Here is a 98,342-nt window from a genome sequence, read left to right as displayed (position 1 = left end):
AGACCTCAGCCAGGCTCCTATCAAGTCACGAGCCCGGCCGGCGCGCCCTGAATGCGCATCGAGCTGGGTCGTGGAGAACGCGCGATCGAATCGACTCAAAGTCAGTCAGCGACGACAGGGCGCAACTCGGGTCAGCACGTCCTCCACGACACCGACACAAGTCTCACTGGCGCAACTGCCGGCGTACGCCGTGCCTTCTCGCGGGCCGGTCCCGTCAGGACCCCGTGCGCCCCACGCGACTAACCTCGGCTCCATGAGCGACGAGACCGGCCAGATCGACATCAAGCCCCGTTCCCGCGACGTGACGGACGGTCTCGAGCGGGCCGCGGCCCGCGGCATGCTCCGCGCGGTCGGCATGGGCGACGACGACTGGGAGAAGCCCCAGATCGGCGTGGCGTCGAGCTGGAATGAGATCACCCCCTGCAACCTCTCGCTCGACCGGCTCGCGAAGGCCGTGAAGAACGGCGTGCACGCGGCGGGTGGCTACCCGCTGGAGTTCGGCACGATCTCGGTCTCCGACGGCATCTCGATGGGCCACGAGGGGATGCACTTCTCGCTGGTCTCCCGCGAGGTGATCGCCGACTCGGTCGAGACCGTGATGATGGCCGAGCGGCTCGACGGGTCGGTGCTGCTCGCCGGCTGCGACAAGTCGCTGCCCGGCATGATGATGGCCGCCGCGCGCCTCGACCTCGCCGCCGTGTTCCTGTACGCCGGCTCCATCATGCCCGGCCAGGTCGACGGCAACGACGTGACGATCATCGACGCCTTCGAGGCCGTCGGTGCCTGCCTGGCGGGCAAGATCACCCGCGACGAGGTCGACCGGATCGAGCGGGCCATCTGTCCGGGCGAGGGCGCCTGCGGCGGCATGTACACCGCCAACACGATGGCCGCCGTCGGCGAGGCCCTCGGCCTGTCGCTGCCCGGCTCCGCCGCGCCGCCGGCGGTCGACCGCCGACGCGACGGTTTCGCCCACCGCTCCGGCGAGGCGGTCGTCAACCTGCTGCGGAAGGGCATCACCGCCCGCCAGATCCTGACCAAGGAGGCCTTCGAGAACGCCATCACGGTCGTGATGGCGCTCGGCGGCTCCACCAATGCCGTCCTGCACCTGCTCGCGATCGCCCGCGAGGCCGAGGTCGACCTGACCCTCGACGACTTCAACCGGATCGGCGACAAGGTGCCGCACCTCGGCGACCTCAAGCCCTTCGGCAAGTACGTCATGAACGACGTCGACAAGGTCGGCGGCATCCCCATGGTCATGAAGGCGCTGCTCGACGCCGGCCTCATGCACGGCGACTGCCTGACCGTCACCGGCAGGACGATGCGCGAGAACCTCGAGGCGCTGGCCCCGCCGGCCGTCGACGACGACGTGATCCGCGACCTCGACCGGCCGATCCACAAGACCGGCGGCCTGACCATCCTCAAGGGCACGCTGGCCCCGGAGGGTGCGGTCGTGAAGTCCGCCGGCTTCGACGAGTCGGTCTTCGAGGGCACGGCCCGGGTCTTCGACGGGGAGCGCGCCGCGATGGACGCCCTCGCTGCCGGGCAGGTCACCGCCGGCGACGTCGTCGTGATCCGCTACGAGGGCCCCAAGGGCGGCCCCGGCATGCGCGAGATGCTCGCCATCACCGGCGCCATCAAGGGCGCCGGCCTCGGCAAGGACGTGCTGCTGCTGACCGACGGCCGGTTCTCGGGAGGCACGACGGGCCTGTGCGTGGGCCACGTCGCGCCCGAGGCCTCCGACGGCGGCCCGATCGCCTTCGTCCGCGACGGCGACAAGATCACCCTCGACGTGCTCAACCGCCGCCTCGACGTGGAGATCGACGACCTCGAGGCCCGCAAGGAGGGCTGGAGCCCGAAGCCGCCGAAGTACACCCGCGGGGTCCTCGGCAAGTACGCCAAGGTCGTCCAGTCCGCCGCCCACGGCGCCGTCACGAGCTGACCGGAGGGCGCGCTGCGGTAGACATGTCCGTGTGACCAGCGCGCCCACCGACCTCGCCGCCCAGCTCGACCGCCAGGACCCGCTCGCGGGCTTCCGCGAGCGGTTCGTCGGCGCCGGCGACCCGCTCGTCTACTTCGACGGCAACAGCCTCGGCCGACCCCTGAGCGCGACGGGCCCGCGGATCCAGCGGTTCGTCGACGAGGAGTGGGGCGGCCGGCTGATCCGCGGCTGGGACGAGGGCTGGATGGACCTGCCGCACCGGATCGGCGACGACCTCGGCCGGATCTGCCTCGGCGCCGCCGCGGGTCAGACCGTGGTCGGCGACTCCACGACGGTGCTGCTCTACAAGATGATGCGGGCCGCGGTCGCGGCCCGGCCGGGCCGCACCGAGATCGTGATCGACCGCGACAACTTCCCGACCGACCGCTACGTCGCCGCCGGCATCGCCGACGAGCTCGGCCTGACGCTGCGGTGGATCGAGGTCGACACCACCGAGGGCGTCACCGTCGAGCAGCTCGCGGACGCCGTCGGCCCGGCCACCGCGCTGGTCGTGGTCAGCCACGTCGCCTACCGTTCGGCCTGGCTCGCGGACCTGCCGGAGCTCGTCCGGATCACTCACGAGGCCGGCGCCCTCATCCTCGCGGACGTGTGCCACTCGGCCGGCTCGGTCCCGCTCGCGCTCGACGCGTGGGACGTCGACATCGCCGTCGGCTGCTCGTACAAGTACCTCAACGGCGGCCCCGGCGCGCCGGCCTTCGTGTACGTCGCGAGCCGGCTGATCGACGAGCTGACCCAGCCGATCCGCGGCTGGATCGGCAACGACGACCCGTTCCTGATGGGTCCCTCCTACACCCCCGCGCCGGGCATCCGCAGGTTCCTCTCCGGGACCCCGCCGATCCTCGGCATGCTCGCGGTGCGCGACATGCTCGAGCTGCTCGACGAGGCCGGCATCGACGCGGTGCGGGACAAGTCGGTCGCCCTCACGCAATACGCCATCGACCTCACCGACGAGGTCCTCGTCCCCGCGGGCGCCGTGCTCGCGAGCCCGCGGGAGGCCGACCGTCGCGGCGGCCACGTGACCGTCAACCACCCCGCGATGCGCGAGGTGACCGCGCGGCTGTGGGCGCAGGACGTCATCCCGGACTACCGCGATCCCGGCGGTCTCCGGCTCGGCCTCTCGCCGCTGTCGACGTCCTTCGGCGAGGTCGAGCGCGGGGTGGAAATCGTTCGCGCCACGCTGGACGCCCTGACAGCCTGAGCGCCATGGAGTTCCCGCGCCCGCTGCGCCCCGGTGACCGGATCGGCGTCACCTCGCCCTCGAGCGGTGTCCCCGACAACCTGCGTCCACGGCTCGACGTCTGCGTGGCCTCGCTGCGCGAGCGTGGCTTCGAGGTCGTCGTCGGCGACTGCATGGACGGGGAGCGCGTCACGTCGGCCCCCAAGGAGCAGCGCGCCGCGGAGCTGACCGCGATGCTGCTCGACCCGGCGATCCGTGCGGTCGTCCCGCCCTGGGGCGGCGAGCTCGCGATCGACCTGCTCGACCAGCTCGACTGGGACGCCCTCGCCGCCGCCGAGCCCACCTGGACGGTCGGCTGGTCCGACTCGACGTCGTGGATGCTGCCGCTGTCACTCCGACTGGGCTGGGCCAGCATCCACGGCTGGAACCTCATGGACACCGCGTACGCCGCTCCCGACGGGCTCCTGCACTGGGTCGACGTCGCCTCGGCCACCGAGCCCTTCACCCAGCGGAGCCCCGGCCGCCACCGCGTCGGCTGGGGCGACTACCGCGCCACGCCGGAGATCTCCGAGATGCAGCTCGACGCGCCCGGCTCGTGGACGGTCGTCGGCGGCGGAGACCTCGACGTGTCCGGTCGGCTGGTCGGCGGCTGCATCGAGTGCGTCATGCCGCTGGCCGGCACGCCGTACGCCGACGTGCCCGCCCACGGCCGCGCCCACGCCGACGAGGGGCTGCTGGTCTACCTCGAGGCCGCCGAGCACGGGTCCTACGACGTCTGCCGCGCCCTGCACGGACTGCGCCTCTCCGGGTGGTTCGAGCACGCCAACGCCATCCTCATTGGCCGCACCCCCGCGCCCGGCCACGACGACATGAGCCAGCACGACGCCGTGATCGACGCCCTCGGGATGCTCGACGTCCCGATCGTGCTGGACATGGAGATCGGCCACACCCAGCCGTTCCTGCCGCTGGTCAACCACGCCCTGGGCCGGGTCGTGGTCGACGGCGACCGGCACGAGGTCACCCAGACCCTCGCCTGACGCCACGAGTCGGTGTCCCCGGACCGTGGCAGGGTGGACGGCATGGACCAACGGATCAGCTTCGTGACCCTGGCGGTGGCCGACCTCGACCGCAGCCGTGCCTTCTACCTCGACGGCCTCGGCTGGGCGGCCGCGCTCGACGTGCCCGGTGAGGTGCTGATGATCAAGGCGGGGGAGCACCTCGTCCTCTCGCTGTGGAGCGAGGCCGGCTTCGAGGCCGAGGTCGGCCCGATCCGGCGCGGCGAGGGCGTCGCACCGCTGACGCTCTCCCACAATGTCCGCACCGAGGCCGAGGTCGACGCCATCCTCGGGACCGCCCGGGCGGCGGGGGCCGATCCCGTCACCGAGGCGGTCGAGCGCGACTGGGGCGGCTACACCGGCTACTTCGGCGACCCCGACGGCTTCCGCTGGGAGATCGCCACCAACCCCGGCCCGATCGGGCAGGAGGTGCTCCCGTGAGCGACAGGACCCTGCGGACCCACACCGACACCGTCGCCGCCGAGGGCCTCGACGACTGGCGCTGGATGCTGCGCGCCCTCCACGCCCGTTTCCGCACCGGTGACTTCGTGACCGGGCTCCGGCTGGCGACCGCGATCACCGAGGCCGCCGAGGAGATGGACCACCACCCCGACCTCGACCTGCGCTACCCCCACCTCAACGTCCGGCTCAGTAGCCACGACGTCGGTGGGGTCACCGACCGCGACCTGCGCCTGGCCCGCCGGATCAGCGAGCTGGCCGCCGAGGCCGGGGTCGCGGCCGACCCCGCGTCCGTGCAGGTGCTCGAGCTGGCGCTCGACACCGCGGACCTCGAGCGGGTGCGGCCTTTCTGGCTGGCCGCGCTCGGGATGTCGGAGACGGCCAGCCCCGACGAGCTGGTCGACAAGGGCGGCTCGCTGCCGACGCTGTGGTTCCAGGAGACCGATCCCCACGACGAGCCGCGGCAGCGCTTCCACGTCGACATCACCGTGCCGCCCGAGGTCGCGCCCGGCCGGATCGAGGCAGCGCTGGCGGCCGGGGGCACGCTGGTCAGTGCGGCCCGGGAGCCGGCCTTCACGATCCTCGCCGACGCCGAGGGCAACAAGGCGTGCGTGTGCACCAGCGCCGGCCGTGACTGACGGGTCGACTGACATAGAGTGAGACAGGCGTCCCGCATCGTGGGACGCCTGTCACACTCGGGTGACGCACGAGGGAGCCGACGGCTACCGTGGCGGCATGCGCGAGATTCTTCTTGTATGCACGCGACGCGTGAGCTGAGTTCACACCGAACCAGCCAGCGCGTCACCCCTCGTTGCCCACGGGCCGAGGGGCTTTTTTATGGGCACAGGCCACACGGGCACAGGTCAACGGCAGCACAGGAGAGGGAAGCACGGCGATGAGCGAGCAGATCACGGGCGCACAGAGCCTGATCAAGTCGCTGGAGGCGGCTGGGGCCGACAACATCTTCGGCATCCCGGGTGGGGCGATCCTTCCGGCGTACGACCCCCTCATGGACAGCTCGATCCGGCACATTCTGGTCCGCCACGAGCAGGGTGCGGGCCACGCGGCGCAGGGGTACGCCGCCGCCACGGGTCGGGTCGGCGTCTGCATGGCCACCTCCGGCCCGGGCGCCACCAACCTGGTGACCCCGCTGGCCGACGCCCACATGGACTCGGTGCCGATGGTCGCGATCACCGGCCAGGTCGGTGCCTCGATGATCGGGACCGACGCCTTCCAGGAGGCGGACATCCGCGGCATCACCATGCCGATCACCAAGCACAACTTCCTGGTCACCGACCCCGCCGAGATCCCGCGCACGGTCGCCGAGGCGTTCTACATCGCCAGCACCGGCCGCCCCGGCCCGGTCCTCGTCGACGTCGCCAAGTCGGCGCTCCAGTCGATGACGACCTTCCGGTGGCCGACCGAGCTGCACCTGCCCGGCTACCGCCCGGTGACCAAGCCGCACGCCAAGCAGATCCGCGAGGCGGCCAAGCTCATCCTCGAGGCCCGCCGGCCCGTCCTGTACGTCGGCGGCGGCACGATCCGCGCGGCCGCCTCCCGCGAGCTGCGCGTCCTGGCGGAGTTCACCGGCATGCCGGTCGTGACGACCCTGATGGCTCGCGGCGCGTTCCCCGACAGCCACCCGCAGCACCTCGGCATGCCCGGCATGCACGGCACTGTCGCGGCGGTGGCCGGGCTGCAGAAGTCCGATCTGATCATCAGCCTCGGCGCCCGCTTCGACGACCGGGTGACCGGCAACCTCGACTCGTTCGCGCCCGGGGCCAAGGTCATCCACGCCGACATCGACCCGGCCGAGATCGGCAAGAACCGCGTCGCCGACGTCCCGATCGTGGGGGACTGCCGCGAGGTCATCAGCGACCTGATCGTGGCGCTCAAGGCCGAGGCCGACGCCGGCCACACCGGCGACTACGAGGCGTGGGTGCAGTTCCTCGCCGGGGTGAAGCAGACCTATCCGCTGGGCTACGACAAGCCGGCCGAGGGCCTCGCCCCGCAGTACGTCATCGAGCGGCTCGGCAAGATCGCGGGACCCGACACCATCTTCACGTCCGGTGTCGGGCAGCACCAGATGTGGGCGGCCCACTTCATCGGCTACGAGAAGCCCAACACCTGGCTCAACTCGGGCGGTCTCGGGACCATGGGCTACTCCGTGCCGGCCGCGATGGGCGCCAAGGTCGGGATGCCCGACTCCACCGTCTGGGCGATCGACGGCGACGGCTGCTTCCAGATGACCAACCAGGAGCTGGCCACCTGCGCGATCAACGACATCCCGATCAAGGTCGCGATCATCAACAACGAGTCGCTCGGCATGGTGCGGCAGTGGCAGACGTTGTTCTACAACGAGCGCTACTCCAACACCGACCTGCACTCCAAGCGGATCCCCGACTTCGTCAAGCTCGCCGAGGCCTACGGCTGCGTCGGCCTCGCCTGCGAGAGCCCCGACGACGTGGACGCCACGATCAACAAGGCGATGGAGGTCAACGACGTCCCCGTGGTCGTGGACTTCCGCGTCCACCGCGACGCGATGGTGTGGCCGATGGTCGCGGCCGGCACGAGCAACGACGAGATCAAGTACGCCCGCGACCTTGCTCCCCAGTTCGAGGAGGACGACCTCTGATGAGCAAGCACACCCTGTCCGTGCTGGTCGAGAACAAGCCCGGCGTGCTGGCCCGCATCGCCGGCCTCTTCAGCCGACGCGGCTTCAACATCGAGTCGCTCGCGGTCGGCCCGACCGAGCACGTCGAGGTCTCGCGGATGACCATCGTGGTCAACGTCGAGGAGTCCCCGCTCGAGCAGGTCACCAAGCAGCTGAACAAGCTGGTCGAGGTGATCAAGATCGTCGAGCTCGACGGCCCCGCCTCGGTCAACCGCGAGCTGCTGCTGGTCAAGGTCAAGGCCGACCCCGAGTCGCGCGGCCAGGTCCTCGACGCGGTCTCGCTGTTCCGCGCGCGCGTCGTCGACGTCGCCACCGACGCCGTGACGATCGAGGTCACCGGCAACGCCGACAAGCTCGCGTCCTTCCTCAAGGTCGTGGAGCCCTTCGGGATCCGTGAGCTCGTGCAGTCCGGCATGGTCGCGATCGGCCGCGGCTCCCGGTCCATCAGCGAGCGCACGCTCCGTCCCGTCCCGATCCCTGCCCCGCCCGCGGCCACCGCAGCCCGGTGAGTCACCACCCGACGTACCCAGAGAATTCCAACCAGAAGGAGAGCCCCCGTGGCTGAGATGTTCTACGACGACGACGCCGACCTGTCCCTCATCCAGGGCAAGAACGTGGCCGTGATCGGCTACGGCAGCCAGGGCCACGCCCACGCGCTGTCGCTGCGCGACTCCGGTGTCGACGTCCGCATCGGCCTGCAGCCGGGCTCGAAGAGCCGGGCCAAGGCCGAGGCCGAGGGCCTGCGCGTCCTCACCCCCGCCGAGGCGGTCCAGGAGGCCGACGTCGTCGTGATCCTGGCCCCCGACCAGCACCAGCGGAAGCTCTACGCCGAGGAGGTCGAGCCGCACCTCGCCGAGGGCGACACCCTCGTGTTCGGCCACGGCTTCAACATCCGCTTCGGCTACATCACCCCGCCCGAGGGCGTCGACGTCTTCATGGTCGCCCCCAAGGGTCCGGGCCACCTGGTGCGTCGCGAGTACGTCGACGGCCGCGGCGTGCCCGTGCTCGTCGCCGTCGAGAAGGACGCGTCGGGCAACGCCTGGCCGCTCGCGCTGTCCTACGCCAAGGCGATCGGCGGCCTGCGTGCCGGCGGCATCAAGACCACGTTCACCGAGGAGACCGAGACCGACCTGTTCGGCGAGCAGGCCGTCCTGTGCGGCGGCGCCAGCCAGCTGGTGCAGTACGGCTTCGAGGTCCTCACCGAGGCCGGCTACCAGCCCGAGGTCGCCTACTTCGAGTGCCTCCACGAGCTCAAGCTCATCGTCGACCTGATGTACGAGGGCGGCATCGCCAAGCAGCGCTGGTCGGTCTCCGACACCGCGGAGTTCGGCGACTACGTCTCGGGCCCGCGGGTCATCGACGAGCGCGTGAAGCAGAACATGGTCGGCGTCCTCGAGGACATCAAGAACGGCTCCTTCGCCGAGCGCTTCATCACCGACATGGACAACGGCTCGCCGGAGTTCACGAAGTTCCGCGAGCAGGGCGAGAACCACCCGATCGAGAAGACCGGACGCGAGCTGCGCAAGCTGATGGCCTGGGTGAAGTCGCACGACTCCGACTACACCGAGGGCACCGCCACCCGCTGACCCACAGCAACGCGTGCACCGACCCGTCCCGGACACCGGGGCGGGTCGGTCGCCTTTCGGAACAGATCTGCCATTTCGCAGGAGTGATCCGCCGACGAGTGGGTAGAGGTGGTTGTTGGGGGCCTCACCGGCCCCTTTCGTCCATCTTCGATCCCCTGTAACTCGGAGGACGCATGACAAGCACCCAGGCGCCGGCACCACCCAAGAAGCGCAACACCAAGCTGGTCCGTGAGGTCGGCATCATCGGCCTCACCTGGGCCTCGATGGGCTCGATCATCGGCTCCGGCTGGCTGTTCGGCCCGCAGGAGGCCCTGATCGCCGCCGGACCGGCCGCGATCATCTCGTGGGTCATCGGTGGCGTGGCCATCGTCGTCCTCGCACTCGTGCACGCGGAGCTCGGTGGCATGTACCCCGTCTCGGGCGGCACGGCCCGCTTCCCGCACTACGCCTTCGGCGGTGTCGCGGGTGCCTCGTTCGGCTGGTTCGCCTGGCTCAACGCCGCGACCGTCGCCCCCATCGAGGTGTCGGCGATGCTGACGTACGCCGGTCACTACGACTTCGCGAACGGCTGGATCAACCCCGACAACGGCGTCCTCAGCTTCACCGGCATCGTCGTGGCGATCATCCTGATGGCGATCCTGACGGCCATCAACTTCCTCGGCGTCAAGAAGCTCGCGGCCACCAACAGTGCCGCGACCTGGTGGAAGATCGCGATCCCGCTGCTCACCATCCTGGTGCTGGCGATCGCCAACTTCGACACCAGCAACCTCACGGCCGCCAACGGCTTCAACCCGGCGGGCCTCAAGGGCATCTTCGCCGCGGTCTCCACCGGCGGCATCATCTTCAGCTACCTCGGCTTCGAGCAGGCCGACCAGCTCGCGGGCGAGTCGGCCAACCCCAAGCGCGACGTCCCGTTCGCGATCATCGGCTCGGTCGTCTTCGGCACGATCCTCTACATCCTGCTGCAGCTGGTCTTCCTCTTCGCCCTCCCCAAGAGCGCGATCGGCGACACCTGGGACCAGGTCGGCAACGGCCTCTACACGACCTTCACCGGCCCGTTCGCCGAGATCGCGAGCCTGCTCAGCATCGGCTGGCTGGCCGCGATCATCTACGCCGACGCGATCATCAGCCCCGGAGGCACCGGCCTGATCTACACGACCGGCAGCTCGCGCCTGGCCTACGGCCTCTCGCGCAACGGCTACGTCCCCTCGGCCTTCGAGTGGACCAACAAGCGCAACGTGCCGTGGGTGGGCCTGCTGGCCGCCTTCATCACCGGCTGCATCTGCTTCCTGCCGTTCCCGAGCTGGCAGTCGCTGGTCGGCCTGATCACCAGCGCGTCGGTGCTGATGTACGGCGGTGCGCCGCTCTCGCTGGGCGCGTTCCGCCGTCGCCTGCCCGACGCGGAGCGCCCCTACCGGCTGCCCGCCGCCGGGTTCCTGTCGCCGGTGGCGTTCATCATCGCCAACCTGATCATCCTGTGGACCGGCTGGGACACGATCTGGAAGCTCGGCATCACGATCCTGATCGGCTACGCCATCCTGGTCGCCAACCGCGTCTTCAAGCTCAACGAGCACAAGCCGACCCTGGACTGGAAGGCCGCGTCCTGGCTGATCCCCTACCTCATCGGCATGGGCGTGATCGTCTACATCAGTGACTTCGGTCCGAAGGGCGACAACGCGTTGATCCCGTTCGGTTGGGACGCCCTGGTCGTCGCGGCCTGGAGCCTGGTCGTCTACTACTGGGCGATGGCCGTCGCGCTGAGCACCGAGCAGATCGAGGAGATGATCGGCGAGGTCGAGGAGCCCGAGGAGGGCATGGCGCCGGTCGCGCACTGACCCGTCGCTTCTTCACCACCCAACGCGTCGACCCGTCGTCCATGGACGACGGGTCGACGCGTTTCTGCGTCAACGAGCGACGGGTCGGGAATGTCCGGAGCGGTTGAACGTTGTACCAGCCATGCGTATCGAGATCTGGTCCGACGTCGTCTGTCCCTGGTGCTACGTCGGCAAGCGCCGGCTGGAGACCGCCCTGGCGGGCTTCGAGCACCGTGACGACGTGGAGATCGTCTACCGCTCCTTCGAGCTCGACCCCTCGGCGCCGCAGCACGGGCACGAGCTCACGACCCCCGTGCTCGCGCGCAAGTACGGCCGCAGCGAGGACGAGATGCGGCAGATGCAGCTGCAGCTGACCGAGGTGGCCGCCGAGGAGGGGCTGGCGTTCCGGCTCCTCGAGAACGTCCACACCAACACCATCGACGCCCACCGGCTGCTGCACCTCGCCCTCGACGAGGGTGGCCCCGCGCTCCAACGCGACCTCAAGGAGGCCCTGCTCGCGGCGTACTTCGTGCGCGCCGAGGACGTCGGCGACCACGACGTGCTGCACGCGGCAGCCACGGAGGTGGGCCTCGACGACGTGCGGGTCAAGGAGGTGCTGACCGGCGACGCGTACGCCGCTGCCGTGCAGGCCGACATCGCGCAGGCGCGGGCGTACGGCGCCACCGGCGTCCCGTTCTACGTCGTCGACGAGAAGTTCGGGATCAGCGGCGCCCAGCCGGCCGAGGTCTTCGCACAGGTCCTCGAGCGGGCGTGGGCCGAGGCCCGCCCCACCCTGGAGATGGCGCCCGGGGGAGAGGCCTGCGGCCCCGACGGCTGCGCCGTGTGACGCACGCCCCGGCGGACCCCCTGCCGGCAACCTGCCAGTCTTGTGTAAGGTAAGGCGCACCTAAGTAAGTGTTGCCTCACCTAAGGGACTGACATGCTGGCGAACTACCTGATCGGGCTCCGCGAGGGACTCGAGGCCGCGCTGGTCGTGAGCATCCTGGTGGCCTACCTGGTCAAGTCCGAGCGGCGGCACCTGCTCACCCGCATCTGGGTCGGCGTCGCCCTGGCCGTCGGTGTCAGCCTCGCCTTCGGCGCCCTGCTGACCTACGGCCCCAGCGGCCTGACGTTCGAGGCGCAGGAGGCCATCGGCGGGACGCTCTCGATCGTCGCGGTCTGCTTCGTCACCTGGATGATCTTCTGGATGGCCCGCGCCGCCCGTGCCATGAGTGGGGAGCTCCGCGGCCAGGTCGACAAGGCCGCCGAGGGCAACCGCTGGTCGCTGGTCCTGGTGGCCGTCCTGGCCGTCGGCCGGGAGGGCCTGGAGACGGCGCTCTTCCTCTGGGCAGCCACCAAGGCCGGCACCCGCGAGGCGGCCGGCTCGGCCACCCCCACCTGGGAGCCGCTGCTCGGCGCCGCCCTCGGCCTGGCGACCGCGGTCGTCATCGGCTACCTGCTCTACCGCGGTGCCATCTCGATCAACCTGTCGCGCTTCTTCACCTGGACCGGCTACTTCCTGGTCCTCGTCGCCGCCGGCGTGCTGTCCTACGGTGTCCACGACCTCCAGGAGGCCGGCATCCTGCCCGGCCTGGACACCATCGCCTTCGACGTCTCGGACACGATCGACCCGAGCACGTGGTACGCCGTGCTCCTCAAGGGCGTCTTCAACTTCTCCCCGGTCACGACCGTCCTCGAGGCGGTCGTCTGGGTCCTCTACGTCGTGCCGACCCTGCTGCTCTTCATCGCCGGCGTACGCCGCCGCGCGGCCACTCCGCCGGCTGCGAAGCCCGCCCCGGCGCCGGTCGCCCGCTGACCCGAACCGAACCGAAGGAACACCCTCCGATGCGCATCCCCCTGCTGCTCGCTGCCCTCGTCGCCACCCCGGCCCTGGCCGCGTGCACCCAGAACGCCACGGTCAAGGCCGGCGACGACCGCACGATCGTGGTGACCTCGACCGACGACGCCTGCGACGTCTCGCCGCTCGACGCACCGTCCGGCACGCTGACCTTCGAGGTCACCAACGACGGCTCGGAGGTCACCGAGTTCTACCTCTACGCCGAGGACGGCAAGCGGATCCTCGGCGAGGTCGAGAACGTCGGCCCCAGGCTGTCCCGCGAGCTGACGGTCAGCGTCGCCCCCGGCACCTACGTCACGGCCTGCAAGCCGGGGATGAAGGGCACGGGCATCCGCGCCGACTTCACCGTCTCCGACAGCGGCGCCAAGGTCGCGGCCCAGAGCGACGACGAGCAGGTCGCGCACGCGACCGAGGAGTACCAGGAGTGGGTCCAGGACGAGTCCGGCCAGCTCCTGGCGCAGACCAGGGCGTTCGTCGCGGCGTACAAGTCCGGCGACGACCGCAGGGCCAAGGCGCTCTACCCCGTGGCGCGCACGCACTGGGAGCGGATCGAGACGGTCGCCGAGTCCTTCGGTGACCTCGACCCGAAGATGGACGCCCGGGAGGCCGACCTCGAGCCCGGCCAGAAGTGGACCGGCTGGCACCGCCTCGAGAAGGACCTGTGGCCGGCGCGGGCCGGCAAGTACGCCGCCCTGTCGATGAAGGAGCGGGCGACGTACGCCGACGACCTGCTCGCCGACACCGTCACCCTCGACGGCCGGATCAAGGACCTCGACTTCACCGTCGACCAGATCGCCAATGGCTCGCGGGCCCTGATGGAGGAGGTCGCGACCGGCAAGGTCACCGGCGAGGAGGAGTACTGGTCGCGGACCGACCTCTGGGACTTCCAGGCCAACGTCGAGGGGGCCCGGAAGGCCGTCGACCTGCTCGAGCCGGTGCTCGAGCAGAAGGACCCGGAGCTCGCCAAGACGCTCGACCAGCGGTTCACCACCCTGCAGGCGCTGCTCGACCAGCAGAAGGTCGGCGACGGGTTCAAGACCTACGACCAGCTGACGCCGCAGGAGGTCAAGAAGCTCGCGGACGCGGTCAACGCCGTCTCCGAGCCGCTGTCCCAGCTCACCGCGGCGGTGCTCTCCTGAGCGCCGACGGCGCCGGGCGGGTCTCCCGGCGCGGGCTGATCGGTGGCGGCGTCGCCGTCGCCGGGGTCGCCGGCGCCTTCGTGGCCGGTCGCGAGAGCGAGTCCGCCCACGCCGCCTCGGGTGAGGCGCTGACCTATCCCTTCCGCGGCGAGCACCAGGCCGGCATCGTGACGCCCGCCCAGGACCGCCTGCACTTCGCGGCGTTCGACGTGACCACGGGGTCGCGGGCCCAGCTCGTCGCGCTGCTGAAGGCCTGGACCGAGGCGGCCGACCGGATGACCCGCGGCCGGCCGGCCGGCGAGATCGGTCCGGTCCAGGGGGCCGCCAACCTCCCGCCGGACGACACCGGCGAGGCGATCGGCCTCTCGCCGAGCGGCCTGACGATCACCTTCGGCTTCGGCCCGACCCTCTTCCGCGACGCCGACGGCAAGGACCGCTTCGGCCTCGCCGACCGCCAGCCGGCCGCCCTGGCGCCGCTCCCGCACTTCCCGGGCGACAACCTCGACGAGATGCGCTCCCACGGCGACCTCTGCGTCCAGGCCTGCGCCAACGACCCGCAGGTCGCGGTCCACGCGATCCGCAACCTCGCCCGGATCGGTTTCGGCACCGTCGCGGTGCGCTGGTCGCAGCTCGGCTTCGGGCGTACGTCGACCACCTCGACGGCCCAGTCCACGCCCCGCAACCTCTTCGGCTTCAAGGACGGCACGGCCAACGTCAAGGCCGAGGAGACCGACGACCTCGCCGAGCACGTCTGGGTCTCGTCCTCCGACGACGCGAGGGCCGGGTGGATGGCGGGCGGCTCCTATCTCGTCGCGCGCCGGGTCAACATGACCATCGAGGTCTGGGACCGCCAGCCGCTCGGCGACCAGGAGGCGTTTGTGGGCCGCACCAAGGACACCGGCGCCCCGCTGTCCGGCGGCGGAGAGTTCTCCGAGCCCGACTTCTCGATGCCCGGCCACGACGGTCCGGTCATCCCGAAGGACTCCCACGTCAGCGTGGTCCACCCCGACCACAACGACGGGGTGCGGATCCTGCGGCGCGGCTACAACTTCGTCGACGGCACCGACCAGCTCGGCGGCCTCAACGCCGGCCTGTTCTTCCTGGCCTACCTGCGCGACCCGCGCACGCACTTCATCCCGATGCAGCTGCGGATGGCGAAGTTGGACGCGCTGATGGAGTACCTCAAGTTCACCGGGTCGGCGCTGTTCGCCGTGCCGCCGGGCGCCGGCGACGGCGAGTACGTCGGCCAGGCGCTGTTCGCCTGAGGGCTACCCGTCGAGCCGCACGAGCACCACGGTGTCGGCGTACGTCAGCCCCTTGCGGCCCTGGCCCCCGACCCAGGCGAAGACCTTGGTCAGCTTGGTCATGAAGCCGTACTTCGCCCGCACCCTGCTGTGCACCTCGTCGAACAGCTGGCCGGACTGCACCATCTCGGCCGTGCCGGACACCGCGTCGCTCCCGTCCTTGACGTTGCCGCGCACGTCGGAGGGCTGGACCGCCACGCGCGGGTCGTTGCGCAGCCGCTTGGTCTTGCCGGTGCCCATGGCGGTCCAGAAGCCGATCCGCCCGTCGCTGACCGGCACCACCCACACGGGGGTGCTGACCGCGTCGCCGGTCTTCCGGTAGGTCGTGAAGGCGAGGTACTTCTCGTCCGAGATCGTCATGCGTCCGACCCTACGGCGCGGCCAGGTCGACGCTCCGCTCCACCTCGATGTCGGCGAGGAACGCCTCGTCGTGGCTGGCCACGACCAGGGCGCCCCGGTAGGACGCGAGCGCCGACACCAGGGCGTCGTACGACGCGAAGTCGAGGTTGTTGGTCGGCTCGTCGAGGAGCAGGAGCTGGGGTGCGGGGTCGGCCAGCAGCAGCGCCGCGAGCGTGGCCCGGAAGCGCTCGCCGCCGGACAGGTCGCCGACCCGCTTGTCGGCCGCCGAGCCGCGGAAGAGGAACCGCGCGAGCCGGGCCCGGACCTCGTTCATGTCCGCGCCGGGTGCCCGGCGCGCAACGTTGCCGACGACCGTGTCGTCGGGGTCGAGCAGGTCGAGCCGCTGGGGGAGCAGCCCGACGGGCACCCGTGCCTGGTCGACGAGCCGGTGCAGGAGCGTGGTCTTGCCCGACCCGTTGGGCCCGACGAGACCGATCCGGTCGGGGCCGCTGATCGGCAGCTCGCCCTCGAGCACCACGCGGCCGCGCGGCACCGCGGTCCCCGGCAGGTCGATCCGGATCTCGCGGTCGTCGCGGAGCCGGGCCTCGGCCTCGGTCAGCTTCCCGCGGGCGTCCTCGAGCCGGTCGGCATGGGTCTGGCGGTACTTCGCGGTCGACTTCTCCGAGCGGTTCTTGCGCCAGTCGCGCTCGGCCTTGCTCATCCCGACGCCCTGCTTCTTGGCGATCCGGGCCCGCGAGGCCAGGAAGCGCTCGGCCTCGAGCACGTCGTTGCGCTGGCGGCGTACGTCGGACCGGGCGGCCGCCACCGCGGTGCGGGCGGCGTGCTGCTCGGCCTCGACCTGCTCGGCGTAGGAGGAGTAGCCGCCGCCGTACCAGCGCACGGCGCCACCGCGCAGGTCGCCGATCCGGTCCACGCGCTCCAGCAGCTCGCGGTCGTGGCTCACCACGAGGAGGGTGCGCGACCAGGACGACACGACGTCGTACAGCCGGTCCCGGGCTCGCGCGTCGAGGTTGTTGGTGGGCTCGTCGAGGACGAGCACGTCGGGACGGCGCAGCAGCAGCCGGGCGAGCCCGAGCTGGGTGACCTCGCCGCCGGACAGTTCGCCGAGCCGGCGCTCGAGGATCGAGCCGGGGAGGCCGAGCCGCTCGAGCTCGGCGACGGCGCGGTCCTCGACGTCCCAGTCGTCCCCGATGACGGCCAGGGCGTCGGCGAGGGCGTCCTCGTCGAGGTCGCCGGCCGCGACCGCGGCGACCGCACGCTGCACCGCGGCGACGCCGAGGAAGTCCGCGACGCCCTGCGTGGTGTCGAGGGTGAGGTCCTGGGGCAGGTAGCCGACCTCGCCGGTGACCTGCACGTGACCGCGCGTGGGCGCGAGGACGCCGGCGACCAGCCGGAGGATCGTCGACTTGCCGGACCCGTTGACCCCGACCAGGCCGGTGCGGCCGGGGCCGATGAGCAGGTCGAGGCCCTCGAGGACGGGGGTGCCGTCGGGCCACGCGAAGTGCAGGCCGGACAGGGTGATGACGGAGGTCGGAGCAGGCATGGAGGTCTCCCGGTGAGTGGCTCGAGGATGCGGTGGGACGCGCCGGGAGCGGGCTCGCTCGACCGGCGCGGATGACGTCGTACGGCGACGACGGCGCGACCTCAGAAGTTCAACGGACCAGCCTGCGGGAGGGGATGTGACGACACGGATCGTAGGGCCGACGACGTGCGGACGCCACGGGTTTCCTCGAGTTGGTGGGGGTAGAGTTCACAACTCGGGCACAGCGTCGTGCACGGCCGCTCCGACCGGCCACCTTCCACCGCATGGACCACCAAACGAGGGAATCGCTGTGAGCAAGCCCGTCGTACTCATCGCCGAAGAGCTCAGCCCGGCCACCGTCGAGGCTCTCGGTCCCGACTTCGACATCCGCACCTGTGACGGCGCGGACCGGGGGCAGCTGCTCGCCGCGATCGTCGACGCCGACGCGCTCCTGGTCCGCTCGGCCACCAAGGTCGACGTCGAGGTGCTCGAGGCGGCCACCCGGCTCAAGGTCGTCGCGCGGGCCGGTGTCGGCCTCGACAACGTCGACGTGCGGGCCGCGACCCAGGCCGGCGTGATGGTCGTGAACGCCCCGACCTCCAACATCGTCTCCGCCGCCGAGCTCGCCGTCGCGCTGATGCTCGCCGCCGCCCGGCACGTCTCGCCGGCCCACCACTCGCTCAAGGGCGGGGAGTGGAAGCGGTCGCGCTACACCGGAATCGAGCTCTACGAGAAGACCGTCGGCGTCGTGGGGCTGGGCCGGATCGGGGTGCTCGTCGCCCAGCGGCTCTCGGCCTTCGGCATGAAGGTCATCGCCTACGACCCCTACGTGCAGGCCGGCCGCGCCGCACAGATGGGGGTGCGGCTCGTCGACCTCGACACCCTGCTGGCCGAGGCCGACTTCATGTCGGTCCACCTGCCCAAGACCCCCGAGACCGTGGGGCTGATCGACGCCGAGGCGCTGGCCAAGGTCAAGCCGTCGCTGGTGCTCGTCAACGCCGCGCGCGGCGGCATCGTGGACGAGACCGCCCTCTACTCCGCCCTCAAGGAGGGCCGGGTCGCGGCCGCCGGCCTCGACGTGTTCGCCGAGGAGCCCTGCACCGACAGCCCGCTCTTCGAGCTCGAGAACGTCGTGGCCACCCCGCACCTCGGCGCCTCCACCGACGAGGCCCAGGAGAAGGCCGGTCTCGCGGTCGCCCGGTCGGTGCGGCTGGCGCTGTCCGGCGAGCTCGTGCCCGACGCGGTCAACGTGCAGGGCGGTGTGATCGCCGAGGACGTCCGTCCTGGCATCCCGCTGACCGAGAAGCTCGGCCGGGTCTTCACCGGCATCGCCGGCCAGGTGGCGGAGTCGATCGACGTCGAGGTGCGCGGCGAGATCACCGACTTCGACGTCAAGGTGCTCGAGCTGGCCGCCCTCAAGGGCGTCTTCACCGACATCGTCGAGGAGCAGGTCTCCTATGTGAACGCGCCGCTCCTCGCGGCCGAGCGCGGCTGCGCGGTCCGGCTCGTGACCGACCCCGAGAGCCCCGACCACCGCAACCTGATCACCCTCCGCGGCACCCTCGCCGACGGCTCGCAGGTCTCGGTCAGCGGCACCCTCGTGGGGATCAACCAGAAGGAGCGGCTCGTCGAGGTCAACGGCTTCGACGTCGACATCGAGCCCACCGAGCACCTCGCGTTCTTCCGCTACGCCGACCGGCCCGGCATGGTCGGCACCGTCGGCGGGATCCTCGGCGACGCCGGCGTCAACATCGCCGGCATGCAGGTCGCGCGTGACGCGAAGGGCGGCCACGCGCTGGTGGCACTGTCGGTCGACTCCGCGATCCCGACCGAGGCGCTGGCCGAGATCCAGACCGCGATGGACGCCGACCTGGTGCGGGCGGTCGACCTGGTCTGAGTCGTTCGCTAGGGCAGGTAGCGCCGGGCCCCGGCGTACTCGCTGCGCAGCGGCTCCTGCTCGAACGACACGACCTGCACCTGCTCGCCGGTGCGCGGCGCGTGGATCATCAGCCCGTCGCCGACGTACATCGACACGTGGTGCACCAGCCCGTCGCTGGCGTAGAAGAGCAGGTCGCCCACGTGGGGTGCGGTGCGGCGGCCGTGCTGCGACTGCGGCAGCGCGTCACGGGGGATCCGGGTGCCGTGCAGGCGGTAGTCGAGCCAGGTCAGGCCGGAGCAGTCGAGACCGAACCCGGACAGGCCTCCCCACAGGTAGTACAGGCCGAGGAACGACCTCGCGGTGCGTCGCAGGCCGGTGCGGGTGGCGGGGAGGGCAGCCTCGTGCGGGGCACGGACGACCGCGACCCCCTCGAGCAGCCGGCGGACCTCACCGCGCGGTGTCAGGACCCGCAGGTAGTGCCCGGTCCGGCCCAGCACGTGCAGCCGGGTCCCGGCGCTCACCTCGGTCGTCCTCGCGCTGGCGGCGTCGTCGGTGCGGAGCCAGGCGGTGCGCCGGGTCACGGTGGCGACCTTCGCCGTCCAGGCCGGGACGCGGGCGTTGAGCTGGCGGCGGGGGATCCAGCCGGGGTAGCCGCCGCGGGCCTTTTGGCTGGGTTGTGACGGGACCACGACACGGACCCAGCGGGGCCGGAGCTCGCGGACCACGACCCGGTCGCCGAGCAGGGCCTCGGTGTCGCTCCGCTCGAACAGGGCGCGCCGCTGGTCCAGCGTCATGGCCTGCAACCACGCCCGGAACCGGACCGGGCTCCGCAGGGCCGGCGCGTCCACCGGCCACGGTGCCGACGGCGACTGCCACAGCCGCGCGACCGCCACGGCCACCCACGCGTTGTCCCCGACGGCGAGCTCGTGCCCGGCCCTGGGATGCGGGGCGCTCGGGGCCGGCGACCCGGTGGGGGTGGCCGGCGATGCCACGGAGGACGACGGACGGGCCGCCGGTGGGGCCGGCGCGTTGCCGCAGGCGGTCGCCGTGGCCAGCAGTGCAGCAGCCACCACGACGCGGATGCGCGTTCCCACGTGGTCCAGCGTCGCCCACGTCCGCGGCGATCGACAAGGGCCGTTCGGCAGGGTCAGGCCACCATCACCCGCACCCCGGGCCGCGTCCGCTGCGACTGCCGGTCCCGTACGACGGCCCAGGCGGCCGCGAGCCGGCGCACCGCCTCCTCGAGCTCGGCGCCGGGGCGAGTCCACGGGATCCGCACGAAGTGGTCGAGGCCGCCCTCGGCGGCGAACACCGGCCCGGGGGTGATGATCAGGCCGAGCCGCTCGGCCTCGTCGGCGACGGCCGTGCCGAGAGGAGCCGGGAGCTGGCACCAGACGGCGAGGCCGCCCGTGGGCAGCACGAAGCGCCATTCTGGGAGGTGCTCGCGCAGGGCGGCGGCGAGCACGTCGCGCTGCTCGCGCAGCCGGGCGACGTGGTCGGGGAGCACCGGCCCCTGGGCCAGCAGCCGGGTCAGGACCAGCTGCTCCATGACCGGGGCGCCGAGGTCCATCGCCACCCGGGCGTGCGTCAGTGCGTCCATCCGTCCCTCGGGCGCGCGGACCCAGCCGAGCCGCAGCCCGCCCCAGAAGCTCTTGCTGGCGCTGCCGATCGTGATCGTCTCCGGCGCGAAGCACGCGAACGGGCGGGGCATCTCCTGCCCCTCGAGGGCCAGCGCCTGGTGGGCCTCGTCGACGACCGCGACCGTGCGCGTGCGGCGGAGGTGGCCGGCGTACTCCTCGCGCTGGGCGTCGGTCATCACGTGGCCGGTGGGGTTCTGGAAGTCGGGGATCAGGTAGGCCAGCTTCGCCGAGGCCTGCCGCAGCGTGGCACCGACAGCGTCGAGGTCCCACCCGTCGGGGTCCACCGGCGACGCCACGAGGCGCACGCCGGAGTCCCGGATCGCCTGCGTGGCGTTGGGGTAGACCGGGCTCTCGACCACCACGCGGTCGCCGGGGCCGGCGCAGGCCCGGGCCACGATCGACGCGGCGCTGAGGGCTCCCGGCGTGACCATGATCTGCTCGGGCGCCGTGGGCAGTCCCCGGGCGTCGTAGGACGCCGCCACGGCCGCCTGCAGCTCGGGGAGGCCGGCGGGGAAGTAGCCGTGCCCGCCGAGGTAGGCCGGAAGGTCGGCCGCCGCCTCGACGTACGCCGCCGCGAGGCCCGGGGGAGCGGTCGCCGCCGCGCAGTTGAGGTCGATCGCCTCGTGGTCGCCGGGCCGGGGCAGCAACGCGCGGTCGTGGGCGCGGCTGCGCCCGCCGGGGACGCGGGTGAACGTGCCGGCGCCGCGGCGCGCCTCGGCGTAGCCCGCGTCGCGCAGGGCGGCGTAGGCGCGGGTCACCGTCGTGCGCGAGACCCCGAGGGCCTCGGTGAGCTCACGCTCGCTGGGCAGCCGGGTGGCGAGCCCGATGCGGCCGTCGCCGATCAGCAGGACCAGCGCGTCGGCGAGGCCGGCATAGGCGGGACTGCGGTCGAAGTCGCCGACCAGGGTGGACACCCTGGCGGCGCTGATGGCACCACTCATGCAGTCCACTGTCCCACGATTGGCTATTTGGGAGAAGGCCAATCGGCCGCAGACTGGTCACCATGAGCCTGACCGCCCCCGCCGGAGCTGCCCGTCGCGGCCTGACCGACCTCGGCCCGATCGCCCAGCTGCGGGCCGGCCGGCTCGTCCGGCGCCTGAGCCAGCTCTACGTCGGCCTGCTGCTCTACGGCGTCTCGCTGGCCATGATGGTGCGCGGCGACCTCGGCCTGGCGCCGTGGGACGTCCTGCACTCCGGCCTGATCCGGCACGTGCCGATCACGCTGGGCCAGGCCGTCGTGGTGATGAGCTTCGTGGTGCTGGTCGCGTGGATCCCGCTCCGCGAGACCCCGGGCATCGGGACGATCTCCAACGCCCTCGTCGTCGGCTTCTCGGCCGACGCGACGCTGGCGCTCCTGGACCGCCCGGACCTGCTGGTGGCACGCATCGCGCTCATGCTCGGCGGGGTCGGGCTGTGCGGCCTGGCCACCGCGCTCTACATCGGCGCGCAGCTCGGCCGCGGCCCGCGCGACGGGCTGATGACCGGCCTGCACCGGCGTACCGGCCTCTCGCTGCGCCTGGTCCGCACGGGCCTCGAGGTCGCCGTGGTCGTGCTCGGCCTGCTGCTCGGTGGGGTCGCCGGCCTCGGCACGCTGCTGTTCGCGCTGGCGATCGGGCCGATCACCCAGGCGCTGCTGCCGTGGTTCACCGTCGAGGTGACGGCACCGGCGCCGCGCTCAGCGCTTGGTGGCGATCAGGGCTGAGGCGTCCGAGGCGACCATCACCTCGACGGCGGTGAAGCGCTCGTCGGTGAGCCACCGCTCGCGCAGCGTGTCGACCCGGCCGTGGGTGATCGGCGGCCACATCTCGCACGGCGTGAAGTCGTCGAGGACCACGATCCCGCCGGCCTCGACGAGGTCGGCGATCGCGTCGACGCCCACCTCGGTGGGCTCGCCCGAGTCGAGGAACAGCAGCGAGAACGGGCCCTTGTCGAGCAGCGTCGACCAGTTGGCCGAGAGCACCTCGACCTGCGGGTCGTCCTCGAAGATCTCGGCCGCCGCGCCGGCCAGCCGGGCATCGAGCTCGGCCGTCACGATCCGGGCCTCCCCGCGTACGCCGCTGCGCAGCCAGGCCGTCCCCACCCCGCAGCCGGTGCCGAACTCCGCCATCGTGCCGCCGCGCGTGGCGGCCAGGGTGGCCAGCAGCCGACCGGTCTCGTTGCGGCAGAACGACACGTAGCCCGCCTTGCGGGACACGTCGAAGGCACGGGACACGACGTCGGGGAGATCGGGCGGGGCACTCATGCTGCGAGTCTTTCATCCTGGGAATGCCGTCTCGCATCCTGAGCAGGATCGGAAAAGGCGTGTCGCTCGGCGTGCGCACGTCGTACGGTTTTCGGACCATGCGGAGCGTGTTCGTACTCATCGAGCGCCGCGGCGAGGCTTCTTAGGTGGAGCCACCTCGCCGCGGAGTTCGGCGTTGTTCGGCCCACCGTCCTCACTGAAGACGCCTCCGCGGCGGATGCGCGACCACAGCACGCGCGACCCGCCCTCTGCATTGGTTCCTCTCCCTCATGTGACCCATGAGCGGCCAGCGCCCCCGACGCGGGGCGTCTTCCTCCGCAGCACCGCCATGACCCGTCACAGACCCATCACATGACCAGGAGACGACCCATGTACGACATGTACCCCGAGTGGGGCCCCGCCAGCCACCACCCCGAGAACCCGCGCAGCGCCGAGAACATCCGGGCGGCCGTCCAGCGCTCGCTTGACCTGCGAGACAACGGCGGCGAGCGCCCCGACGACAACTAGCGTTGCGGGCATGACTTCCGACTCGAACACGGGCACCCTCAAGCTCGCCGTCATCCCCGGGGACGGCATCGGCCAGGAGGTGACGGCCGAGGCGCTCAAGGTGCTCGAGGTCGCCGCCCCGGCCGGCGTGAAGTTCGAGCCGACCCGCTACGACCTCGGTGCGGAGCGGTACCTCGCGACCGGCGAGGTGCTGCCCGACTCCGTGCTGGCCGAGATCCGCGAGCACGACGCCATCCTGCTCGGCGCCGTCGGGGGCAAGCCGGGCGACCCGAACCTGCCGCCGGGCATCCTCGAGCGAGGGCTGCTGCTGCGGCTCCGCTTCGAGCTCGACCACTACGTCAACCTGCGGCCGTCCCGGATCTTCCCGGGCGTCGCGTCGCCCCTGGCTGCCCCCGGCGAGGTCGACTTCGTGGTGGTCCGCGAGGGGACCGAGGGGCCCTACACCGGCAACGGCGGGTCGATCCGGGTGGGCACCCCCCACGAGGTCGCCACCGAGGTCTCCCTCAACACGGCCTTCGGCGTCGAGCGGGTCGTCCGCGACGCGTTCGCCCGCGCCCAGCGGCGTCCCCGCAAGAAGCTCACGCTGGTCCACAAGACCAACGTGCTCGTGAACGCCGGGGCCGTCTGGTCGCGCCTGGTGGCCGAGGTGGGCCGGGAGTTCCCCGACGTGACCGTCGACTACCTGCACATCGACGCCGCGACGATCTTCATGACCACCGACCCACAGCGGTTCGACGTGATCGTCACCGACAACCTCTTCGGCGACATCATCACCGACCTCGCCGCCGCCATCACCGGCGGCATCGGCCTCGCCGCGTCCGGCAACATCAACCCGGACCGCACCGCGCCGTCGATGTTCGAGCCCGTCCACGGCTCGGCCCCCGACATCGCGGGCCAGCAGAAGGCCGACCCCACCGCCGCGATCCTGTCGGCGTCGCTGTTGCTCGACCACCTCGGGTACGCCGACGCCGCGGCCGCCATCGAGACGGCCGTCATCGACGACCTCGCGGCGCGCACCGCCGGCACCACGCGTCGTACGTCGGAGGTCGGCGACGCCATCGCCGCCCGACTGGGCGGCTGACCCCCCGAGGACTGTCGGATAACGTGCCTTCCATGCAGATCAGCACCACCCAGTCGACCAACGCCGTCGACGACGCGCGCCTCGCCGAGATCCTCGGCAACCCCGGCTTCGGACAGTTCTTCACCGACCACATGTTCACGGTCGAGTGGACGCCCGACGCGGGCTGGCACGACGCCCGCATCGAGCCCTACGGCCCGCTCACCCTCGACCCGGCGACCGCCGTCCTGCACTACGCGCAGGAGACCTTCGAGGGCATGAAGGCCTACCGGCACGCCGACGGCTCGATCTGGTCGTTCCGCCCGGAGGAGAACGCCGCGCGGATGGTGCGCTCCAGCAGGCGCCTGGCCTTCCCCGAGCTCCCCGTCGAGGACTTCGTCGCGGCCGTGGACGCCCTGGTGCAGATCGACCAGCGCTGGGTGCCGGACCCGGAGGGCGAGAAGTCCCTCTACATCCGCCCCTTCATGATCGCCACCGAGAAGTTCCTCGGCGTCCGCCCCTCGCAGCACGTCACGTTCATGGTGATCGCGAGCCCCGCCGGCGCCTACTTCAAGGGCGGCGTCAAGCCGGTCACGCTCTGGCTCACCGAGGAGTACACCCGCGCCGGCCGCGGCGGCATGGGCGCGGCCAAGACCGGCGGCAACTACGCCAGCTCGCTCGTCGCGCAGCAGGAGGCGACCCGCCACGGGTGCGACCAGGTCGTCTTCCTCGACGCCCAGGAGGGCACCTACGTCGAGGAGCTCGGCGGCATGAACATGTACTTCGTCTACGACGACGGCTCGATCGTCACCCCCGAGACCGGCACGATCCTCGAGGGCATCACCCGCGCCAGCATCATCGAGCTCGCGGGCAAGCTCGGCCACCAGGTCGAGGAGCGGAAGTTCTCGATCGACGAGTGGCGCGACGGCGTGACCAGCGGCCGGATCGTCGAGATCTTCGCCTGCGGCACCGCCGCCGTCGTCACCCCGGTCGGCGCCCTGAAGTGGGACGGGGGAGAGGTGCCCGCCCCGGCCAGCACCGACCTGACCATGAAGGTCCGCTCGGCCCTCGTCGACGTCCAGTACGGCCGCGCCGAGGACAGCTTCGGGTGGATGCACCGGATCGTCTGAGCCCCGTCGTGCCCGGCGCCACGGCGTCGACATCGTTACCTCCCGCCTGCGCGGCAGGAGGCATCGGCCCGAGTAGCCTCGAGCCGTGACGACCACGCCGCGCCACGACGGGCGCCGCCCTGAGCAGGCCCCGCCGGGCCTGACCGTGGGTCCCTACTCCCTCCTCTCCCGCATCGGTGAGGGAGGCATGGGTGTCGTCCACCTCGCCCAGAGGCCCGGTGGCGAGCGGGTCGCGCTCAAGGTGCTGCGCCCGCACATCGTCGGTGACGACGAGGCCCGCGCCCGGCTGGCCCGCGAGGTCAACTCCCTGAGCCGGATCCGCAGCCGCTGGGTCGCCGAGATCGTCGACTCCGACCCGTGGGGCGACATCCCCTTCGTGGCGACCCGCTACGTGCCCGGCCTCTCCCTGCACGACCACGTCGTCGACGAAGGTGCCATCACCGGCCGCGACCTGGTCTGGTTCGCCGGCTGCCTGGCCGAGGGCCTCGCCTCGGTCCACGACGTCGGCGTCCTGCACCGCGACGTGAAGCCCACCAACGTGCTGATGGAGGGCCGCACGCCGATCCTCATCGACTTCGGCCTGGCCCGCGTCGCCGACGACCCCAAGCTCACCCACACCGGCTGGCTGCTCGGCACCCCCGGCTACCTCGCGCCCGAGATCCTCTACGGCGACGACGCAAGCGCCGCCTCCGACGTGCACTCCTGGGCGGCCACCGTGGCCTACGCCGGCACCGGCCACGCACCGTTCGGCCGCGGCCCGTCGATGGCGATCATGGACCGCGTCCGCCGCGGTCAGCACGACCTCTCCGGGCTGCCCCGTGACCTGCACGACGTGGTCGCGGCCGCCCTCGACCCCGACCCCGGCCAGCGCCCGACGCTGGGAGCGATCCTGGAGTGGCTGCGCCCACAGACCACCCGCGTGCAGGCCGTCGTCCCGCCGCCGCCCACCGGCCCGGGCGACGACTACACCGTCCCGCTCGCGCTCGCCGCGCAGGCGTGGGGCCACGACGAGACCGACGTGCTCCGGGACGGGGAGGGCGTGGGCTCCGATGGCGCCACCCGGATGTACGAGACCGAGCGGATCGACGAGTGGGGTGAGCCGGTCGAGTTCGGCCAGCCCCGCGTCCCGGTCCTGGTCCGGTTGCGCCGGCTCGCCCTGCTCGTGGCCGGTGCCGTGACCGTGGGCGCCGGCGCCGCGGCGTACCCCTGGCCGACCGTGGCCCTGGTCCTCGTCCTCGTGTGGCTGCTGCGCAGCGGCTCGCTGGCGGCCAGCGCGGTCGGCAACCGCCGCTCGCGGCGCGGCCGGAAGTGGTACGACGGCGCGCAGCTCCTCCTCGGCGCACCTTGGGACCTCGTCCGCTCGATCCCCGGCACCGTCCTGCTGACGCTGTGGAGCGCCGGGCTGGCCACCGCCGGCGCGCTCCTCTGCTACGGCGCGACCGCGGGCACGCAGGTCACGCTGTTCGTCAGCGGTCTCGTGCTGGCGGCGTCGTTCTGGTTCGGCCCCGGTGGCTCCCGGGTCCGGTCCCCGCTGGGACGCGTGGTCAACCCGCTGGCCGCGGAGGGCCGGCGGTTCCTCGTGGGGCTCGTGGTCGTGCTCGCGGTCGCGGCCGTCATCGGCTTCCGGGTCGACACGGCCGGCACCAGCTGGCTGCCCGGCAACGGCCGACCCTTCGCCCACTGGTCGGTGCCCGACCGGCTCTCGGGGCTCCACGTGCCGATGGGGTGATCTCCGACCCCCGCCAGCCCGACCCCACACCCACCACGCGTTCAGATCCCGAGATCCGGGCCCACGGACCGGGACGCGGTGGCAGCATGGAGGACATGCAGCACCAGCAGGCGATCATTCCCTAGCGCGTCGAGCACCACCTCGACGCGCCACCTCTCGCACCCCCGAGAGGTTTTTTTGTGCCCGGACCGCCCTCGCTGGTCGAGCTTGTCGAGACCACACCTGAAGGAAGTACCCCGATGGACCTGCACGGCTCGTTCCACGTCTACGACACCACCCTGCGCGACGGCGCGCAGCAGGAGGGGCTCAACCTCTCCGTCGCCGACAAGCTGAGCATCGCGCGGCAGCTGGACGGGCTCGGCGTGGGCTACATCGAGGGCGGCTGGCCGGGCGCCAACCCCAAGGACACCGAGTTCTTCCGCCGCGCCAGCCAGGAGCTGGACCTGCGCAACGCCCGGCTCGCGGCCTTCGGCGCGACCCGCCGGGCCGGCGTGAGGGCCGCCGACGACCCGCTGGTGGCGGCGCTGCGCGACAGCGGCGCCGGGGTGGTCACCCTGGTCGCCAAGTCCCACGACCGGCACGTCGAGCTCGCGCTGCGGACCACGCTCGAGGAGAACCTCGCGATGATCCGCGACACGGTGAGCCACCTCCGCGCGGAGGGCCAGCAGGTCTTCCTCGACGCCGAGCACTTCTTCGACGGCTACCGCGCCAACCGCGACTACGCCCTCGAGGTGCTCCGCACGGCGTACGACGCGGGCGCCGAGGTGATCGCGCTCTGCGACACCAACGGCGGCATGCTCCCCGGCTGGGTCGCCGACGTCGTCCACGACGTCCTCGAGACCGCCCAGGTGCGCGTCGGCATCCACTGCCACAACGACACCGGGTGCGCCGTGGCCAACACCCTCGCCGCGGTCGATGCCGGCGCCACCCACGTCCAGGGCACCATCAACGGCTACGGCGAGCGCACCGGCAACGCCGACCTCGTCTCCGTCGTGGCCAACCTCGAGCTCAAGCTCGACCGCCAGGTGCTGCCGCCGGGCCTGCTGCGCGACGCCACCCGGATCGCCCACGCGGTCGCCGAGGTCACCAACTTCCCGCCCGCGTCCCGGCAGCCGTACGTCGGCACGTCGGCCTTCACGCACAAGGCAGGGCTGCACGCGAGCGCCATCAAGGTCGACCCCAACCTCTACCAGCACATGGACCCGGTCGGCGTCGGCAACGACATGAGGCTGCTCGTCTCCGACATGGCCGGCCGCGCGTCGATCGAGCTCAAGGGACGGGAGCTCGGCTTCGACCTCAGCGGGGACAAGGACCTCGTCACCCGCGTCACCGACCGCGTCAAGAAACTGGAGTCCCGGGGCTACACCTTCGAGGCGGCGGACGCCTCCTTCGAGCTGCTGCTGGTCGAGGAGGTCGAGGGCCGGCGCCCGTCGTACTTCGAGGTCGAGTCGTGGCGGGTGATCACCGAGACCCTCAGCAACCGCGGTGCCGACGACGAGGCGGTCTCCGAGGCGACGGTGAAGCTGAAGGCCGAGGGCGTCCGGTACGTCGTGACCGGGGAGGGCAACGGTCCGGTCAACGCGCTGGACGCGGCGCTCCGCTCGGCGATCGGCCAGGCGTTCCCCGAGGTCGCGAAGTTCGAGCTGATCGACTACAAGGTCCGGATCCTCGACCAGGGGCACGGCACCGACGCGATCACCCGCGTGCTGATCGAGACCAGCGACGGGGTGTCGTCGTGGGTGACCGTCGGGGTCGGCCACAACGTGATCGAGGCGTCGTGGGGGGCGCTGGTCGACGGACTCACCTTCGGCCTGCGCAAGCACCACGACGCCTCGTGACGCGTCGCTGAGCTACTGCTTCTGGACCGGCAGCACCACGGGCGAGTCCGAGCTGTAGCCGGTCGCCGGGGTCACCTGGAACGAGACCTCCTTGGTCCCGGCAGGAAGCGCGTTCGGGAAGGGGATCCGGGCCGTCGCCTCCTCCTTGAGCCGGTAGGGGACGACCCCCAGCGAGGTCTTCCCGGCCATGGCGGTGATCGTGCCGGCACAGCCCTGGCTCCCCGTGCCGCAGGTGACCTGGGCGCTGACCAGGCCCTGGTCGTCGGGCGTGACCGACGGGCTGGTGATGGCGAAGACCGAGGGGAACGTGGTGCCCGTCGGGGTGTCGTCGGTGGCGGGGTCGAAGCAGCCGTCGAACTCGAAGAGCGGGTTGGTCACCTCGCGGCCCTGCTTGTCGGTCAGGGTGAGGAAGCCGGTCAGCTTGCTCGGCCCGGCGGCGGTGAAGCAGTCATTGCTGTGCACGTTGAGCTCGAACTTGCCGTAGCCCTCCGAGGGCATCGGCACCTGCGGGTCGGTCCAGCTCATCAGGCAGATCCAGTCCCCGCCGGGGCCGACGTCGGCCACGTCGGGGCCGTGCTTGTCGCACATGGCCTGCGGCTTGAGGGACGCCGCGTTGATGTCGGTGCGGCCCAGCAGGTGGGCCTGCTGGACGTACATGTTGGCGAACACGACCGGCAGGGCGCGCTCGAGGCGGGCCTTGGTGACGGTGCTGCCGTTGCCGCCGGCCACGGCCGCGGCGCCGATGGCGGCCACGACGAGCAGCGTGGTGAGGACGGCGATGATGCTGCGACGCATGGCGTCAGCCTCCGGTGATGTCGCGACGGCGGAGCAGGACGAAGGCGACGGCGAGGGACGCGAGGCTCCACACCACGCTCACCACCACCCCCTGGACGAGCGGACCGGTGAAGGCCGGTTGGGTGAGCAGGCCGTGCCACGACTCGAACGGCGTGGTGAGCAGCAGCGGCCGCACGGCCTCGATGCCGCCGAGCGCGCCGACGAGCTGCATCACCATGCCGACCACGACCGGGGCGGCGATGCCGACGGCGGGGTTGCGGGCCCAGACCGACAGCAGGATCGCCAGGCAGGTGAAGCCGATCATGGGCGGGAGCGTGGTCGCCCAGCTGGCGGCCACGAGCTCCAGGGCGGACCGCGGGTCGACGGTCTGGCCGGAGAGGCCGATCAGCGGCTGGTGGCCCACGACGAGGAGGCTCGAGACGATCGTGGAGGCGGCCAGGACGGCCAGCACGAGGGCGGCGAACCCGCTGGCGACCAGGGCCTTGGCCCAGAACAGCTGGGCCCGGCTCGTCGAGCGGGTCAGGACGGTCTTCCACGTGCCGTGCTGGTCCTCGCTGGCGAAGACGTCGCCGGCCACGATCGCGGTCAGCAGCGGCAGCACCCACTGCGAGGCGAAGCCGAGCACCAGCAGCGCGAGGGCGAAGCCGTTCTCCGTGGCGAACCGGCCGAAGAGCGTGTCCTTCGGCGGCCGCGACTGTCCGTGGATGATGAACACGACGGGGATCGGGCCCAGCAGCGCCCCGAGGAGCACGGCCTTCGCGCGGTACTGCGCGCGCAGCTTGCGGGTCTCCCACCGCAGCACGGCCCCCAGTCCGGGGCGCGTCCGCGTGGTCGCGGCGACGGCCTCCAGCGTGGTCGTCATCGGACTGCCTCCAGGTCGGGAGTCGCGTCGGTGAGCATGAAGAACAGCGCCTCCAGCGGCGTCCGGGTTGGGGTGAACGCGCGCAGGTCCAGGCCGGCGCGCACCAGGTCCGCGACGTACGCCGAGACCTCGTGCTGGGGACCGGTGACCACCAGCGCCGCCTCGGGGTCGCGCTCGACCTCGATGCCGGGCCGGTCGGCGGCCAGCGCGAGCGCCCGCGCGTCGTCGGTGGTGGCGAGCAGGTGGCCGGGGTCGGGGGCCATCGCGCGCAGGTCGGCGATGGTGCCGTGGAAGGCGACACTGCCGCGTCGCATGATCGTGACGTTGTCGCAGATCTCCTCGACCTCGTCCATGTGGTGCGAGCTCAGCAGGACCGTCAGCCCGCTCGCCGCGAGCCGCTTCACCAGGGCCCGCATGTCCCGGATGCCGGCCGGGTCGAGGCCGTTGGCCGGCTCGTCGAGGATCAGCAGGTGCGGGTCGCGCAGCAGGCTGGCGGCGACGCCGAGCCGCTGCCGCATGCCGTAGGAGTAGCCCCCCACCTTGTCGTCGGCGCGGTCGGCCAGGTCGACGATGGCCAGCACCTCCTCGAGCCGGCCGGGCCGGGCGCCGCCGTCGAGGAGCGCGAGGCCCTCGAGGTTGGCCCGTCCGGTCAGGTAGGGGTAGAACTTCGGGCTCTCGATGAAGCCCGCGACGCCGTCGAGCACGGCGGTCCCGTCCTCCTCCCACGTCCGGCCGAAGACGCGGATCGTGCCGGCGTCGGGGCGGATCAGGCCGAAGAGCATCCGCAGGAACGTCGTCTTGCCGGCGCCGTTGGGCCCGAGCACGCCGTACACCTCACCGGGGGCGACGCGGACGGTGATGTCGTCCACCGCGCGCAGGGACCCGAAGGCCTTGGTCACACCCACGGCGTCCACGGCCAGCGCTTCTGTCATGGACGCACCGTAGGGGCCCGAACATGAGCGGAACATGAAGGCTCCACGACGTGGCCATCCCCGCGCTACGGCGACCGCACCACCCGGCGGGCGAGGTCGACCCATCCGGCGTACACGCGGTCGACGTCGAGGCCCTCGATCCGCACCTGCTGGTCCAGGATCGGCGCCTCCAGCGGGGCCATCAGCGCGGTGGCCAGCAGCGGCAGGTCGCCGGTGACGTGCAGCTCGCCGAGGAGGTAGCGCACGTGCATGGCCACGAAGGAGTACGCCGCGAACGACCGCGACCCGGCGCGGCCGGCGTGCCGGATCAGGTCGGCGTGCTTGATCGTCGTCTCCAGGCGCGAGCGGCCGAAGGCCATCAGCCGGTCCCATGGCTCGGCGCCCGGGCCGAGCGGCGGCGGGCCGGACATCACCGCGGCCTGCCACTCGGTCTCGGAGAAGTTCAGCAGCGCCGCCATCAGGCCCTCGCGGGACACGAAGCGGCGGAAGACCGTGCCCTTGCCCACACCCGCCTCGTGCGCGACGGCGTCCATCGTCACGCCGTCGACCCCGCAGTGGTCGACGAGCCGCTGGGCGGCGAGCAGCAGCGCCTCGCGGTTGCGCGCGGCGTCACGACGCTCGGGGTGGGGAGCGTCGAGCAGCGGCAGGAGGCGGGGTTCGGACATCAGGGGTCAACTCTAGGAGGAGTGGGTATCAGGGGGTCGGCAAAAAAAGTTCGCCGATCCGGAATAAGAACCGGACCGCGGTCCGTTTGAACCCGTGAACGGCCCTGAACTCGACCCCCCGTAGGAGCACCCCATGTCGGACACCCGCGTCATCGTCCTCGTCGGCAGCCTTCGCGCCGACTCCCTGAACCGCAAGATCGCCGAGACCCTGCGCGACCAGGCGCCCGACGGCGTCACGGTCGAGATCGCCGAGAACCTCGAGGCGCTCCCGTTCTACAACGAGGACCTCGACGGCGAGAACGTCCCCGCTGCCGCCGCCGACCTGCGCGCCCGCGTCGCCAACGCCGACCGCGTGCTGGCCGTCACCCCCGAGTACAACGGCACCATGCCGGCCGTGCTCAACAACGCCATCGACTGGCTCTCGCGCCCCTACGGCGTCGGCGCCATCAAGGGCAAGCCGTTCGGCGTCGTCGGCGCCACCCCCACGCCGTACGGCGGCAAGTGGGCCCACCAGGACACCGCCCGCTCGGCCGGCATCGCCGGTGCGGTCGTGGTCGAGGACGTCACCGTCTCGCAGTCGGCCCTCGAGGTCGACGTGCTGACCGACGCCGACGTGCTGGCCAAGCTCAACGCTGCCGTGCAGACCCTGGTCGACTTCGACGCGGAGACCGCCGCGGCCTGATCGGACCGCTGCCCGCGGGCAGCGTAGTTTCGGAGGCATGGCTGACCTCCACGACCTGACCGCCCTGGAGCAGGGCGACCTCGTCCGACGTCGTGAGGTCTCCTCCGCCGAGCTCACCGAGCACTACCTCGAACGCGCCGACCGACTCGACTCGGTCGGCGCGTTCGTCACGCTCACCCCCGACCTGGCCCGGGTCCGGGCCCTGTCGCTGGGCACCGGGACGTCGCCGCTCTACGGCGTCCCGACCGCGATCAAGGACCTGAACATGACCGCCGGGGTGCGCACCACCTTCGGTTCCGCGGCGTTCGACGACTTCGTGCCCGACGTCTCCGACGGCGTGACGCTGTCGATCGAGGCCGCCGGGATGGTCAGCATCGGCAAGAGCAGCACGCCGGAGTTCGGGTCGCCCTGCTACACCGAGCCCGACGGCCTGCCGCCGGCGGTGACCCCCTGGGACCGCACCCGGATGGCCGGCGGCTCGTCGGGTGGTGCGGCCGCGGCGGTCGCGGCCGGCCTCGTGCCCGTCGCCCAGGGCTCCGACGGGGGAGGGTCGATCCGGATCCCGGCCTCCTGCTGCGGGCTGGTCGGCCTCAAGCCCACACGCGGCCGGATCAGCGGCCACCCGATGTACGGCGACCCGGTCGGCCTCGCGACGGCCGGCTCGCTCGCCCGCACGGTGCGCGACGCGGCCGCGCTGCTCGACGTGCTCGAGGGACGCCGGCCCGGCGACCCGTCGTGGGCGCCACCGCCGGACGCTCCCTTCCTCTCGGCCTGCGACCGGCCGCCGGGCCGCCTGCGGATCGCCCGCTTCGTCGAGCCCGTCATCGCCGACGTGCCGGTCGACCCGGAGTGCGTCCGGGCCTGGGAGGACGCCTCGGTCCTGCTCGAGTCGCTCGGCCACGAGGTCGTCGACGTCGCGGTCCCGCTGCCGCGCGAGGCGGTGCCGGTCTTCGAGACCTGCTGGTCGGTGCTGACGGCGCTGTCGGTGGTGCCGTCCGAGCGCGAGCACCTGCTGCGACCGCTGACCCGCTGGCTGACCGAGCGTGGCAACGCCGTCAGCGGGCCGGAGTTCGGGCTGGCCATCGGCGCGATGCGACGGTTCGCGGCCGAGGCGCTGACCGCGCTGGCGCCGTACGACGCGGTGCTGACGCCGACGCTCGCCACCCCGCCGCTGCCGGTCGGCGCGCTGCGCAACGACGCCGACCCGGCCGCCGACTTCCAGGCGCAGAAGGACTTCACGCCGTGGACCTCGGCCTGGAACGTCACCGGCATGCCGGCGGTCTCGCTCCCCACGCACTGGACGCCCGACGGGCTGCCGGTCGGGGTGATGCTGGCCTCCCGTCCCGCCGAGGAGGCGTTGCTGCTGTCGCTCTCCGCGCAGGTCGAGGAGGCCGCGCCGTGGGCCGACCGGCGGCCGCCCGGTTGGTGACGCTCAGGCGAACCAGGTCGGCGACTGCTCGCGGAAGGCCTCACGGTCCAGCGCGCCCACGCCGGCCGGGATGGTCGCCAGCACCGGCAGGCCGGTGACGCGGGGCAGGTCCTCGGCGTTGCAGCGCTCGGCCAGGCCGGGCTCGGCCGGCCAGGCACCGATCACCACGCCCGCCGGCTCCAGGCCGCGGGCGCGGATCGCACCCACGGTGAGCTCGGCGTGGTTGAGGGTCCCGAGCTGCGGCCCGGCCACGACGACGAGGTCGACGGACAGCGTCTCGGCGAGCTCGGCGGCGAGGTCGAGGATCGTGCCGCCGTCGGTGTCGAGGCGGACCAGCAGTCCGCCCGCGCCCTCGACGACGACCGTGTCGTGGAACTCCGCGAGCACCCGGATCCGGTCGGCGTACTCCGCCACGGGCGGGATCCGCACGCCCTGTCGGCGGGCGGCGGTGTCGGGCGCGAGCGGCTCGTCGAGCGCGGTGTACTCCTGCACGCCGCAGCCGGTCAGTCGGTGCACCTCCCCGGCGTCGCTGTCGCCGTCGACGATCCCGGTCTGCACGGGCTTCACGACGGTGACGGTGCCGGACCCGGCCGCACGCAGCGCGAGCGCCGCGGTGGCGACGGTCTTGCCGACCCCGGTGGACGTGCCGGTGACGACGATGATGCGTGGGCTCATGGCCTGAACTCCTTCACGACGGCGACGAGCACCTCGACGGCGCGCGCCCAGTCCTCGTCGGACGGGCCGGCGCTGGAGGTGATCCGCAGCCGGGAGATGCCGTCGGGGACGGACGGGGGCCGGAAGCACCCGACCCGGACGCCCTGCTCGAGGACGGCGGCCTGCGCGGCCAGGGCGACCTGCGGGGAGGCCATCGGGACCGACAGCACGGCGCCGGCCGGCGGCTCGACGCCGAGCGCGGCAGCGAGGTCGGTGACCCGCCGCCGGACCACACCGGGGAGCGCCGGGTCGCCGCGCAGCAGCTCGAGTGCGGCCAGCGCGGCACCGGCGGCCGCGGGGGCCAGGCCGGTGTCGAAGATGAAGGGGCGCGCCCGGTTGACGAGGTGCTCGACCAGCTCGGGCGAGCCGAGGACGGCCCCGCCCTGGCTGCCCAGCGACTTGGACAGGGTGGCCGTGAGGACGACGTGCGGCAGTCCGGCCAGGCCGAGCCGGTGCACGACGCCGGGCCCGTGGACGCCCAGCCCGTGCGCCTCGTCGACGACCAGGAGGGCGCCGTACTGCTCACAGGCGGCGGCCAGCTCGACGAGCGGGGCCTCGTCGCCGAGCACGGAGTAGACCGACTCGGCCAGCACCAGCGTGCGGCGGCCGTCGGCTCGCGCCAGCGCCTCGCGCACCGCCGCCACGTCGCTGTGCGGCACGATCTCGAGCGCGGCCCTCGACAGGCGCACGGCGTCGACGAGGGAGGCGTGGACGTGGGCGTCGGAGACGACGTACGCCGTCCGGTCGGCCAACGCGGTCACGACCGCGAGGTTGGCGTGGTAGCCGGTGGAGAACACCAGCGCGGCCGGTTGGCCGGTGTAGTCGGCGAGGGCGCGCTCGAGCCGGGCGTGGATCGTCAGTGTGCCGGTGACGAGCCGCGACGCTCCCGCGCCGCCGCCGAAGGCACGGGCCGCGGCCACGGCCCCGGCCACGACGTCGGGGTGCCGGGACAGGCCGAGGTAGTCGTTGCCCGCCAGGTCGATGGTCGGGTCGTCCGCCTCCCGCGGGACCAGGCGCCGGGTCAGTCCGGCCTCGTCGCGCGCCGCCGCCTCGGCGGCCAGCCACGCGTCCCAGCCCGACGGGGTCGTCATGCCACCACCGCCGCGGCCGCGATCGCCGCACAGATCGTCGCGACGTCCTCGTCGGAGGAGACGTAGGGCGGCATCGTGTAGATCAGGTCGCGGAAGGGTCGCAGCCACACGCCGTGCTCGATCGCGACCTCGGTGGCCTTCACCATGTCGACGGGGTGGTCGAGCTGGACGACGCCGACCGCGCCGAGCGTGCGCACGTCGGCGACGCCGGGCAGGTGCCGGACCGGTGCGAGCCCGACGACGAGCCCGGCGTTGATCCGGGCGACCTGGGCCTCCCAGTCGTTGGCCTCGAGGAGGTCCAGCGAGGCGAGGGCGGCCGAGCAGGCGAGCGGGTTGCCCATGAACGTCGGGCCGTGCATCAGCACGCCGGACTCCGAGTGGGAGAGGCCGACGGCGATCCGCGACGTGCAGAGCGCGGCCGCCAGCGTCAGGTAGCCGCCGGTGAGCGCCTTTCCGACGCACATGATGTCGGGGGAGACCCCGGCGGCGTCGGCGGCGAAGAGCGTGCCGGTGCGGCCGAAGCCGGTCGCGATCTCGTCGAACACCAGCACCAGGTCGTGCCGGTCCGCGACCTCGCGCATCACCTGCAGGCACTCGGCGGGGTAGACGTACATGCCGCCCGCGCCCTGCAGCAGCGGCTCGACGATGATCCCGGCCAGCTCGTGCGCGTACTCGGCGGCCAGCGCCTCGAACCCGGCGGCCCAGGCCGCGACGCCGTCGGGAGACGACGGCGGCTGGTCGGCGAAGACCTGCTGCGGCAGCACGCCGCTGAACATCGAGTGCATGCCGCCCACCGGGTCGCACACGCTCATGCAGCCGAACGTGTCGCCGTGGTAGCCGCCACGGATCGTCAGCAGCCGGGTGCGTTCGGGGTGGCCGACACCGCGCTGGTACTGCAGGACCATCTTGAGCGCGACCTCGACGCTCACCGACCCGGAGTCGGCGAGGAAGACGTGCTCGAGCCCGACCGGGGACAGGTCGACGAGCCGCTGCGCCAGCCGGATCGCGGGCTCGTGGGTGAGCCCGCCGAACATCACGTGCGCGTAGTCGGCCGCCTGTGCGGCGAGCGCGGCGTTGAGGACCGGGTGGTTGTAGCCGTGGATCGCGGCCCACCACGACGACATCCCGTCGACCAGCTCCGTGCCGTCGGCCAGCGTCAGCCGGGTGCCGGAGGCCCCGGTGACCAGCCGCGTCGGCGTCGGGTCGGTCATCGAGGTGTAGGGGTGCCACACGTGCTCGCGGTCGAACGCGAGCAGGTCTGGGGCGGTGCCCGCGCCCGGCGCGGGGATCTGAGTGGGGGAGGCCGTCATCGCCCCGGCAGTCTACGAGCGGCGACACGCGCGCCGACCTGCACGTCCGGCGTACGTTCCAGTAACCGACCGGCGTACGCCGCGCGTCCCCACGGCGGTTAACCTGCCTTGCGTGACTGACATCCTGGAGCGCGCCCGCACGAAGGTCCTCGACGACGGCGAAGGACTGTCGTACGACGAGCTGGTCGAGGTCCTCCAGCTCCCCGACGACCAGATCCCCGAGCTGCTGGAGCTGGCCCACGGGGTCCGCATGAAGCACTGCGGCCCCGAGATCGAGGTCGAGGGGATCATCAGCCTCAAGACCGGCGGCTGCCCCGAGGACTGCCACTTCTGCAGCCAGTCCGGCCAGTTCACCTCGCCGGTCCGCTCGGTGTGGCTGGACATCCCGCAGCTGGTCAAGGCTGCCGAGGAGACCGCGGCAACCGGCGCCACGGAGTTCTGCATCGTCGCCGCCGTCCGCGGGCCCGACGAGCGCCTGATGTCGCAGGTCCGCGACGGCATCAAGGCCATCCAGGAGGCCGTCGACATCAACGTCGCGTGCTCGCTCGGCATGCTCACGCAGGAGCAGGTCGACGACCTCAAGGCGATGGGCGTGCACCGCTACAACCACAACCTCGAGGCCGCGAAGTCCTACTTCCCCTCGGTGGTCACCACGCACTCCTACGAGGAGCGCTGGGAGACGTGCGAGATGGTGCGCGAGTCCGGCATGGAGCTGTGCTGCGGCGGCCTGGTCGGCATGGGCGAGACGCTCGAGCAGCGCGCCGAGCTGGCCTCGCAGCTCGCCGAGCTCGACCCCCACGAGGTCCCGCTGAACTTCCTCAACCCGCGCCCCGGCACCCCCTTCGGCGACCTGCCGATCATGGACTCCGCCGACGCCCTGCGCACGATCGCGGCCTTCCGCCTCGCGATGCCGCGCACCGTCCTGCGCTACGCCGGCGGCCGTGAGCTCACCCTCGGTGACCTCGGCACCCGCGACGGCCTGCTCGGCGGCATCAACGCCGTCATCGTGGGCAACTACCTGACGACGCTCGGCCGCAACGCCGACGAGGACCTCACCCTCCTCTCGGACCTGAAGATGCCGATCAAGGAACTCGCGAAGACCCTGTGAGCCGGCGGAGATGAACGACTTCTGCGGTCACTGCGGAGAGCCCGTCGAGGCCCGCGACCACACCGTGTGCGACGTGCAGCTGGTGATGGAGCCCCCGCGCTTCTGCACCAGCTGCCGTCGGCGCATGAAGGTCCAGGTCACCCCCCGTGGCTGGTCGGCCGAGTGCGTGGAGCACGGCGTACTGACGTCCTAGCTGTACCCGGCCACCAGGTTGGTCACAGGCGGCTGATCGGCGGTAGGCCTCCGAGTGCGCTGTGGCGGCGTCGAGTGTTGTAGAGCTCGAGCCAGGGGGCAAGTGCGGCGGCGCGTTCGTCGTTGCTGACGAAGACCTGGCAGTAAGCCCACTCGTCTTGCAGGGTGCGGTTGAACCGTTCGACCTTGCCGTTTTGCCAGGGGCAGTGCGGCTTGATGAACAGCTGCCGCACGCCCAGGTCGGCGCAGGTCTGGCGCATGGCGGTCGAGTGCCGGTAGGCGAAGGCGTTGTCGGTGATCAGGTCCTCGACGCGAGTGATCCCGTGGACCGCGAAGTAGGCCACCGCGCGGGCCAGGAAGTCGGCGCAGGTGGTGCCCTTCTCGTCGGGCAGGATCTCGGAGTAGGCCAGTCGGGAGTGGTCGTCGACCAGGGAGTGCACGTAGTCGTATCCGATTCGCTGCTTCTTGTGCCGCTGATCCACGGTGGCCGCGCGACCCCAGGCGGCCCAGCCGCCGCCGTCGGGGATCTTGCCGAGCTTCTTGACGTCCATGTGCACCAGCTCGCCGGGCCGGCCGCGTTCGTAGCGGACCGCGGTGGTCTTTGACGCCCGGATTACCTCGCCGGTCATCGGATCGCACTCGCGCAGGTAGGGCACCCCGTGCCGGCGCAGGATCCGGGCGACCGTCCGCGCTGGCACCCCGAGCTCGGGGCCGAGCCAGTCCTGACCCCGACGATGCTCGGCGCGGGCCCGGAGCACCCGTTCCTCAATCTCTGGCGCGGTCTTAGTGGGCATGGTGTGCGGCTGCGAAGACCGGTCGTGCAGGCCGGCCTCGCCCTCGGCGGCATACCGCCCAATCCACTTCAGCACGCAGCCGCGGGAGACCCCCATCGCGTCGGCGATGTGGGCCTTCTTCCAGCCCTGCTGGTGACGTTCGACGATCAGCAGCCGACCACGAAAGGTCAGCCGCGCATTAGCGTGGGACACGAGAGCCTCCGGTTTGGAGTGGGACCTAGACAAGCCACACCCCAACCGGGGGCTCTCCTCACGTCAAGACACCTGCACCGTCACCAACGTCCCGGCCGGGTACACCTAGCCCCGCCGACGGGAGGGATCACCGGTTAACCGGCGTTCCCGTACGTTCTGGAGGGTTGCAACCCTCCAGAACGTCCAAGACCACCGGTGAACCGGCGATCCCGACCGGCTCCGCGCTAGACGCTCGTGTCCACCGACGCCCCGTGCAGCTCCGCGAGCAGTACGGCGCCCTCGAGGTCCAACCGGGTCGCCCGGAGCCGGGCGGCGGCGAGGTCGACCCGGTCCAGGCTCGCGCCGCGCAGGTCGGCGCCGCCCAGGTTGGTCTCGCGGAGGTTGGCGCCGTCGAGGCGGCAGTCGCGCAGCACCGACCCGGTGAGGTCGGACAGCGACAGGTCCGCCTCGCGCAGGTCGAGGCCGGTGAGGTCCAGCTTCGTCAGGTTGGTGCCGCGGATCGTCACGCCCTGCCACTGCCCGCCGCGGATCGCGACCGGCCGCAGCGTGCACTCGGCGAACACCGAGCCGACCAGCTTGCAGCCGTCGAACGTCGCGTCGAAGAAGCTGGTCCGCCGGAAGTCGCAGGCCACGAACGCCGAGCTGGTGTGCGTCGAGGCGTTGAAGCGGCAGCCGTGGAAGGTGCACCGGTCGAAGAGCGCCCCCGCTGTCGTGGCTTCCGAGAAGTCGACGTCGCTGAACGTGCACTCGACGAACTGCGCGGCCTCCAACGGCTCGGCGTACCAGTCCTCACCAGTGAAGGCGACGCCCACCCGCGGCTCAGACATCGAAGCTGCCGCCGCTGCGCCAGTAGACGCCGTCCTCGCGGGTCAGGAAGAGGTTCTCGACGAGGTAGCGGCGCAGGGCGGCGTAGTCGGGGTGGAAGCCCTCGAGGATCTCGTTGACGTCCTTCTCCGGGTAGTGCCGGCCCGGCTCGAAGGACTGCGCCAGGTGGTCGAGGACCACCAGCAGCTTGGCCTGCTTGCTCGGGATCGTGTGCAGCCGCCCCTCGGGCGTCATGAAGTTCCGTAGCACCCGCTCGTCCATGCGGCACACCGTAACCGTCACTCGGCGAGCAGCCGCTCGCACTCGGCGACCAGGCGAGCACGCAGCGGCGCACCCCGCTCGGCGAACCCGCGCTGCGCCTCGGCGTACGCCGCCTTGCCCGCCGCGGTCTCGATCCGCACCGGCTCGAACTCGTGGCCGTCGATCTCCAGCCCACTGAGGTCGTACGGCGCCGCGCGCATGTCGAGGATGCGGATGTCGCGGGCGAGCTCGAAGCAGTCGGCGACCAGGTCCGAGCTGATCATCGGCGTGAGCCGGAACGCGTGCTTGTAGAGGTCCATCCCGGCGTGCAGGCAGGCCGGCTGCTCGAAGTCGGGCCGGTCGGTCGAGGTGGGGGAGAGCGTGTTCAGCGGACGCGCCGGCTCGGTGAAGAAGCGGTAGGCGTCGAAGTGCGAGCAGGCGATCCGGTGCGACTCCACGACCGCGTCGGTGCCACCGCCACCCAGCCGCAGCGGCCAGTCGTGACGCTTCCCGTGCTCGGCCGCGCGGTAGACCATCGCCCACTCGTGCAGCCCGAAGCACCCGAAGTTGGCGGCCCGTCCCGCCGTCGCCGACAGCAGCCGCCGCAGGGTCTCCAGCAGCACCCGCTGCGAGGCGACGTGCTCGGCCGTCACGGCGACGCACTCGGTGGTCGAGCCTGCCGAGACCGCGTACCCCTTCAACCCCGCGTACGACGCCCCGTCGGCCAGCCCCACGCCGTACCCGGGGTGCCACCGCCGCAGCTGGGCCGGCCGCTGGGAGTAGTAGGTGAAGAGGAAGTCGTGGACGGGGTGCTTGACCCGCGACTCCCGCCGCACGAGGTGCGGCTGCACGAAGGCGTCGATGCGGGCCGCGTGTGCCGCGGCGCACGCCTGCCACTCCTCCCGCGACAGCACCTCCATGGCGCCCAAGGTTAGGTCGATAGGCTCCCCGAGTGCGTATCGCGAGATTCACGACCGGAGAAGACCCCCAGTACGGCGTGGTGACCGGCGAGGTCGACCAGTTCGGCCAGCCGGCCGAGGACTCCGTCATCGTCGCCCTGGCGGGTGATCCCCTGTACGTCGGGGTGAAGCTGCTCGACGAGGAGCACCGCCTCGAGGACGTCCGGCTGCTCGCGCCGGTGCTGCCGCGCAGCAAGGTGGTCGGCATCGGCCGCAACTACGCCGCCCACGCCGCCGAGCTCGGCAACGACGTCCCGGCCGAGCCGCTGATGTTCCTCAAGCCCAACACCAGCGTGGTCGGCCCCGGCGACCCGATCTTCTACCCCCGCCAGACCCAGGACCTCCACTACGAGGGCGAGCTCGCCGTCGTGATCGGCCGGATCTGCCGCGACGTGCCGCCCGAGCAGGCGACCGACGTGATCCACGGCTACACGATCGCCAACGACGTCACGGCCCGCGACCTGCAGAAGTCCGACGTCCAGTTCACCCGCGCCAAGGGCTTCGACTCCTTCTGCCCGCTCGGCCCGTGGATCGAGACCGATCTCGACCCGCAGACCTTCATCGACGGCGTCCGCCTCCAGACGTTCCTCAACGGCGACGTCGTCCAGGACGGCTCGACGGCCGACATGATCTTCGACATCCCCGCGCTGATCGCGCACGTCTCCAGCGTGATGACGTTGCTCCCCGGCGACGTCATCCTCACCGGCACCCCCGAGGGTGTCGGTCCCATGCAGGTCGGCGACGAGGTCGAGGTCTCGATCGCCGGTCTCGGCACTCTCACGAACAAGGTGGCCCAGCGTTGAGCAACGTCCGCGTCCGTTTCTGCCCCTCCCCGACGGGATCCCCGCACGTCGGCCTGGTCCGCACCGCGCTGTTCAACTGGGCCTTCGCCCGACACCACGGCGGCTCGATCGTCTTCCGGATGGAGGACACCGACAAGGAGCGCAGCACCCAGGAGTCCTACGACGCGATCCTCGACCTGTGGCGCTGGCTCGGCCTGACCTGGGACGAGGGCATCGAGGTCGGCGGCCCGCACGGCCCCTACAAGCAGAGCGAGCGCGGCGACATCTACCGCGACGTGCTGGAGCGGCTGCGCGACTCGTCGTACACCTATGACTGCTTCTGCACCAACGACGAGGTCGATGCGCGCCGCAAGGCGTCCGGCTCCAAGGCGCAGGGCTACGACGGCTTCTGCCGCGACCTGTCCGCCGACCAGCGGGCGGCGTTCGAGGCCGAGGGCCGCGCGCCGATCGTGCGCTTCCGGATGCCCGACGGCTCGATCACGTGGGACGACCTGGTCCGTGGGGACATCACGTTCGAGACCGAGAACGTCCCGGACTTCGCGCTCTCGCGCGCCAACGGCGACCCGCTCTACACGCTGGTCAACCCGATCGACGACGCCCTGATGGAGATCACCCACGTCCTGCGTGGCGAGGACCTTCTCTCCAGCACCCCGCGCCAGCTCGCGCTCTTCGACGCCCTGGTCGAGCTCGGCATCGCCAAGTCCGTGCCGGCCTACGGCCACCTGCCCTACGTCATGGGCCAGGGCAACAAGAAGCTCTCCAAGCGCGACCCCGAGGCGCACGCGCTGGCCTACCGTGACCAGGGCTTCATCCCCGAGGGCCTGCTCAACTACCTCGCGCTGCTCGGCTGGGCGATCGCCGGGGACCGCGACATCTTCTCGATGGAGGAGATGGTCGAGGCGTTCGACATCAAGGACGTCAACCCCAACCCCGCGCGCTTCGACCTCAAGAAGGCCGACGCGATCAACGTCGCCCAGATGCGCCTGCTGTCGGTCGAGGAGATCACCCACCGGGTGCTGCCGTTCCTCAAGGCCGCGGGCGTCGTCTCCGACCCGGTCTCCGACGCGGACGCGCAGCTGCTCGAGCTCGCGATGCCGCTGGTCGCCGAGCGGATCAACAAGCTCACCGAGGTGCCCGAGATGCTCGGCTTCCTCTTCGTCGACGAGGCCGACTTCACGCGCGACGAGGCCGACGTGGCGAAGCTGCTCGACGAGACCGGCCGCGAGGTCGTCCAGGCGTCGTACGACGCCCTCGCCGGACTCGACACCTGGTCGACCGCCGCGATCCAGGACGCCCTGCAGGGCAAGCTCGTCGACGAGCTCGGCCTCAAGCCCCGCGTGGCCTTCGGGCCGGTCCGCGTGGCCGTCACCGGCCGCAAGGTCTCGCCCCCGCTGTTCGAGTCGCTCGAGCTGCTCGGTCGCGAGCGCGGTCTGGGTCGTCTGAAGAGCGCACTGGCGTGAGGGGGGAGCCGGCCGGGGCGGCCGTTCCCGGCCGGCTGCCCTACCAGCAGGTCCACCTCGCCGGCCGGGTCGCCTGGTGGCGGCCCGTCGTCGGCACGACGATGCTGATCGCGCTGATGCTCGTCGTGGTGCCGATCGTCTGGCAGGTGCCGTTCGCGATCGGCTTCGCGATCCAGGGGCGCCCGCTGGGTGACTCGATGACGCAGCTGCTCGACCTCGGCGACCCGACTCCCGCGGGTCTGGCCTACCTCAACCTGGTGGTGGCCTCGGCGATCCCCGTGACCTGGCTGCTCACGCGGGTGATGCACGGGCTGCGGCCGCGCTGGCTCGCGTCGGTGATGCCGCGGATCCGCTGGCGCTGGCTGCTGACCTGCTTCGGGCTCGCGTTCATCGGGCTCTTCGCGACCCTCGTCGTCTCCTCGCTGCTGCCCTCGCAGGGCGACGGCACCGACATGAGCGGGCACCTCAACGACTTCGGCCGCACCACGCAGGAGTTCGCCCTCGTCGTGCTGCTGCTGACGCCGCTGCAGGCCGCGGGGGAGGAGTACGCCTTCCGTGGCTACCTCACGCAGGCCTTCGGCGGCCTGTTCCGCACGCCGTACGCCGCGGTCCTCGGGCCCGCCCTGCTCTTCGCCCTGGCGCACGGCGCCCAGAGCGCGCCGGTGTTCTTCGACCGGTTCGCGTTCGGCATCGTCGCGGGCATCCTGGTGATCCTCACCGGCGGCCTCGAGGCCGGCATCGCGATGCACGTGCTGAACAACTGGCTCGCCTTCGGCCTGGCCCTCGCGTTCGGCAACATGGGCTCCACGCTGAACCCCTCGGGGGGCAGCTGGTGGAGCATCCCGGCGACCCTCACCCAGTCGCTCGTCTACCTCGCGCTGGTCGTCTGGACGGCCCGTCGCAAGGGCCTGGAAACCACCATGGACCGGGGCGTTTTGGTGGCCCCGGAACCCTCCGTGTAAGGTTTCTTCTCGGTCCTCCGGGGCCGGCAATGCCAGTGGGATATGGTGTAATTGGCAACACGACTGGTTCTGGTCCAGTTATTCTAGGTTCGAGTCCTAGTATCCCAGCGAATCGCGGTCCGTCCGTTCTGAAGGCCGCGATTTTGTGCGTCACGACAGCGTTCGCTAGAGTTTCGCGGGTTGTCCCACGAAGGCCGAGAGGCCTGAACAGGACAGCGAAAGCAGGACAAGCCCCCGTTGTGTAGCGGCCTAGCACGCCGCCCTCTCAAGGCGGTAGCGCCGGTTCGAATCCGGTCGGGGGTACATCCCACGAAGGGCCCGGATCCACCAGGATCCGGGCCCTTCGTCGTTCTCGGTGCTGGTTGAGGTGTGAGCGCAGCCAGCCTCGAAACCAAGGCGCCGTCGGGCGCAGGCGGGCCGGCTCGGCGGCACTTCCGAGCAGACCGCTTGACATCGCTCCTGAACGCGGGAACTCTTCGCATGCATCCCATGAGTGGCCGATCATGAGTAGTCCGTTCCGGCCGATCCGCAGCACCCGTCGCACAGAGGGGGCAGCACCGTGAAGACAGAGCAGGCGCTCGCCGACGTGGTCACCATCGGGCTCCTTCAGGAGCGTGCCACCGTGGTGATCGATAGCGCCATCACACCTCAACAGCTGCGTCTCAGCCGACCGCGATGCAGGGCCCGTGCGGGAGTCGTGCACCTCGTGCTGAGGAAGCCTGGCCGATGACCCGCGAGCCGCGAAAGACCTCCGCGGGAGACGGCCCCGGGAGCCCGCGGCAGCATCCGGGAGAGTCGAGGATTCCCGCCGCTGTGGCCGTGCTGGTCGCGACCGGGCTGTACTTCTTGTTGCCGAGCCCGCTCCTGTTCGGCCCGAGGGTGGCGATCCCCGCACTCGAGCTGGTGTTGTTCCTCCCGTTGTGGCTGGCCAACCCCACACGGATGACGCGCGAGACCAGGGGCCTTCGGCTGCTCTCCATCGGGTTGGTGCTCCTGATCGCTGTGGCCAACGCGGTCGCGCTCGTCCTGCTGATCGACCAGCTCGTCACCAAGTCCTCCAGCAAGGGGACCGTGTTGCTGGTCGGCGCCGGCCAGGTGTGGGTGACCAACATGATCGTCTTCGCCCTGGCGTTCTGGGAGCTGGACCGAGGTGGTCCGGTGACGCGGACCCGCACCCCACGCGGCAAGCTCCCGCCGGCCGACTTCCGGTTTCCCCAGGACGAGGACCAGGACGCCATCACTGAGGTCGCGGCCCGCTCGTCGGCAGTCTCGGACTGGTCGCCCGCATTCCTGGACTACCTCTACGTATCGGTGACGAACTCCTCGGCGTTCAGCCCGACCGACACGATGCCACTCTCGCATCGGGCGAAGATGCTCATGGCGGTGGAGTCGGTCTCAGCCATCATGTTGTCGGTGCTCGTGATCGCACGGGGAGTCAGCCTCCTCGGCTAGACCCTTGCCTCACACTGGCCGGCAGGATGCCCGATCGAGAACCCGATCTCATCGCACCTGCGTCATGGACAGGTGGGGGGCCTGGTGCTAGACCTGTCATCAAGGAGGGGCCCAACCTCCGCCTTGGCCATCGGCACCTTCGAAGGTGGTTCAGATGCTCGGGAACCTGCAGTCATTCCGCTCGGCCGCGCGGCCGGCTGGCGCACCATCCAGCCCGGCCAGTGCGACCCGACATGCCTGAAGCGCCGTCGCCACCGGACGTGGAGAGCTGGCTGCTCAGCGCGCAGGAGCGGGGAAACCCGGCAACGTGTCTCGACAACCGGCACGCGGACGGGGCGGCCTGGACCCGAGGCAACGAAGTCCGTCCGCTGGTGCACGGAGCCGTCTACTTCGCGGAGCTGCTCGAGCAGGTCAACGCTCTGGTCGCCGGCGACCTGCTGTTGTTCAGTGACTGGTCCGGCGATCCGGACCAACGGCTGGCCGTCGTGCGGGACAGTGCGATCGCCGACGTGTTGTGCGCGGCGGCCCGCCGTGGTGCGATCGTCAAGGGACTGGTGTGGCGTTCCCATCTCGACCTGGCCCGGTTCACCTCACGAGAGAACAGACACCTCGGGGAGTACATCGATGCGGCTGGCGGAGAAGGTCTGCTCGACATGAGGGTCCGCGCCGGTGGCTCGCACCACCAGAAGTTCGTGGTACTCCGTCACCCCGGGCGGGCCGAGCGGGACGTGGCCTATGTCGGTGGGATCGACCTGTGCCACGGCCGGCGCGACGACGCCCTGCACGGGGGAGACCAGCAGGCGCGCCCGATCGCAGCCGCATACGGTGACCGACCGCCCTGGCACGACCTCCAGGTAGCGATCCGCGGCCCCGCGGTGGGCGATGTGGAGGCCGTCTTCCGCGAGCGCTGGCAGGACCCGGCTCCACTGACCCGCAGCCCGGTCAGGCGTCTGTCCTCGATCCTGCGCAGGGACGACAGGCAAGCGGGCACGCTGCCAGCGCAGCTGCCGGATCCAGCACCGCGCGGCGCCCACACAGTCCAGCTGCTCCGCACCTATCCCGCCCGGCGCAGGGGCTATCCCTTTGCTCCGGATGGCGAGCGGAGCGTTGCCCGCGCGCACATCAAGGTGTTGCAGAGAGCCAGATCGCTGATCTACATCGAGGACCAGTACTTCTGGTCCGCCCAGGTAGCGCGACCATTCGCTGCCGCTCTTGCCGCAAACCCGAACCTTCACCTGATGATGGTCCTGCCGCGCTACCCAGACGCCGACGGGAGGTTCTCGGGCCCACCCAACCTGCTGGGCCACCAACTGGCGTTGGAGGTTCTCTACCGCGCCGGCGGCCCACGGGTCGCGGTGTACGGAATCGAGAACCACGCGGGCACACCGGTCTATGTGCACGCCAAGACCTGCATCATTGACGACGTCTGGGCCTCGGTGGGTTCGGACAACTTCAACCGCCGGTCCTGGACCCATGACTCCGAGCTCAGCTGCGCCGTGCTCGACGACACCGCCGATGAACGAGAACCACCCAGATCTGGGGAACAGGAGCATCCTGCGCGCCGGTACGCGCGGGACCTGCGGCTGACTCTGGCGCGCGAACATCTCGACCGTCCCGTCGGGCAGGACCTGGAGCTCTGTGACCCACGTGCCGCGTTCGCCGCCTTCGCCCAATCCGCAGTCTCGCTCGACGGCTGGCACACCAGCGGACGACAAGGACCCCGTCCGCCCGGACGACTCCGGACGTATCGAACCCCGCAGCTCTCCCGGTGGACCATTGCCTGGGCCGCACCGTTGTATCGCACCATCTATGACCCCGACGGCCGGCCTGCCGACCTTCGCAGGGCGGACACGGTCTAGCGACGTACTGGTCAGCGACGAGGTGAGTTGAGTCCCTCGGAGTGCGTACGACGTCGGTGGCGTGGGTCCGGTCGTAGACCCAGGCGCAGTCACCGAGTGACTTCGACCCCGGTCGGGCGGTCACTCAGGAGGTCGGGGAGACATTGCGACGGTGTCCGATTCCCGCGAGAACTTGTCGGCGTCATGGGTGAGGATGGGGCCATGTCCACCAGCACCCGGCACGAGGAGCGGCTCGACCGCGAGTCCTGCTACCGCGCGGTGAAATCGCGCGACCGGCGCTTCGACGGCGTCTTCTACACCGCCGTCCGCACGACGGGGATCTACTGCCGGCCGTCCTGCCCGGCCCGGACCCCGGCCTTCCAGAACGTCACCTTCCACCCCAGCGCCGCCGCCGCCCAGGCGGCCGGCTACCGCGCCTGCAAGCGCTGCCTGCCGGACGCCACTCCGGGCAGCCCCGACTGGGACGTCGCGGCCACCGCAGCGGGCCGGGCGATGCGGCTGATCGCCGACGGCGTCGTCGACCGCGAGGGCGTGGAGGGCCTGGCCCGCCACGTCGGCTACACGCCGCGCCACCTGACCCGCATCCTCGGCGCCGAGCTCGGCGCGGGGCCGCTCGCCCTCGCGCGGGCCCGGCGGGCCCAGACGGCCCGGGTCCTGATCGAGACCACGGAGCTCGGCTACGCCGACATCGCGTTCGCGGCCGGCTTCTCCAGCGTCCGCCAGTTCAACGACACGATCCGCGAGGTCTATGCCTCGACCCCGACCGACCTCCGCGGCCGGCGCGGCGGCCGGGTCACGACCGGCACGGTGACGATGCGGCTCGCCGTACGCACGCCGTACGCCGGGCGCGCGCTGCTCGCCTTCCTGGCCCTCCGCGCGATCCCGGGCGTCGAGGTCGCGGGCGACGGGTGGTATGCCCGGACCCTCGCGCTCCCACATGGCACCGGCACCGTCCGGCTCGAGATCCCCGACGTGGCCGAGCCGGGGGAGACGGCGTTCGTGACCGCGGCCTTCGCGCTCGAGGACCTGCGCGACACCGCCGCGGCCGTCGAGCGGGTCCGTCGCCTCCTGGACGCCGACTGCGACCCGGTCGCGGTGGCCGAGGCGTTCGCCGGTGACCCGGTCATCGGACCGCTCGTCCGCCGCCATCCCGGGCTGCGCGTGCCCGGCCACGTCGACGGCAACGAGATCGCCGTCCGCGCCGTCCTGGGCCAGCAGGTCAGCGTCGCCGGCGCGCGCACCGTCGCGGCCCGGCTGACCGCGGCCCACGGCCGGCCGGTCGCACCGCCCCCGGACTCGATGCCCGAGGGCCTCACGCACGCGTTCCCCGACGTGGCGACGCTGGCGGGCCTGGCCCCCGAGGAGCTGCCGATGCCGCGGGCCCGCGGGCGGGCGCTCGTCGCCCTGTGCGCCGCGCTGGCCGATGGCGACCTCGCCCTGGACCGCGGGCCCGACCGCGACGACGTACGCCGTGCCCTGCTGGCGATCCCCGGCATCGGGCCGTGGACGGCCGACTACATCGCGCTGCGCGCCCTCGGCCACCCCGACGTCTTCCTGCCGACCGACATCGGCATCCGCGACGCCCTGCGCGGCCTCGGCCAGGACCCGGCCCGGGCCGCCGCCCTGGCCGAGGGGTGGGCACCCTGGCGGTCCTACGCCCAGGTGCACCTCTGGCAGACGCTCGCACCCACCACCGCCACCGGCAAGGAGAACTGACATGTGGACCCTGATGGACTCACCCGTGGGCGAGCTGCGGATCGTCGAGAAGGACGGGGCGATCACCGCGATCGAGTTCACGCCCTACCGCGACCCCGACGGCCGCGTGCGCGGCGACCGCGCCGACGACCACCCCGTCCTCGCGGAGTGCGTCCGTCAACTGCGGGCCTACTTCGACCGCGACCTCAAGGAGTTCGAGCTCCCGCTCGCCCCCGAGGGCACCGACTTCCAGCAGCGGGTCTGGACGCAGCTGCAGGGGATCGCCTTCGGCGCGACCGCGTCCTACGGCGAGATCGCGCACCGCCTCGGCATGACCAACGCGGCCTCCCGTGCCGTCGGCCTGGCCAACGGCCGCAACCCGATCCCGATCGTCATCCCGTGCCACCGCGTCATCGGCGCCAACGGCACCCTCACCGGCTACGCCGGCGGGCTGGAGCGGAAGCAGACCCTGCTCGACCTTGAGGCCGACGGGTTGTTCTGACCGCGTCGACTGGGCGCAGGCTCCGCGCCTACTCTGCCGCAGCCCGCCGCAACGACTCCGAGAGCCGCTCGGCGGCCGCGAGCACGGCGGGGGCGTGCATCCGGCCCGGCTGCCGCGAGAGCCGCTCGAGCGGGCCGGAGACCGAGACGGCGGCGATGATCTTGCCGCCAGGGGAGCGGACGGGGGCCGAGACGGACGCGACACCCTGCTCGCGCTCGCCGACCGACTGCGCCCAGCCGCGACGGCGGATGCCGGAGAGAGCGGCGGCGGAGAAGGCGGCGTTCTGCAGGCCGCGGTGCATGCGCTCGGGGTCCTCCCACGCGAGCAGCACCTGGGCGGCCGAGCCGGCGCGCATGGTCAGCTGCGAGCCGACCGGGATGGTGTCGCGCAGGCCCGAGGGGCGCTCGGCCGCGGCGACGCACACGCGGTGCTCGCCCTGGCGGCGCCACAGCTGGGCCGACTCGCCGGTGATGTCGCGCAACCGCGCCAGCACCGGGCCGGCGGTCGCGAGCAGCCGGTCCTCGCCGGCGGCGGCGGAGAGCTCGGCCAGCCGCGGCCCCAGGACGAAGCGGCCCTGCATGTCGCGCGCCACGAGCCGGTGGTGCTCGAGGGCGACGGCGAGGCGGTGGGCGGTCGGTCGGGCCAGACCCGTGCCGGCGACCAGCCCGGCGAGGGTGGCCGGACCGGACTCGAGGGCGGTGAGCACGAGGGCGGCCTTGTCGAGGACGCCGACTCCGCTGGTGTTGTCCATATGGCAATACTGCCGTCTCAGAACTTGGGATGCAAGCGTTAGGGTGGAACCCGTCGTCACCACGCAGTGCAGCACACCTGGCAGAGAGGGAGTTCAGACATGGGCAAGACCCTGTCCGAGAAGGTCTGGGACGAGCACGTCGTCCGGTCGACCGAGGGAGAGCCGGACCTGCTCTTCATCGACCTCCACCTCATCCACGAGGTGACCTCGCCGCAGGCCTTCGACGGCCTGCGCCTCGCCGGCCGTCGCGTACGTCGCCCCGACCTGACCCTGGCCACCGAGGACCACAACGTCCCCACCATCGACTGGGACAAGCCGATCGCCGACCCGGTGTCGCGCACCCAGGTCGAGACCCTGCGCCGCAACGCCGCGGAGTTCGGCGTACGCCTCCACCCGCTCGGCGACATCGAGCAGGGCATCGTCCACGTCGTGGGCCCGCAGCTCGGCCTGACCCAGCCCGGCATGACCATCGTCTGCGGCGACAGCCACACCAGCACCCACGGCGCCTTCGGCGCGATCGCCTTCGGCATCGGCACCTCCGAGGTCGAGCACGTGCTCGCCACCCAGACGCTGATGCAGGCCCGGCCCAAGACCATGGCCGTGACCGTCAACGGCAGCCTGCCCGCGGGCGTCACCGCCAAGGACCTCGTGCTCACCCTCATCGCGCACACCGGGACCGGTGGCGGTCAGGGCTACATCGTGGAGTATCGCGGCCAGGCCATCGAGGAGCTCTCGATGGAGGCCCGGATGACCGTGTGCAACATGAGCATCGAGTGGGGCGCCAAGGCCGGCCTCATCGCGCCCGACCAGACGACCTTCGACTACATCGAGGGCCGCAAGGAGGCGCCGAAGGGCGAAGACTGGGTCGCCGCGGTCGAGCACTGGAAGACCCTCGTCACCGACGAGGACGCCGAGTTCGACAAGGAGATCGTGCTCGACGCGAGCACCATGACCCCCTTCGTCACCTGGGGCACCAACCCCGGCCAGGGCGTGCCGCTCGGCGCGAACGTCCCGGCGCCCGAGGACTTCGAGGACGCCCAGGACCGGATCGCCTGCGAGAAGGCCCTGGAATACATGGGCCTCGAGGCCGGCACGCCGCTGCGCGAGGTCAAGGTCGACACCGTCTTCGTCGGCTCGTGCACCAATGGACGCATCGAGGACCTCCGCCTCGCCGCCTCGATCATCGAGGGCCGCCAGGTCGACAAGGACACCCGCCTGCTCGTGGTGCCCGGCTCGGTGCGGGTGCGCCTGCAGGCCGAGGAGGAGGGCCTCGACGTGATCTTCAAGGAGGCCGGCGCCGAGTGGCGCGGGGCCGGTTGCTCGATGTGCCTGGGCATGAACCCCGACCAGCTCACCCCCGGCGAGCGCAGCGCCTCGACCTCCAACCGCAACTTCGAGGGCCGCCAGGGCAAGGGCGGTCGCACGCACCTCGTCTCGGTGCCCGTCGCCGCCGCCACCGCCGTCCGCGGGACGCTCTCGTCGCCCGCCGACCTGGACTGAATCTCGACAGGCTCGATCACCGAAAGCGAAGTGACCGATGGACAAGTTCACCAGCCACACCGGCGTCGGCGTCCCGCTGCGCCGCAGCAACGTCGACACCGACCAGATCATCCCGGCGGTCTACCTCAAGCGCGTGACCCGCACCGGCTTCGAGGACGGCCTGTTCGCCGCCTGGCGCAACGACCCGACGTTCGTGCTCAACGACGAGGCGTACGCCGCGGGCTCGGTGCTCGTGGCCGGCCCCGACTTCGGCACCGGCTCGTCCCGCGAGCACGCCGTGTGGGCGCTGCAGAACTACGGCTTCAAGGCCGTGATCTCGCCGCGCTTCGCCGACATCTTCCGCGGCAACTCCGGCAAGGCCGGGCTCGTCGCGGCGCAGGTCGACGAGAAGGTCGTCCAGCGCCTCTGGGACCACCTCGAGGCCAACCCCGGCGCCACCGTCACCGTCGACCTCGAGTCGCGCACGGTCCGTGCCGGTGAGGGACCCGACGCCATCGAGGACTCCTTCGACATCGACGACTACACGCGCTGGCGGCTGCTCGAGGGCCTCGACGACATCGGCATCACGCTCGGGCACGACGCCGACATCGCCGCCTTCGAGGCCACCCGTCCGAGCTGGAAGCCCGCGACCCTCTAGGACAGGCCCTGGTCCGGGAGCCGGACCGCCAGCTGCGTGCACCAGGCCTGGAAGCCCAGGCGGCGTGCGGCCTGCATGGACGCGTGGTTCTCCGAGCGTGCCGTCCACCGGGCCACGTCGTGCCGGGCGATGGCGTAGGACGTTGCCGTGCGAGCCACCCGGTCCACGAGCCACCCGGTCCACGAGTCCCCGGCCCCGGTGGTCGGGGTGGACGAGCACGCACACGTCGCGGGCGGCGTCGGCCCAGTTGCTCAGGGCCGCCGCGGCGACCGGCTGGTCCGACGGGCCCAGGATGAACGTCACCGTGACGTCGTCGTTGCCGAGCCCCGACTCCTCCCACTCCTCCGACGTCACGTGCTCACGGAGGGGCAGGGCGGCAGAGGGTTCGCCGATGCGTACGTCGGGGTCGGACCCGGGGTCGAGATCGAGGTAGTGGTGGGTGGCGGGACCGATCAGCCGACCGCCCAGGTCGTCGGCCAGCGACTGCCAGAACGTCGCCGACTGCAGGACGTTGAGGCTCGCCGACGCGATCCGGCTGGGCAGGCCGGCGTCGATGCCCGTGGGTGTCGACACGTGCACGCCGTCACCCCGCCACGCGACGAAGAAGCCGGCGTACTCACCCAGCTGCGCATGGGGCTGCACGGTCAGCGCTTTCCAGACCTCGTCACCGGCGATGCCGAACACGTCGGCCCACCAGGAGTCCACGAAGTCCTCCGTCTCCCGTTCCACGCACTGACACTAGGGCCGCCCGACCTGCCACGCACCGCCTTTGGGCCCAGACGCACTTTCGGCACAAGGCGACACTCCGCGCGCGACGAGAATCGTCAAGCGGGGTTGGGGAAAGTCTTCACTTAGCGGACCCGGATCGCCGAAGTGCCGCTACCAGACCCGTCTGGTCAGGTCCACTCCACACGAAGAAAACCCCGGAATGTTCGGCGTGGCGATTGTGACGGTGACCACCTTTCCCTAGCGTGCGTTGAAGAAAGTCGAGCATCGGCTCGGCCCATGGGTTCATTGGAAGGGAAGCTAGTGAACAAATCACAGCTCATCGACACCCTGGCTCAGCGCTACGAGGGGAATCGCAAGGCTGCCGCGCACGCACTCGAGTCCGTCCTGGACACGATCACGCGCGAGGTGGCGAAGGGCGAGAAGGTCGCCATCACGGGCTTCGGCTCCTTCGAGAAGCGCATCCGCGAGGCGCGCTGGGTCCGCAACCCGCAGACCGGCCAGCGCATCAAGGCGAAGAAGACCGCCGTCCCGAAGTTCAGCCCCGGCGCTGACCTGAAGAACGTCGTCTCCGGCGCCAAGAAGCTGCCCAAGCTGACGCTCGCTGCTGCAGGCTCGTCGGCCAAGGCTGCGACCGCCCCGGCGAAGAAGGCCGCGGCTGCCGCCAAGAAGGCGACCACGAAGGCTCCGGCCAAGAAGGCGGCCCCGGCCAAGAAGGCTGCTCCGGCTGCCACGAAGGCCGCTCCCGCCAAGAAGGCGGCCCCGGCTGCCAAGAAGGCCGCTCCTGCCAAGAAGGCCCCGGCCAAGAAGGCACCCGCCGCCAAGAAGGCAGCTCCGGCGAAGACCACCGCCGCAGCCAAGAAGGCGCCGGCCGCGAAGAAGGCCCCGGCGACCAAGGCTCCTGCCAAGAAGGCGCCGCCGGCGAAGAAGGCTGCTCCGGCCGCCAAGAAGGCACCGGCTGCCAAGAAGGCACCTGCGAAGAAGGCCCCTGCCAAGAAGGCCTGATCCGCACACCCGTTCGTGGGCCGTCTCCCGGTGGGGGACGGCCCACGGTCGTGTCCGGGTCAGGCGAGCGCGGCGGTGTGCCGCCCCAGGCCGAGGGCCCGGGCGGCGTCGAGGTCCGCGAGGTCGTCGACGTCGCGACGCAGGGTGGGGAGCCGGCCTTCGATCTCGGTGGCGTCGAGCTCGAGGTGCGCGGCCCGGGACTCCACGCCGAACCGGGGCTCGAAGAGACCCAGCGGTGCGGTGTAGAGCGTGGTCCCGATCCCGTCGGCGTCGGCCACGAAGCACGGGGTGCCCGGCACCACGCGGCTCAGCGCGACGGTGAGGTCGGCCGGCACGAGGGCCGGCAGGTCGGCGCAGATCGCGACCGGCTGGAGCACGGGCCAGCGGCGGCTGGACTCCGCGGCGGCCTGGGCCAGGCTGGCGTTGAGGTCCCCGGTGACGCCGTCGGGGATCGCCGTGCAGCCGAGCGCGGCCAGCTGCGCGGAGAACGCCGCATCGTCGGTCACGACCAGCACCTCGGCCACCTGTGCGCACGCCAGGCACGCCGTGACCGTGTCCAGCGCGAACGCCGCGGCGAGCGCCCGGCGACGGTCGTCGTCGAGGCCCACGAGGCGCGACTTGCCGCGCGCCGGAGGCTTGACCGGCACGACCACGGCGTACTGCTGGCTGGTCATCGCCCCGATCCTGTCAGGCGGTGAGAAGTCGGCCTCCGTGGGTGTGTCGCCACGAGACGGATGCACCCCGACTGCGAGTAACCTGCACTCGACGCACGGCGCGTCACGGCCCGGTGGCCGCGAGGAACGACAGGGTTGCTGGTGACCGTTCGCAAGCTGCAGCAGAAGCGTGGCTGGGCCTGGAACATCGCTGTGCCGTTGCTCAAGCCCCTGCTGCTCGGGGTCGCCTCCCGCACCTGGATCGACGGCGAGAAGCTGCCAGCCAGCGGCGGCTGCGTCGTGGTGTTCAACCACCTCTCGCACGTCGACCCGCTGCTCTCGGCCCACTTCGTCTACGACCACGGCCGGTTGCCGCGCTACCTCGCGAAGTCCGGCCTGTTCAAGAACAAGGCGCTGGGCGGCTTCCTCAGTGCCGCGGGCCAGATCCCCGTCGAGCGGCTCACGCGCAGCGCCGTCGGGGCGTACGACGCCGCCGTGGCGGCCGTCAACGCCGGCGAGTGCGTCGTGGTCTACCCCGAGGGCACCCTCACCCGCGACCCCCACCTGTGGCCGATGACCGGCAAGTCCGGTGCGGCGCGGATCGCGCTGGCGACCGGCTGCCCCGTGATCCCCGTCGGTCAGTGGGGTCCGCAGGACCTGCTGCCGCCCTACGGCCGACCCGACTTCCTCCCGCGCAAGCACGTGACGATGAAGGCCGGCGACCCCGTCGACCTCTCCGACCTCCTGGCCCTCGAGCACACGCACGCGGTCGTGCAGCAGGCGACCGACCGGATCATGGCGGCCCTCACCGGCCTCGTGGAGGAGATCCGCGGCGAGCAGGCCCCGGCCGAGCGTTTCGACGCGCGGGCCGCGGGTGTCAGTCTGATCGGCAACCCCAACAAGAAACCCAAGAAGGAGCGTCCATGAGCCGCGAGGGCAAGGTCGCGATCTTCAGTGCCGGGTCGTGGGGCACGGCCTTCTCGATCGTGCTGGCCGACGCCGGCAACGACGTGACGCTCTGGGCGCGTCGCGAAGAGGTCGCCAAGTCGATCAACGAGCAGCGCGAGAACCCCGACTACCTGCCGGGCATCGAGCTGCCCCCGTCGGTGGGGGCGACCCATGACGTCGAGGAGGCCCTCGACGGGGCGGACATGGTCGTGCTGGCCACGCCGTCGCAGAGCCTGCGGGGCAACCTGGTCGAGTGGGCGCCCCACATCCGCGAGGACGCCGTGATCGTCTCGCTGATGAAGGGCGTCGAGCTCGGCTCCCTCAAGCGGATGAGCGAGGTGATCGCCGAGGTCACCGGCGCCGGTCCCGAGCGGATCGCGGTCATCAGCGGCCCCAACCTCGCCATGGAGATCGCCCGTCGCGAGCCCGCCGCCTCGGTCGTGGCGTGCGCCGACGAGGACGTCGCCAAGCTGATCCAGCAGCGCTGCCATGCCCCGGCCTTCCGCCCCTACACCAGCACCGACGTGCTCGGCTGCGAGCTGGGCGGTGCCTACAAGAACGTCGTCGGCCTCGCGGTCGGCATGGCCGTGGGCCTGGGCTTCGGCGACAACACCACCGCCTCCGTCATCACCCGTGGCCTCGCCGAGACCGCCCGCCTCGCCACCCGGCTCGGCGCCAACCCGCTGACCCTGATGGGGCTCGCCGGCCTCGGTGACCTGGTCGCCACCTGCTCCTCACCGCTCTCGCGCAACCGCAGCTTCGGCGTCAAGCTCGGGCAGGGCATGACCACCGAGGAGATCTACGCCTCCACGCGCCAGGTCGCCGAGGGCGCCAAGTCCTGCTCCTCGCTGCTGGCCCTCGCCGAGCGCACCGGCGTGGACGCCCCCATCGCCCACCACGTCGACGCCGTCGTGGCCGGCCGGATGACCGCGCAGCAGATGATGGACTCCTTCATCGCCCGCGACACGAAGGCGGAGGTGGAGTGACCTAGTCACCCCACCAGGTCGTCGAGCGCTCCGCGCAGGTCGTCCCACAGGTCGTCGACGTCCTCGATGCCCACCGACAGCCGCACCAGGCCGTCGGGGATGGTGGCGGGCTCGGACTTCCAGCGGCGGCGCCGCTCGAAGGTCGACTCCACGCCGCCGAGCGAGGTGGCATGCACCCACAGCTTCGTCTTGCGGGTGAGCAGGTCGGCGGCGATCGCGCCCTGGGCGAGCACGATCGACACGATCCCGCCGAAGCCGGGGTAGCGGACCTCCGCGAGGGCGGGGTGCTCCTCGAGCCGGCGGACCAGTTCCTGGGCGTTGGCCTGGGCACGCTCGACCCGCAGGTGGAGGGTGCGCAGTCCGCGCAGCGCGAGGTAGGACTCGAGCGTGCCGGGGACGGCGCCGACCAGGTCGCGGCGGCCTTTCAGCACGGCGTACAGCTCGTCGTCGGAGGTCACGACGGCTCCCATCAGCGCGTCGCTGTGCCCGGAGAGGTACTTCGTGGCCGAGTGCACCACGAGGTCGACGTCGAGCTCGAGCGGCTTCTGCAGCAGGGGAGTGGCGAAGGTGTTGTCCACCACGACGTAGGCGCCGGCCTCGTGGGCCGCGACGGTGATCGTCTCGATGTCGGCGATCTCCAGTGCGGGGTTGGTGGGGGACTCCAGCCACACCAGGGCCGCGTCGGCGCAGGCCGCGACGACGGCGTCGGTGTCGGTGATGTCGACGAGCTCGGTGCGCAGCCGGCCGCGTGACTCGAGGTCGGCCAGCTGCAGCACGGTGCCGTTGTAGGAGTGGCGCGGCGCGACCACCTTGGCGCCGTTGCCGACGAGGTCCAGCACGGTCGCGACGGCCGCGAGCCCGGACGCGAAGCTGAGGCAGCGGCCGCCCTCGAGCGCCCCCAGCGCGTCCTCGAACGCCGTCCAGGTCGGGTTGCCGTAGCGGCCGTACTCCAGGTCGCCGCCCGCGACGTACGTCGACGCCATGGTGATCGGGACGTTCAGCGGCTGGTCCGGCTCGTGGCCCGGCCGGCCGGCCGTCACGGCGACCGTCGACGGCTTCCAGTCGGGCGCGGGCGAGGGCTGGGGGGCGGAAGAGTCCTCGGGCATGGCCGCAACACTAGGCCGGTAGGGTCGTGCCCGATGAACGAGCCCTCCGCCGCCTCCCGCAAGCCCCGCGTCGCCGTCGTCTTCGGCGGTCGCTCCAGTGAGCACGGCATCTCGTGCGTGACGGCCGGCAGCGTGCTCCGGGCCATCGACCGCACGGCGTACGAGGTGGTGCCGATCGGCATCGCCACCGACGGTCGCTGGGTGCTGGAGTCCGGCGACCCCGAGCGGCTCCGGATCGAGAGCGCCGACCGGCTGCCGGCCGTCGACGGCAACCGCGCCAGCATCGTCCTGGCCCAGGACAGCACCTCCACCGACCTGGTCGTCCACGAGCCCTCGCAGCCGCCGCAGACGCTCGGCGAGGTCGACGTCGTCTTCCCGGTGCTGCACGGGCCGTGGGGCGAGGACGGCACCATCCAGGGGATGCTCGAGATGGCCGGGGTCCGCTACGTCGGCGCCGGCGTGCTCGCCTCGGCCGTCAGCATGGACAAGGCCTACATGAAGGTCGTGCTCCAGGCCGCGGGCCTGCCGGTCATGCCGTCGGTGACGATCACCCGGCGCCAGTGGGACCAGGACGCCCAGGGCTGCCGCGAGCAGGCTGCGGGCATCGGCTACCCGCTCTTCGTGAAGCCCGCGCGGGGCGGCTCCAGCATCGGCATCTCCAAGGCCCACGACCCCTCCGAGCTCGACGAGGCCGTCGAGACGGCGCTGCGCGAGGACCCCAAGGTGCTGCTCGAGGTGGCCGCCGAGGGCGCGCGCGAGGTCGAGTGCGGCGTGCTCCAGTCCCTCGACGGCACGCCCGAGACGAGCATGCCCGCCGAGCTGCGCGTCGGGGGCGACCACGAGTTCTACGACTTCGCCGCCAAGTACCTCCCCGGCGAGCACACCGAGATCGACATCCCCGCCGACCTGACCGACGAGGTGGCGGCCGAGCTCCGCCGGCTGGCCGCGCTGGCCTTCGAGGCCGTCGGCTGCGAGGGCCTGGCCCGGGTCGACTTCTTCGCCTTCCCCGACGGCTCGCTCGTGGTCAACGAGATCAACACGATGCCGGGCTTCACCCCGACGTCGATGTACCCGCAGATGTGGGCGGCCAGCGGCCTGGACTACCCGGCGCTGGTGGACCGGCTGATCCAGCTCGCGCTCCAGCGCGACACCGGCCTGCGCTGACCGGCTCCTGCCTCAGTGGCAGGGCTTGACCAGCTCGAGTGACCGGCGCACCGGCCCGGCCAGCTCGGCGATGACGGCCGCCGGCCCGGACGGGCGGTAGTCGGCCGGGACCTCGACCCGGACGATCGGCCGGTAGCCCACGGCGGTGAGCGTCACGTCGGCCGACTGGTCGTCGATGGTGGCGGGATCGACGTACCACCCCACGCCGTTGGCGACCTCGCAGGATGAGAACTCGTCGAACCCCTTGGGTACGTCGACCCCGCAGGTCAGCGTGATCGCCGGGTCGCCCCAGGCCGCGCCCGGCGCGTCCGCGGGCGTGACCGTGCGGCGGTCCTGCTCGGCCAGGGTGTCGGGGAGCGCCGCGACGAGACGGTCGCAGGCGGCCGCGTCGTCGGCGCCGAGCGAGGGGCCGTCGACCTCGACGTCACCACCGCCCGACGAGCAACCGGCGGCCAGGACGAGCAGGGCAGACGCGACGGCGCCCCGCGTCCGGAGGGACACGGGGCGCCGACAGCGTGCGTGGGTGTGCACGGGGCCCGTCAGTGGGCTCAGATGTGCACGACCGGGCAGGTCAGGGTGCGCGTGATGCCGTCGAGGTTCTGCACCTTCGACACCACCAGCTTGCCGAGCTCGTCGACGTTGCGGGCCTCGGCCCGCACGATCACGTCGTACGGTCCGGTGACGTCTTCGGCGAGCGTGACGCCCTTGACCTGGGCAATGGCGGTGGCAACCTCGGCGGCCTTGCCGACATCGGTCTGGATCAAGATGTACGCCTGGACGACCATCGTGGACTCCTTGTTGTTACCGGGGTTGAGATCCGGTGCGTTGACCGGCTTCTGTGCTCGCCAACCTACCCTGCCCGATGCCGTGCCGATAGGGAGTCTCGGGGTGCCGCACCCGCGAGTCGCCCTCCGATCTGGTGGGATGGGCGCATGGCCTTCCCCCCTGACGCCACGCTCGCCGACGCGGGCGAGTTCGGCCTCATCAGTGCGCTCACCGACCTCTTCGCGCAGGGACCGCACGTCCTGATCGGCCCCGGCGACGACGCCGCCGTGCTGCGGGTGAAGACCGGACACGTGGTCGTCTCGACCGACCTGATGGTCGAGGGCCGGCACTTCCGCCGCGACTGGGCATCGGCCTCCGACGTGGGCCACCGCGCCGCCGCCCAGAACCTCTCCGACATCAACGCGATGGGCGGCCGCGCCACCTCGCTGACCATCGGGCTGGCTGCCCCCGCCGACCTGCCGGTGGCGTGGGCGCTGGAGTTCGCGCAGGGCTTCGCCGACGAGTGCGCCCTGGTCGGCGCCAGCGTCGTCGGGGGAGACCTGACCCGCTCCGACCAGCTCGTCATCGCCGTGACCGTCCTCGGCGCCTGCACCCAGGCACCGGTCGTCCGCTCGGGCGCCGAGCCCGGCGACGTGGTCGCGATCTTCGGCCGCCAGGGCTGGGCGGCCGGCGGGCTCGCGGTCCTCGGGCGCGGCTTCCGCTCGCCGCGCGTGCTCGTGGAGGCCTACCGCCGCCCCGAACCGCCGTACGACGCCGGTGCCGTGGCCGCCGAGGCCGGTGCCACCGCGATGATCGACATCTCCGACGGCCTGCTCGCCGACGCCGGCCACATCGCCGATGACTCGGGGGTGTCCATGGACATCTTCCGCTCGGCCTTCGACGTGGCCGAGCCCCTCCAGGCCGTGGGCTCGGCCCTCGGCGCCGACCCGCTCCAGTTCATCCTCGGCGGCGGGGACGACCACGCCCTGCTCGCCACCTTCCCGGCCGGAAGCGTCCCGGAGGGCTGGCACGTCATCGGCGAAGTGGCCGAGGCCGGCGACGACGGGCCGCGCGTCACCGTCGACGGGGCGGCGTACGACGGCCCGACCGGCTGGACGCACTTCTGAGCTGAACGTCGGCGGGCGGGATCACCGGTCAACCGGTGATCCCGGACGTTCTGGGGGGTTGCAACCCGGCGGGCTCAATCGGTCGAAGCAACGCTGACCCGATGGGAGCGTTGTTGTGCCGACGTTGTTCTCCTACGAGACCCGTGCTGAGTTCTTCGAGTTGGTCTGTGGCGGTGCATCGCTGTCACGGGCCGCGGACGGAGTCGGTGTGTCGCGAGAGACTGCGTCGTCGTGGTGGCGATCCTCGGGTCTTGTGACTCCAGTGATCCGGTTCGGCGCGAGGGGCGGCCTGCCCGGGACCGTGCCGTCGATGGTGCCCGGTGCGAGCGGACCCGACGAGCCGGCCCGGGCACGGCGCCCGTTGACCAGCGAGGACCGCTCGATGATCGCGGTCGGGTTGATGTGTGGCTGTTCCTACGCCCAGATCGGGCGGCTTATCGGCCGTGACAGGTCGGTGGTCTGCCGCGAGGTCACCCGCAACCGCGGCCCCGACGGCTCCTACTGGGGTGCGGTCGCCCACCGTGCCGCGCACGAACGTCGCCGACGCCCCAAAGCATTCAAGCTGCACGACAACCCGGGGCTGTGTCGCCGGATCGAGACCTGGATGGACGACGGCTGGTCACCCGAGCTGATCGCCGCGGCGTTGCGGGCCGACCATCCAGGCAGTGACGGGCAGGCGAGGATGGCACGCGTGTCGCACGAGACGATCTACCGGGCGCTGTACGTCCAAACCCGCGGCAGCCTGCGCAAGGACCTGGCCGCGCAGCTGCTGACCAAACGACGTGCCCGCAAACCCCACGGGCACAACGACGGCCGCGGGAAGAGCCTGTACCGCGAAGCGTTCACCATCCGGGACCGGCCCGAGGAGGCCGCCGACCGCGGCGTGCCAGGGCACTGGGAAGGCGACCTGATCATGGGCGCCGGCAACCAGTCCGCGATCGGGACCCTGGTCGAACGCTCGACCCGGTTCGTGATCCTGCTCCATCTCCCGGGCCGTCACGACGCCACCAGCGTGGCCGAGGCGATGATCCGAGAGATGAGCCAGCTTCCGATCCACCTGCGTCGCTCGTTGACCTGGGACCGTGGCGTCGAGCTCGCCCTCTACCGCGACATCGAAGTCGCCCTGGAGATGCCGATCTTCTTCTGCGACCCCCACGCGCCCTGGCAGCGCGGGTCGAACGAGAACACCAACCGGCTGCTGCGGTTCTGGTTCGAGAAGGGCACCGACCTGGCGACCCACACCCCAGACGACCTCGCCCGTGTCGCCGCCAAGCTCAACGCCCGGCCCCGTCCTACCCTCGACATGCAGACCCCAGCCCAAGCACTCGCCCGACTGCTCGCCAACCCGGCAGCAGCATGACCGTTGCTAAGACCGGTTGAGCCCGCCCCCTCCAGAACGTCCGGGAGTGCCCGGGCGGTGATGCGCGTGGTGCAGGTGGTGCGCCCCGGCCCGACCCTGACCCACACGGCGACAACGCGGAAAAGGCCGCCACCCCGAGGGGGTGACGGCCTTCCGTGAAGACTCAGATCAGCGGGTGACCTTGCCGGCCTTGAGGCAGCCGGTGCACACGTTGAGGCGCTTGGGGGTGCCGTTGACCGTGGCACGCACGCGCTGGATGTTGGGGTCGAAGCGACGCTTCGTGATCTTGCGCGACCACGGCCGGTTGTTGCCGAAGCCAGGCTTCTTGGCGCAGATGTCGCAGACGGCAGCCACCGTGAACTCCTGAAAAATCGAGGTACGAGAAAAAGGGGCCCGAACGAGCGGGCAACCGAGCCAGAGTATCCGATTGCCCCGCTCCGGTGCGAATCGATGCAGAGCCACTAATCTGTGGCCCTCAACCGGGTGGGCAACGGCAAAGGTGTCAGACATCCGGCGGATCACCCGAATCGGCGACACGAGGCAGGCGATGGAAGCACCCGAGAGCGGCAGCATCCAGCTCGCGACCGTGCTGCTGTTCGTCGACATCGCGACCGACGCCCTCGCCGAGGCGCGCGAGGAGATCGACGCCCTCAACGTCTATCCCGTGCCCGACGGCGACACCGGCACCAACATGTACCTCACCGTCTCCGCCGCCCGCGAGGCCATCCGCGAGGCCAGCGCCGGCGACCCCCACGCCGACCGCCGTACGTCGCTCGCCGCGTGCAGCCGTGGCGCGCTGCTCGGCGCCCGCGGCAACTCCGGGGTCATCCTGAGCGTGATGCTCGGCGCCGTCTGCAGCCGGATCGCCTCCTCGACCGAGGGGGAGCGCAACGCGCAGATCATGGCCGACGCGCTGACCGAGGCCGCCGACGCGAGCTATGCCGCGGTCGGCACCCCCGTCGAGGGCACGATCCTGACGGTCGCCCGGGCGGCGGCCGTGGCCGCCAACGAGTGCGCGGCCCGCGAGGACGCCCGCGCCCGCGACGTGATGGTCGCCGCCGCCGCGGGTGCCCGCACCGCCCTGGCCCACACGCCCGAGCAGCTCAAGACGCTCGCCGACGCCGGGGTCGTCGACGCCGGTGGCCGCGGCCTGAGCGTCATCCTCGACGCGGCCGAGACCGTGCTGACCGGCCGGCGCCCGATCCCGGTGACCAGTCCCTTCGGGCAGTACGCCATCCCGATCCCACAGTCCGCCGAGGTCGTCGAGGGCGACCTGACGGCCGACGGCCCGTCGTACGAGGTGATGTACCTCCTCGATGCCGAGGACGACCGCATCCCGGTGCTGAAGAAGACCCTGGCCGGGCTCGGTGACTCCCTCGTGGTCGTCGGCAACGAGGGGCTGTGGAACGTCCACGTCCACGTCGACGACGTCGGCGCCGCGATCGAGGCCGGCATCGAGGCCGGCCGCCCCCACCGCGTCCGCGTGACCCACTTCGCCGAGCAGGTGGCCGAGTCCGCCCAGCGCGCCAGCTCCCGCACCGGTCGCCGCATCGTCACCGTCTCCGCCGGTCCCGGGCTCACGGCCCTGTTCGAGGAGGCCGGAGCCGTCGTGGTCGAGGGCGGGCCGGGCCGCCGCCCGTCCGCCGGCCAGCTCCTCGAGGCCATCACGGCGTGCGGGGCGGCCGAGGTCGTCGTGTTGCCCAACGACGCCGACTCGGTCCGCGTCGCCCAGATCGCGGCCCGCACGGCCGAGGAGGACGAGGGCATGCGCGTCGCCGTCGTCCCCACCCAGGCGCAGGTCCAGGGCCTGGCCGCGCTGGCCGTCCACGAGCCCGGACGCAGCTTCGACCAGGACGTCCTCGAGATGACCGCCACCGCCCGGCACGCCCGCCACGGCGCGGTCACCGTGGCCGCCAAGCAGGCCATCACGATGGCCGGTCCGTGCGAGCCCGGCGACGTGCTCGGCGTCATCGCCGGCGACTTCGCCGTGATCGGGGACGACCTCGAGCGGGTCGCCACCGACGTCCTGGACCGCCTCCTCGGCGGTGGCGGCGAGCTCGTGACCATCGTGGCCGGCGCGGGGGAGGGCCACGGCGCCCTCGCCGAGCGCTGCGCCGCCTGGGTGGAGGAGCACCACCCCCACGTGGACGTCGTGTCCTACGAGGGCGGCCAGGACCGCTACCCGCTGCTGGTGGCCGTCGAGTGATCGGGCTCGACTCGCCCATCGAGACCGTCCTCGGTGACCAGGCGACCAAGCGCAAGAAGATCGTCGAGGGGCTCGGCCTCCGCACGGTCGGCGACCTGCTGCGCCACTTCCCGCGCCGCTACGTCAAGACCGGCGAGCTCACCAAGGTCGCCGAGCTCGAGGACGGCCAGATGCTCACGATCGTCGGCCAGATCACCCGCTCGAAGGTCAACACCTACACCGACCGACGCACCGGCCGGACGGCGTACCGCCTCGACACCGTCGTCTCCACCGACGGCCCCAGCCTGAAGATGACGTTCTTCGCCAAGTCCCAGCACGTCGGCGAGTGGCACGCCCGGCGGCTCCCGGTCGGCCGTCGCGGCATCTTCGTCGGCAAGGTCAGCTCCTTCCGCCAGGAGTGGCAGCTCACCAACCCGCAGATGGCGCTGTTCGGCCCCGACGACGCCGGCGACGAGAGCGCGCAGGCCACCCTCGACTCGATCGGCGACCTCTACCCGATCTACCCCCTGACCAAGGGCGTCGACTCGTGGGACCTCCAGCGCGCCATCACGTTCGCCCGCACGGTCCTCGACGAGCTCCCCGAGCTGCTGCCCGACGCCGTCCGGGAGCAGTACGCCGTCGTGGACGCGCGTCAGGCACTCGACTGGATCCACGCCCCCGACGACTACGCGCAGGTCGGCGCCGCCCACCGGCGCTATCGCTTCGAGGAGGCCCTGGTCACCCAGCTGGTGCTGATGCGCCGCCGGCGGGCCACCCAGGCTCTCGGTGCCCGGGCCCGGACCGGCGACCAGGGGCGGCTGCTCGAGGCGTTCGACCAGCGGCTGCCCTTCGAGCTGACCGCCGGCCAGGCCGAGATCGGCGCCGATCTCGAGCACGACCTCGCCCAGCCACACCCGATGAACCGCCTCCTGCAGGGTGAGGTCGGCTCGGGCAAGACCCTCGTCGCCCTGCGCGCGATGCTCCGCACCGTCGACTCCGGCGGCCAGGCCGCGCTGCTGGCCCCCACCGAGGTGCTCGCCCAGCAGCACCACCGCTCGATCAGCGCCCTGCTCGGCGACCTCGCCGCCGGCGGCATGCTCGGCGGCTCGGAGGACGCCACGACCGTGGCCCTGCTGACCGGCTCGATGGCCAAGGCCCAGCGGGCCGAGGCGATGCTGCGGATCGCCAGCGGCGAGGCCGGCATCGTCATCGGCACCCACGCGCTGCTGGAGGAGCGGGTCTCCTTCGCCGACCTCGGCCTGGTCGTCGTCGACGAGCAGCACCGCTTCGGTGTCGAGCAGCGCGCGGCCCTCACCTCCAAGGCCGGGGCCCCGCCCCACGTCCTCGTCATGACCGCCACCCCGATCCCGCGCACCGTCGCGATGACCGTCTTCGGCGACCTCGAGACCTCCACCCTCACCGAGCTGCCCGCCGGCCGCGCCCCGATCCAGACCAACGTCGTGCCGCTCGCCGAGCAGCCGGCCTGGATCGCCCGCGTCTGGCAGCGCGTCCGCGAGGAGGTGGGCAAGGGCCACCAGGCCTACGTCGTCTGCCCGCGGATCACCGGCGACGAGCTCGAGCAGGGCGAGGCCGACCAGCGCGACCTCGACGAGGACGGCAACGAGACCGCCGCGCCGGCCGGCTCGCTGGCCGCCGTCGAGGACGTCGTCGCCGAGCTCTCGGAGGGGCCGCTGCACGGCCTGCGGGTCGCGATGCTGCACGGCAAGCTCCCGCCCGACGAGAAGGACCGCACCATGCGGGCCTTCGCGGCCGGGGAGATCGACGTCCTGGTCTCGACCACCGTGATCGAGGTCGGCGTCGACGTCGCCAACGCCACCGCGATGGTCCTGCTGGACGCCGACCGGTTCGGCGTCAGCCAGCTCCACCAGCTGCGCGGCCGGGTCGGTCGTGGCGGCCACCCCGGCCTGTGCCTCCTGGTCTCGCGCGCCGAGGTCGGCACGCCCGCCCGCGACCGTCTCGACGCCGTGGCGAGCACCACCGACGGCTTCGAGCTCAGCCGCGTCGACCTCGAGCAGCGCCGCGAGGGCGACGTCCTGGGTGCGTCCCAGAGCGGTTTCCGGTCCAGTCTCCAGACCCTGCGCGTGCTGCGGGACGAGAAGACGATCCTGGCCGCCCGTGCAGCCGCCGAGGACCTCCTCGACCGTGACCCGGACCTCCTGGAGAGCCCGTTGCTGGGGGCCGCGGTGGAATCGTTGGAGCAATCACGGCAGTCTGACTTCATGGAGAAGTCATGAGGGGCCGTCTGCTCGCGACCGGGGACCACGTTCCCCGATGACGCGGATCATCGGCGGCTCAGCGGGGGGCCGCCGGATCGTCACCCCTCGCGGCTCGAGCACCCGTCCCACCAGCGACCGCGTCCGGGAAGCACTCTTCTCGGCCGTCGAGTCGTGGTGCGGCTCGCTCCACGGCCTGCGCTTCCTCGACCTGTACGCCGGATCGGGCGCCGTCGGCCTCGAGGCCTGGTCCCGGGGCGCGGGTGTCGTGACGCTCGTGGAGCAGGACCGCAAGACCGCCTCCCTGATCGCCGAGAACGCCCGCAGCCTGGGCTACCCGCGGGCCCACGTCGTGGCCGCCGCGGTCTCGGGCACGCTGCGCCGGCTCCCGACGGCGCCGTACGACGTGGCGTTCCTCGACCCGCCCTACCCCCTGGGCGAGGACGAGGTGGCCGACGACCTCGGCGCGCTGGTCGAGCACGGCTGGCTCGTCCCGGGTGCCATGGTCGTGGTGGAGCGCTCGGTGCGCAGCCCCGAGCCCACGTGGCCCGACGGCATCACCGGCACCCGCGAGAAGAAGTACGGCGAGACGGTGCTTTGGTACGGTCACGCCGCCGCGCCCCCGACGGACCCCGAGGAGTAATCGTGCGCCGAGCCGTCTGCCCCGGATCCTTCGACCCGGTCACCAACGGGCACCTCGACATCGTCCGGAGGGCCTCGACGCTCTTCGACGAGGTCGTCGTCGCCGTGGGCGTCAACAAGTCCAAGAACCGGCTGTTCAGCGCCGAGGAGCGCATCGCGATGCTCGAGAAGGCGTGCGCGGGCTTCGACAACGTCCGCGTCGACGGTTTCACCGGGCTGCTGACCGACTTCTGCAAGGAACGCGACATCCACGCCATCGTCAAGGGCCTGCGCGCGGTCAGCGACTTCGACTACGAGCTGCAGATGGCGCAGATGAACTCCTCGCTCACCGACGTCGAGACGGTCTTCGTCCCGACCAGCCCGGAGTGGTCGTTCCTGGCCTCCAGCCTGGTCAAGGAGGTGGCGATGTTCGGCGGCGACGTGTCGAGCCTGATCCCCGGCTTCGTGCACGAGGCGCTCGTCGCGCGCCTGGCCGAGCGCCGGGCCGACGGCGACGCGTGATGCGCGCAGTTTGGTCGCGCAACCCCAAGACCGTTAACATTCTGGGCGATCTGTTGTGCCTCGAACCGGAAGTGATCTCCTGAGCAAACTGGACCCGAGAGCGCCGCTCGTGCTCGACACCCGCGAGCTCGGCCGCCGCCCGGGGTCCCAGCGCGAGGTGACACGCACGGTTCCGGCACCTGCAGATCTGGGCATCGAAGTCCTTCGTGTCCCCGAAGGCTCGCCGGTCGAACTCGACCTGCGGCTGGAGGCGGTCATGGAGGGAGTGCTGGTCACGGGCACGGCGGAAGCCGCGCTCGAGGGCGAGTGCGTGCGGTGCCTGGAACCCATCGAGGACGAGATGTCCGCGACGTTCCAGGAGCTGTACGTCTACGACGACCCTCACGACAAGCATTCCTCTCCTGAGGAGGATGATGAGGTCAGCAAGCTCCAGGACGACCTGCTCGACCTGGAGCCTGCACTGCGCGACGCGGTGGTGCTCGCACTGCCGTTCCAGCCGCTGTGCGAGGACGACTGTCCCGGACTGTGCACCGAGTGTGGTGCGCGCCTGGCCGACGATCCCGAGCACGACCACGCGGCACCGATCGACCCCCGCTGGGCAGGGCTGACCACGCTCCAGCAGGACCCCGAAGCATCTGAGTAATTCACACGCGGCCGGAAGTTCCGGTCCTGGTAGAGGAGAAAACTGTGGCTGTCCCGAAGCGGAAGATGTCGCGCAGCAACACGCGTCACCGTCGTTCGGCCTGGAAGGCCGTTGCGCCGACCCTGGTGACCTGCGCGAACCCCGCCTGCGGTGCCAAGCACCTCCCGCACCGTGCGTGCGGCGAGTGCGGCCAGTACGGCGCTCGCGCTGACCGTCGTCAGGTTCTCTGATCCCGCCGGTCCACTGAGCAACTACGGCGAGCTGCGAGCAGCGCTCGGGGATCCGATCCTGGACCCCGAGCTGCTCGAGCGAGCCCTCACCCACCGGTCGTACGCCTACGAGAACGGCGGCCTGCCGACCAACGAGCGCCTGGAGTTCCTGGGCGACTCGGTGCTCGGCGTCGTCGTGACCGAGACGCTCTACCGCGCCCACCCGGACCTCTCCGAGGGCCGGCTGGCGAAGCTGCGTGCGGCGGTCGTCAACGCCCGTGCCCTGGCCGAGGTCGGCCGCGGGATCGGCGTCGGCGACCACGTCAAGCTCGGGCGCGGCGAGGAGTCGACGGGGGGCCGCAACAAGGCCTCGATCCTCTCCGACACCGTCGAGGCCGTGATCGGTGCCGTGCACCTGTCCGGCGGTGGCTTCGAGACCTCCGCCGAGGTCGTCCACCGCCTCTTCGACCCGCTCATCGAGGCCGCGTCCGCCCTCGGTGCGGGCCTGGACTGGAAGACCTCCCTCCAGGAGCTCTCCGCCGAGCACAGCCTCGGCGTGCCCGAGTACGTCATCGCCGACGAGGGCCCCGACCACATGAAGACCTTCACCGCTCAGGTGCGGGTCGGCGAGGGCCTCTACGGCAACGGCGTCGGCCGCTCCAAGAAGGAGGCCGAGCAGGCCGCCGCGGAGACGGCCTACGGCGAGATCGCCGCCGACCTCGGGGTCGAGGACCCCGCGATCGGCGCGGCCCACTCGGCCGCCCGCAAGAACTGACGCCGGGCCTCCCGTGCCCGAGCTGCCCGAGGTCGAGGTCGTCCGCGCCGGCCTCGAACGCCACGTCCTCGGCGCCACCATCACCCGCGTCGACGTGCTCCACCCGCGGCCGGTGCGCCGCGACCTGCGCGGTCCCGCCGGGTTCGCCGCCGCCCTGACCGGGCGCCGGATCGAGGCCGCCCGTCGCCGCGGCAAGTACCTCTGGCTGCCCCTCGACAACGGCGACGCCCTGCTCGGCCACCTCGGCATGAGCGGCCAGATGCTGGTCCAGCCGCCCGAGGCCCCCGACGAGCGGCACCTCCGGGTCCGACTTGCGCTGGCGGGCGCGGCCGAGGGCCGCGAGCTCCGCTTCGTCGACCAGCGGATGTTCGGCGGCCTGTCGGTCTCCGCCGGCGGAGCCGTGCTCCCGCCCGAGATCGCCCACATCGCCCGCGACCCGCTCGACCCGGAGTTCGACGACGACGAGTTCGTCCGCAAGGTCCGCACGCGTGCCTCCGGCGTCAAGCGCCAGCTGCTCGACCAGAACCTCGTCAGCGGCGTCGGCAACATCTACGCCGACGAGGCGCTCTGGCGGGCCCGCGTGCACGGCGAGCGGCCGGGGGAGCGGCTGACCGCGACCCAGGTCCGCGAGCTGCTCGGCCACGCCCGCACCGTCATGACCGACGCCCTCGGCCAGGGCGGCACGTCCTTCGACGCCCTCTACGTCAACGTCAACGGAGAGTCGGGCTACTTCGACCGCTCGCTGCACGCCTACGGGCGCGAGAACGAGCCCTGCGACCGGTGCGGCACACCCATCCGCCGGGTCGCGTTCATGAACCGGTCGTCGTACTTCTGCCCGGTCTGCCAGCCGGTCCCGCGCACCCGCCGTACGCCGGCGGCCCGCCGGCCCGTACCCCAGCATTTGCCGACCGCGGATTGACCGGACGCCGCTCTGGTGGGACTCTTGAAGACGGCCCGCTACCGCGTGCTGTCCCTCCCCTCGGAAGGCTTGTCCATGGCCAAGGCGCTGATCGGCTACATGAACAGCGACCTGCGGACCCCGGCTCGTCTCACCGCCGAGAATGCTCGGCTGCGGGCGCGCGTGGGCGAGCTGGAGTCGCTCGTGCTCCGGCTCAGCGAGGAGAACGACCGGCTGACGGCCTCCCAGGCCGCCCAGCTGCTCGACCTCGAGTCCGCAGCACTTCAGGAGATGCAGCCCGCCTAGGCCAGCTGCGCGCGTGACCATCCGGCGTTCGCGCCGTTGGAGCGTCATGCGCCTCCTCGCCTCGCTCGCTGCCACGCTCACGCTGGGTGCCGCCGTCGGCGTCGCCGCTCCGGCGTCTGCCCACGGTGACCACACGGCACCCCACGGCAACCAGACGGCACTCGTGCCGGGCACGGGCAGCACGCTGCTCTCGAGCCCCAACGTCACGCACCTGTCGGCCAACCCCTCCCAGGTCGGCATCTCGGGGTGCTTCATGCGCACCGCGCCGGTCCTGGTGACCAGCGGCGCCGACTCGGTCCGGGTCTGGGACGTCACCGACGCCGCCCACCCCGCGCTGGTCGGGGTGCTGCCCAACGTGCTGTTCGAGAACGAGGCGATGAACTGCGGCGAGCGCCGCACGGCTGACGGCATCGCGCGCTTCGCGCTGATCGGCGTCGACTCGGTGCAGTCCTCGCCGGGCGACATCCAGCACTCCAACGTCGGGGGCGGGGAGATGATCGTCGTCGACGTCACCGACCCGACCAACCCCGTGATCCGCTCCCGCGCGCCCGGCACGACGAGCACCCACACGGTGGCCTGCGTGACGTCGGCCAACTGCCGTTACGTCTACTCGGCCGGCGAGGGCAACCACTTCTCGATCTTCGACCTGCGCGACCTCGACCACCCCCAGGAGGTCGACGCGAAGCCCGGCGAGGAGGGCGTGCAGCCGTTCTGGTCGCCGACCGCGGGCCACAAGTGGAACTTCGACGCCGCCGGCTACGGCACCCACACCGGCTGGAACGGCGCCTCGATCTGGAGCACCGACAACCCTGCCAAGCCGCACCTGGTCACCACGACCGGGCTGGCCGGCAAGGGCAAGGACCCGGCGTACCCCGGCTGGAACAACTTCATCGAGCACAACTCCTTCCGTCCCAACGCGCGGGCGTTCAAGGCGGGAGCCTCGCCGTCGTTCGCGCACGGCAACGTGCTGCTGACGACCGAGGAGGACTACGAGCAGACCGACTGCACCCAGGCCGGGTCCTTCCAGACCTGGTGGGTCAAGCGGCTCGACGGCACCCCGTCGGCGATCGTCCCGCTGGACAAGGTGGAGCTCTCCGACCTCGGCGACTTCCCGCTGCCGCAGGGCGCCTTCTGCTCCTCGCACTGGTTCGACTTCCACCCCAGCGGCATCGTCGCGGTCGGCTTCTACGGCGGCGGCACGCAGTTCGTCGACGCGCGCGACCCGCGGCACCTGAAGTCCTACGGCTACGCCGTGTGGGGCTCCTCGGAGGTCTGGGACACCATGTGGGTCCCCGTCTACGACGCCCAGGGCCACCAGACCGGCGCCAAGAGCAACGTCGCCTACGCGATCGACCTGGTCCGCGGCCTCGACGTCTACGCCGTCGACCTCCCCGGCGACGGGATCGGCGCCCGGCCGGCCACCTCCGTCGTCCCCGACAGCACGCTGGTCGACCGGGCCCAGGACGGCGTCGTCCCGATCGGGCTGGTCGGTGCGGCGATGGCCCTCACCATCGGTGTGCGCCGCCGCCAGCGCACGCGCGCCTGAGTCGAAAACCGGAGGAAACCCTGGCCGCTCGGGGCTAGGGTTTCCTGCTTGTGAGCAGCCTGGTCGAAGCCGTCGTCCCGTCGCGCCTCGGGAGCGGGTTCCGGTGGCTGCTGGCCTCCTCGTGGATCTCCAACCTCGGCGACGGCATCGCCATCGCGGCCGGCCCGCTGCTGGTCGCCTCCCAGACGCACGACCCCTTCGTCGTCGCGCTCGCGGCGCTGCTGCAGTGGCTGCCGCCGATGCTCTTCGGGCTGTACGCCGGCGCGCTGTCCGACCGGCTCGACCGCCGCGCCATCGTGGTCACCGTCGACCTGCTCCGTGCGGTCGTGCTGGTGCTGATCGGGTTCACGGTCATCACCGGCACGGTGTCGGTGGCCGTCGTGCTGCTCGGGCTGTTCCTGCTCGGCACGGCCGAGGTGTTCGCCGACAACACCTCGCAGACGCTGCTGCCGATGATCGTGGCCCGCGACGACCTGGCCGTGGCCAACTCGCGCCTCCAGACGGGCTTCATCACGGTCAACCAGCTGGCCGGGCCGCCGATCGGCGCCGCACTGTTCGCGGCGGGGATGTCCACGCCGTTCCTGACCCAGGCGGTGCTGGTCGCGGCGGGCGCACTGCTCGTCTCGCGCGTGGTGCTGCCCGAGCACGGCCGGGCCACCGAGACGCCGACCAGGATCCGCGAGGACATCGCCGAGGGATTCCGCTGGGTCTGGCACCACGCGGCCGTCCGCACGCTGGTGCTCACGATCTTCACCTTCAACATCACCTTCGGCGCCGCCTGGTCGGTGCTGGTGCTCTACGCCACGGTGCACCTGGGCATGGGCGCGGTCGGCTTCGGCCTGCTCACCACGGTCTCGGCCGTCGGCGGCCTGGCGGGCACGCTGTCCTACACGTGGATCACGGCCCGGGTCAGCCTCGGCAACATCATGCGCATCGGGCTGGTGATCGAGACCTTCACGCACCTGTTCCTCGCGCTCACGACCGTCCCGTGGGTGGCCCTGGTGATCTTCTTCGTCTTCGGCGCCCACGCGTTCATCTGGGGGACCACCTCGATCACCGTCCGCCAGCGTGCCGTGCCGACCGACCTCCAGGGACGGGTCGGGGCCGTCAACGGCGTCGGCGTCTTCGGCGGCCTCGTGATCGGCTCCGGCATCGGCGGCGTGATCGCGCGGCAGTGGGGCGTGACCGCGCCGTTCTGGTTCGCCTTCGTCGGGTCGGCCGTCTTCGTCGTCCTGATCTGGCGCCAGCTCACCCACATCGCCCACGCCGACGAGGAGCCGGTCGGCACCAGTCCTTCGAGCCTCCCCTGAACCGGGGGCGCCGCCGGGTAGGGTGAGCGGCGCTGTACCCGTCACCGGGCTTCCCCCTCGTGGCTGTGAACCATGCAGCCATCGATGCAGTGTCGTGCACGGACCGACCACCCCCGGTGGGTCCGAGGATGTGAGGAGCCCGCGTTGTACCTGAAGAGCCTGACCCTCAAGGGGTTCAAGTCCTTCGCCTCCTCCACCACGCTGCAGCTGGAGCCCGGCATCACCTGCATCGTGGGCCCCAACGGCTCGGGCAAGTCCAACGTGGTCGACGCCCTCGCCTGGGTCATGGGCGAGGCCAGCGCCAAGTCGCTGCGCGGCGGCAAGATGGACGACGTCATCTTCGCCGGCACCTCCGGCCGCCCCCCGCTGGGCCGCGCCGAGGTGCTGCTGACCATCGACAACTCCGACGGGGCGCTCCCCATCGAGTACGCCGAGGTCACGATCAGCCGCACGATGTTCCGCAGCGGCGGGTCCGAGTACGCCATCAACGGCAGCTCGTGCCGCCTGCTCGACGTCCAGGAGCTGCTCTCCGACTCCGGCATCGGCCGCGAGATGCACGTGATCGTCGGGCAGGGCCAGCTCGACTCGATCCTGCACGCGACCCCCGAGGACCGCCGCGGCTTCATCGAGGAGGCCGCCGGCGTCCTCAAGCACCGCAAGCGCAAGGAGAAGGCGCTCCGCAAGCTCGACTCCACCGAGGGCAACCTCACCCGCCTCTCGGACCTCCTCAGCGAGATCCGTCGCCAGCTCAAGCCACTCGGCCGCCAGGCCGAGGTGGCCCGCAAGGCCGCGGCCGTGCAGGCCGACGTGCGCGACGCCCGCGCCCGCCTGATGGCCGACGACCTGGCCACGGCGCGCACCTCGCTGGAGCAGGAGATGGCCGACGAGTCCGTGTTGCTCCAGCGGCGCGAGGAGGTCGAGGGAGCCCTGGCGCGCACCCGGGAGGCCGAGGCCGCCCTCGAGGCCGCGCTCCGCGAGGACCTGCCGGCGCTGGCCGCCGCCCAGGAGACGTGGTTCGCCCTGTCGGGCCTGCGCGAGCGGCTGCGCGGCACCCAGTCGCTGGCCGCCGAGCGGGTCCGCAACGCCGCCGGCACCCGCGACTCCGAGGAGCAGCACTCCGGGCGCGACCCCGAGCAGCTCGAGGCGGAGGCCGAGAGGGTCCGCCAGCAGGAACAGCAGATCGGCGCCGAGGTCGAGGCCCACCGCCAGGCGCTCGAGCTGGCCGTCACCGCGCGCCGCGGCGCCGAGGAGGCCGCGGCCGAGGAGGAGCGGCGCGTCGCCGGCCTCCAGCGGGCTGCCGCCGACCGCCGCGAGGGGCTCGCCCGCCTGCACGGCCAGGTCAACGCCCTGAAGTCCCGTGCAGCCGCCGCCGACGACGAGGTGGGCCGACTGGGCGTGGCCCGCGAGGACGCCCTTCGTCGTGCCGAGCGCGCCCAGCGCGACTTCACCGCGCTGGAGACCAAGGTCGCCGGGCTCGACGCCGGCGAGGAGGGCCTCGACGCAGAGCACGAGGCCGCCAGCGGCCTGCTCGACGACATCGAGGAGCGGCTCGCCAAGGCCCGCGACGAGGCCCAGCAGGCCGACCGCGACCGGTCCACGCTCGCGGCCCGCAAGGACGCCCTCGAGATGGGCCTCAACCGCAAGGACGGCGCCGGCGCGCTGCTCGCCGCGAGCGACCAGGTCTCCGGCCTGCTCGGCTCGGTCGCCGCGCTGCTCTCGGTCCGCGCCGGCTACGAGGCCGCCGTCGCCGGCGCGCTCGGGTCGGCCTCCGACGCGGTGGCCGTGCAGGACGCCGACGCCGCGATCGCCGCCATCGGGCACCTCAAGGACGACGACCTCGGTCGGGCCGGCCTGATCCTCGGCGGCGCCGGCGACGCCGACCGCGACTGGCCGGGCCTCCCGGGCCACGCGACGTACGCCGTCGACGTGGTCGAGTGCCCCGACGCCCTCGGCGGCGCACTGGCCCGGCTGTTGTTCAAGGTCGCGGTCGTCGACGACCTCGCGGACGCCCAGCTCCTCGTCGCCCAGCTCCCCGACGTCACCGCGGTCACCCGCGAGGGCGACGTGCTCGGCGCCCACTTCGCCTCCGGCGGCTCCTCCAAGCAGCCCAGCCTCATCGAGATCCAGGCCGCGGTCGACGAGGCCGCCACCCAGCTCGCCGAGGCCATCGCCGCCTCCGAGCGGCTCGGCTTCGACATGTCCCGCCTCGAGGCCGAGCGCCTCGACGCCCAGAAGCGCGTCGACGTGGCGCTGGCCAAGCTGCACGAGTCCGACGCCACGCTGGCCGCGGTGGCCGAGGAGCTCGGCCAGTACGGCTCCCAGGCCCGCGCCGCCCGCGGCGAGGCCGAGCGGGTCGCCGCGGCCATCGAGAAGGCCCAGGCGGCCCGTGACCAGGACCTCGCCGGCCTCGCCGAGCTCGAGGAGCGCCTCGCCCGCGCGGAGGACGTCTCCGAGGAGGAGCCCGACACCGCCGACCGCGAGCGCCTCGTCGAGGAGGCCCGCACCTCCCGCCAGGCCGAGATGGACGCCCGCCTGTCCCTGCGCACCTCCGAGGAGCGCGCCCGTGCCCTGCACGGCCGCGCCGACTCCCTCGTGCGTGCCGCCCGCGCCGAGCGCGAGGCCCGCGCCAAGGCCGCCGAGCGTCGTGAGCGGCTGCTCCGCGAGGGCCGCGCCGCCGAGGCCGTCGGCGTCGCCGTCGGCTTCGTGCTCGGCCGGCTCGAGGTCTCGATCCACCGCGCCACCGAGGCCCGGACCGCCGTGGAGCAGGCCCGGCAGGGCCGCGAGCAGGAGCTGCTCGACGTCCGCGCCCGGCTCCGCGACCTCGGCCGCGAGCACGACGAGCTGGTCAACTCCGTCCACCGCGACGAGATGGCCCGCACCCAGCAGCGGATGCGCATCGAGCAGCTCGAGGAGCGTGCCCTCGAGGAGCTCGGCCTCGACCCCGAGGGCCTGGTCGCCGACTACGGCCCCGACCAGCTCGTCCCGGCCACCTCGCCCGACGAGGACGGCACCTTCCCCGAGCCGGTCGCCTACGTCCGCGAGGAGCAGCAGAAGCGGCTCCGCACGGCCGAGCGCGCCCTGGCCATGCTCGGCAAGGTCAACCCGCTCGCCCTCGAGGAGTTCTCGGCGCTGGAGGAGCGGCACAAGTTCCTCACCGAGCAGCTCGAGGACCTCAAGAAGACCCGCAAGGACCTCCTCGACATCGTCAAGGAGGTCGACGACCGCGTCGAGCAGGTCTTCACCGAGGCCTACGCCGACGTGTCCCGCGCCTTCGACGCGACGTTCGCGCGGCTCTTCCCCGGCGGTGAGGGCCGCCTGGTCCTCACCCAGCCCGACGACATGCTCAACACCGGCATCGAGGTCGAGGCCCGCCCCGCCGGCAAGAAGGTCAAGCGGCTCTCGCTGCTGTCCGGTGGCGAGCGTTCGCTCGTGGCGGTCTGCTTCCTCGTCTCGCTGTTCAAGGCGCGCCCCTCGCCGTTCTACATCCTCGACGAGGTCGAGGCCGCGCTCGACGACACCAACCTCGGCCGCCTGCTGGAGATCTACGAGGAGCTCCGCGAGAACTCCCAGCTGCTCGTGATCACCCACCAGAAGCGGACCATGGAGGTCGGCGACGCGCTCTACGGCGTCACCATGCGCGGCGACGGCGTCTCGGCCGTCATCAGCCAGCGGCTCCGCGAGGCGGAACCAGCCTGATGTCCGCCCGCCCCACCCGCGCCGACTACGTCGCCTGGCGCACCGTCACCACGCGCTGGCGCGACGACGACGCCTACGGCCACCTCAACAACGCGACCTACTACGAGCTCTTCGACACCGCCGTCAACGCCCACCTCTACGAGGCGACCGGGCTGGACGTCCGGCGGCTTCCGCAGATCGGGGTCGTGGCCGAGACGTCGTGCCGCTACTTCCGCGAGATCGGCTTCCCGGCGCCCATCGAGACCGGGATGGTGGTCGACAAAGTCGGCACCTCGTCGGTGATCTACCGGATCGGGCTCTTCCAGGGCGACAGCGACGAGGCGGCCGCCGAGGGGCGGTTCGTCCACGTCTACGTCGACAACACCGACCCGGCCCGGCCGGTCACCCCGATGCCCGACGTGATCCGCGCCGCAGTGGAGCCCCTGCACCGGACTCCCTGATCCGGCACGTCACCACGGGTGTGACAGCGTGGGCCACGGGGTAAGACACCTGTGACCCACCCCGGGAGGAACCCACCGTGCTCGTCATCATCGTCGTGATGCTCGTGATCCTGGCGCTCGCCGGGCTCGTCGTGACCTACGTGGCCTTCCCGCACCGCGGGGAAGAGGTCCCCAACGCGCCCTGGCTGGGCGAGGCGATGACCAAGGCCGTCGAGGCCGCCCCCACGATCGACAACACCGCGCCCGAGCAGGCCGAGCCCGCAGGCGGGTGGCGCCCCGCCGCCGACCGCGCCTCCTGACGCCGGCCGCCTCCCTGCGCGATGCCGGGGGAGCAGCGGCTCTCTGATTGGATTGCGCCATGACACTCCTGGTGCTGTTCGTCCTCATCGGCGTGGTTGCCGTGGCCCTCATCGGCCTCGGAGTCACCTTCCTGGTGAGCTCCCGGCGCGGTCGCGTCGAGCCGCCGCGCGGCGGCACCGACGTCATCGCGCCTCCGACCGAGGCACCGACCGAGCGGCCGACCGCTGCAGCGCCCCCGGCGCCCGTCGAGGTCGAGCCCGCGGCCCCGGTCCTGGAGAAGCCCGAGGGCACCGCCTCCCGACTCGTCCGGCTCCGTCAGCGCCTGTCCGGCTCCCAGGGCACCCTGGGGCGCGGCCTGCTCGCGCTGCTCTCGCGCGACCGGCTCGACGAGGACACCTGGGAGTCCATCGAGGACACCCTGCTGACCGCCGACATCGGCGTCGCTCCCACCCAGCAGCTCGTCGAGAAGCTGCGCACCCGCCTCCGCGTGGACGGCTCCGACGCGGGTGACGCCCGCAGCGTGCTCCGTGAGGAGCTGCTCGCGCTCGTCGACCCGACCATGGACCGCCGCCTGCAGGTCAGCGGTGCGGACGGCAAGCCCGGCGTCGTACTCGTTGTGGGCGTCAACGGCGCCGGCAAGACCACCACCGTCGGCAAGATCGCCCGCATCCTCGTCGCCGAGGACCGCTCCGTCGTGCTCGGTGCCGCCGACACCTTCCGCGCCGCCGCCGTCGAGCAGCTCGCGACCTGGGGCGAGCGCGTCGGCGTCGAGGTCGTCCGCGGCCCGGAGGGCACCGACCCCGCCAGCGTGGCCTTCGAGGCGGTCAAGGAGGGCGTGGACCGGGGCGTGGACACCGTCATCGTCGACACCGCCGGCCGCCTCCAGAACAAGGCTGGCCTCATGGACGAGCTCGGCAAGGTCAAGCGCGTCATCGAGAAGCAGGCGCCCGTGACCGAGGTGCTGCTCGTCCTGGACGCCACCACGGGCCAGAACGGCATGATCCAGGCCCGCGTCTTCAGCGAGGTCGTCGACGTCACCGGCATCGTGCTGACCAAGCTCGACGGCTCCGCCAAGGGCGGCATCGTGGTCGCCGTCCAGCGGGAGCTCGGCGTGCCGGTCAAGCTCGTGGGGCTCGGCGAGGGTGCCGACGACCTCGCGCCGTTCGACTCCGGGGCGTTCGTCGACGCCCTCCTCGGCTGAGCCAGCCGCCAGGTGCGCCGACTCGGCCTTGAGATCCCGTTCACACGGAAGTAACACAGGGGCGGAACTCGTTTCCTGACCGCAACACAGGGACACGAGCGGTGAAACCTCCTCACCGGAGTGTTGCCGGCAAGTGGGATGCGAACCTCGTAGACAGAGCAGTCGACCAGGGGAAACGTCTCGAAACTGGCAACTCCTGGAGGTTCTGTGGACGGCTATTACGCCTTCATGCTGGTGGCGACGGCTCTCGTCCTGATGATGACTGTTCCGGCCCTGGCGCTCTTCTACGGCGGCATGACCCGCTCCAAGTCGGTCCTGAACATGATGATGATGTCGTACGCCGCCTTCGCGGTGGCGGCCATCGTGTTCGTGCTGTGGGGCTGGTCCGAGGGCTGGGGCGCCGACGGCGCCGGCAACGCCAACGGCAAGCTCATCGCCAACCCGTTCGACATGTTCGGGCTCGACGGCGTCTCGCACATCAACTACATCTACGTGCTCTTCCAGCTCACGTTCGCAGCCATCACGGTCGCGCTGATCTCGGGCGCCATCGCCGACCGCGTCAAGCTGTCGTCCTGGATCGTGTTCGTCCCGATCTGGCTGACGCTGTGCTACTTCCCGATCGCCCACAACGTCTGGGCCGGCGGGTGGCTCGCGAGCCACTGGGTCGCCCAGGACTACGCCGGTGGCACCGTGGTGCACATCAACGCCGGTATCGCCGGTGGTGTGCTCGCGCTGATCATCGGCAAGCGGGTCGGCTTCATGAAGGAGCCGATGAAGCCGCACAACCTGACGCTCACCATGATCGGCGCCGGCCTGCTGTGGTTCGGCTGGTACGGCTTCAACGTCGGCTCCATCGTCTTCACGAGCGACTCGCTGGCGAGCCCGGAGGCCTTCTCCGCGCAGTTCCAGAGCGAGACCGGCGTGACGTTCATGAACACCACGATCGCCACCTGCGCCGCGATGCTCGGCTGGCTGCTGATGGAGCGGATCCTGCACGGCAAGGCCACCTCGCTCGGCGCCGCGTCCGGCATCGTCGCGGGCCTGGTCGCCATCACTCCCGCCTGTGGGGCGGTGAACCTGGTCGGCGCGATCATCGTCGGCACGGTCGCCGGCATGGCCTGCGCCGCCGCGGTCGGCCTGAAGTTCAAGTTCGGCCTGGACGACTCGCTCGACGTCGTCGGCGTCCACCTCGTCGGTGGTCTCGTCGGCACCCTGCTGATCGGCTTCGTGTCCACCTCGACCGCCCCGGGCGGCATCGACGGACTGTTCTACGGCGGCGGCCTGACGTCGCTCGGCCACCAGACCCTCGCCGCGCTGTTCACGGTCGTGTGGACCGGTGTGCTGACCACGGTCATCGCCCTGCTCATCAAGTACACGATCGGGTGGCGCGTCACGGCCGAGTCCGAGGTCGAGGGCATCGACAGCGACCAGCACGGTGAGGCGGCCTACGACCTGCACAGCGGCTTCGGCGGCGGCGGCAGCGGCTCGTCGACCTCCGTCCTGGCCAAGAGCACCGTCACCGAAGGGGTGAACGCATGAAGCTCGTGACCGCGGTCATCAAGCCGCACAAGTGGGAGGACGTCCGTGAGGCCCTCGAGACCTTCGGGGTGACGGGCATGACCGTCTCCGAGGTCAGCGGCTACGGCCGCCAGAAGGGTCACACGGAGGTCTACCGCGGGGCGGAGTACGACATCGCCCTGGTCCCCAAGATCCGCATCGAGATCGTCGTGGACGACGGTGACGCCGAGGACGTCGTCGGCATCGTCGTCAAGACCGCCCAGACCGGCCGCATCGGGGACGGGAAGGTGTGGGTCAGCCCCATCGAGACCGTCGTCCGGGTCCGCACCGGCGACCGCGACGAAGCAGCACTCTGACTGATCTCCCGGCGGTCGGCACGTACGCCGAGCCGGCCGCCGGGAGGGTCCGACCCGACTCATCTCACACGGGAGAGGCGGGTCGTTAACATGCCTGAAACAATCGGGCAGCGCGCTCGTAACAGCCGCTGGCGAGGGTGGGCGCCCATGACCCCCGCCGCGACCGTCCTCCTCGCCGCGCCCTCGCTGGACACCGGCGACACCGCCTGGCTCCTCGCCTCCAGCGCCCTGGTGCTGCTCATGGCCCCCGGCCTGGCCCTCTTCTACGGCGGCATGGTCCGGTCCAAGAGCGTGCTGAACATGATGATGATGACGTTCGGCGCGCTGGCCGCGATCGCCGTCCTGTGGGTCCTGGTCGGCTACTCGCTGGCCTTCGGCGACGACGTCGGCCTCGGCCTGCTCGGCGACCCGACGCAGTACGCCGGCCTCGGCCAGCTGATGTCCCCGGACAGCAACGGCGGCTCGACGGTCCCGGTGATCCTCTTCGCCGTCTTCCAGGGCCTCTTCTGCGTGATCACCGGCGCGCTGGTCTCCGGGGCGATCGCCGACCGGGCCCGCTTCGGCTCCTGGATGGTCTTCGTCTCGCTGTGGACCCTCGTCGTCTACGCCCCGGTCGCGCACTGGGTCTTCGACTTCTCCTCCGGCGACCACGTCGGCGGCTGGCTGGCCAACCGGGTCGGCCTGGTCGACTTCGCCGGTGGCACCGCCGTCGAGATCTGCTCCGGAGCCTCGGGCCTGGCCCTCGCGGTCGTGCTGGGTCACCGGGTCGGCTTCGGCAAGGACCCGATGCGTCCGCACAACCTGACGCTCGTGATGCTGGGCGCCGGCCTGCTGTGGTTCGGCTGGTTCGGCTTCAACGCCGGCTCCGCCCTGGGCGCCAACCAGGCCGCCGCGGTCGTCTTCACCACCACGCTCCTCGCCGGCGCCGCCGGTGCGCTCGGCTGGCTCCTCCTCGAGCGCTTCCGCGACGGTCACGCCACCTCGCTGGGCGCCGCGTCGGGCATGGTGGCCGGCCTGGTCGCGATCACCCCCTCCTGCGGCTCGCTGACCCCGGTCGGCGCCATCGTGATGGGCGCCGTCGCCGGTGGCGTCTGTGCCCTGGCCGTCGGCCTGAAGTACCGCTTCCGCTACGACGACTCCCTCGACGTCGTCGGCGTCCACCTCGTCGGGGGTCTCGTGGGCACCTTCGGCATCGGGCTGCTGGCCACCGCGGCCGCCCCGACCGGCGTCGACGGGCTGCTGTACGGCGGTGGCGTGGACCAGCTCGGCAAACAGCTGCTCGGCGGTGGCGCGGTGCTCGCCTACGCGTTCGTGATGTCGGGCATCCTTGGTCTCGTCGTGCAGAGGTTCATGGGCTTCCGCATCGACGAGGAGCACGAGATCAACGGGATCGACCTCGTCGTGCACGCGGAGACCGCCTACGACCTGCATGCCACCGCGGGCGCCCGCTCGTCGGGGACCGGAGTGTTGAACGTACGGGAGGAAACTCGATGAAGCTGGTCACCGCAGTCATCAAGCCGCACAAGTGGGAGGACACCCGGGTCGCGCTCGAGACCGTGGGCGTCACCGGCATGACCGTGTCCGAGGTGAGCGGCTACGGCCGCCAGAAGGGGCACACGGAGGTCTACCGCGGTGCGGAGTACGACATCGCGCTCGTCCCCAAGATCCGTCTGGAGATCGTGGTCGCCGACGCCGACGTGGACGCCATCGTCGACGCGATCGTGCGGACCGCCGCCACCGGCCGGATCGGTGACGGCAAGGTGTGGGTCGCGCCGGTCGACTCCGTCGTGCGGGTCCGCACCGGCGACCGCGACGACGCCGCCATCTGACGCGGCACCTGACCCATGACCGCCACCGAGCGCGCGCAGCGCACCGCCGCGGCGGATGCGCTGTGCGCCTCGGCGTACGACGACTGCGGGGGACCCGAGGTCGGCGCGGCGCTCGTGGCGGTGGGCGGCTACGGGCGCTCGGAGCTGGCGCCGCACTCCGACCTCGACGTCGTCCTCGTCTCCGACGAGGGCGTCGCGCTGGGGGAGGTGGCCGAGAAGGTCTGGTACCCGCTCTGGGACTCCGGGTCCAAGCTCGACCACTCGGTCCGCACGCTGCCCGAGATGGTGGCCGCGGCCGACGGGGACCTCAAGGTCGCCCTGGGGCTGCTCGACCTCCGGCACCTCGCCGGTGACCCCAACCTGACCCTGCGCCTGCGCACCACCATGCTGGCCAACTGGCGTCGGCAGTCCCGCGAGCGGCTGCCGGCGCTGCACGCCATGGTGCGCTCCCGCCACGACCTGATCGGCGAGCTCGCCCACCTGTCCGTGCCCGACCTCAAGGAGGCCGAGGGCGGACTGCGCGACGCGACCGTGCTCAAGGCGCTGGTCGCGACGTGGCTGGTGGACGTGCCGCACGTGGAGCTCGAGCGCTGCCGGCAGTCGCTCCTGGACGTGCGCGACCTGGTCCAGGGCCGCGCCGGCCGGGCGACCGACCGGATCGCCCCAGAGATGTGGTCCGACCTCGCGACCGAGCTCGGCGTCGCGGACGCCCGCGCCGCGCAGGTGCACGTGCGCGAGCTCGGACGACGGATCACCCACCTCTCCCGGCTCACCTGGCGTCGCGTCGACGGCGTGCTGTCCCGGCCCGTCTCGGTCAAGGGCGCCCGTCGCCCCTCCCTGTCACCGCTCGCGCACGGCGTCGCGCTCTCCTCGGGCGAGGTGGTCCTCGACGGCAAGGTCAAGGCCGCCGACGACCCGCTGCTGCTCCTGCGCGCCTGCGCGGCCGCCGCGGAGCACGACGCCGTCCTCGCCCCGCCCACGGCCGCCCGCCTGGTCCGGGAGTGCCCCGCGCTGCCCGAGCCGTGGCCCGCCGAGGCCCGGCAGCTGCTCGTCCGGCTGCTCGCCTCCGGCCGCGGGCTGCTCCCGGTCTGGGAGACCCTCGAGGAGACCGGGGCCCTGAGCGGGATCCTCCCGGAGTGGGAGCGGATCCGGCTGCTGCCGCACGCCTCCGCGATCCACCGGTACACCGTCGACCGCCACGTCGTGGAGACCTGCATCGAGGCCTCGACCCTGATCCGCAACGTCTCGCGCCCCGACGTCCTCATGGTCGCCGCGCTGCTGCACGACATCGGCAAGGGGAGCCTGACCGAGCACAGCGTGGCGGGGGAGCCCCTGGCCCGGGACATCGCGACCCGGATGGGCTTCGAGGAGTCCTCGGTCGAGCTGGTCGCGACCCTGGTGCGCTGGCACCTGCTCCTCGCCGAGACCGCGACCACCCGCGACCCCGACGACCCCGCCACCGTCGACCTGGTCGCGTCCCGGATGCCCAGCGTCGAGGCGCTCTCGCTGCTGACGTCGCTCACCGAGGCCGACGCCCGGGCCACCTCGCCCAAGGCATGGTCGACCTGGCGCTCCGGCCTGATCCGCGACCTGGCACGCCGGACGCGGGCGGTCATGGACACCGGGCTCGCCCAGCCCGACGTCCCCGACGAGGTCGTGGACATCCCCAAGGACGTGCGCAAGGGCGGGGTGTCGGTGCGCGTCGAGCCCGCGGAGGACGGCTCCCGGGTCACCGTCGTGGCGCTGGACCGGGTCGGCCTGATGGCCGACATGGCGGCGATGCTCGCCCTGCAGCGGGCCCCGGTGCGCGCCGCGCGGGCCTGGGCGCAGGAGCAGTACGGCGTGGTCGTGTGGGAGACCGCCGACGAGCACCTCGACGCCGCGGTGCTGCGGCAGCGGTTCGAGGCGATCGTCGAGGGCCGGCTCGACGCGGCGGGGCGACTGCGCCCGGCCGACGCCCAGGTGCTGGCGCCCAGCGTCGCGGTCCGGCCGGAGGCCTCCGCGCAGGCGACGGTGCTCGAGGTGCGCGCGGCCGACCGGCCCGGGGTCGTCTACCTCGTGTGCGCGGCGCTCGCGCGGCTCGGGATCGCCGTACGCAGTGCACACGTGGACACCCTCGGTCCGCAGGCCGTCGACGTGTTCTACCTGCAGGAGTCCTCGGCCGGTGCCCTCCACGATGACCGGGCCGCCCAGGCGGCGCATGCCGTCCGCGCCGCGCTGACCGGCGAGGACGTCACGTAGTCTTGGCCCTCGACTGACCCACTCTTCGACGAGGACGCCTCTTTGTTCGCCACTCTCTCCGACCGGCTCGCCGACACCTTCAAGAACCTCCGGGGGAAGGGCCGCCTCTCCGAGGCGGACATCGACGCGACCGCCCGCGAGATCAGGATCGCCCTGCTCGAGGCCGACGTCGCGCTCCCGGTCGTCAAGGAGTTCGTCGGTGCGGTCAAGGAACGCGCCCGCGGCGAGGAGGTCAGCCAGGCGCTGAACCCCGCCCAGCAGATCGTCAAGATCGTCAACGAGGAGCTCGTCGGCATCCTCGGCGGCGAGACCCGCCGGCTGCGCTACGCCAAGACCGGCCCGACCGTCATCATGCTCGCCGGCCTCCAGGGCGCCGGCAAGACGACGCTCGCGGCCAAGCTGGCCCTGTGGCTCAAGGACCAGGGCAAGACCCCGATCCTCGTCGCGGCCGACCTCCAGCGCCCCAACGCGGTCAAGCAGCTCCAGGTCAACGGTGAGCGGGTCGGCGTGCCGGTCTTCGCCCCCGAGCCCGGCAACGGCGTCGGCGACCCGGTCGCCGTCGCTCGCGCCTCGGTCGAGGAGGCCAAGCGCAAGCTGCACGACGTGGTCATCGTCGACACGGCCGGCCGCCTCGGCGTCGACGCCGAGCTGATGCAGCAGGCCTCCGACATCCGCGACGCCGTCCAGCCCGACGAGGTGCTCTTCGTCGTCGACGCGATGATCGGCCAGGACGCCGTCACGACCGCCCAGATGTTCCTCGACGGCGTCGGGTACGACGGCGTCGTCCTCACCAAGCTCGACGGCGACGCCCGCGGTGGTGCGGCGCTGTCCATCGCCTCGATCACCGGCAAGCCGGTCATGTTCGCCTCCGCGGGCGAGAAGATGACCGACTTCGACCTCTTCCACCCCGACCGCATGGCCTCGCGCATCCTCGACATGGGCGACGTGATGACCCTGATCGAGCAGGCCGAGAAGGCCTTCGACCAGGACGAGGCCATGAAGGCCGCCGCCAAGCTGAGCGGCCAGGGCGGCGAGTTCACGCTCGACGACTTCCTCAACCAGATGCAGCAGGTCCGCAAGCTCGGCTCGATGTCGAAGATCATGGGGATGCTGCCCGGGATGGGGCAGTTCCGCGAGCAGCTCGAGAACTTCGACGAGCGCGAGATCGACCGGATCCAGGCGATCATCCAGTCGATGACGCCGGCCGAGCGCGCCAACCCCAAGATGATCGACGGCTCGCGCCGGGCCCGCATCGCCAAGGGCTCGGGCCGCCAGGTCTCCGACGTCAACAGTCTCGTCGACCGGTTCTTCGAGGCCCGCAAGATGATGATGCAGATGGCGCGCGGCGGCGGCATGCCCGGGATTCCCGGCATGCCGGGGATGCCCGGCATGGGCGGCAAGCGCGGCAAGACCAAGGCGCAGCCCAAGAAGGGCAAGGGGGCCAAGCGCTCCGGCAACCCGGCCAAGGCCGCCCAGCAGGCCGCCGCGGAGAAGGAGAAGGCCGCCTCGGCCAACCCCTTCGGCCAGCCCACCGAGGACATCGACTACGAGAAGGCCGCCGCGGCCCTGGACCTGCCCAAGGACTTCTCCAAGTTCCTGAAGTGACCACCCTGGTCGTCGACGCCGCCAACGTCGTGGGCTCCCGCCCCGACGGCTGGTGGAAGGACCGGGCCGGTGCGGCCCGCCGCCTCCACGAGGGGCTGCTGGTCGCGGACACGCCGTACGACGTGATCGTGCTGGTGCTGGAGGGTGCCGCCAAGGGCGGGGTGAAGGCGGGCCGGGACGGCCACGTCCGGGTGGTGCACGCGCAGGGCAGCGGCGACGAGACGATCGTCGCCGAGACCCGCGCGGCCGCCGAGCGCGGCGACCGGGTCACGGTGGTGACCGCCGACCGGTTCCTGCGGGCGCGGTGCGAGGGCGTGGGCGCCATGGCGTTGAGCCCCTCTTGGCTGCTCGACCAGCTGGGATAGTCCGGCACGTTTCTGTTGCTGCACCGGCCTCCGGACAACGGAAACGTGACGGACTATCGTCCTCCGGCATGACTGTCCTGAGGTTCAGCGGTCCGGTGCTCCCCGACGGGGAGACGCGTGAGCTGTACGTCGTGGACGGTCGCGTCACCTACGAGAAGCAGGCCGGCTCCGAGCTGGCCGGCAGCGGCTGGATCGTCCCCGGCCTGGTCGACGCCCACAACCACCTCGGTCTCGAGGACCACGGCGCGGTCGGCGACGACGAGGTCGAGCGCCAGGCCGTCCTGGACCGCGACACCGGCGTGCTGCTCCTGCGCGACTGCGGCTCGCCGGCCGACACCCGCTGGGTGCACGAGCGCGAGGACCTCCCGCGGCTGATCCGGGCGGGGCGCCACATCGCGCGGACGAAGCGCTACATCCGCAACTACGCCCACGAGGTCGAGCCCGAGGACCTCACGGCGTACGTCGCCCGCGAGGCCCGCGCCGGCGACGGCTGGGTCAAGCTCGTGGGGGACTGGATCTCCCGCGAGACCGGCGACCTGGCGCCGTCGTTCCCCGAGGACGCCTTCGCCGCCGCCATCGCCGCCGCCCACGAGGCCGGCGCCCGGGTGACCGCCCACTGCTTCGGCCCCGACGTCCTCCAGGGCCTGCTCAACGCCGGCATCGACTGCATCGAGCACGGCACCGGCCTCGCGGTCGACCAGGTCGAGCAGATGGCCGCGGCCGGGGTCGCGCTGGTGCCGACGGTGATGCAGACCGCGAAGTTCCCCGGGTTCGCCGACGCCGGCCGGGAGAAGTTCCCCGACTACGCCGCGACCATGGAGGACCTCTACGCCCGCCGGCGCGAGACGCTGATGTCGGCCTACGAGGCGGGCGTCGCGCTGTACGTCGGCTCCGACGGCGGCGGCGTCGCCCGGCACGGCGAGCTGGCCGGCGAGATCGAGGCCATGGTCGACCTGGGGCTGCCCGCCGACTACGTCCTCGGGGCAGCGTCCTGGCGGGCCCGCGCCTGGCTCGGCTGGAACGCCGGGCTCGACGAGGGCGCACCCGCCGACTTCGTGGTCCTCGACCGCAACCCGCTCGAGGACCTCTCCGTGCTGCGCACGCCGGCCCGGGTGGTGCTGCGGGGTCGTGTGGTCGCCTGAGGGCCGTCCCGCCGCCCGATTTAGCCCGGACCGGTCAGGTCTGGCAGAATCTCCGGCTGAGTCCTGTGCGCCCGGACCCTCTCACCCGGACGCCGCAGAGCCCATCGAGGAGCCCGACCCGGTGTCCCCACCTGGTCCGCGGGTCCCTCACCACACACCATTCATCGAGGAGACACCCCAACGTGTCGGTCAAGATCCGTTTGAAGCGCCTGGGCAAGGTCCGGGTGCCGCAGTACCGCATCGTCATCGTCGACTCGCGCAAGAAGCGCGACGGTCGCGTGATCGAGGAGATCGGCAAGTACCACCCCAAGGAGGACCCGTCGTACATCGCGGTCGTCTCCGAGCGGGCGCAGTACTGGCTGGGCGTCGGCGCGCAGCCGACCGAGGCCGTCGAGGCGATCCTCAAGGTCACCGGCGACTGGCAGACCTTCAAGGGTCTCCCGGGCACCGAGGGCACCCTGAAGGTCAAGGAGCCCAAGCGCGACAAGCTCGAGATCTTCAACGAGGCGCTCAAGGAGGCTCACTCCGAGCCCAAGGGCGACGCCGTGACGAAGAAGGCCGCCAAGAAGGCCGAGCCCAAGGCCGACAAGGCTGAGAAGGCCGACAAGGCTGACGAGGCGAAGACCGAGGAGGCCCCCGCGGCTGACGAGGCGAAGGCCGACGAGCCCACCGAGGCTCCCGAGGCGGCCGAGGGCACCGACAAGGCTGAGGCCTGAGCGCCGTGCTCGCCGAGGCCCTTGAGCACCTGGTGCGCGGTGTCGTCGAGCACCCGGACGACGTGAGCGTCCGCGACAAGCAGCTGCGTCGCGGTTCGATCCTCGAGGTCCGGGTGCACCCGGACGACCTCGGCAAGGTGATCGGCCGTGGCGGCCGCACCGCGACCGCGTTCCGCACGGTGATGTCCGCGCTGGCCGGTCGGGGCGGGGCCCGCGTCGACTTCGTCGACGTGGACCGGCGCCGCTGAGCCCAGGACCGCTTGAATGGGTGCCGTCCCTCCGGGGACGGCACCCGTTCGCCATTTCAGCAGCAGAAGCAGAGCAACCACAGGCAGCGACGAGAGGAACACGTGGAGACGATCGAGGTCGTGGTCGGCCGCATCGGCAAGCCGCACGGCATCCGGGGTGAGGTCACCCTCGACCTGCGCTCCGACGAGCCCGAGCGCCGCTTCGCCCCCGGCGCGGTCCTGCGGGCGGAAGCCCCGCGCGGGTCCCACAGCCCGCTGCGCCAGCTGACCGTCGCCAGGGCGCGGTGGCACCAGCAGACGCTCCTCGTGACCTTCGTCGAGGTGCCCGACCGCAACGCAGCCGAGGCCGCTCGGGGCATCACCCTGCACGCGACCATCCCGGCCGACGCCTCCCCCGAGGACCCCGACGAGTACTACGACCACCAGCTCGTCGGCCTCGCGGTGCACGACCTCGACGGCAGCCACCTCGGCGAGGTGAGCGCGCTCGTGCACGGCGGTGCGCAGGACCTGCTCGTGGTGAAGACACCCGACGGCCGCGACGCGCTGGTGCCGTTCGTGAAGGCACTCGTCCCCGAGGTCGACGTACCCGGCGGACGGGTCGTCGTCGCCGACCGCCCCGGCCTGGTGACACCGCTCCCCGAGGACGACTGAGCCCGGTGCGCATCGACGTCGTCACGATCTTCCCCGACTACCTCGCCCCGCTGGAGCTCTCGCTCGCGGGCAAGGCGCGTGACAAGGGGCTGCTCGACATCCGCGTCCACGACCTGCGGCAGTGGACCCGCGACCGGCACCACACGGTCGACGACACGCCGTACGGCGGCGGCGCGGGCATGGTCATGAAGCCCGAGCCCTGGGGTGCGGCCTTCGACGACCTCGCCATCGAGGACGCGACCCTCGTGGTCACCACTCCCTCGGGCGAGCCGTTCACGCAGGCGCTGGCCCGCGAGCTGTCGACACGCGAGCGGATCGTCTTCGCCTGCGGCCGCTACGAGGGCATCGACCAGCGGGTGCTCGACCACGCCCGCACCCGCACCGAGGTCCGCGAGGTCTCGATCGGCGACTACGTCCTCAACGGCGGGGAGGTGGCCGCGCTCGCGATCACCGAGGCGGTCGTGCGGCTGCTGCCCGGCTTCATGGGCAACGCGGCGTCGCTGGTGGAGGAGTCCCACGAGGATGGCCTCCTGGAGTACCCCGTTTACACCAAGCCCGCCGCCTGGCGCGGGCTCGAGGTGCCCGAGGTGCTGCTCGGCGGCAACCACGCGGCGATCGCGTCGTGGCGCCACGACCAGGCGGTGCGCCGTACGACGGAGCGCCGGCCCGACCTGCTGTCCGCGGCCACGCTGCTCGACGGGGTCGAGGTCCGGCCAGCGGAGCCGGCGGACGCGGGCGAGCTGTTCGTCCTCCAGCGAGCCTGCTGGGTGCAGGAGCAGCAGGACAACCCCGACGTGCGGATCCCCGCCCTCCACGAGTCCCTGGACGACCTGCGTTCCTGGCTGGGGCGCGACACCGTCCTCGTGGCCCGCTCGGCCGGCCGGCTCGTCGGCGCCGTCCGCGCCTCCTTGCACGGTGACCTCTGGGAGATCGGGCGGCTGATGGTCGCCCCGGACGTGGCGGGTCGCGGGCTCGGCCGCAGCCTCCTGGAGCGGATCGAGGCGCTGGCTCCCGCCGGGGCCGCGTCGTACGCCCTCTTCACCGGAGCCGGGAGTGCGCGCAACCAGCGCATCTACAAGAAGGCCGGCTACCGCCTGCGCGGCGAGGTCGAGCCCGGTGTCGTACGCATGACGAAGCGGATTTCCCGGGCCTGAGGGCGCTGTGGCAGACTGGCTCCTCGGCCCAGCCGGCCAAACACGGATCGCCCCGAGGACTCGTCCTGCCGGGGGGTCCGCGTCAGTTCCTGCCACAGGGGGAGCCTGACGCCGCCGGTCACCAGTGCTGGGCCAGACAACTGAACGCGACATCCCCGTACCGCGTCTGACCTGTGGCAGCCGTGAGGAGAGAAATGACCAACCTGATTGCCGAGCTCGGCAACGCCCACAAGCGCGACGACGTCCCGGCCTTCCGCGCCGGCGACACCATCAAGGTCCACGTGAAGGTCGTCGAGGGCAGCCGCTCCCGTGTCCAGGTCTTCCAGGGCGTCGTGATCCGCGTGCACGGCTCGGGCATCGGCCGCACGTTCACGGTCCGCAAGGTTTCCTTCGGCGTCGGCGTCGAGCGCACCTTCCCGCTGAACTCCCCGATCTTCGAGTCGATCGAGATCGTCACCCGCGGTGACGTCCGTCGCGCGAAGCTCTACTACCTGCGCAACCTGCGCGGCAAGGCCGCCAAGATCAAGGAGCGTCGCGAGAGCTGAGCGATTCCCGACCAGAGGATCGCTAGGCTCTGCAAGTGACTTCCGAGGACCGCGACCCCACGACCGTCGTCGAACCAGACGAGCCGGGGTCGCGGTCTTCGCATTCCCAGAACAGGACGGGCTCCGTGAAGGCCGCCGGCACCAAGAAGAAGCACCTGCCGATCTGGCAGGAGACGATCCTGCTGCTCGGGATCGCCCTCGTCCTGGCCATCGTCATCAAGGCGCTGTTCGTCCAAGCGTTCTACATCCCGTCGGAGTCGATGGAGCCGGGCCTGGTCAAGAACGACCGGATCCTGGTCCAGAAGGTCTCCTACTGGTTCGGCGGGACGCCCCAGCGCGGCGACGTGGTCGTCTTCAAGGACCCGGGCGACTGGCTGGGTGCCGACGAGGCCACCGGCCCGAGCTCCGGCATCACCTCGCTGATGGCCAAGATCGGCCTCTACCCGTCCGGGGGGCACCTCGTGAAGCGGGTCATCGGCGTGGCCGGCGACGTGATCAAGTGCTGCGACAAGCAGGGCCGGATCATGGTCAACGGCAAGCCGCTCGACGAGGACGCCTACGTCAAGCACGACGACACGCCCTGCAACGGGCCGATGATCGGCTGCAACTGGACCGCCGGCCCCGTGCCGGCCGGCCACATCTTCGTGATGGGCGACAACCGCGGCCACTCGGCCGACTCCACGGTGCACATGTGCACCAAGGACGAGACCGACTGCGTGCCCGGGGACGAGTACGTCGACACCGACCTCGTGGTCGGCAAGGTCTTCGTCCTGCTGTGGCCCTCCGACCGCTTCTCCTGGCTGCACCGCCCCGCCGACTTCGCGGACGTGCCCGACCCCTCCTGAGCCCGCGCGGCCACCCATGAGCTCCCTGCCCCGAGGATCCACCGTCCGGCGTGACGCCGGGCTCTACGGCTACGAGCGCGCCCTCCGCCGCCACGGCATCGAGCCGATCGCCGGGGTCGACGAGGCCGGCCGCGGCGCGTGCGCCGGTCCGCTGGTCGCCGGGGCGGCGATCCTGCCGCCGGGCAAGGCGGGGATCGTCCCGGGGCTGGCCGACTCCAAGCTGCTCACCGAGAAGGCCCGCGAGCGCTGTTACGACCAGGTCGTCAAGCGGGCCCTGTCGTGGTCGGTGGTGGTGCTCCCGCACGACGAGTGCGACCGGCTCGGCATGCACGTCGCCAACGTCGAGGCGCTGCGCCGGGCGGTGGCGCTGCTCGACCTGCCGCCCGCCTACGTCCTCACCGACGGCTTCCCGGTCGACGGCCTGGGCGTCCCCGGCCTGGCCGTGTGGAAGGGCGACCGGGTCGCCGCGTGCATCGCCGCGGCCTCGGTCCTGGCCAAGGTGACCCGCGACCGCATCATGCGCGACCTGGACACCGACTGGCCGGCGTACGACTTCAAGACGCACAAGGGCTACATCACCGACGTGCACACTGCTGCGCTGCTCGAGCACGGCCCGTCGCCGGTCCACCGGATGCGGTTCGTCAACGTACGGCGGGCCGCCGGGCTCGAGCCGCCCGCACCCGTGCAGAATGACCGTGAACTGGCCCTGAGCCCCTCCGCGGGGCCGTCCACGAGGATGTCCAGGGGGCCGTCGATGGGGGAGGAGACCCGATGAGTGCCGAGGATCTCGAGAAGTACGAGACCGAGATGGAGCTCACCCTCTACCGCGAGTACCGCGACGTGGTCTCGATCTTCAAGTACGTCGTGGAGACCGACCGCCGCTTCTACCTGTGCAACCAGGTCGACGTGAAGGCGCGCACCGAGGCCGGCGAGGTGTTCTTCGAGGTGTCGATGAGCGACGCGTGGGTGTGGGACATGTACCGCCCGGCGCGGTTCGCGAAGAACGTGAAGGTCCTGACGTTCAAGGACGTCAACGTCGAGGAGCTGAGCCCCGCCGAGATCGACCCGCCGAAGGTCTGAAACCTCCGGACGGGTGCAGGTCTGGACCTTCCGGCCCACAAGTAAAATAATCGGCAAATTTCTCGCTACTCCCGGGTAACCGACTTAACGTCGGGAGACAGGCGGCGACTCGGAGCCGCCACGTCTGCGTTCGCACACGGGGGAGAGATGCCGGGCTTGCGGTGCCGTCCCCGCCCCGCCGAGTCCGGCGCGGCGGCCGTCGAGTTCGCGCTGGTCGCGCCCCTGCTCATGCTGCTCGTCTGCGGGATCATCAGCTACGGCTTCATGCTCAGCTTCCGGCAGTCGGTCAGCCAGGCCGCGGCCGAGGCGGCCCGAGCCGCCGCGGTCGCCCCGGCGACGGCGGACCGGTCGGCCGTCGCGTACGCCGCGGTCAAGGACGTCATGGGCAAGACCTGCAACGCCGCGGGGAGCTACCTGCACTGCAGCATGGCCGTCACGTCGGGAGTCATCGCCGTGACCGTGACCTACGACTACGGCGCGGACCCCCACCAGCTCGAGCTGCTGGGCACCGGCATCGCGATGCCGGACACCCTGCAGTACACCGCCTCGGCCAAGGGCAACTCATGACGAGTCGCCCCCGGGGTGACCGCGGGGCGATCGCGGCCATGACCGCGATCATGATGGTGCTGGTCATCGGCGCGGCCGCATTCGCGGTGGACCTGGGCATGCAGCGCGTGGTGCGCAGCGACGCCCAGGCCGTCGCCGACATGGTCGCAATGGACGCATCCCGGTTGCTGGACGGGCGCACCGCCGGGCAGATCCGTGACGGGTCCGGAGGGCAGCCGAAGCTCGCCGACGCGGTGGCGGCGAGCGCGGCCCGCAACACCGCGTCGCTCGGGCGGGTGGACGCGGTCACGGCCACGCTCGTCTACCTCGACCTCGACGCCAACGGTGCCTACACCCCACGCAGGGCCGCGGGGACGCTCGTCGCCGTTCCGGACACTGCGGTGCCCGATGCTGTCATGGTCGACGTCACGGGGTCGGTCGACTTCGCGTTCACGCCAGGGCGTGGCTCGGCCCACCGCACGGCGATCGGGAAGGCGACGCCCTACGCCTGCTTCCGGCTCGGCTCCTACGCGGCGGCGCTGAGCGGGGGCGACTCCCAGGTGGTCGGTGTCTTCGAGAGCACAGTGGGCGACGCGCTGGGCGTCAACCTCCACGCCGTCGGCTACATGGGACTGGTGAGCACCTACCTCAACCTCGACGGGCTCGCCGCGGCGCTCGGGGTGGGGAGTGCGGACGGGCTGGCGAGCCTCTCGAACCTCGCCGTGAGCTCCCTCTTCACCGCCAGCGCAACGGTGCTGACCTCCCAGGGGAAGACCTCTGCAGCGGCCGTCATGACCCAGCTTGCCAGCAAGGTCGGCTCGGGGATGCGCGTCAACCTCCCCAAGGTCCTCTCGATCGGGCATGGGTCGACGGCCAGCGCCCAGATCAATGCCCTGGACCTCGTGGCCGGCACCGGGTTCGCGATCGCGCAGGACATCGCCAACGGCAACAACTTCCTCGACACCGGCGTGGTGTGGGCGGCGCCGCACGTCTCCAACGGGGACGTCGAGCTGAAGGTCATCCAGGCCCCGCAGGAGGCCTGCGGCCAGCCCTCCACCTCCACCGTGGCCCGGACCGCCCAGCTGTCGCTGGCCTCGACCACGGGCTTCAACCTCCCGAACAACGTGGGTGGCCTCTCCGCAAGCATCCAGAGCGACCCGAGCAGCAAGAGCGGCACGCTCGCCATCAACGCCACGCTGGGTGGTGCCTCGGGCTACCTCACGGCGCTCCAGTGCGCCTCCGGCACCCCGGCCACGGCCGAGAAGACCTCGGTGCGGGTCAGCACCGACCTCACCAGCGCCGACGTCTCGCTGCCCTTCCGGCTCAAGGGCAGCCTCGACGCTGTCGGCATCGTTCCGGCCGGCGTCCTGCCCCCGGTGTTCACCACCGCCACCCTCACGCTGGACCTCTACCTGTCGACCGCGGGGCGCATCACGTCCCCGGCCACGGTCGGCGCCGCGGACACGACGTACGCCGTCCCGCCCCGCACCTACCAGGACGCCGAGCCGACCAACGCCGGCGCCTACGTCTCCGTCCCGAGCGCCACGACGACGATCGACCCGGTGCAGAGCACCGCGTCGCTGGCGGTCAAGGTCGCCGGCGTCACGACGACGACCACCGTCGCCGTGTCCACGCTGAACCTCACGTCGCTGATCTCGGCCGTCAACGCCAGCTTCATCGGGACCTCCACCGCCACGGTCGTCGGCAACGTCAACGCCGCGCTCGTCCCCCTGTCCAAGCTGCTGGGCCTCCGGGTGGGCGGGGCGGACCTGTTCGGGGTTCCCCATCCAAGCTGCAGCAACCCCGCCGTCGTCGACTGATCCGTCCGCATGGTCCACCCGGGCGGTGCCCGGATGACCGATCGGTCATGTCGGCTCGAGGGACGGGCCACTAGGCTGAGCTCCTAGCCGGACGGGGGTCACGGAGGGAGTCTCGGTTGGCTGGGCCATCTCGGGCCCGGGCGCGCGTCGACCGCGGTGCTGCCGTGGTGGAGTTCGCGCTCCTCGTCCCCGTTCTCCTGCTGCTGGTCTTCGGCATCATCCAGTACGGCTTCTACTTCTGGGCGATGCAGGGCGGCAGCGACATCGCGCGCAGTGCCGCCCGATCGGCCGCCGTCGGCAACCCGCCCACCTGCTCGGCGTTCACCTCCGGTGTGCGCCAGCAGATCAACGACCTGACCGGCACCGGCACCGGGGCTGTGGTCACGCGCAGCTACTCGACGGCGCCGCCCGCGGTGAAGGTCGGCGACACGGTCACGGTGCGGGTGGAGTTCACCAGCTTCGACCTGCACCTGCCCTTCCTGCCGTTCGTGCACGACGGACGGGTCTCCCAGACCGCGAAGGCCCGCGTCGACTACGTCCCGAGCCAGCCGCAGGCGTGCCCGTGAGGACCCGATCGCGCCGGCGCGAGGACTCGGGCGCCACGGCGGTGCTGGTCGCGATCCTGGCCGTCGCCCTGTTCTCCATGGCTGCGTTGGCGGTCGACCTCGGCAACGCCTGGGCCCGCAAGCGCGCGGTCCAGAAGCAGGTCGACGTGAGTGCCCTCAGCGCCGGCTACCTGTTGCCCGAGACCTCGCTCAACAAGCTGACGATCGCCGACCGCGTGGCGGGCTTCCTCAACGAGAACAGCACCTCCGGCCAGGCCACCGTGACCGCCGCCCAGCTCGTGGACGGGATCACCGGCAACGGCGAGGTGACGTTCCAGGACGCCGGCGGCCACGCCTGCGTCGAGGGCTGCATCCGGATGACCGTGCTCGCGCCGGCAGCCCGCGTGCAGTTCGGCTTCGCGAAGGTGCTCGGCTCCACGCACACCGACGTGCAGCGCACCGCCACGGTGCAGGTGCAGTCCGCCCTGCCGCCGAAGCAGAAGCTGATCCCGTTCTGGCTGCCGAGTGGCTGTGGCTACGGACCGGCCCAGGCCGACACCGCCCAGGGCAACCAGGCCGCACCCGCCACGGCAACGCCGACCCCGACGCCGACGCCCACGTCGAGCACGGCGACCGCGAGCGCCACGCCGACCTCGGCCAGCCCCACGCCGGTGTACGGCTTCACACCCGGTCCCAGCGACTCCGGGTCGCACGTCCTCGCCGGGACGTCGCCGATCGCGGTCGCGCAGGGGGGCTCGGTCACGATCTCGACGTACTCGGTGACCAACCTGCCCAACAACACCGACCGCGCGTCGCTGCGCTTCTGGTCCCCGAACGGCACGACGTACGTCGACTACGCCGCCCAGTCCGTCGCCAAGAAGCAGTCGGTGCTCGCGGTGCCGTCCTTCCCGGTCGGGCCCGAGGTCACCGCGACTGCGGGGGACTGGCGGGTCTACGCCCTCGTGCAGAGCAACAACCAGGTCCGCTACTCCTCGAACTACCTGATCGTCCGCGTCACGGCGACTCCCAC

97 protein-coding genes and 2 tRNA genes (1 of these 99 only partly in view) are annotated in these 98,342 nt (G+C 71.7%); 76 read left to right on the top strand and 23 right to left on the bottom strand.

Annotated features, from left to right (window positions below; translation table 11 throughout):
• The first annotated feature begins 253 nt into the window (after nucleotides 1–253).
• From ilvD to efeB, 13 genes are all read left to right on the top strand, one after another.
• Entirely contained in the window at nucleotides 254–1,939 is a 1,686-nt protein-coding gene (gene ilvD, locus EJF31_RS19875) for a dihydroxy-acid dehydratase (RefSeq protein ID WP_125038883.1), read from the top strand.
• A gap of 31 nt (nucleotides 1,940–1,970) precedes the next feature.
• Nucleotides 1,971–3,197 (top strand): kynureninase, encoded by a 1,227-nt coding sequence (locus EJF31_RS19870; protein ID WP_125038882.1) that lies wholly within the window; start codon nucleotides 1,971–1,973, stop codon nucleotides 3,195–3,197.
• A 5-nt stretch (nucleotides 3,198–3,202) separates the two neighbouring features.
• Nucleotides 3,203–4,213, top strand: a complete 1,011-nt coding sequence (locus EJF31_RS19865) for a S66 peptidase family protein (protein WP_125038881.1) — start codon at nucleotides 3,203–3,205, stop codon at nucleotides 4,211–4,213.
• A gap of 42 nt (nucleotides 4,214–4,255) precedes the next feature.
• Nucleotides 4,256–4,672, top strand: a complete 417-nt coding sequence (locus EJF31_RS19860) for a VOC family protein (RefSeq protein WP_125038880.1) — start codon at nucleotides 4,256–4,258, stop codon at nucleotides 4,670–4,672.
• Nucleotides 4,669–5,328, top strand: a complete 660-nt coding sequence (locus EJF31_RS19855; RefSeq protein WP_260430981.1) for a 4a-hydroxytetrahydrobiopterin dehydratase — start codon at nucleotides 4,669–4,671, stop codon at nucleotides 5,326–5,328. The genes EJF31_RS19860 and EJF31_RS19855 overlap by 4 nt, the downstream gene beginning before the upstream one ends.
• Before the next feature lie 257 nt (nucleotides 5,329–5,585).
• Complete coding sequence (locus EJF31_RS19850) at nucleotides 5,586–7,325, top strand: acetolactate synthase large subunit (protein ID WP_125038879.1); 1,740 nt, start codon at nucleotides 5,586–5,588, stop codon at nucleotides 7,323–7,325.
• The gene (gene ilvN / locus EJF31_RS19845; protein WP_125038878.1) at nucleotides 7,325–7,873 is read left to right on the top strand and encodes an acetolactate synthase small subunit; all 549 of its coding nucleotides are present in this window, start codon (nucleotides 7,325–7,327) and stop codon (nucleotides 7,871–7,873) included. Before EJF31_RS19850 ends, ilvN begins: the two co-directional genes overlap by 1 nt.
• A gap of 48 nt (nucleotides 7,874–7,921) precedes the next feature.
• On the top strand, nucleotides 7,922–8,950 hold the full coding sequence (gene ilvC / locus EJF31_RS19840) for a ketol-acid reductoisomerase (protein WP_307718985.1): 1,029 nt from the start codon (nucleotides 7,922–7,924) through the stop codon (nucleotides 8,948–8,950).
• Nucleotides 8,951–9,123: 173 nt separating this feature from the next.
• The gene (locus EJF31_RS19835; RefSeq protein WP_125038877.1) at nucleotides 9,124–10,785 is read left to right on the top strand and encodes an APC family permease; all 1,662 of its coding nucleotides are present in this window, start codon (nucleotides 9,124–9,126) and stop codon (nucleotides 10,783–10,785) included.
• Nucleotides 10,786–10,906: 121 nt separating this feature from the next.
• Entirely contained in the window at nucleotides 10,907–11,611 is a 705-nt protein-coding gene (locus EJF31_RS19830) for a DsbA family oxidoreductase (protein WP_125038876.1), read from the top strand.
• Nucleotides 11,612–11,704: 93 nt separating this feature from the next.
• Nucleotides 11,705–12,580 carry an iron uptake transporter permease EfeU gene (gene efeU, locus EJF31_RS19825; RefSeq protein ID WP_125038875.1) on the top strand — a complete coding sequence of 292 codons (876 nt, stop codon included), beginning with the start codon at nucleotides 11,705–11,707 and terminating at the stop codon, nucleotides 12,578–12,580.
• Nucleotides 12,581–12,609: 29 nt separating this feature from the next.
• The gene (efeO, locus tag EJF31_RS19820) at nucleotides 12,610–13,761 is read left to right on the top strand and encodes an iron uptake system protein EfeO (RefSeq protein WP_125038874.1); all 1,152 of its coding nucleotides are present in this window, start codon (nucleotides 12,610–12,612) and stop codon (nucleotides 13,759–13,761) included.
• The gene (gene efeB / locus EJF31_RS19815) at nucleotides 13,758–15,026 is read left to right on the top strand and encodes an iron uptake transporter deferrochelatase/peroxidase subunit (RefSeq protein WP_125038937.1); all 1,269 of its coding nucleotides are present in this window, start codon (nucleotides 13,758–13,760) and stop codon (nucleotides 15,024–15,026) included. The genes efeO and efeB overlap by 4 nt, the downstream gene beginning before the upstream one ends.
• Nucleotides 15,027–15,029: 3 nt before the next feature.
• On the opposite strand, the gene EJF31_RS19810 is transcribed toward efeB, so the two are convergent.
• The gene (locus EJF31_RS19810; RefSeq protein WP_125038873.1) at nucleotides 15,030–15,425 is read right to left on the bottom strand and encodes a PPOX class F420-dependent oxidoreductase; all 396 of its coding nucleotides are present in this window, start codon (nucleotides 15,423–15,425) and stop codon (nucleotides 15,030–15,032) included.
• A gap of 10 nt (nucleotides 15,426–15,435) precedes the next feature.
• A complete protein-coding gene (locus tag EJF31_RS19805) occupies nucleotides 15,436–16,968 on the bottom strand; it encodes an ABC-F family ATP-binding cassette domain-containing protein (RefSeq protein ID WP_125038872.1) in 1,533 nt (510 codons plus the stop codon).
• A gap of 289 nt (nucleotides 16,969–17,257) precedes the next feature.
• On the opposite strand from EJF31_RS19805, the gene serA reads away from it, so the two are divergent.
• Entirely contained in the window at nucleotides 17,258–18,844 is a 1,587-nt protein-coding gene (serA, locus tag EJF31_RS19800) for a phosphoglycerate dehydrogenase (RefSeq protein WP_125038871.1), read from the top strand.
• A gap of 8 nt (nucleotides 18,845–18,852) precedes the next feature.
• Here serA and EJF31_RS19795 read toward each other — a convergent pair whose 3' ends face one another.
• The gene (locus EJF31_RS19795) at nucleotides 18,853–19,920 is read right to left on the bottom strand and encodes a C40 family peptidase (protein WP_125038870.1); all 1,068 of its coding nucleotides are present in this window, start codon (nucleotides 19,918–19,920) and stop codon (nucleotides 18,853–18,855) included.
• Nucleotides 19,921–19,973: 53 nt separating this feature from the next.
• The gene (locus EJF31_RS19790) at nucleotides 19,974–21,407 is read right to left on the bottom strand and encodes a PLP-dependent aminotransferase family protein (RefSeq protein ID WP_125038869.1); all 1,434 of its coding nucleotides are present in this window, start codon (nucleotides 21,405–21,407) and stop codon (nucleotides 19,974–19,976) included.
• A gap of 62 nt (nucleotides 21,408–21,469) precedes the next feature.
• On the opposite strand from EJF31_RS19790, the gene EJF31_RS19785 reads away from it, so the two are divergent.
• A complete protein-coding gene (locus EJF31_RS19785) occupies nucleotides 21,470–22,168 on the top strand; it encodes a YitT family protein (protein WP_125038868.1) in 699 nt (232 codons plus the stop codon).
• On the opposite strand, the gene EJF31_RS19780 is transcribed toward EJF31_RS19785, so the two are convergent.
• The gene (locus tag EJF31_RS19780; RefSeq protein WP_125038867.1) at nucleotides 22,142–22,708 is read right to left on the bottom strand and encodes an O-methyltransferase; all 567 of its coding nucleotides are present in this window, start codon (nucleotides 22,706–22,708) and stop codon (nucleotides 22,142–22,144) included. The two genes, EJF31_RS19785 and EJF31_RS19780, sit on opposite strands and share 27 nt — an antisense overlap.
• Nucleotides 22,709–23,077: 369 nt before the next feature.
• Between EJF31_RS19780 and EJF31_RS21985 the strand changes: the two genes are divergently transcribed.
• The 5 genes from EJF31_RS21985 (at nucleotide 23,078) to cimA (ending at nucleotide 28,969) form a co-directional block, all read left to right on the top strand.
• A complete protein-coding gene (locus EJF31_RS21985; RefSeq protein ID WP_182539570.1) occupies nucleotides 23,078–23,215 on the top strand; it encodes a hypothetical protein in 138 nt (45 codons plus the stop codon).
• Between the two features lie 10 nt (nucleotides 23,216–23,225).
• Nucleotides 23,226–24,296: a 3-isopropylmalate dehydrogenase gene (locus tag EJF31_RS19775; RefSeq protein ID WP_125038866.1), complete on the top strand. Its 1,071-nt coding sequence runs from the start codon at nucleotides 23,226–23,228 to the stop codon at nucleotides 24,294–24,296.
• Nucleotides 24,297–24,328: 32 nt separating this feature from the next.
• Nucleotides 24,329–25,402 carry a branched-chain amino acid aminotransferase gene (locus EJF31_RS19770; RefSeq protein ID WP_125038865.1) on the top strand — a complete coding sequence of 358 codons (1,074 nt, stop codon included), beginning with the start codon at nucleotides 24,329–24,331 and terminating at the stop codon, nucleotides 25,400–25,402.
• An 85-nt stretch (nucleotides 25,403–25,487) separates the two neighbouring features.
• Nucleotides 25,488–27,131: a serine/threonine-protein kinase gene (locus EJF31_RS19765; RefSeq protein ID WP_125038864.1), complete on the top strand. Its 1,644-nt coding sequence runs from the start codon at nucleotides 25,488–25,490 to the stop codon at nucleotides 27,129–27,131.
• A gap of 239 nt (nucleotides 27,132–27,370) precedes the next feature.
• Complete coding sequence (gene cimA, locus EJF31_RS19760) at nucleotides 27,371–28,969, top strand: citramalate synthase (RefSeq protein WP_125038936.1); 1,599 nt, start codon at nucleotides 27,371–27,373, stop codon at nucleotides 28,967–28,969.
• A 12-nt stretch (nucleotides 28,970–28,981) separates the two neighbouring features.
• On the opposite strand, the gene EJF31_RS19755 is transcribed toward cimA, so the two are convergent.
• The 4 genes from EJF31_RS19755 to EJF31_RS19740 form a co-directional block, all read right to left on the bottom strand.
• Nucleotides 28,982–29,764, bottom strand: a complete 783-nt coding sequence (locus tag EJF31_RS19755) for a hypothetical protein (protein ID WP_125038863.1) — start codon at nucleotides 29,762–29,764, stop codon at nucleotides 28,982–28,984.
• Between the two features lie 4 nt (nucleotides 29,765–29,768).
• Nucleotides 29,769–30,626, bottom strand: coding sequence for an ABC transporter permease (locus EJF31_RS19750; RefSeq protein ID WP_125038862.1), 858 nt, complete (start codon nucleotides 30,624–30,626; stop codon nucleotides 29,769–29,771).
• Entirely contained in the window at nucleotides 30,623–31,558 is a 936-nt protein-coding gene (locus EJF31_RS19745; protein ID WP_125038861.1) for an ABC transporter ATP-binding protein, read from the bottom strand. Before EJF31_RS19745 ends, EJF31_RS19750 begins: the two co-directional genes overlap by 4 nt.
• Nucleotides 31,559–31,623: 65 nt before the next feature.
• Nucleotides 31,624–32,223 (bottom strand): TetR/AcrR family transcriptional regulator, encoded by a 600-nt coding sequence (locus EJF31_RS19740; RefSeq protein WP_125038860.1) that lies wholly within the window; start codon nucleotides 32,221–32,223, stop codon nucleotides 31,624–31,626.
• A gap of 133 nt (nucleotides 32,224–32,356) precedes the next feature.
• Between EJF31_RS19740 and EJF31_RS19735 the strand changes: the two genes are divergently transcribed.
• Both EJF31_RS19735 and EJF31_RS19730 read left to right on the top strand, forming a co-directional pair.
• A complete protein-coding gene (locus tag EJF31_RS19735; protein WP_125038859.1) occupies nucleotides 32,357–32,905 on the top strand; it encodes an NADPH-dependent FMN reductase in 549 nt (182 codons plus the stop codon).
• Between the two features lie 37 nt (nucleotides 32,906–32,942).
• Nucleotides 32,943–34,334, top strand: coding sequence for an amidase (locus EJF31_RS19730; protein WP_125038858.1), 1,392 nt, complete (start codon nucleotides 32,943–32,945; stop codon nucleotides 34,332–34,334).
• 3 nt (nucleotides 34,335–34,337) lie between these two features.
• On the opposite strand, the gene bioD is transcribed toward EJF31_RS19730, so the two are convergent.
• Genes bioD through EJF31_RS19715 form a run of 3 tightly spaced genes read right to left on the bottom strand, consistent with a single transcriptional unit; the run spans nucleotide 34,338 to nucleotide 37,449 of the window.
• Nucleotides 34,338–35,009: a dethiobiotin synthase gene (gene bioD / locus EJF31_RS19725; protein WP_125038857.1), complete on the bottom strand. Its 672-nt coding sequence runs from the start codon at nucleotides 35,007–35,009 to the stop codon at nucleotides 34,338–34,340.
• Nucleotides 35,006–36,139, bottom strand: coding sequence for an 8-amino-7-oxononanoate synthase (locus EJF31_RS19720; RefSeq protein WP_125038856.1), 1,134 nt, complete (start codon nucleotides 36,137–36,139; stop codon nucleotides 35,006–35,008). Before EJF31_RS19720 ends, bioD begins: the two co-directional genes overlap by 4 nt.
• A complete protein-coding gene (locus EJF31_RS19715) occupies nucleotides 36,136–37,449 on the bottom strand; it encodes an adenosylmethionine--8-amino-7-oxononanoate transaminase (protein WP_125038855.1) in 1,314 nt (437 codons plus the stop codon). The genes EJF31_RS19720 and EJF31_RS19715 overlap by 4 nt, the downstream gene beginning before the upstream one ends.
• Nucleotides 37,450–37,561: 112 nt before the next feature.
• Between EJF31_RS19715 and bioB the strand changes: the two genes are divergently transcribed.
• Nucleotides 37,562–38,557: a biotin synthase BioB gene (bioB, locus tag EJF31_RS19710; RefSeq protein ID WP_125038854.1), complete on the top strand. Its 996-nt coding sequence runs from the start codon at nucleotides 37,562–37,564 to the stop codon at nucleotides 38,555–38,557.
• A gap of 10 nt (nucleotides 38,558–38,567) precedes the next feature.
• Nucleotides 38,568–38,750: a hypothetical protein gene (locus EJF31_RS19705; RefSeq protein ID WP_125038853.1), complete on the top strand. Its 183-nt coding sequence runs from the start codon at nucleotides 38,568–38,570 to the stop codon at nucleotides 38,748–38,750.
• Between the two features lie 22 nt (nucleotides 38,751–38,772).
• Here the strand turns inward: EJF31_RS19705 and EJF31_RS19700 are convergent, their stop codons facing one another.
• The 4 genes from EJF31_RS19700 to EJF31_RS19685 all read right to left on the bottom strand — a co-directional run bounded on the left by EJF31_RS19700 (nucleotide 38,773) and on the right by EJF31_RS19685 (nucleotide 41,720).
• Nucleotides 38,773–39,735 carry an IS481 family transposase gene (locus EJF31_RS19700; protein WP_125038852.1) on the bottom strand — a complete coding sequence of 321 codons (963 nt, stop codon included), beginning with the start codon at nucleotides 39,733–39,735 and terminating at the stop codon, nucleotides 38,773–38,775.
• Between the two features lie 224 nt (nucleotides 39,736–39,959).
• Nucleotides 39,960–40,562, bottom strand: coding sequence for a pentapeptide repeat-containing protein (locus EJF31_RS19695; RefSeq protein ID WP_125038851.1), 603 nt, complete (start codon nucleotides 40,560–40,562; stop codon nucleotides 39,960–39,962).
• Complete coding sequence (locus tag EJF31_RS19690; protein WP_125038850.1) at nucleotides 40,555–40,821, bottom strand: DUF2087 domain-containing protein; 267 nt, start codon at nucleotides 40,819–40,821, stop codon at nucleotides 40,555–40,557. Before EJF31_RS19690 ends, EJF31_RS19695 begins: the two co-directional genes overlap by 8 nt.
• A 17-nt stretch (nucleotides 40,822–40,838) precedes the next feature.
• The gene (locus EJF31_RS19685; protein ID WP_125038849.1) at nucleotides 40,839–41,720 is read right to left on the bottom strand and encodes a 3-methyladenine DNA glycosylase; all 882 of its coding nucleotides are present in this window, start codon (nucleotides 41,718–41,720) and stop codon (nucleotides 40,839–40,841) included.
• 32 nt (nucleotides 41,721–41,752) lie between these two features.
• Here EJF31_RS19685 and EJF31_RS19680 point away from each other — a divergent pair, with 32 nt between their 5' ends.
• From EJF31_RS19680 to EJF31_RS19640, 9 genes are all read left to right on the top strand, one after another.
• Entirely contained in the window at nucleotides 41,753–42,562 is an 810-nt protein-coding gene (locus EJF31_RS19680) for a fumarylacetoacetate hydrolase family protein (protein ID WP_125038848.1), read from the top strand.
• On the top strand, nucleotides 42,559–44,022 hold the full coding sequence (gene gltX / locus EJF31_RS19675) for a glutamate--tRNA ligase (RefSeq protein ID WP_125038847.1): 1,464 nt from the start codon (nucleotides 42,559–42,561) through the stop codon (nucleotides 44,020–44,022). The genes EJF31_RS19680 and gltX overlap by 4 nt, the downstream gene beginning before the upstream one ends.
• Complete coding sequence (locus EJF31_RS19670; protein ID WP_260430979.1) at nucleotides 44,019–44,984, top strand: CPBP family intramembrane glutamic endopeptidase; 966 nt, start codon at nucleotides 44,019–44,021, stop codon at nucleotides 44,982–44,984. Before gltX ends, EJF31_RS19670 begins: the two co-directional genes overlap by 4 nt.
• Nucleotides 44,985–45,020: 36 nt before the next feature.
• Nucleotides 45,021–45,092, top strand: a tRNA-Gln gene (locus EJF31_RS19665).
• Nucleotides 45,093–45,214: 122 nt separating this feature from the next.
• Nucleotides 45,215–45,287: transfer RNA gene (locus tag EJF31_RS19660), tRNA-Glu, on the top strand.
• A 510-nt stretch (nucleotides 45,288–45,797) separates the two neighbouring features.
• Nucleotides 45,798–46,436: a hypothetical protein gene (locus tag EJF31_RS19655; protein ID WP_260430978.1), complete on the top strand. Its 639-nt coding sequence runs from the start codon at nucleotides 45,798–45,800 to the stop codon at nucleotides 46,434–46,436.
• Between the two features lie 233 nt (nucleotides 46,437–46,669).
• Nucleotides 46,670–48,295: a phospholipase D family protein gene (locus EJF31_RS19650; protein ID WP_125038845.1), complete on the top strand. Its 1,626-nt coding sequence runs from the start codon at nucleotides 46,670–46,672 to the stop codon at nucleotides 48,293–48,295.
• A gap of 201 nt (nucleotides 48,296–48,496) precedes the next feature.
• On the top strand, nucleotides 48,497–50,011 hold the full coding sequence (locus tag EJF31_RS19645; protein WP_125038844.1) for an AlkA N-terminal domain-containing protein: 1,515 nt from the start codon (nucleotides 48,497–48,499) through the stop codon (nucleotides 50,009–50,011).
• Nucleotide 50,012: 1 nt separating this feature from the next.
• Entirely contained in the window at nucleotides 50,013–50,492 is a 480-nt protein-coding gene (locus tag EJF31_RS19640; RefSeq protein WP_125038843.1) for a methylated-DNA--[protein]-cysteine S-methyltransferase, read from the top strand.
• A gap of 28 nt (nucleotides 50,493–50,520) precedes the next feature.
• On the opposite strand, the gene EJF31_RS19635 is transcribed toward EJF31_RS19640, so the two are convergent.
• Nucleotides 50,521–51,243: an IclR family transcriptional regulator gene (locus EJF31_RS19635; protein ID WP_125038842.1), complete on the bottom strand. Its 723-nt coding sequence runs from the start codon at nucleotides 51,241–51,243 to the stop codon at nucleotides 50,521–50,523.
• Between the two features lie 99 nt (nucleotides 51,244–51,342).
• Here EJF31_RS19635 and leuC point away from each other — a divergent pair, with 99 nt between their 5' ends.
• Nucleotides 51,343–52,743, top strand: coding sequence for a 3-isopropylmalate dehydratase large subunit (gene leuC / locus EJF31_RS19630; protein WP_125038841.1), 1,401 nt, complete (start codon nucleotides 51,343–51,345; stop codon nucleotides 52,741–52,743).
• Between the two features lie 37 nt (nucleotides 52,744–52,780).
• Nucleotides 52,781–53,380, top strand: a complete 600-nt coding sequence (gene leuD / locus EJF31_RS19625; RefSeq protein ID WP_125038840.1) for a 3-isopropylmalate dehydratase small subunit — start codon at nucleotides 52,781–52,783, stop codon at nucleotides 53,378–53,380.
• On the opposite strand, the gene EJF31_RS21980 is transcribed toward leuD, so the two are convergent.
• On the bottom strand, nucleotides 53,377–53,538 hold the full coding sequence (locus EJF31_RS21980; RefSeq protein WP_185736357.1) for a hypothetical protein: 162 nt from the start codon (nucleotides 53,536–53,538) through the stop codon (nucleotides 53,377–53,379). The genes leuD and EJF31_RS21980 overlap by 4 nt on opposite strands.
• A gap of 871 nt (nucleotides 53,539–54,409) precedes the next feature.
• Here EJF31_RS21980 and EJF31_RS19620 point away from each other — a divergent pair.
• A complete protein-coding gene (locus tag EJF31_RS19620) occupies nucleotides 54,410–55,111 on the top strand; it encodes an HU family DNA-binding protein (protein ID WP_125038839.1) in 702 nt (233 codons plus the stop codon).
• Between the two features lie 59 nt (nucleotides 55,112–55,170).
• On the opposite strand, the gene cofC is transcribed toward EJF31_RS19620, so the two are convergent.
• Nucleotides 55,171–55,785, bottom strand: coding sequence for a 2-phospho-L-lactate guanylyltransferase (gene cofC, locus EJF31_RS19615; protein WP_125038838.1), 615 nt, complete (start codon nucleotides 55,783–55,785; stop codon nucleotides 55,171–55,173).
• Between the two features lie 141 nt (nucleotides 55,786–55,926).
• Here cofC and EJF31_RS19610 point away from each other — a divergent pair, with 141 nt between their 5' ends.
• Entirely contained in the window at nucleotides 55,927–56,691 is a 765-nt protein-coding gene (locus tag EJF31_RS19610; RefSeq protein WP_125038837.1) for a 1-acyl-sn-glycerol-3-phosphate acyltransferase, read from the top strand.
• Entirely contained in the window at nucleotides 56,688–57,698 is a 1,011-nt protein-coding gene (locus EJF31_RS19605; RefSeq protein WP_125038836.1) for an NAD(P)H-dependent glycerol-3-phosphate dehydrogenase, read from the top strand. The genes EJF31_RS19610 and EJF31_RS19605 overlap by 4 nt, the downstream gene beginning before the upstream one ends.
• Before the next feature lie 5 nt (nucleotides 57,699–57,703).
• On the opposite strand, the gene EJF31_RS19600 is transcribed toward EJF31_RS19605, so the two are convergent.
• Nucleotides 57,704–58,804: a PLP-dependent aspartate aminotransferase family protein gene (locus tag EJF31_RS19600; RefSeq protein WP_125038835.1), complete on the bottom strand. Its 1,101-nt coding sequence runs from the start codon at nucleotides 58,802–58,804 to the stop codon at nucleotides 57,704–57,706.
• Nucleotides 58,805–58,837: 33 nt separating this feature from the next.
• Between EJF31_RS19600 and EJF31_RS19595 the strand changes: the two genes are divergently transcribed.
• Nucleotides 58,838–59,968, top strand: a complete 1,131-nt coding sequence (locus EJF31_RS19595; RefSeq protein ID WP_125038834.1) for a D-alanine--D-alanine ligase family protein — start codon at nucleotides 58,838–58,840, stop codon at nucleotides 59,966–59,968.
• Nucleotides 59,969–59,980: 12 nt separating this feature from the next.
• On the opposite strand, the gene EJF31_RS19590 is transcribed toward EJF31_RS19595, so the two are convergent.
• Nucleotides 59,981–60,469 (bottom strand): DUF3515 domain-containing protein, encoded by a 489-nt coding sequence (locus EJF31_RS19590; protein WP_182539486.1) that lies wholly within the window; start codon nucleotides 60,467–60,469, stop codon nucleotides 59,981–59,983.
• A 47-nt stretch (nucleotides 60,470–60,516) separates the two neighbouring features.
• The gene (locus EJF31_RS19585; protein WP_028645383.1) at nucleotides 60,517–60,753 is read right to left on the bottom strand and encodes an Lrp/AsnC family transcriptional regulator; all 237 of its coding nucleotides are present in this window, start codon (nucleotides 60,751–60,753) and stop codon (nucleotides 60,517–60,519) included.
• Nucleotides 60,754–60,900: 147 nt separating this feature from the next.
• Here EJF31_RS19585 and EJF31_RS19580 point away from each other — a divergent pair, with 147 nt between their 5' ends.
• Complete coding sequence (locus tag EJF31_RS19580) at nucleotides 60,901–61,860, top strand: thiamine-phosphate kinase (protein WP_125038832.1); 960 nt, start codon at nucleotides 60,901–60,903, stop codon at nucleotides 61,858–61,860.
• A 115-nt stretch (nucleotides 61,861–61,975) separates the two neighbouring features.
• Nucleotides 61,976–63,220 (top strand): IS30 family transposase, encoded by a 1,245-nt coding sequence (locus EJF31_RS19575; RefSeq protein WP_125038831.1) that lies wholly within the window; start codon nucleotides 61,976–61,978, stop codon nucleotides 63,218–63,220.
• A 168-nt stretch (nucleotides 63,221–63,388) separates the two neighbouring features.
• Here the strand turns inward: EJF31_RS19575 and rpmB are convergent, their stop codons facing one another.
• Nucleotides 63,389–63,574 (bottom strand): 50S ribosomal protein L28, encoded by a 186-nt coding sequence (gene rpmB, locus EJF31_RS19570; protein WP_011756723.1) that lies wholly within the window; start codon nucleotides 63,572–63,574, stop codon nucleotides 63,389–63,391.
• Between the two features lie 193 nt (nucleotides 63,575–63,767).
• Between rpmB and EJF31_RS19565 the strand changes: the two genes are divergently transcribed.
• The 35 genes from EJF31_RS19565 to EJF31_RS19395 all read left to right on the top strand — a co-directional run.
• Nucleotides 63,768–65,426: a DAK2 domain-containing protein gene (locus EJF31_RS19565; RefSeq protein ID WP_125038830.1), complete on the top strand. Its 1,659-nt coding sequence runs from the start codon at nucleotides 63,768–63,770 to the stop codon at nucleotides 65,424–65,426.
• Nucleotides 65,423–67,660 carry an ATP-dependent DNA helicase RecG gene (locus EJF31_RS19560; protein ID WP_125038829.1) on the top strand — a complete coding sequence of 746 codons (2,238 nt, stop codon included), beginning with the start codon at nucleotides 65,423–65,425 and terminating at the stop codon, nucleotides 67,658–67,660. The genes EJF31_RS19565 and EJF31_RS19560 overlap by 4 nt, the downstream gene beginning before the upstream one ends.
• Before the next feature lie 37 nt (nucleotides 67,661–67,697).
• The gene (rsmD, locus tag EJF31_RS19555; RefSeq protein ID WP_125038828.1) at nucleotides 67,698–68,282 is read left to right on the top strand and encodes a 16S rRNA (guanine(966)-N(2))-methyltransferase RsmD; all 585 of its coding nucleotides are present in this window, start codon (nucleotides 67,698–67,700) and stop codon (nucleotides 68,280–68,282) included.
• A 2-nt stretch (nucleotides 68,283–68,284) separates the two neighbouring features.
• Nucleotides 68,285–68,782, top strand: a complete 498-nt coding sequence (gene coaD / locus EJF31_RS19550; protein ID WP_125038827.1) for a pantetheine-phosphate adenylyltransferase — start codon at nucleotides 68,285–68,287, stop codon at nucleotides 68,780–68,782.
• 109 nt (nucleotides 68,783–68,891) lie between these two features.
• Nucleotides 68,892–69,425: a DUF177 domain-containing protein gene (locus tag EJF31_RS19545; protein WP_260430977.1), complete on the top strand. Its 534-nt coding sequence runs from the start codon at nucleotides 68,892–68,894 to the stop codon at nucleotides 69,423–69,425.
• Between the two features lie 44 nt (nucleotides 69,426–69,469).
• Complete coding sequence (gene rpmF / locus EJF31_RS19540; protein WP_081790257.1) at nucleotides 69,470–69,655, top strand: 50S ribosomal protein L32; 186 nt, start codon at nucleotides 69,470–69,472, stop codon at nucleotides 69,653–69,655.
• Between the two features lie 13 nt (nucleotides 69,656–69,668).
• A complete protein-coding gene (rnc, locus tag EJF31_RS19535) occupies nucleotides 69,669–70,409 on the top strand; it encodes a ribonuclease III (protein WP_220481742.1) in 741 nt (246 codons plus the stop codon).
• A 13-nt stretch (nucleotides 70,410–70,422) separates the two neighbouring features.
• Nucleotides 70,423–71,328, top strand: a complete 906-nt coding sequence (gene mutM, locus EJF31_RS19530) for a bifunctional DNA-formamidopyrimidine glycosylase/DNA-(apurinic or apyrimidinic site) lyase (RefSeq protein ID WP_125038826.1) — start codon at nucleotides 70,423–70,425, stop codon at nucleotides 71,326–71,328.
• A 75-nt stretch (nucleotides 71,329–71,403) separates the two neighbouring features.
• Nucleotides 71,404–71,613 (top strand): hypothetical protein, encoded by a 210-nt coding sequence (locus EJF31_RS19525; RefSeq protein ID WP_125038825.1) that lies wholly within the window; start codon nucleotides 71,404–71,406, stop codon nucleotides 71,611–71,613.
• A gap of 46 nt (nucleotides 71,614–71,659) precedes the next feature.
• Nucleotides 71,660–73,159, top strand: a complete 1,500-nt coding sequence (locus tag EJF31_RS19520; protein ID WP_125038824.1) for a hypothetical protein — start codon at nucleotides 71,660–71,662, stop codon at nucleotides 73,157–73,159.
• A gap of 50 nt (nucleotides 73,160–73,209) precedes the next feature.
• Nucleotides 73,210–74,469 carry an MFS transporter gene (locus EJF31_RS19515; protein WP_125038823.1) on the top strand — a complete coding sequence of 420 codons (1,260 nt, stop codon included), beginning with the start codon at nucleotides 73,210–73,212 and terminating at the stop codon, nucleotides 74,467–74,469.
• A gap of 144 nt (nucleotides 74,470–74,613) precedes the next feature.
• Entirely contained in the window at nucleotides 74,614–78,165 is a 3,552-nt protein-coding gene (gene smc / locus EJF31_RS19510; protein WP_125038822.1) for a chromosome segregation protein SMC, read from the top strand.
• Nucleotides 78,165–78,605, top strand: a complete 441-nt coding sequence (locus tag EJF31_RS19505) for a thioesterase family protein (protein ID WP_125038821.1) — start codon at nucleotides 78,165–78,167, stop codon at nucleotides 78,603–78,605. The genes smc and EJF31_RS19505 overlap by 1 nt, the downstream gene beginning before the upstream one ends.
• 77 nt (nucleotides 78,606–78,682) lie before the next feature.
• Nucleotides 78,683–78,904, top strand: a complete 222-nt coding sequence (locus tag EJF31_RS19500) for a hypothetical protein (RefSeq protein WP_125038820.1) — start codon at nucleotides 78,683–78,685, stop codon at nucleotides 78,902–78,904.
• Between the two features lie 59 nt (nucleotides 78,905–78,963).
• On the top strand, nucleotides 78,964–80,106 hold the full coding sequence (gene ftsY, locus EJF31_RS19495; RefSeq protein WP_125038819.1) for a signal recognition particle-docking protein FtsY: 1,143 nt from the start codon (nucleotides 78,964–78,966) through the stop codon (nucleotides 80,104–80,106).
• Between the two features lie 207 nt (nucleotides 80,107–80,313).
• The gene (locus EJF31_RS19490; RefSeq protein WP_221767666.1) at nucleotides 80,314–81,645 is read left to right on the top strand and encodes an ammonium transporter; all 1,332 of its coding nucleotides are present in this window, start codon (nucleotides 80,314–80,316) and stop codon (nucleotides 81,643–81,645) included.
• Nucleotides 81,642–81,980, top strand: coding sequence for a P-II family nitrogen regulator (locus EJF31_RS19485; RefSeq protein WP_125038818.1), 339 nt, complete (start codon nucleotides 81,642–81,644; stop codon nucleotides 81,978–81,980). Before EJF31_RS19490 ends, EJF31_RS19485 begins: the two co-directional genes overlap by 4 nt.
• A gap of 147 nt (nucleotides 81,981–82,127) precedes the next feature.
• A complete protein-coding gene (locus EJF31_RS19480) occupies nucleotides 82,128–83,474 on the top strand; it encodes an ammonium transporter (protein ID WP_185736356.1) in 1,347 nt (448 codons plus the stop codon).
• The gene (locus tag EJF31_RS19475) at nucleotides 83,471–83,809 is read left to right on the top strand and encodes a P-II family nitrogen regulator (protein ID WP_125038817.1); all 339 of its coding nucleotides are present in this window, start codon (nucleotides 83,471–83,473) and stop codon (nucleotides 83,807–83,809) included. The genes EJF31_RS19480 and EJF31_RS19475 overlap by 4 nt, the downstream gene beginning before the upstream one ends.
• A 15-nt stretch (nucleotides 83,810–83,824) precedes the next feature.
• A complete protein-coding gene (locus EJF31_RS19470; protein WP_125038816.1) occupies nucleotides 83,825–86,050 on the top strand; it encodes a [protein-PII] uridylyltransferase in 2,226 nt (741 codons plus the stop codon).
• A 42-nt stretch (nucleotides 86,051–86,092) separates the two neighbouring features.
• Nucleotides 86,093–87,655, top strand: a complete 1,563-nt coding sequence (gene ffh / locus EJF31_RS19465; protein WP_125038815.1) for a signal recognition particle protein — start codon at nucleotides 86,093–86,095, stop codon at nucleotides 87,653–87,655.
• The gene (locus tag EJF31_RS19460) at nucleotides 87,652–88,020 is read left to right on the top strand and encodes a hypothetical protein (RefSeq protein ID WP_125038814.1); all 369 of its coding nucleotides are present in this window, start codon (nucleotides 87,652–87,654) and stop codon (nucleotides 88,018–88,020) included. Before ffh ends, EJF31_RS19460 begins: the two co-directional genes overlap by 4 nt.
• Nucleotides 88,021–88,088: 68 nt before the next feature.
• Nucleotides 88,089–89,162 carry an amidohydrolase family protein gene (locus EJF31_RS19455; protein WP_125038813.1) on the top strand — a complete coding sequence of 358 codons (1,074 nt, stop codon included), beginning with the start codon at nucleotides 88,089–88,091 and terminating at the stop codon, nucleotides 89,160–89,162.
• A gap of 182 nt (nucleotides 89,163–89,344) precedes the next feature.
• Complete coding sequence (gene rpsP / locus EJF31_RS19450) at nucleotides 89,345–89,878, top strand: 30S ribosomal protein S16 (protein ID WP_125038812.1); 534 nt, start codon at nucleotides 89,345–89,347, stop codon at nucleotides 89,876–89,878.
• 5 nt (nucleotides 89,879–89,883) lie between these two features.
• Nucleotides 89,884–90,126, top strand: a complete 243-nt coding sequence (locus EJF31_RS19445; RefSeq protein WP_125038811.1) for an RNA-binding protein — start codon at nucleotides 89,884–89,886, stop codon at nucleotides 90,124–90,126.
• Nucleotides 90,127–90,228: 102 nt separating this feature from the next.
• Nucleotides 90,229–90,777: a ribosome maturation factor RimM gene (gene rimM, locus EJF31_RS19440; RefSeq protein ID WP_221767665.1), complete on the top strand. Its 549-nt coding sequence runs from the start codon at nucleotides 90,229–90,231 to the stop codon at nucleotides 90,775–90,777.
• Between the two features lie 5 nt (nucleotides 90,778–90,782).
• Complete coding sequence (gene trmD, locus EJF31_RS19435; RefSeq protein WP_125038810.1) at nucleotides 90,783–91,931, top strand: tRNA (guanosine(37)-N1)-methyltransferase TrmD; 1,149 nt, start codon at nucleotides 90,783–90,785, stop codon at nucleotides 91,929–91,931.
• A gap of 194 nt (nucleotides 91,932–92,125) precedes the next feature.
• Nucleotides 92,126–92,476, top strand: coding sequence for a 50S ribosomal protein L19 (rplS, locus tag EJF31_RS19430; protein WP_125038809.1), 351 nt, complete (start codon nucleotides 92,126–92,128; stop codon nucleotides 92,474–92,476).
• A 125-nt stretch (nucleotides 92,477–92,601) separates the two neighbouring features.
• A complete protein-coding gene (lepB, locus tag EJF31_RS19425) occupies nucleotides 92,602–93,321 on the top strand; it encodes a signal peptidase I (protein ID WP_260430976.1) in 720 nt (239 codons plus the stop codon).
• A gap of 16 nt (nucleotides 93,322–93,337) precedes the next feature.
• Entirely contained in the window at nucleotides 93,338–94,096 is a 759-nt protein-coding gene (locus tag EJF31_RS19420) for a ribonuclease HII (RefSeq protein ID WP_125038807.1), read from the top strand.
• Nucleotides 94,093–94,401, top strand: a complete 309-nt coding sequence (locus EJF31_RS19415; protein ID WP_125038806.1) for a DUF2469 domain-containing protein — start codon at nucleotides 94,093–94,095, stop codon at nucleotides 94,399–94,401. The genes EJF31_RS19420 and EJF31_RS19415 overlap by 4 nt, the downstream gene beginning before the upstream one ends.
• A gap of 156 nt (nucleotides 94,402–94,557) precedes the next feature.
• Nucleotides 94,558–94,968, top strand: coding sequence for a TadE family protein (locus EJF31_RS19410; protein WP_185736355.1), 411 nt, complete (start codon nucleotides 94,558–94,560; stop codon nucleotides 94,966–94,968).
• Entirely contained in the window at nucleotides 94,965–96,767 is a 1,803-nt protein-coding gene (locus tag EJF31_RS19405) for a pilus assembly protein TadG-related protein (RefSeq protein ID WP_125038804.1), read from the top strand. The genes EJF31_RS19410 and EJF31_RS19405 overlap by 4 nt, the downstream gene beginning before the upstream one ends.
• Nucleotides 96,768–96,883: 116 nt before the next feature.
• Nucleotides 96,884–97,333 carry a TadE/TadG family type IV pilus assembly protein gene (locus EJF31_RS19400; RefSeq protein ID WP_125038803.1) on the top strand — a complete coding sequence of 150 codons (450 nt, stop codon included), beginning with the start codon at nucleotides 96,884–96,886 and terminating at the stop codon, nucleotides 97,331–97,333.
• On the top strand, nucleotides 97,330–98,342 hold the 5' portion of the coding sequence (locus EJF31_RS19395; RefSeq protein ID WP_125038802.1) for a TadE/TadG family type IV pilus assembly protein. 880 nt of this gene lie beyond the right edge of the window; the window shows 1,013 of its 1,893 coding nt (coding positions 1–1,013); its start codon is at nucleotides 97,330–97,332; its stop codon lies off the right edge, out of view. The genes EJF31_RS19400 and EJF31_RS19395 overlap by 4 nt, the downstream gene beginning before the upstream one ends.

The organism is Nocardioides sp. LS1 (assembly GCF_003865225.1).
Lineage (GTDB): Bacteria > Actinomycetota > Actinomycetes > Propionibacteriales > Nocardioidaceae > Nocardioides > Nocardioides ginsengisegetis.
This window is presented reverse-complemented; position numbering and strand designations above follow the sequence as displayed.

What these genes read in the sequence shown, in the direction of transcription:
- EJF31_RS21985 (WP_182539570.1), top strand. Translation starts at nt 23,078, where the DNA reads ATGTACGACATGTACCCCGAGTGGGGCCCCGCCAGCCACCACCCCGAG.
- EJF31_RS19770 (WP_125038865.1), top strand. Translation starts at nt 24,329, where the DNA reads ATGCAGATCAGCACCACCCAGTCGACCAACGCCGTCGACGACGCGCGC.
- leuC (WP_125038841.1), top strand. Translation starts at nt 51,343, where the DNA reads ATGGGCAAGACCCTGTCCGAGAAGGTCTGGGACGAGCACGTCGTCCGG.
- EJF31_RS19780 (WP_125038867.1), bottom strand. Translation starts at nt 22,708, where the DNA reads ATGAGTGCCCCGCCCGATCTCCCCGACGTCGTGTCCCGTGCCTTCGAC.
- cimA (WP_125038936.1), top strand. Translation starts at nt 27,371, where the DNA reads ATGGACCTGCACGGCTCGTTCCACGTCTACGACACCACCCTGCGCGAC.
- EJF31_RS19735 (WP_125038859.1), top strand. Translation starts at nt 32,357, where the DNA reads ATGTCGGACACCCGCGTCATCGTCCTCGTCGGCAGCCTTCGCGCCGAC.
- EJF31_RS19790 (WP_125038869.1), bottom strand. Translation starts at nt 21,407, where the DNA reads ATGAGTGGTGCCATCAGCGCCGCCAGGGTGTCCACCCTGGTCGGCGAC.
- EJF31_RS19850 (WP_125038879.1), top strand. Translation starts at nt 5,586, where the DNA reads ATGAGCGAGCAGATCACGGGCGCACAGAGCCTGATCAAGTCGCTGGAG.
- efeU (WP_125038875.1), top strand. Translation starts at nt 11,705, where the DNA reads ATGCTGGCGAACTACCTGATCGGGCTCCGCGAGGGACTCGAGGCCGCG.
- EJF31_RS19635 (WP_125038842.1), bottom strand. Translation starts at nt 51,243, where the DNA reads ATGGACAACACCAGCGGAGTCGGCGTCCTCGACAAGGCCGCCCTCGTG.
- leuD (WP_125038840.1), top strand. Translation starts at nt 52,781, where the DNA reads ATGGACAAGTTCACCAGCCACACCGGCGTCGGCGTCCCGCTGCGCCGC.
- EJF31_RS19595 (WP_125038834.1), top strand. Translation starts at nt 58,838, where the DNA reads ATGAACGAGCCCTCCGCCGCCTCCCGCAAGCCCCGCGTCGCCGTCGTC.
- EJF31_RS19720 (WP_125038856.1), bottom strand. Translation starts at nt 36,139, where the DNA reads ATGACGACCCCGTCGGGCTGGGACGCGTGGCTGGCCGCCGAGGCGGCG.
- bioD (WP_125038857.1), bottom strand. Translation starts at nt 35,009, where the DNA reads ATGAGCCCACGCATCATCGTCGTCACCGGCACGTCCACCGGGGTCGGC.
- EJF31_RS19485 (WP_125038818.1), top strand. Translation starts at nt 81,642, where the DNA reads ATGAAGCTCGTGACCGCGGTCATCAAGCCGCACAAGTGGGAGGACGTC.
- EJF31_RS19650 (WP_125038845.1), top strand. Translation starts at nt 46,670, where the DNA reads ATGCCTGAAGCGCCGTCGCCACCGGACGTGGAGAGCTGGCTGCTCAGC.
- EJF31_RS19420 (WP_125038807.1), top strand. Translation starts at nt 93,338, where the DNA reads ATGAGCTCCCTGCCCCGAGGATCCACCGTCCGGCGTGACGCCGGGCTC.
- efeO (WP_125038874.1), top strand. Translation starts at nt 12,610, where the DNA reads ATGCGCATCCCCCTGCTGCTCGCTGCCCTCGTCGCCACCCCGGCCCTG.
- EJF31_RS19830 (WP_125038876.1), top strand. Translation starts at nt 10,907, where the DNA reads ATGCGTATCGAGATCTGGTCCGACGTCGTCTGTCCCTGGTGCTACGTC.
- rplS (WP_125038809.1), top strand. Translation starts at nt 92,126, where the DNA reads ATGACCAACCTGATTGCCGAGCTCGGCAACGCCCACAAGCGCGACGAC.
- EJF31_RS19470 (WP_125038816.1), top strand. Translation starts at nt 83,825, where the DNA reads ATGACCGCCACCGAGCGCGCGCAGCGCACCGCCGCGGCGGATGCGCTG.
- EJF31_RS19455 (WP_125038813.1), top strand. Translation starts at nt 88,089, where the DNA reads ATGACTGTCCTGAGGTTCAGCGGTCCGGTGCTCCCCGACGGGGAGACG.
- EJF31_RS19475 (WP_125038817.1), top strand. Translation starts at nt 83,471, where the DNA reads ATGAAGCTGGTCACCGCAGTCATCAAGCCGCACAAGTGGGAGGACACC.
- EJF31_RS19600 (WP_125038835.1), bottom strand. Translation starts at nt 58,804, where the DNA reads ATGCCCGAGGACTCTTCCGCCCCCCAGCCCTCGCCCGCGCCCGACTGG.
- EJF31_RS19810 (WP_125038873.1), bottom strand. Translation starts at nt 15,425, where the DNA reads ATGACGATCTCGGACGAGAAGTACCTCGCCTTCACGACCTACCGGAAG.
- EJF31_RS19685 (WP_125038849.1), bottom strand. Translation starts at nt 41,720, where the DNA reads ATGGAGGTGCTGTCGCGGGAGGAGTGGCAGGCGTGCGCCGCGGCACAC.
- EJF31_RS19750 (WP_125038862.1), bottom strand. Translation starts at nt 30,626, where the DNA reads ATGACGACCACGCTGGAGGCCGTCGCCGCGACCACGCGGACGCGCCCC.
- EJF31_RS19580 (WP_125038832.1), top strand. Translation starts at nt 60,901, where the DNA reads ATGGCCTTCCCCCCTGACGCCACGCTCGCCGACGCGGGCGAGTTCGGC.
- ilvN (WP_125038878.1), top strand. Translation starts at nt 7,325, where the DNA reads ATGAGCAAGCACACCCTGTCCGTGCTGGTCGAGAACAAGCCCGGCGTG.
- EJF31_RS19785 (WP_125038868.1), top strand. Translation starts at nt 21,470, where the DNA reads ATGAGCCTGACCGCCCCCGCCGGAGCTGCCCGTCGCGGCCTGACCGAC.
- EJF31_RS19745 (WP_125038861.1), bottom strand. Translation starts at nt 31,558, where the DNA reads ATGACAGAAGCGCTGGCCGTGGACGCCGTGGGTGTGACCAAGGCCTTC.
- EJF31_RS19565 (WP_125038830.1), top strand. Translation starts at nt 63,768, where the DNA reads ATGGAAGCACCCGAGAGCGGCAGCATCCAGCTCGCGACCGTGCTGCTG.
- ftsY (WP_125038819.1), top strand. Translation starts at nt 78,964, where the DNA reads ATGACACTCCTGGTGCTGTTCGTCCTCATCGGCGTGGTTGCCGTGGCC.
- EJF31_RS19835 (WP_125038877.1), top strand. Translation starts at nt 9,124, where the DNA reads ATGACAAGCACCCAGGCGCCGGCACCACCCAAGAAGCGCAACACCAAG.
- EJF31_RS19520 (WP_125038824.1), top strand. Translation starts at nt 71,660, where the DNA reads ATGCGCCTCCTCGCCTCGCTCGCTGCCACGCTCACGCTGGGTGCCGCC.
- EJF31_RS19695 (WP_125038851.1), bottom strand. Translation starts at nt 40,562, where the DNA reads ATGTCTGAGCCGCGGGTGGGCGTCGCCTTCACTGGTGAGGACTGGTAC.
- EJF31_RS19740 (WP_125038860.1), bottom strand. Translation starts at nt 32,223, where the DNA reads ATGTCCGAACCCCGCCTCCTGCCGCTGCTCGACGCTCCCCACCCCGAG.
- EJF31_RS19525 (WP_125038825.1), top strand. Translation starts at nt 71,404, where the DNA reads ATGGCCAAGGCGCTGATCGGCTACATGAACAGCGACCTGCGGACCCCG.
- rsmD (WP_125038828.1), top strand. Translation starts at nt 67,698, where the DNA reads ATGACGCGGATCATCGGCGGCTCAGCGGGGGGCCGCCGGATCGTCACC.
- EJF31_RS19860 (WP_125038880.1), top strand. Translation starts at nt 4,256, where the DNA reads ATGGACCAACGGATCAGCTTCGTGACCCTGGCGGTGGCCGACCTCGAC.
- EJF31_RS19730 (WP_125038858.1), top strand. Translation starts at nt 32,943, where the DNA reads ATGGCTGACCTCCACGACCTGACCGCCCTGGAGCAGGGCGACCTCGTC.
- EJF31_RS19585 (WP_028645383.1), bottom strand. Translation starts at nt 60,753, where the DNA reads ATGGTCGTCCAGGCGTACATCTTGATCCAGACCGATGTCGGCAAGGCC.
- EJF31_RS19405 (WP_125038804.1), top strand. Translation starts at nt 94,965, where the DNA reads ATGACGAGTCGCCCCCGGGGTGACCGCGGGGCGATCGCGGCCATGACC.
- EJF31_RS19865 (WP_125038881.1), top strand. Translation starts at nt 3,203, where the DNA reads ATGGAGTTCCCGCGCCCGCTGCGCCCCGGTGACCGGATCGGCGTCACC.
- EJF31_RS19640 (WP_125038843.1), top strand. Translation starts at nt 50,013, where the DNA reads ATGTGGACCCTGATGGACTCACCCGTGGGCGAGCTGCGGATCGTCGAG.
- EJF31_RS19605 (WP_125038836.1), top strand. Translation starts at nt 56,688, where the DNA reads ATGAGCCGCGAGGGCAAGGTCGCGATCTTCAGTGCCGGGTCGTGGGGC.
- cofC (WP_125038838.1), bottom strand. Translation starts at nt 55,785, where the DNA reads ATGACCAGCCAGCAGTACGCCGTGGTCGTGCCGGTCAAGCCTCCGGCG.
- EJF31_RS19690 (WP_125038850.1), bottom strand. Translation starts at nt 40,821, where the DNA reads ATGGACGAGCGGGTGCTACGGAACTTCATGACGCCCGAGGGGCGGCTG.
- EJF31_RS19755 (WP_125038863.1), bottom strand. Translation starts at nt 29,764, where the DNA reads ATGCGTCGCAGCATCATCGCCGTCCTCACCACGCTGCTCGTCGTGGCC.
- EJF31_RS19645 (WP_125038844.1), top strand. Translation starts at nt 48,497, where the DNA reads ATGTCCACCAGCACCCGGCACGAGGAGCGGCTCGACCGCGAGTCCTGC.
- EJF31_RS19415 (WP_125038806.1), top strand. Translation starts at nt 94,093, where the DNA reads ATGAGTGCCGAGGATCTCGAGAAGTACGAGACCGAGATGGAGCTCACC.
- EJF31_RS19705 (WP_125038853.1), top strand. Translation starts at nt 38,568, where the DNA reads ATGAACGACTTCTGCGGTCACTGCGGAGAGCCCGTCGAGGCCCGCGAC.
- EJF31_RS19805 (WP_125038872.1), bottom strand. Translation starts at nt 16,968, where the DNA reads ATGCCTGCTCCGACCTCCGTCATCACCCTGTCCGGCCTGCACTTCGCG.
- EJF31_RS19775 (WP_125038866.1), top strand. Translation starts at nt 23,226, where the DNA reads ATGACTTCCGACTCGAACACGGGCACCCTCAAGCTCGCCGTCATCCCC.
- ilvD (WP_125038883.1), top strand. Translation starts at nt 254, where the DNA reads ATGAGCGACGAGACCGGCCAGATCGACATCAAGCCCCGTTCCCGCGAC.
- EJF31_RS19715 (WP_125038855.1), bottom strand. Translation starts at nt 37,449, where the DNA reads ATGACGGCCTCCCCCACTCAGATCCCCGCGCCGGGCGCGGGCACCGCC.
- EJF31_RS19505 (WP_125038821.1), top strand. Translation starts at nt 78,165, where the DNA reads ATGTCCGCCCGCCCCACCCGCGCCGACTACGTCGCCTGGCGCACCGTC.
- EJF31_RS19480 (WP_185736356.1), top strand. Translation starts at nt 82,128, where the DNA reads ATGACCCCCGCCGCGACCGTCCTCCTCGCCGCGCCCTCGCTGGACACC.